The sequence below is a fragment of the Erwinia magellanica genome, from assembly GCF_039023495.1.
GTDB lineage: Bacteria > Pseudomonadota > Gammaproteobacteria > Enterobacterales > Enterobacteriaceae > Erwinia.
This window is the reverse complement of the sequence record NZ_JBCHVC010000001.1, coordinates 802,327-917,669: the sequence shown is the minus strand read 5'-3', so window position 1 is coordinate 917,669 and position 115,343 is coordinate 802,327. Positions and strand designations below refer to the sequence as shown.

Below are 115,343 nucleotides of genomic sequence, written 5' to 3'. Positions count from 1 at the left end.
GGCAAAAGCGCAGTCTGATTTACTGAAATCACAGCATGAAGCGCGCCGCCGTCAGAGTCTGCCGCGCAATGTGATCTCCGCAGAGGATCTGGATGCAGCCAGCCTCAGCGCCAAAGGCATGGCCGCAACGGCAAAGGCGGCTCAGGCAGAACTGGAGCAGGCGCAATGGAACCTGTCGCAAACCCGGATAACAGCACCAACTGACGGCTGGATAACTAACCTGGTGATACGTCCGGGAAATTACGCCACCAGCGGTACGCCGCTGTTTGCCCTGGTCGACAGCCATTCATTTTACGTAATGGGTTATTTTGAAGAAACCAAGCTGCGGCATATCCGTGCAGGATATAAGGCCAGCGTGCGTCTCTATAGCGATAACCGGACGTTACAGGGCGAGGTCGAGAGCATTGGTCGGGCTATTTATGATCAGAGCGTTGAAACGGACAGCGGTCTGGTACCAGATATCAAACCAAACGTGCCGTGGGTGCGACTGGCTCAGCGTGTTCCGGTACGTATCCGCCTGACATCTGTCCCTGCGGATCTGCCGCTGGTGGCGGGAACCACCTGTAGCGTCTCTGTTCAGCCATGAATCTCAGTTGGCTTGCCTGGCAAAACCTTCCGTGGTGTAAAGCCACCGCAGGCCAGTGGCGCTACGCCCTCCGCAACGCCATTGCCATGTGTCTGGCGCTGAGTATTGCCTATGGTCTTCAGCTGGATGAACCCTACTGGGCGATGACTTCGGCCGCCGTGGTCAGTTTCCCCACCGTAGGCGGCGTCATCAGCAAAAGTCTGGGGCGCATCGCCGGTAGCCTGCTGGGAGCCGGCGCAGCGCTGCTGATTGCCGGGCATACGCTTAATGAACCCTGGCTGTTTGCCCTGTCGATGTCCGCCTGGCTGGCGCTTTGCACCTGGGTTGCCAATCATTATCAAAACAACGTCGCCTACGCCTTCTCTCTGGCTGGCTACACAGCGGCTATTATCGCCTTTACCACGGTCAATATCACCGACATCAACGATCTGTGGAATATTACTCAGGCACGGGTGTGCGAAGTGATTTCAGGCATTTTGTGTGGCGGGTTGATGATGATGATCCTGCCCAGCACCTCAGACGGCGATACGCTGATCCAGTCATTAAAAGCGATGCATACCCGTCTGCTGGAGCATGCCGGGCTGCTGTTGCAGCGTGAAACCACCGATAACGTTCGCAGCGCACATGAGAGCGTTATCGGTCAGATCCTCACCATGAACCTGTTAAGGATCCAGGCGTTCTGGAGCCACTACCGTTTTCGCCGTCAGAACAACGTACTCAATTACGTTCTTCATCAGCAGCTACGGCTGACCAGCGTTATCTCCAGCCTGCGCCGAATGCTGCTTAACTGGCCAGAGCCGCCGGAGATCCTCTTTACCACGCTACAGGCGCTGCTCAGCGAGCTGGCAAAACCGGAGTGTAATAAATATCGTCTGGCGCAAATTCTGAGCCAGGCTGCCCCTGACGACAAGCAAGATTATCGCCATCAGGCGTTCTGGCACCGCTTACGCTATTTCTGCTGGCTCTATCTGAATATCAGCCGCTGGCTGAGGCAGTTTGAACGTGCGGATGCCGACACGACTCTCTCTCCGCCAGCCGTCCCGGCGCTGGCACGTCATGCCGACAGTGCTGAAGCGAGCTGGAGCGCCTTGCGCACTTTTATCGTTATTCTGCTGGGTTGCGCCTTTACTATTACCACCCAGTGGGAGGCCGGTGATGCTGCCATTACCCTTGCTGCTATCAGCTGTGTGCTCTATTCGTCAGTGCCTTCTCCCAGCAACAGCGTCTCGTTGTTGCTGAAAACGCTGCTGCTGTTGAGCCTTTTCAGCTTTATCATCAAATTTGGTCTGATGGTGCAGATCAGCGTGCTGTGGCAGTTTTTACTCTTTCTCTTCCCTTTGCTCATCACGCTCCAGCTGTTTAAGTTGCAACAGAAAAAACGCGCCAGCCTCTGGGCGCAGCTGATTGTGTTTGGCGGATCGTTTCTGGCGGTCACTAACCCGCCTGTTTATGATTACCAGGCGTTTCTGAATGATAATCTGGCGAAAGTTTTTGGCGTGATGCTGGCCTGGCTGGCCTTTCAGATCCTGCGTCCCAGCTCGGATAAACGCCGCAGCCGCAGACACATCCGTGCTCTGCGTCGGGAATTTCTCGACCAGCTCAGTCGGCGTCCTCACCTCAGCCAAAGCACGTTTGAATCGCTGATCTACCATCGGGTCAATCAACTTAACAGCAGTCGCGACGACAGCGCTCGTTTATGGTTGCTGCGCTGGGGCGTGGTGCTGCTGAACTGCTCACATATTGTCTGGCAGCTGCGTGAATGGCACAGTGAGGCCAGCGAGCTGACCGATATGCGCGAGGTGACGCTGCAAAATTTACACCGGATCATCGGCGAACGTGGTGTGCACCACCATTCACTGGCGCAAACGCTGGAAGAATTATCGCAGAGAATTGAAAGGTTGCAGGCCATCGGCAATGATGAAGCCAGCGAGCTGGCGGGAATTATCTGGCGGCTGTTTTGTTCACTTTCTCAGTTGCAACAGGCGCTGCCGGAAGAGGCACGTGCGGCAGGCGCCTGATGCTATCAGATCACGCCGCAGGCGAAGCGATCGCCCCCGCCACCCAGCGGTTTCGGCATATCCGAATGGTTATCGCCGCCCATATGGATCATCAGCGCTTTGCCTTTAATTTCTGAGAGTTTCTTGATGCGCGGTGCCAGTACCGGATAGGTTGCCATGCCATCGTCAGTCACAAACAAGGCGGGCAAATCGCCCAGGTGTCCGTTCTGCCAGGGGCCAAGATGTTTACCCGACCCCGACGGGTCCAGATGCCCGCCAGCCGCTCCGGCCGGAACAATTTTACCCTCTTTGGTTTGCGGTTCGCAGCTCCCTTTTGCATGAACATGGAAACCATGAATGCCCGCCGGGAGGTCATGAAGCGCTGGGGTAAACGTGATGCCGTAAGGCGTCTCTTCCAGCGTCACGGTACCGATGCTTTCACCTGCCCCCTGCGGAGTAGCCAGCTTTATATCAACTTTTTCACTGGCCGCCTGTGCAAAACAACCTGTTGCCAACAGCAGCGCCATCAGAGTCAAACGTTTCATATACTTCCCTTATCTCATCCAGAGTGGAGCTATAAGCCTGGTAAGTTTCAGAGAAAATGCCTGTTAAAAGCTGTTTATTGACTCTTTTTTACCTGAGCCATCACTAAACCGGCCCGATTAAAACAGTGAAGGCTGTTCCGGCTCATCAGGAACCTCCGCTTTGCCCGCACGTTGCAGACGAAGATAGCGCTGGCGACAGAGGCGGATCACCTCCCGCTTTTGCGCATCGGTAAATTTCATCCAGTTGAAGCGCTCTTCGCGACTTCTGAGACAGCCACGGCAGTAGCCGCGATCGTCAGACTGACAAATCCCCCGACAGGGACTTGGCACCGGGAAAAACTCAAGTTGTTCTGCCACTGTCCCTCCTGAATATATGCCAGTCCCTTATTGAAGATCGGTTATTCCCCGACCGCAAGTCTGAACGCTCTTTTTTTGCTCTACAGGCAGGCGCAAGACTTTTCCTGTTCCGGACATAACCCGAAGATAACCGGCGGCTATTTTCTGCGGGAGTTCGCATTGTTGAGCACAGATTAAGGTTTCACTAAGGTTCCAACGCTAAGCTTGCCGCAGAATTTATTTTTTCATGGAATGCTATGAAACAGCTATTAAAGTTACGGTGTAACGAAAACGCTTTTAACCTTTATGTTACGATTTTCTTTACGTTTATTCTCAACGCGCTCTTCCTGATGCGTGCCTGGGAGACAATCCCTTACACCACATTTCATGATTATATTTTTGCTGCCTCCCTGCCCGTGGTGCTGTTTTGTGCCTTCCTGATTATCTTCAGCGTGGCTGCTGTGCCCTGGTTCCGTAAACCTTTGCTAATCATTCTGGTGCTGGCAGGGGCCGCTGCGAACTACTTTATCTACAGCTTTGGCACGGTCATTGACACAAATATGATCCAGAATGTGTTTGAAACTGACGCCCAGGAAGCCGCGGCTCTGTTCAGCCTTCGTTATCTGCTGTGGATAACGGCTTTAGGTATCGTGCCCGCCGTGTTAATTGCAGCCGTAAAAATTACTTCTCATCGTCCCTGGTGGATGAACATTGCTATACGAGCTTTGACCATGATGGCAGCGCTCGCCGTGATTTTGCTGGTAGCCGCTCTTTTCTATAAAGATTACGCCTCACTGATCCGCAATAACAAAGGACTGGTCAAAATGATTACCCCTGTTAACGTGGTCAGCAGCGTGGGGCATTATGCAGATAATCGCTGGTTTTCCGGCGATCAGACGCTGGTGCGGATTGGTCAGGATGCGAAGAAAGGGCCGCTAATCAGGGCGGAAAAGAAAAAAACGCTGGTGGTCTTTGTGCTGGGTGAAACAGGCCGGGCAGAAAACTTTTCCCTGGGTGGCTATGCCCGCGAAACCAATCCTGAACTGAAAAAGCAGAATGTTATTTACTATCAGAACGCAACCTCCTGCGGCACCGAAACCGCTATTTCAGTACCCTGCATGTTCTCCAATATGCCGCGTGAACATTATGATGCCAGCCTGGCACGACATCAGGAAGGTGTACTGGATGTGATGGCCCATGCTGGGGTAAACGTCTTGTGGCGTGAAAATGATGGCAGCTGTAAAGGTGCCTGCGATCGTGTGCCCCATACCGATATGACAAAATGGAATGTCAAAGCGCTGTGTAAAAGTGATTACTGTCTGGATGACGTGCTGTTGCACCGCCTGGACCACTATATCGACAGCGTGAAAGACGACACGGTTATTGTACTGCATCAGATGGGAAGCCACGGACCAGCCTATTATCTGCGTTACCCGGCGGCGATGCGCAAGTTCACCCCTACCTGCGACAGCAATCAGATTCAGGATTGTGAACACCAGGCTTTGGTGAATACTTATGACAACTCGATCCTCTATACCGATGCGATGGTGGCCGACACCATCAACCTGCTGAAGTCCCGGAGTGATAAATTCAACGTGGCGCTGGTCTATCTTTCCGATCATGGGGAATCACTTGGGGAACATGGCATGTATCTGCATGGCGCACCTTACGTCTTTGCTCCCTCCCAGCAGACGCACATTCCTTTCCTGCTCTGGATGTCGCCAGATTACGCCAGCGCCTTTGGCATCCGTGAGGACTGTCTTCGCCAGGCCGCCAGAACCGAGGCGGTGTCACAGGACAACATCTTCCATACGCTGCTGGGAATGATGAATGTGCAGACCAAAGAGTATCAGCCAGCGCTGGATATGATCCGATCGTGCCAGGCGCACTAGCCCTGTTTGTACCAGACCTGCCGGTCTGGTACGCTACCTGAATAGTCTATTTTTGCAGGCGAAAACGCTTCGCCTGCTCTAAACTCTTCCTCTCTCTATACTTCCAGAGAGCGCACTTACGGTTAATGCCTTGCAGAAGATTACGCGTAGGCTGCCAGCGCTACTTTAAAAAAAAGACTAGTGTCTAGTCGACCGGTCTACCAGGAGAAATAATGGAATTGAAAAAACTGTTCACCCCTTTAAAAACGGGTGCGATTACCGTTCCTAACCGCATTTTTATGGCCCCTCTGACCCGACTGCGCAGTATTGAACCGGGCGATATTCCTACTCCACTGATGGGTGAATATTATCGCCAGCGTGCCAGCGCGGGACTGATCATCACCGAAGCGACACAAATTTCTGCACAGGCTAAAGGCTACGCCGGTGCGCCAGGCCTGCACTCAGCAGCGCAAATTTCCGCCTGGAAGGCGATCAATGCAGGCATTCACCAGGCGGATGGCCACAGCGCCGTTCAGCTCTGGCATACTGGCCGTATTTCCCACACCAGCGTGCAGCCAGAGGGTAAAGCCCCGGTTTCCTCATCTGCTATTAACGCAGAAACCCGTACTTCCCTGCGTAATGAGCAGGGAGAGGCAATACGCGAAGCCACATCCACTCCACGCGCGCTTGAAGTGAATGAAATTGCAGAGGTGGTTAATGATTTCCACCAGGCGGTCATTAATGCCCGTGAAGCGGATTTTGACCTGGTAGAGCTACACTCTGCCCACGGTTATCTGATCCATCAGTTCCTCTCGCCTGCATCGAACCAGCGCACCGACAGCTACGGTGGCAGCGTAGAAAACCGCACCCGCTTTGCACTGGAAGTGGTTGATGCGGCCATTGCCGCCTGGAGCGCTGACCGCATCGGGATCCGCATCTCCCCCCTTGGCCCGTTCAACGGCCTGGATAATGGTGAAGATCAGGAAGCCGCTGCGATCTATTACATCAGTGAGCTGGCGAAGCGTAATCTGGCGTATCTGCACATTTCCGAGCCTGACTGGGCCGGCGGCAAGCCTTACAGCGAAGCGTTCCGTAAAGCTATTCGCAACGTCTACCCCGGCGTGATTGTGGGTGCTGGCGCGTATACTGCCGAAAAAGCTGAAGATTTGATTGAAAAAGGGCTGATTGACGCTGCTGCCTTTGGCCGCGTTTATATTGCGAACCCGGATCTGGTTGAGCGCCTGCGTGAAAACGCTCCGCTTAACGCGCCACGTCCAGAGCTGTTCTACGGCGGCGGTGCAGAAGGTTATACCGATTATCCCTCTCTTGCCGGATAAGCGTTAACAGAAAGAAGATCAGGCTGCGCCCGACGCAGCCTGTACCCTTAATAAGCTTTGCTGGCAGTTTATTTCCCCGCAGGCAGAGCCTTCTGATTACCCTGCCGGAAAATCATCGCTATACTTATTTTTTTAACCGTTATCGGATGATAACGTTTTTTACCAAGAGGATGTTATGCGCTTACTTCACACCATGCTTCGCGTTGGCGATCTGCAACGTTCCGTTGATTTTTATACTAAAGTTCTGGGCATGCGTCTGCTGCGCACCAGCGAAAATACTGAATATAAATACACGCTGGCTTTCGTGGGTTATACCGAAGAGAGCGAAGGTGCAGTGATTGAGCTGACCTATAACTGGGGTCAGGAGAGCTATAATCTGGGCGACGCATACGGCCATATTGCGCTGGGCGTGGATGACGTTGCGGCTACCTGCGACCGTATCCGTCAGGATGGTGGCAACGTAACGCGCGAAGCTGGCCCGGTGAAAGGCGGAACCACTATCATCGCCTTTGTTGAAGATCCGGATGGCTATAAAATCGAACTGATTGAGAACAAGCATGCGGGCCACGGTCTGGGTGCCTGATTTACCAGGGTGCCTTAAGGGCGCCCTTCTTCTCCCTTCCCCTGCTGCATCTCGCGGCGAAATTTGCCATAATGCGCGCTGCATTTTTTCGCCAATGAGATCCTGATGTCTGAATCGAACCAACTGAACACCCTCAGCAGCCGTTTTCGCGGCTTTTATCCGGTAGTGATCGATGTGGAAACCGCTGGATTTGACGCGAAGACCAATGCGCTACTGGAAGTGGCTGCCGTCACCCTGAAAATGGATGAAAATGGCTGGCTGGAGAAAGACCAAACGCTCCATTTCCACGTTGAGCCGTTTGAAGGTTCTGTTCTGCTACCTGAAGCATTGGCTTTTAACGGCATTGACCCCTCTGACCCGCTTCGCGGTGCGGTCAGTGAATATGAAGCTCTGCATGCCATCTTTAAACTGGTGCGCAAAGGGATTAAAGATCGGGACTGCAATCGCGCCATTATGGTTGCGCATAATGCCACTTTTGATCTCAACTTCATGAATGCGGCCGCTGAACGTACCGGTCTGAAACGCAACCCTTTCCATCCTTTCGTCACCTTTGATACGGCGGCGTTAAGCGGGCTGGTATTAGGGCAAACCGTACTGGCGAAAGCCTGTGCTGCGGCGGGAATGGCCTTTGACAGTAATCAGGCACACTCCGCGCTGTACGATACCGTACAAACGGCAGATCTGTTCTGTGAGCTGGTGAACCGCTGGAAACGGCTGGGCGGCTGGCCGCTTCCAGCGCCGGTAAGCGAAGCATAAAAAAAGGGCGAGGAATTTTTCCTCGCCCTTTTACTTTCTGAGTCGCTTATTCAGCGGTGTCAGAAGGATATTTTTGTGCAGTTTCTTTGATCAGCTGCTGGAGTTCGCCCTGCTGATACATCTGAATAATGATGTCGCAACCGCCGACCAGTTCACCATCCACCCACAGCTGCGGGAAAGTCGGCCAGTTGGCATACTTAGGTAATTCTGCCCGAATCTCTGGATTCAGCAAAATGTCCACATAGGCGAAACGTTCGCCACAGGCTGACAGCGCCTGTACGGCCTGTGCCGAGAAGCCGCAGCTTGGCAGTTTTGGTGAACCTTTCATGTAGAGCAGAATCGGGTTTTCTGCTATCTGGCGCTCAATTTTTTCAACGGTACTCATAAATGGCTTCCTTAATCGGATACTTCGTGTCTATTTAGTGTAGCGACTCTGCCCGCACGATGAAAACGACATTTTACTAAGAGCATTTTCGGCTTCTGCGCCTCACAAGCCCAGGCGGATACATTAAAATAACATTTTCCAGAGGTTATTGCAGCGCCAATGCCGCTAAAATGGATAAGGTTTGCACAGATAACCAGCTGATTTGGCTTATTTTTACAGCTTTTACTTGTTCTGCATCATTGAAACAAAAAAGACCTTACCCTTTGTTAAACAGTTAGATTAGAATTGCCCCATGAGCCTGCTGCAAAGCAGATATCCCTGTTTTTGGCACGCTTTGGCCGCTGGTCGAAGCACAAACTGTTAATGGTAACGATGCGTTTACTCATCACCCTCTTTTTGCTGGCGTTTGCTCAGCTCTTTTTTAACGTGGCGCACGCATCGCCACACGCCCCTGTTAATGCCAGCCATCATAAGAAGGATGCTGGTACGCCAGCCCGTGAAGATGAGCGACGTAAACGCAGGCCGGTTAAAGCAAGCTCCACAAAAAAAGTTAAAGAGACCACCAGCAAGAAATCCCGCTTAACCTCCGTGTCAAAGCTCAAGCTTAAAAAGAAAGCCTCTCCGGCAACGGCCGCCGTTACTCCCGGCAGATATAAAAAGAAAAGCGTTAATGGCAGTAAAAAGCGTTACGGACGGCATCGCGGTAAAGCAGCACAAATGGAAGCGCTGACAGCCGATCTCGACCCGGCACCGCTGAAGTTGAGCAAGGCGCATCGTGCCCGCTATCAGAAAGCTCGTGAAACTGCGATGAACAAACTGATGGGCCAGCTGGGTAAACCCTATCAATGGGGCGGAACCTCACCAAAAACCGGCTTCGACTGTAGCGGGCTGGTCTGGTATGCCTATAAGGATTTGGTGAAGTTTAAAATCCCGCGCACCGCTAACGAAATGTATCATCTGCGCGATGCCGCCTCGATCAAACGTGATGAGCTGGAAAAAGGGGATTTGGTCTTCTTCCGCATTAATGGACGCGGGGTTGCTGACCATGTTGGCGTCTATCTGGGTGACGGTAAGTTCATTCAGTCCCCCCGTACCGGCAAGGATATTCAGGTAAGCGCGCTGGGCGAGGATTACTGGCAGCGTCACTATATTGGCGCCCGTCGGATGATGACGCCGAAAACCATCCGCTAAGCGTTATAAAGGGCCTGCGATCAGGCCCCTTTTATAGTTAGTGCATGATGGCGGTAAAGCTGAACGCCATAATCATCACCAAAGCGCAAACCGTGGTCAGTAATGAGAACTTTAAATCGGTATCCATATATCCTCTGAATAGCCCTACAGTTAATAGTGTTATCAATTTTCCCATACTTATCGGTAAAAATCTCGTTTTCTCTGCTCAGCCTTGTTAGAATTCTTTTTGTTGCGCAACGTCCGCTCAGTCACAATTCTGCGGACGACCACTCTTTTCCTTCCTGACGAATCCGACAGCAACTTAAACCGATTTAAGACGTCAGGTTTTACTCTTTTCAGGCAAACGATTAACAACAGGCTTATCAACACGTTGAGATAAGCGCAGGAGTAGCTAGTTCATGGCAACAATTAAAGATGTGGCAAAGCAGGCCGGGGTGTCGACCACCACCGTCTCCCACGTCATCAATAAAACCCGCTTTGTCGCCGAAGAGACGCGGGAGGCCGTCTGGGCTGCAATTAAATCGCTGCACTATTCCCCCAGTGCAGTGGCCCGCAGCCTTAAGGTTAATCACACCAGAACTATTGGTCTGTTAGCCACCTCCAGCGAAGCGCCCTACTTTGCCGAGATTATTGAAGCGGTGGAAAACCGCTGTTTCGCAAAAGGCTATACCCTGATCCTGGGCAATGCCCATAACGATCTGCAAAAGCAGCAGGCCTATCTGTCGATGATGGCGCAAAAGCGCGTGGACGGTCTGCTGGTGATGTGCTCTGAGTATCCCGATCCGCTGATCAAAATGCTGGAAGAGAACCGCAATATCCCGATGGTCGTTATGGACTGGGGCGAGTCTCGCGGAGACTTCACCGATACCGTGCTGGATAACGCTTTTGAGGGCGGCTATCTGGCCGGGCGCTACCTGATCGATCGGGGTCACCGCGATATCGGCGTGATCCCCGGACAAATGGAGCGCAATACCGGTGGCGGCCGCCATGCCGGCTTCCTGAAGGCGCTGGCTGAAGCCAATATTACGCTCCGTAAAGAGTGGCTGGTGCAGGGAGATTTCGAACCGGAGTCTGGCTATCAGGCGATGCAGCAGATTTTATCGCAGAAACAGCGACCAACGGCGGTCTTTTGTGGCGGTGACGTCATGGCCATGGGCGCCATTTGCGCTGCGGACGAGATGGGGTTACGGGTTCCGCAGGATATATCGGTGATCGGTTATGATAACGTGCGCAACGCCCGTTACTTTACACCAGCACTGACTACCGTTCATCAGCCTAAAGAGCGCTTAGGCGAGACCGCTTTCGATATGCTGCTGGACCGTATCACCAGCAAACGGGAAGATCCGCAGACCATTGAGGTACATCCTTCCCTGATCGAACGTCGCTCGGTCGCTGACGGTCCTTTCCTGGATTACCGCCGCTAAGCCTTCTGCCTGCCTCTTTCCTGCTGCAAGCCAGGGGCATATTTTACCCCCGGCTTGCGCTGTTCAGGCTTTTTACTCCTCTTCGCGCAGCCATTCGCTGTTCAGCGTATCGCTCTCACCCAGATAATCGAGTAGCCAGCTCAGCGCCGGTGACGCCTGTTGTTCAGACCAGCTGACGCAGCAGGGGCTGTCGGGGAAACTGGCTGCCAGCTTTAGCTCGTGCAGTGTGCCCTGTTTCAACAGAGGCCGGGCAAAATGTCCCGGTACCATGCCCACGCACAGCCCGGCTGACAGACAGTCGAAAGCACTTTCCCAATCTGGCACCACCAGCCGCCGCTGATTATCCAGGGTCCAGGTTGTTCGTTTGGGGAGCGCTCGCGAGGTGTCCTCCAGCACCAGCGAGGGCCATTCCCGGATCGCCTCTTCGCTGATAACCTGCTCCCGGTGCTGCGCCAGAGGATGATCTGCTCCCACCACGCAGCGCCAGTTCAGTGCTCCCATATCGCGAAAGGCAAAACGGCCGCCCACAGGTATAGCCTGAGTAGCCCCAATGGCCACATCAACCCTGCCATCGGCCAGCGCATCCCAGACGCCGTTGAACACCTCTGGCGACAGATGCAGCTCCATGTCGGGGAAATGGCGGTAAAAGTCCACCACCAGCTGGCGCGTGCGCTGAGGTTTGACTATCCGATCGACGGCAATATTGATCTGTCCACGCCAGCCGTTGGCCACCTGCTGACACTGCCGCCGGGTGGCGAGCATTTTTTTGATAACACTTCGCCCTTCCTGCACAAATACCCGTCCCGCTTCGGTCAGCACCACATCCCGGTGCCGCCGTTCAAACAGGGGTACTGCCAGCCACTCCTCCAGCTGCCGCACGGTATAGCTGATAGCGGAGGGAACGCGGTGCAGCTCAGCCGCGGCTGCGGTGAAACTGCCCGAACGGGCAACGGCATCAACAACTTCCAAAGCGTGTTCTGACCACATAAGCTGCCTGCAATTTTTTTGAAGGGAAGAGGCAAATATTACCGTTTCACAAGCTGATTGACACGCGTTTACACTCTGCGGCGTTCGATTCATTACCTGTAAGAGAGAAAAAATGCCTTCAAAAGGATTTATTGTTTACCTGGCGCTACTCAGCGTTGCGGGTTTTCTCGCGACCGATATGTACCTGCCTGCTTTTATCGCTATGCAGCAAGACCTGCAAACCAGCGCGGGCATCATCAGCGCCAGCCTCAGCCTGTTTCTGGCCGGTTTTGCCAGCGGTCAGCTGATTTGGGGGCCGCTTTCCGATCGTATTGGCCGCAAGCCCGTGCTGTTGATGGGCCTGAGTCTGTTTGCCATCAGCTGTGCCGCGATGTGGTGGGTGCAATCCGCCTCCCTGCTGCTGGCGCTTCGATTTGCGCAGGCCATCGGCATCTGTGCCGCCGCAGTGAGCTGGCAGGCGCTGGTTGTTGACCGCTATCCGGCCGCGCAGGCTAACCGCGTTTTTGCCTCAATCATGCCTCTGGTCGCCCTTTCGCCCGCGCTTGCCCCGCTGCTGGGTGCCTGGCTGCTTAACCACTTTACCTGGCGTGCGATTTTTATCACGCTGTTGCTGGTCGCGGTTGCCTTGCTGATTTGTACTCTGTTTCTTGCGTCACCCCGTAAAGAGGCAACTCAGACAGTCAGTGAGAAGATGAGCTTTATCAGCCTGTTAAAATCCCCGGTCTACAGCGGTAACGTGCTGATATATGCCGCCTGTTCAGCCAGCTTCTTTGCCTGGTTAACAGGGTCTCCTTTCATCCTGGGAGCGCTGGGCATGACGCCCGGAGATATCGGCCTGAGCTATGTACCGCAAACGCTCGCTTTCCTGATTGGCGGGTATGGCTGCCGCAGCCTGCTGAAACACCTTGAGGGAAGCGCGCTGTTACCCTGGCTGCTGGCTCTTTATGGCGTGAGTATCGTCGCCTTCTTTATTGCCGCTCAACTGCCGGAACCTTCCCTGTATGCTTTGCTGACGCCTTTCTGTGGTATGGCGCTGGCAAATGGTGCGATTTATCCGATTGTGGTCGCTAATGCTCTGCTGCCCTTTCCGCAATCCAGCGGCAAAGCTGCTGCCTTGCAGAACACGCTACAGCTGGGTTTATGCTGTGTTGCCAGCCTGATTGTGTCGACGTTTATCACCAGCTCCCTGTTTACCACCTCGCTGGTTATGCTCTCCACTGTCGTTTTGTCGATAATCGGCTATATTTTACAACGTGTGAAATCACAAGAGATGGCTCTGGCGGGCGCACATGGCGGGCGCTAACGGCTTGAATTAATTGATTAGCACACTAACAATATTCCGTTGAATTGTGCCTGACGTGAGCATATACTCATTTCAGGCTACAAATAATAACAACTATTTTGCACTTTTTAGAGTCCTGACAGGGCTGTCAGCATGCTATTCCGCGTGGCTTTCGTTGCGCAACTCTGTAGGTATTCAAATCAATCCTCTGTAACGCCGGATGTCAGGCGTACGGTTATGCCGTGCGTATTCTCAAATCCTGTAGAAATTGTCTATTCTTTTTCTCAGGTTTCAATCACACAGGGTGATGGAGAAGCTATGAGTTCATCGTGTATAGAAGAAGTGAGCCTTGGAGAGAATCAGTGGTACCGAATCATCCAGGATATGTTGCGCAACGCTGATATTGAGATCAACGGTACCCGTCCATGGGATATAAAAATAACCAATCCTGACTTCTTCAAGCGCGTTTTACAGGAAGGGTCACTGGGTCTGGGTGAAAGTTATATGGATGGCTGGTGGGAATGTGAACGGCTTGATATGTTCTTTCACCGCGTCCTGCTGGCTAAACTCGATCAACAGCTCCCCCACCACTTTAAAGATACGCTGAGAGTCGCTGCGGCCAGATTAACCAATCTACAGTCACGTAAGCGCGCCTGGATTGTGGGCAAAGAGCATTACGATCTCGGCAATGACCTTTTCTCGTTGATGCTCGATCCCTTTATGCAATATTCCTGCGGCTACTGGAAAGAAGCGCAGACTCTTGAACAGGCCCAGCAGGCTAAATTAAAAATGATCTGCGATAAGCTGAAGCTGGAGCCGGGAATGTCGCTGCTGGATATTGGTTGCGGCTGGGGCGGTCTGGCGGAGTTTGCGGCCAGAAATTATGGCGTGAGCGTCTACGGCGTGACTATTTCTGCCGAACAGCAAAAACTGGCCCAGCAGCGTTGTGAAGGGCTGGATGTCACTATTCTGTTGCAGGACTATCGCGATCTCAATCAACAGTATGACCGTATAGTCTCTGTCGGCATGTTTGAACATGTAGGGCCAAAAAATTACGCGACCTATTTCGAGGTGGTCAATCGTAATCTGAAGCCTGACGGTATTTTCCTGCTCCACACCATTGGTGCCAATACTACCGACGAAAAAGTGGACCCGTGGATCAATAAATATATTTTCCCCAACGGCTGCCTGCCCTCTGTGCGTCATATTGCCGATGCACAGGAACCCTATTTCGTGATGGAAGACTGGCATAACTTTGGCCAGGATTACGACACCACGTTAATGGCCTGGCATCAGCGTTTTCTGGCCGGCTGGCCGGAACTGGCTGGAAAATATGGCGAGCGCTTTAAGCGAATGTTTGTTTATTATCTTAATGCCTGTGCTGGAGCCTTCCGCGCGCGCGATATTCAGCTCTGGCAGGTGGTCTTTACTCATGGCGTGGAGGGGGGATTACGCGTTCCGCACTAATGGGGATGAGAGACCAGAAGGGCCGACCCGCGCTGTCGGCCTTTTTTTATCTATTGCTCTGAAGCAGCCGCGGCGAGCAAAGCCGCCTCCCGCTGAGCCAGCACCCGCTCGACAGTTGCGACTATCGCCTGAGTATGGGGATCGATCTCGATATTGACGCGATCGCCCAGGCGTTTGGTGCCCAGCGTGGTTCTGGCAAGTGTCTCTGGAATAAGATGAACGCAGAATTTAGTTTTGGTGACTTCACCCACCGTCAGGCTGATGCCATCAATACCAATAAAACCTTTATGCAGAATGTATTTCATCTGCATAGCATCCTGCGGCCGGAACCATATTTCCCGGTTATTTTCTGAAGTCACTATTTTGCTGATTTCAGCCGTGGTCATAATATGGCCGGACATTAAGTGACCGCCAATCTCATCGCTGAATTTTGCCGCTCGCTCAACGTTCAGGGTATCCCCCACTTTCAGATCACCCAGATTGGTAATGCGCAGCGTCTCTTTCACCAGATCAAAGCTTACCCGATCGCCCTGCACTTCCGTCACCGTCAGGCAGCAACCGTTGTGAGAGACAGAAGCGCCTAATTCCAGACCAGGCAGCATTTCCGCCGGTAATTTAACAATATGAGTACGAAAATTAGGTTTCTCTTCAATTGCCAGCACCTCAGCGGTGCCCTGCACAATACCGGTAAACATAGTTGTGGCCTCTTTAAAAGATTCTGGCTCTAGTTTGCCCTGGTCACCGGATAAAACCAAATGGCATCCCGCAGATCTCGTGACATAACGAGCTATTCTTAACGCGGACGTTGGCTATTTTCTCTGCGAACATTACACTGTGCGACCAGCCCTGCTTTTATATCGCAGAAATAGCGTTTTTTACTTTCGTAGTCCCTTTTTTTAACCGATAGGTGTATGTGTGCAGAAGTACTTTACAGAAGCGCGTCAATTATTAGCGCTGGCAATCCCGGTGATCCTTGCGCAGGTTGCGCAAACCGCTATGGGCTTTGTCGATACCATTATGGCCGGCGCTGTCAGCGCCACGGACATGGCCGCCGTTGCTGTTGGCACCTCAGTCTGGTTGCCAGCCATTCTCTTCGGTCATGGTCTGATTTTGTCACTTACGCCGGTGGTTGCACAGTATAACGGCTCTGGCCGGCGCGATCGCATAGCTTTTCAGGTTCGTCAGGCTTACTGGCTGGCGGCAATGGTTGCTGTCGTCATCATGGTGGTGCTCTACAACGCCGGTTACCTGATCCGCTCTATGCATAATATTGATCCCCATATGGCAGATATTGCCGAAGGGTATCTCCATGCGCTGCTGTGGGGAGCGCCAGGCTACCTTTTCTTCCAGGTAGCCCGCAATCAGTGCGAAGGCCTTTCCAAAACCAAACCCGGCATGGTGATGGGATTCATCGGCCTGCTGGTGAATATTCCGGTTAACTATATCTTTATCTACGGCCATTTTGGCATGCCTGCACTGGGCGGCGTGGGCTGTGGTGTGGCTACCGCGTCCGTCTACTGGGTAATGTTTATCGCCATGAAATATTGGGCCGGTCGTGCCCACTCGATGCGTGATATCCGCGTAGCTGGCCGTTTCAGTCCGCCGGACAGCGCAATTCTGTGGCGGTTATTTAAGCTGGGTCTGCCCGTCGCGCTGGCGCTGTTTTTCGAAGTCACGCTGTTTGCCGTGGTTGCCCTGCTGGTTTCTCCAATGGGAATCGTGAATGTTGCAGGGCATCAGATTGCGCTGAACTTCAGCTCGTTGATGTTTGTTTTGCCGCTCTCGCTGGGCGTGGCTACCACTATTCGCGTGGGTTACAGACTTGGGCAGGGATCTACCGAAGCGGCGCGCGTCTCTGCCTGGACGGCACAGGCCGTGGGCGTATCGCTGGCAATGATGACGGCGATTTTTACCGTGACCTTCCGTGGACATATTGCTCAACTCTATACGGATAACCCTGAAGTGATCGCCCTGGCCTCTCATCTGATGCTCCTGGCCGCCATTTATCAGTTTTCTGATTCGATACAGGTTATTGGCAGCGGAATTTTGCGCGGCTACAAAGATACCCGTTCTATTTTCTTTATTACGTTTATTGCCTACTGGTTGCTGGGTCTGCCCAGCGGCTACATTCTGGCGCTGACGGACTGGGTGGTGCCGGGGATGGGGCCAGCCGGTTTCTGGATCGGTTTTATTATCGGCCTGACTTCGGCGGCAATAATGATGGTCTGGCGGATGCGGCGCCTGCAACAGAAGCCAGCCGACATAATTCTGGCACGCGCAGCGCATTAATTTATCGATATTTTTAACCACGCCATGTTCAAAATTGCTGCGCTTCGCACAGTTGCGCAGCAGTCGCGAAGAAAAAAACAGATTTCCGCTTGCCAGGCGTAGAGGCTGTCGTTAATATTCGTCCCCGCTGTTACCAAGACAGCAAGCAGATGCGTTCTTAGCTCAGTTGGTTAGAGCACCACCTTGACATGGTGGGGGTCGGAGGTTCGAGTCCTCTAGAACGCACCACAGTGCGTCCGTAGCTCAGTTGGTTAGAGCACCACCTTGACATGGTGGGGGTCGGTGGTTCGAGTCCACTCGGACGCACCAAAATTAAAGCGTTCTTAGCTCAGTTGGTTAGAGCACCACCTTGACATGGTGGGGGTCGGAGGTTCGAGTCCTCTAGAACGCACCATCCTGCACGCTTCCAAATAAAACTTCCTGCTCTCTCCGATGCGCAACAAGCTGATCTACCGCAACCTTTGCTGCATTGCCCGCTGCTTTTTAATTGGTTTTCGCGCACTTAACGACTATAATACGGGACGTTGTTTCACTTGAATGGTTTCAGCGTATGGTTGACCCTTTAGCAAAAACGATAGCTTGTTGCGCAACGCATTTCTGCGCGCGCGCTGAAACCGCGTCTCAACTTCCCCTGCACGCTGTACCACCTTCACCTATTCTTATTCTGTATCGCAGTTTGCCACTCAGGCACGAATTCTTATCCGGCGCTCACTCAGGCTCCGGGATCTCGCTTTTCTCATCCATCACAACTTAATAGAAAACTCGTCATGAAAAAGACCAAGATTGTTTGTACTATCGGTCCAAAAACCGAATCCGAAGAAATGTTGACCAACCTGCTTGATGCGGGCATGAACGTAATGCGCCTTAACTTCTCCCACGGTGATTACGAAGAGCACGGTAAACGTATCTCGAATCTGCGTGCCGTGATGAGCAAAACCGGACATCAGGCGGCTATCCTGCTGGATACCAAAGGCCCTGAAATCCGTACCATGAAGCTGGAAGGTGGCACCGATGCGTCACTGAAAGCGGGTCAGACCTTTACCTTTACTACCGATCAGTCGGTCATTGGTAATACTGAACGCGTTGCTGTGACCTACGCAGGCTTAACCGCAGACCTGAAGGTGGGTAATACCGTGCTGGTGGATGACGGTTTGATCGGCATGGAAGTGATCGAAGTGACCGAAAACACCGTGGTTTGTAAGGTTCTGAACAACGGTGACCTGGGCGAGAATAAAGGCGTTAACCTGCCTGGCGTCTCTATCCAGCTGCCGGCACTGGCGGAAAAAGACAAGCGCGACCTGATCTTTGGTTGTGAACAGGGCGTGGATTTTGTAGCCGCATCCTTTATCCGTAAGCGTTCCGACGTACTGGAAATCCGTGAGCACCTTAAGCAGCATGGCGGTGAGCACATCCAGATCATCTCCAAAATCGAAAACCAGGAAGGCCTGAACAATTTCGACGAAATCCTTGATGCTTCCGACGGCATCATGGTGGCTCGTGGCGATTTAGGCGTAGAGATCCCGGTTGAAGAGGTGATCTTTGCACAGAAAATGATGATCAAGAAATGTAACCGTGCGCGCAAAGTGGTGATCACCGCAACGCAGATGCTCGATTCCATGATCAAAAACCCGCGCCCTACCCGTGCAGAAGCGGGCGACGTTGCCAACGCCATTCTGGACGGCACCGATGCGGTAATGCTCTCTGGTGAGAGCGCCAAAGGGAAATACCCGCTGGAGTCAGTGACCATTATGGCCACCATCTGCGAGCGGACTGACCGCGTGATGAAAAGCCGTATCGACTCTCAGCACGACAACCGTAAAATGCGTATCACCGAAGCGGTGTGTCGTGGCGCGGTAGAGACTGCCGAAAACCTGGAAGCACCGCTGATTGTGGTGGCAACCGAGGGCGGTAAATCCGCCAAATCGGTACGTAAATACTTCCCTAACGCCACGATTCTGGCCTTAACCACCAATGAGCAGACCGCTCGTCAGCTGCTGTTAAGCAAAGGCATCGTTACCTCTGTGGTAAAAGAAATTGCGTCTACAGACGATTTCTACCGCCTTGGTAAAGAAGCGGCGGTAGCAAGCGGCTATGGTCAGAAAGGGGACGTCGTAGTGATGGTTTCTGGCGCATTAGTGCCAAGTGGAACCACAAATACCGCCTCTGTGCACGTGCTGTAATAGAAGATTACGCCTTGTAGTAAAAAAGCGCCTTAAGGGCGCTTTTTTTACAACTGTGATAAGGAGTACTCTTAAAATTTTCAATCGAATTTAACGATTCAATTTTTATTTTCCGAAGATGAGTCCAATTAAATCCGCCTGTTTTAGCTAATTTTTTTGTGAAAAAGTGGAAAGACGGTGCATCTTTGAGCGAACGATCAAAATTAAGCACTTTCTCATCAAAAATTTATTCTCATTAGAAAAAACTTTGTGTAATACTTGTAACGCTACATGGAGATTAACTTAATCTAGAGGGTATAAATAATGAATCGTACTAAACTGGTACTGGGCGCGGTAATCCTGGGTTCAACTTTGCTGGCTGGCTGTTCAAGCAACGCTAAAATCGATCAGCTGTCTACCGACGTGCAGACTCTGAACGCTAAAGTTGACCAGCTGAGCAACGACGTGAACGCAATGCGTTCTGACGTTCAGGCTGCTAAAGATGACGCAGCTCGCGCTAACCAGCGTCTGGACAACCAGGCTCACTCTTACCGTAAGTAAGAGTTCTGGTTTGAAAATGGCGCACATTGTGCGCCATTTTTTTTGTCTGTGGCTCCCTGCCGTTCTTCCTCTCCCTTCTTCTCCTCAGACACGTCGCTATAACGCCTTACAATCAATTCTGCGGGCTTTCGCCTTTTATCTGAGTCGCAGTAGCAGAAGAGGCCAGAGGCGCTTCAGAATCGCTCTGCTGCGGGTTAACGGGTAATGCATTGGGATCTGTTACCGTTTCTCCCTGACTCACTATCACCGGCATGCCAGAACGACGCTCAATAACCTGTTTAATCATCTCAGCATCACTCTTGTCGCTCTTCACAAATTTTTTGCCGTTTGCGGTCAGCGTAATCGGCATGGTCTGCGGATCGTCCTTTTCACTGTGTGACAGCGGCTGGTGAACTTCGAGATAACGTTTCCCATCTGGCTCTACAGCATACTTCAGCGGCTGATTGATAATCTGCACCCTGGTACCCTTAGGTACGCTGTTAAACAGCGCCTCAATGTCGTCAGGCCGCAGGCGGATACAGCCGGAGCTGACGCGCATACCAATACCAAAATCCGCATTGGTGCCATGGATCAGATAATGGCCCTGGCCATATGCCAGACGCATGGCATACAGCCCCATGGGGTTATCCGGCCCGGCAGGCACGGTACCCGGCAAGGTCTTGCCTTCCGCGGCATAGCGCTTACGGATATTCGGTGTGGGTGTCCAGGTAGGATTAGGGATTTTCTGGCTGATGCTGGTCACCATGGCTGGCGTGTTGGCCCCAAGCTGGCCGATCCCGATGGGATAGACAATGACCTTGTTCTCATTTGCAGGATAGTAGTAGAGCCGCAGCTCGGCGACGTTTACGACAATCCCTTCCCTTTTTGTATCCGGTAGCAGCATCTGGGTGGGAATAGTCAACTGGCTTCCCGCTTTGGGTAACCAGGGATCGGTGCCTGGATTAGCTTCCAGCATGCCTAACAGGCCAATTTTGTAGTGTGCTGCCACAGCTTCCAGCGATCGCCCATCGGCTGGAACGGTATAAGTGGTGTTCTCACCAATTAAGCGGCTGTTTTCTGGAGGCAGGGGGTACTCCGTAGCGCTGGCATACTGCGTGGAGGTGAGAATGGTAAAGAAAAGTGCGGCAAAAGTAGACAGAGGTTTCATGCGGATTTCCCGTTCAGGCTGATGAAACTTCCCGCCAGCGAAGCGGGAAGCCTGTCGGGAAGTGTAGCAACTCAGCTCTGAGAAAGAACCTGAGCTTTTTGCCGGATGGCACGGATCATCGCTTCCAGCCCCTGAGAACGGGAAGGCGTAAGGTGCTGAGTTAAAGCGAGCTGTTCAAACCAGGGACGCACATCAAAGGCCAGGATTTCGGCCGGAGTCATGCGTTGATAAAGAACAAAAACAACGGCAATCAAGCCCTTAACTATGGCAGCATCGCTGTCACCGCGCAGGATAACGCGCCCTTCTTCATCGGAATCCATCAGGATCCACACCTGGCTTTGACAGCCCGAGATGATGTTTTCCGGCTGATGAAGGGATTCAGACAATTCTGGCAGCATCGCGCCCAGCTCAATAACGTACAGGTACTTCTCTTCCCAGTTAGCGCAACGGGTAAAGTTACGCACCAGTTTCTCTTTCTCTGGCAATGACGCCATTGGTGCCTCCGGTAGCCGCCGGGCAAAATCAGCCCAGCAGGCGGTGTATACGTGTCAGACCCGCCGCCAGGCGGTCAGCCTCTTCTTCGCTATTATACAGAACAAAGGAGGCACGGCACATCGCTGGCACGCCGTAGTGGTTCATTAGCGGCATAGCGCAATGGTTACCGGTACGAATGGCAATACCATACTGATCCAGGAAGCTGCCCACGTCATAGGCGTGATGCTTGCCCAGATTGAAGGCGATAACGCCAGCACGCTCTTTCGGGCCATAAATAACCAGATCGGGCACCGAGGCCAGCTTGTCGAGCGTATAACGCATCAGCGCCTGTTCACGCTCATGGATAACATCAAGACCCAGCGCTGAAACCCAGCTGAGCGCCGCGCCCAGACCGATAATGCTGCCGGTATTGGGAGAACCCGCCTCAAAGCGCCAGGGCGCTGCGGCATAGGTTGTCCCTTCAGTCAGGCTGACGGTAGCAATCATCGACCCGCCCCCTTCCCAGGGAGGCATCTGATCCAGCATCTCTTTACGACCATAAAGAATGCCGATGCCGGAGGGGCCATAAATTTTATGGCCCGAGAAGGCATAAAAATCGCAGCCCAGATCCTGGACATCGACTTTTTCATGCATCACGGCCTGCGCACCGTCAATCAGCGTAGCAACACCGGCCGCTTTCGCCTGGGCGATAATCTCTTTCACCGGGTTGATGGTGCCCAGCACATTCGACACCTGCGTCAGCGCCAGCATACGGGTACGGCTGTCGATAAGCTGAGGTAACACGGAAAGATCGAGTTCGCCAGTTTCCGTCAGCGGGATAAAGCGAATTTCCGCACCGGTGCGTTCAGCCACCATCTGCCAGGGAACAATATTGGCGTGATGCTCCATCTCGGTGATAATAATATTATCACCCGCCTGAAGCTGCCTGCCGCCCCAGCTGTTGGCCACCAGGTTTATCGCCTCGGTAGTTCCTTTAACAAAGACAATCTCTTCTGGCGATGCCGCATTCAGGAAACGTGCAGCCTGTGTCCGCACGTTTTCCATATCTGTGGTCGCTTCCGCACTCAGAGTATGAATACCCCGGTGTACGGCAGCGTAGCCATGCTCATAAAAATGACTCTCTGCATCAATCACCGCCTGCGGCTTTTGCGCACTGGCGGCGCTGTCGAGGTAAGCCAGCGGTTGGCCATTTACTTCTCGCGCCAGAACAGGAAATTGAGCCCTGACGCGTGTCAGGTCAAAACTCATTTAATGCCTCCGGGAAAGCGTTGTGCAATACGCTGCATCACCGCTTCTTTCAGTACCTCATCCGTGATGGCTTCAGTCAGCTCGGCGGCAAAGGCGTAGATAATCATGCGCTGCGCAGACTCTTCGCCAATGCCACGAGCACGCAGGTAGAACATCTGCTCATCGTCGATGCGGCCAATGGTGGCGCCGTGGCTGCACTTCACGTCATCGGCGTAGATTTCAAGCTGCGGCTTGGTGTCCACTTCCGCAAGACGACCCAGCAACAGATTGTTGTTGGTCATCTGACCGTCGGTTTTCAACGCATGCTTCGCCACTTTGATCATGCCGTTAAACACTGCACGGGCTTTATCCCGGACAATGGTTTTATGCAGCTGACGGCTCTGACAATACCCCTTGTTGTGCTCAAGGTAAGTACGGCTGTCGCACACTTCTTTCTCAACCGGCAGCATCAGGCTGTTGATGCCCAAATCCGTGCCTTCGCCATTCAGCTGAACGCTGGTATTGTGGCGGGTAAGGCCCGCGCCCAGCAGGAAGCTGTGGCTTTTCACATTCGCGTCACGTTCGATAACAAAATCGTTGTGCGCAAAGTGATAGCTGCTGTTGTGCTCGAAGGCCAGCTTGTAGTGCTTCAGCTGGGCATTGTTGCCCACGGTTGCCGTAAAGCGAGAGCCGGTAAAGTGGCTGGCGTCGTTCAGGCTGACGTAATGTTCAATTACTGTTGCCTCTGCCCCTTCATCAAGCTGTAAATGATGACGATAGTGGGAGGTATTCATCCCAGCTTCTGCGCTGCTGCTGATGTGCAGCATATAGATAGCCCGAGCAGCAGATTTGCCGCGCGCCAGATGCAGCGTGGTCACCTCTTCCGCCAGGCTTTCCGTCAGATGCAGAAAGACTTCAGGCTGAACCGGCGCGCTGCTTTCGCGGCGCTGCGCTGCCTGGGTAATCTGAATATCAAAGAGATCGAAGGTACTGTCGCTCAGCGCAGCGTTAAACCGCCCGTCCACAAATACCAGCCTGACCGCGTCGATATCCAGCGCCAGCGCTTTAATCTGCTCAGCAGTTACCGAAGCGGCTTTATGCGCCACGAACTGATGATCAAAAAGCGTTTCCAGCGGGGTATATTTCCAGTTTTCCTGCTTACGCACCGGCAGCCCTAAACGCAGCACCTGCTGCCAGTGCTGCTGAGCCTGTAAGGAGCGGTTCTCGCCCTGGGTTTCAAACAAGTGATGCCACTGCTGTAGGGCATGATCACTATTCCTGGTCGGTAAGCCAGCCATAGCCTTGCTCCTCCAGTTGTTTCACCAGTGAGAAGTCACCTGATTTAACGATTTTGCCCTGATAGAGCACATGCACGAAGTCCGGCTTGATGTAGTCCAGAATGCGCTGATAGTGCGTTACGATGATGAAAGCGCGCTTGCCATCACGCAGCGTGTTAACGCCGTTAGCAACGGTTTTCAGGGCATCGATGTCCAGACCGGAGTCGGTTTCATCCAGAATGCACAGTTCAGGCTCTAATGCCGCCATTTGCAGAATATCGTTACGCTTTTTCTCGCCGCCGGAGAAGCCAACATTGACTGAACGGGTCAGCAAATCTTCCGGCATTTTCAGCAGCTGAATTTTGTCTTCAATAAAGTCCTGAAAATCAAAACGATCCAGCGCTTCCTGGTCACGATATTTGCGCACCGAATTAACGGCGGTTTGCAGGAAGAACTGGTTGCTGACGCCTGGGATCTCTACCGGGTACTGGAAGGCCATAAAGATGCCTTCGCCCGCGCGATCCTCCGGGGAAAGCTCCAGCAAATCTTTGCCTTTGAAGCTTACTGAACCGCCGGTGATCTCATACTCTTCCCGCCCTGCCAGGGTGGCGGAAAGCGTACTTTTGCCCGATCCGTTCGGCCCCATAATGGCGTGAACTTCACCCGCTTTGACCTCAAGATCCAGCCCACGCAGGATCTCTTTATCTTCAATGCTAACCTGTAAATCTTTGATACTTAACATAGTGTTTCCCTGGCAGTGCTGTCCGGCACTGCGCTGAATGACCGTAAGCGCGGGGGCTTAGCCCACGCTGTGTTCAAGGCTGATCGCCAGCAGTTTCTGCGCTTCCACCGCAAATTCCAGCGGCAGCTCAGAGAAGACATCCTTACAGAAGCCGTTCACAATCATGGAGATAGCATCATCTTCGCTGATCCCACGTTGCAGGCAGTAGAACATCTGATCTTCACCAATTCTGGAGGTTGTCGCTTCATGCTCCAGCTGAGCGGTGTTGTTACGCACTTCAACATAAGGGAAGGTGTGCGCGCCGCAGTCGGCACCAATCAACATCGAGTCACACTGGGTGAAGTTTCGCGCGTTGGTCGCCGTAGGCATGATTTTTACCAGGCCACGGTAGGTATTCTGGCTTTTCCCCGCCGAAATCCCTTTGGAGATAATGGTCGACTTGGTGTTTTTACCAATGTGGATCATCTTGGTGCCGGTATCCGCCTGCTGATGACCGCTGGTCAGGGCAACAGAGAAGAACTCACCCACCGAGTTGTCGCCACGCAGGATCACGCTTGGGTATTTCCAGGTGATTGCTGAGCCAGTCTCAGACTGCGTCCAGGACATCTTGCTGTTTTCACCTTCGCAAAGCGCACGCTTGGTCACGAAGTTCAGAATACCGCCTTCGGACTCGCCGCCGGAGAACCAGTTCTGTACGGTGGAGTACTTCACTTCCGCATCTTTATGGATGATGACTTCCACCACCGCCGCGTGCAGCTGATAGGTATCACGCACCGGAGCAGAACAGCCTTCGATGTAGCTGACGTAGCTGCCTTCATCGGCAATCAGGATGGTGCGTTCGAACTGACCTGTTTTCGCCGCATTAATACGGAAATAGGTAGAAAGCTCCATCGGGCAACGGACGCCTTTCGGGATATAGACAAATGTCCCGTCAGAGGCCACGGCGGAGTTCAGCGCCGCAAAGAAGTTGTCGTTAGCGGGCACCACGCTTCCCAGATACTGTTTAACCAGTTCCGGATGATCGTGGATGGCTTCGCCAAAGGAGCAGAAGATGATCCCCTGCTCTGCCAGCTTGCCACGGTAAGTAGTAGAGACTGACACCGAGTCAAAGATGGCATCCACAGCAACTTCCTGACCTTCACGAACCGGGACGCCGAGCTGTTTAAAGGCGTTCTCCACTTCTTCAGTCAGGTAGTTCGCAGGGGTCGATCCCGAAGCTTGTTGTGCACCCGGCTCAGAGGCGCAACTGTCATCACAGTTGCCGCAGGACGGCGCAGAATAGTAACTATAATCCTGGTAGTTCAGCGATTTATAGTTAGCTTTCAGCCAGTGCGGCTCTTCCATCTCCAGCCAGGCCGCATACGCTTTCAGGCGGAATTCAAGCATCCACTCTGGCTCGTTACGTTTGGCAGAGATAGCACGCACAACGTCTTCGCTGATGCCGTGTTCAAACTCTTCGGTCTGCAGCTGAGTGAAGAAACCTTCTTTGTACTTCTGGTTTCCTTCCCAGACCTGCACATCATCCGATGTATCAGTGTTTCGGGACATAAATTTTACTCAACGCCAAAGCTCTCACCACAGCCACAGGCGTGTTGAGCTTTAGGATTATTAAATTTGAAAATCTGGTTCAGACCTTCACGAACGAAATCCACTTCAGTACCGTCGATGAAAGGCATGGCCTGCAAGGGCACATAGAGATGTGCACCCTGGTGGGTGAAGACCAAATCATCGTCGGCTGGCTCTTTCACCAAATCCATGGTGTAGCCGAAACCGGCGCAGCCCGACGTTTTCACGCCGAGCTTCAGGCCTTTCACATGAGGGTCATTTGCGGCTAGCGCAATGATCTGTTTTGCGGCGCTGTCAGTGAGCGTCACTCCTTTCCAGACATAGTCGTCGGGAGAAAAAGAAGCTGTAGTTGCTGATGGCATAACATTACCTCGTGAGTCGATAGCCCTGTGGGCTAATACCTCTATGTTAGTGATAATGAATATCGCTTCAACCTCTTGTTTTGCAGGGATTAAGGCCAAACGGGGTTTTTCGGCCCTCTATATTGAGTTTAGACCCTGTAAGAAGGAATGCGATCTGTGTCACGCGTCGATTTAACGAAATGGTAACACATTGAAAACAGGTCAGTAAATCCAGCCGCGAAAATGCTAAACAGGAATAATACTCATTTTACCTCTTTCAGCCGCGTCAATTATCGTTATTACCGATTTTTCTGAGAGGCAGCATTTATGGGTAAAAATAATTGCCATCGGCGTTGAATATTATGCCAGTTACTCTATGATAATGATTATCATTAACGAGTGGGTTCTGACATGACGCTGTCGATTAACGCCTGGCTACAACACAAAATTGATGAATATAAGTTCTCAATCCGCGATATCACCGTTGATTACTACATGGCGCAAGCCAAACTTAACCGCCCGGAGTGCACCATTGAGCAGCTGCGTAAATTTAATGATACCTGCCTCGATATGGCTGAACTCTGCCAGCTTAACGGCGACGAACAGAGCTACCTGCATGCACTCGGCAAACTTCACCACCGCCTGATTCAGGAGCTGGGTAATGCCGGGCGCGAAAGGCTGTTCCGTATGCAAGCCTGGCAGCTGGCTCGCCACTCGCTTACCCGCCTGTGCCATCAGCTGGCACTCTGCGGAGAGTGGGATAAAGCGACAAAGCTCCAGAGCGACTTCGTTAAGCACGCTTCCTGGATAATCTGAGGCGTCAGGAGGCGATTTTAAAGGCCGGGAAGTATATCACTCTTTTCCCTTGCCTGACATCACTGCGGTGGTCAAACGAGAGGTGCAGCATAAGCGCTGCTGCTGGTCGAAGATCTCAATCTGCCAGACCTGATGACGCCGCCCAAGGTGAATGGCCCGGCAGACCCCCGTTACCTCCCCTTCGCGCACGGCCCGGAGGTGGCTGGCGTTGATCTCCACACCCACGATAAAGTCCTCCCCTTCCGTACAGAGATAGCCCGCCATGGAACCCAGCGTCTCCGCCAGAGCGGCAGAAGCGCCGCCGTGAAGCAGACCAAATGGCTGCCGGGTGCGGCCATCAACCGGCAGCGTGGCCGTTAACGACTGCTCATCCATTGCGGTAAAAAGAATGCCCAGATGCGTAACCAGCGTTCCCTGACTACGCAAATTGAGTTGTTCTAACGAAACCTGACGCTTCCAGATCATTACACTAACTCCAGCAGAGCCTGCAATGGATGACGCATTCCGTTCCCTTCCACGCGTTTCACCTGGCTACGGCAGGAGTAGCCGGTAGCCAGACAGCGCTGACGCGGCAGCTTTTGCAGCGCCTGATGCCAGGATAGCTCATAGATCCCCAGTGAGTTTTCCAGATTCTTACTTTCATGACCATAAGTGCCTGCCATACCGCAGCACCCCACGCTGACATTTTCCAGCTTCGCGCCAAAGCGGGCGAAAATGCTTTCCCACTGTTTGGTGGAGGTTGGCAGCGCGGTCACTTCCGTGCAGTGCCCGAACAGGTACCAGGCTTCGCCACTCGCCGGTCGCTTTTCCTGGGGAGGAAGCGCCTGTAGCAGCCATTCATGAACTAACTGAACATGGAACGTCCCGCGTTCATCCGCCAGGATCTCTTTGTATTCTTCGCGATAACAGAGTACCAGTGCGGGGTCCACACCAACCATTGGCAGCGCCAGCTGCGCTACGCGGTTAAGGAAATCCGCCGTTTTCCTGGCCGTTCGGGCAAAACTTTGCAGGAAGCCTTTCACATGCTGCGCTTTCCCGTTAGGAGAGAAAGGCAGCACCACCGGCTGGTAGCCCAGCTTTTCAATCAGACGCACAAAATCGGTTACCAACTGCGCTTCGTAGTAGCTGGTGAAAGGGTCCTGCACCACCAGCACATGGCGTTGACGCTCTGCCGGACTCATCGCTTCCAGCTGTTCCAGGGTGGTTTTCATCGCAGGTTGCCCGGCCAGCTGTTTTTTCAGGTTAGGCGAAGAGAGTAACGGTAAATCCACCATGCCGATATGACGCTTGCTTATCTCTCTCACCAGCGGCTGGCGCAAAAAGAAATTGAAGAAAGCGGGCGCCCTGGCCATCAGCGGCGCATAGCTTTCCACGCTGCCTACCAGGTAGTCACTGGCCGGACGCAGATAGCGGGTGTGATAGAGTTGCAGGAAACGTGAACGGAAGCCGGGCACATCAATTTTGATTGGGCACTGGGTCGAGCAGGCTTTACAGGCAAGACAGCCAGACATCGCCTCTTTAACCTCATGCGAGAAATCATATTCGCCGCGGCGGGCATACCAGCTGTTACGGGTGCGCTCTATCATGCCACGCAGCGAGACTTTTGCTTCCGGCAGGCTTCTCTCCAGCACCAGCGGGTCGACGCCCTGCTCTGCCAGCAGACGCAGCCATTCACGGGTCAGGGTAGCGCGTCCTTTGGGCGAGTGAATGCGATTGCCGGTAATTTTCATCGACGGGCACATCGGGCTTTTAACGTCAAAGTTGAAGCAAAGCCCGTTGCCGTTGCATTCCATCGCGCCACGCCAGTCAGTCCGGACGTTAACCGGGATCTGACGGTCAAAGGTGCCACGCTTTTGCGCATCTACCTTCATCATCGGGGCATCCACCCCGAATGGGGTACAAATTTTACCGGGGTTAAGACGGTTGGCGGGATCAAACGCCCCTTTAATGCGGCGCAAATCGTTGAAGAGTTCTTCCCCGAAAAAAGCCGGGCTGTATTCCGCGCGAAATCCTTTTCCGTGCTCCCCCCAGAGCAGACCGCCATAACGGGCCGTCAGCGCCACCACTTCGTCAGAGATCTGCTTCATCAGCATCTCCTGGTGGGGATCGCACATATCCAGCGCCGGACGTACGTGCAGCACGCCAGCATCCACATGCCCAAACATGCCATAGCTCAGGTTATGGCCATCCAGCAATGCACGGAATTCCACAATGTAATCCGCAAGATGCTCGGGCGGTACACAGGTATCCTCGACAAAAGGAACAGGTTTGGCCAGCCCCTTTGCATTACCCAGCAGGCCAACCGCTTTTTTGCGCATCGCGTAGATGCGCTCAATCCCCTGGAGATCGTCGCAGAGCTGATAACCGATGATGCCCGCTTCACCGCTGCTCATCAGGCTGTCCAGGCGCTGACAAAGCGCCTCCATCTGGCTATCGATCAGCGGCTTGTCGTCTCCGGCAAACTCCACGATATTCAGCCCCAGCATCTCCCGATCGGGCACATCAGTAATCAGCTCTTTGACCGAATGCCAGACGATGTCCTCCCGCGCCAGGTTCAGCACCTTAGAGTCGACGGTTTCTACCGAGAGCGCTTTCGCTTCCACCATAAAAGGTGCACTGCGCAGCGCAGAGTCAAAGGAGTCATATTTGATGTTCACCAGCCGGCGAACTTTAGGGATGGGGGTAATGTTCAGACGCGCTTCAGTAATAAAAGCAAGCGTCCCTTCTGCGCCGCAGAGGATGCGCGTCAGGTCGATATGCTGTAGATCGTCACTGACCACATGCCGCAGATCATAACCTGTCAGGAAACGGTTAAGCCTGGGGAAGGTTTCTCTGATGGCCTGATGGCGATCGCGGCAGCGCTCCAGCACGGTACGATAGATGGTCCCTTCCTGGCTCTGCTCCTGCGCCAGCTCTTCTGCCAGCGCGACGGGCACAGCGCGCGTGTCAAGGATTTCGCCGCCGAGCAACACGGCACGTAAGCCGGTGACATGATCGGAGGTCTTGCCGTATACCAGCGACCCCTGCCCTGAAGCATCGGTGTTAATCATGCCGCCCAGAGTAGCCCGGTTACTGGTGGAGAGTTCAGGTGAGAAGAAGTAGCCGTAAGGCTTCAGGTACGCATTGAGCTGATCTTTGATCACGCCTGCTTCAACTTTCACCCAACCCTTTTCGACATTGATCTCAAGAATGCGGTTCATATGACGCGACAGATCAACCACGATCCCCTGATTCAGCGATTGCCCGTTGGTGCCGGTGCCGCCGCCTCTGGGGGTAAAAATCAGGCTGGTAAAACGCTCTTCAGCTGTCAGCCGGGCTATCAGGGCGACATCCGCCGTAGAGCGGGGAAACAGCACCGCATCCGGAAGTAGCTGATAGATACTGTTGTCGGTGGACATAGTAAGGCGATCGGCATAGCTGGTGGCGGTGTCGCCTGTAAACCCATGCTGCTCCAGCGCCTGTAAAAAATTGAGCACCAGCTGAACGAGGCCGGGTGCCTGAGAAATCTGTGGGATCATTATCGGGTGACCAGATGTTGTGTATAGATAAACTCACTCTCTTGTTTTTATCACACTTTTTTATGGCCTGTCGCGATTTCAAAATCAGGCTAAAAAGATTAGCGTGGCGTTTCTGCTGAAAACGCGTTTAATACGCAAAGCTGGAGGAATATCTGTACAGACAAGGGGTCTGTCAGGATTTGCCCGCACTGATTACACACTGAAGGTACCGTAACAACCATGAAGAACACGCAGACAGGATGGGATTTGCAGCAGATCGTCTTCTCCCTGATGTTTATTATCATAATGATTGTGGCCTGCTTGTGGGTGGTTCAGCCCTTTGTGCTGGGCTTTGCCTGGGCCAGTATGGTGGTGATTGCCACCTGGCCCCTGATGATTAAAATTCAGGGGATCCTGTGGGGCCGCCGTTCGCTGGCAGTGATCGCCATGACGGTTCTGCTGATCCTGCTGTTTATCATCCCCGTAGCGCTGCTGGTAAACGGCCTGATTGAGAATAGCGGGCCGGTGATTGCCTGGGCCTCTTCCGGGCATATTCTGCTGCCGGATATGCACTGGCTGAAAAGCATTCCGCTGGCTGGCCGGAAACTCTACTCCGCCTACCACCATCTGGCGCAGGGGGGTAACAGTGCCCTGATGACAACCGTGCAGCCTTATATAGGTCGCACCAGCGGGTTCCTGTTTGCTCAGGCCGGGCATTTTGGTCGTTTCCTGATGCATCTGGGCCTGATGCTGTTATTCAGCGTACTGCTTTACTGGCGAGGCGAGCAGGTCGGGCAAGGCATTCGTCATTTCGCCTTCCGGCTCGCTTCACGGCGGGGGGATGCCGCCGTCCTGCTTGCCGGTCAGGCCATTCGGGCTGTGGCGCTGGGTGTGGTGGTAACGGCGCTGGTTCAGGGCGTGCTGGGCGGCATTGGACTGGCTGTTTCCGGCATTCCTTACGCCACCGTACTGACGGTATTGATGATCCTCTCCTGCCTGGTGCAGCTTGGCCCGCTGGTGGTGCTGGTGCCTGCCATTATCTGGCTTTACTGGAGCGGTGATACCACCTGGGGTACGGTGCTGCTGGTCTGGAGCTGTATCGTGGGGACGCTGGACAATGTGCTGCGCCCTATGCTTATCCGCATGGGTGCAGATTTACCGATGATCCTGATCCTCTCAGGCGTCATTGGGGGACTGGTAGCCTTTGGGATGATTGGGCTGTTTATCGGCCCGGTGGTGCTTGCCGTCTCCTATCGCCTGGTTTCCGTATGGGTCCATGAAGCGCCAGCACCCGAAGAAGATCCGCTTATGGTGGTGGAAGAACTGGCGGAATTTGAAGCAGAACACCCCGAAAAATAACCTTTCTTCAGCGGCTGGCGTTGCTGGCCGCTCTTCTGGAAAAAAAAAGTACGTCACGTCTTAAAACACTTTGATTAGGTTTTTTTACCAGAAATGCGCATATTTTGGCCTTTTAGCCAGCAACGCAGCGCAATTGATTACGTTATGTACAGTTTTAACTCGCCGCGTCCGGGAAATCTGTCACAAAAGGTTATGGGTTTTAAACTAATAAGAGGATTCTTAATGACTCGCCCCGCCCGTCTGAATAGTATGAGTCACATGTTTACGATCAAAGTGCTGATTTCTAAACAACCTTTTTCCCTGAGTAAAGTAAAAGAATTGCTGTGTGTAGTCTTTGCCCATCCCATGTGATGGGCTTTTTTTTGCCTGTAGCACAGCAAAAAGGCCAGATTAACTGGCCTTTTCAGGGTTATAACGGTGAATGCGGCTATTTTGCCCGGATTTCTGCCAGACTTAACCAGGTCTGAACTACTGTATCGGGATTAAGTGACAGGCTGTCGATGCCCTCATCCATTAGCCACGCTGCAAAGTCTTCATGATCGGATGGACCTTGTCCGCAGATACCCACGTATTTTCCTTCTTTTTTCGCCGCCCGAATAGCCATTGAAAGCAGTGCTTTCACGGCATCATTTCGTTCGTCAAAAAGTTCAGAAACCACACCGGAGTCGCGATCAAGACCAAGCGCTAACTGTGTCATGTCGTTAGAACCGATGGAGAAGCCGTCAAAGTACTGTAGGAACTGTTCAGCCAATAGTGCGTTAGAAGGGATTTCACACATCATGATCAACTTAAGGCCGTTCTCACCACGCTTAAGCCCCTGGCGTTCCAGCTCTTCCACTACCGCTTTGGCCTGCGCAACGGTACGGACGAACGGCACCATAATTTCCACGTTGGTCAGCCCCATATCGTTACGTACGCGCTTCACAGCCGCACACTCCAGCGCAAAGCAGTCCCGGAAGCTGTCTGACACGTAACGACCTGCGCCGCGGAAGCCTAACATCGGGTTCTCTTCTTCCGGCTCGTAACGCTCGCCACCGACCAGATTGGCGTACTCATTGGTTTTGAAGTCAGAGAGACGCACAATCACACGCTTTGGTGAGAACGCCGCACCCAGCGTGGCGATCCCCTCGGTCAGGCGAGCGATATAGAACTCAACCGGATCGTCAAAACCTTTCATCAGCGCGCGGATCTCTTTTTGCAGCTCCGGCGTTTGCTGGTCAAACTCCAGCAGCGCTTTTGGGTGGACGCCAATCATACGGTTGATAATAAATTCCAGGCGCGCCAGCCCTACCCCTTCATTGGGCAGACAGGCAAAGTCGAAAGCCCGGTCCGGGTTGCCCACGTTCATCATAATCTTCAGCGGCAGCTCAGGCATTTTATCCACCTGTGAGCTTTTCACTTCAAAGTCCAGCAGATCGTTGTAGACGTAGCCCGTGTCCCCTTCCGCGCAGGAAACCGTCACTTTGTGACCATCCTTAAGGATGTCCGTGGCATTACCACAGCCCACGACAGCCGGAATGCCCAGCTCACGCGCAATGATCGCTGCATGACAGGTTCGTCCGCCACGGTTGGTCACAATGGCTGACGCCTTTTTCATGATCGGTTCCCAGTCCGGGTCGGTCATATCCGTCACCAGCACGTCGCCCTTTTCAATACGGTTCATTTCGCTGATATCGTGAATGACCTTCACTTCCCCAGCCCCGATACGGTGACCGATGGCGCGCCCTTCAACTACCACTTTGCCTGAACCGTGCAGGGTATAGCGTTCCATCACCTGGCCGTTAGAACGAACCGTTTCGGGACGGGCCTGTACGATAAACAGCTTGCCCGTATGCCCATCTTTGGCCCATTCAATATCCATCGGACGCTGATAATGTTTCTCAATCTGTACGGCTTGTACCGCCAGCGCTTCAACCTCTTCGCTGGTCAGACAGAAAGTGTCGCGCTCTTCTTCCGGAACATCTTCTATCCGCACCTGCTCGCCATGCTCCTGCGAGTCGGCATAAACCATACGGATTTTTTTAGACCCCATGTTACGGCGCACAATAGCCGGACGGCCTGCCGCCAGCGTCGGTTTGTGGACATAAAATTCATCCGGGTTTACCGCACCCTGCACCACCATTTCACCCAGTCCTAACGCAGCGGTGATAAACACCACCTGATCAAAGCCCGATTCAGTATCGATAGTGAACATAACGCCAGCAGAGCCAAGATCGGAACGCACCATACGCTGCACACCCGCCGAGAGCGCCACGCCACGGTGATCGTAACCCTGATGCACACGGTAGGAGATGGCGCGGTCGTTGAACAGGGAAGCATAAACATGCTTCACCGCGATCAGCACCGCATCAAAGCCCTGCACGTTAAGGAAGGTTTCCTGCTGGCCTGCAAAGGAAGCATCCGGCATATCTTCAGCAGTGGCCGAAGAGCGCACCGCAAAGGAGGCTTCAGCATCGTCAGAAGAGAGCTGCTGATAAGCCTCACGGATAGCTTCTTCCAGTGCGGGCTGGAAAGGAGTATCCACAATCCACTGGCGTATTTGCTTACCTGCTTTCGCCAGCTCATCAACATCATCAATATCGGTCTTGTCCAGCAAATCGTAGATACGCTGATTGACGCCGCTTTGATCGAGGAACTGATTAAATGCATCTGAGGTCGTCGCAAAGCCGTTCGGCACGGATACACCCAGCGAGGACAAATTAGTAATCATTTCACCCAGAGAGGCATTTTTGCCTCCCACCCGATCAACATCGTTCATGCCAAGCTGGTTATACCAGAGCACAAGCGGCACTTCGCCTATATTGGACATTGAAGCAATCCTTTTACGTTTTAATTAAGAATATGGGGACAGAGTCTTACGTTTTGAGCCTGCCACATTCCTGTGTCAGAAAGAAACTGTTGAATCGTTCAAGCGGATTAAAAGAGTGATTTTAAGATAACTCCGTGCGTAAATGGGCGGTTGCGCAACGGAGAAAATAAGATAATTCCTTTTATTTCAGAAAGATGGATAAACCTGCTTTTTTAGCGGGAAAATCCGTTTGCGCAAGCGGCAATGATTCCTGATTAGAATGTTTTTCTTATTAAGGGTTATTTTTAGGCATGGCAAAGAGAAACATCATTTCATAAAACGCTTTTTTATCGCTTCCAGCCTGTTTTATAAAAATAAAAAGTTCATATCAATATTTTATGAATTATTTATTTTGTATTGCTGGTGACATCACTATTTGCTTTTCAGGGGTGGATTAATTTAGGCTGACCGCAACCCAAAAGCTGGAGTGAAAATGGACGTGAACAACGAAAGAAGTGTTTTTTATATCTCTGACGGCACGGCGATCACCGCAGAGGTACTGGGGCATGCGGTACTGTCACAGTTTCCTGTGGGGATTAACAGCGTCACCTTGCCCTTTGTTGAAAACGTCCAGCGCGCCCAGGCGGTGAAAGCGCAAATCAACGCGCTGCATCAGAAAAGCGGCGTCCGGCCACTGGTTTTCATCTCTATTGTCACCCCTGAAATTCGCGAAATCATTTTGCAGAGCGACGGTTTTTGCCAGGATATTGTGCAGTCTCTGGTTGCGCCGCTGCAACAGGAGTTAGGCATCGCTCCGGCACCCATAGCCAACCGGACGCATGGGTTAACCGCCAATAACCTGGGTAAATACGATGCCCGTATAGCCGCGATAGATTATACGCTGGCGCACGACGACGGCATTTCTCTGCGCGGCCTGGAGGATGCGCAGGTGATTTTACTGGGCGTATCGCGCTGTGGCAAAACCCCGACCAGCCTCTATCTGGCTATGCAGTTTGGCATTCGCGCCGCAAACTACCCCTTTATTGCTGATGATATGGACAACCTGAAGCTGCCGCCCGCGCTTAAGCCTTTTCAAAACAAGCTGTTCGGCCTGACTATCGATCCCGAACGCCTTGCTGCCATCCGTCAGGAGCGGGCAGAAAATACGCGCTACGCTTCTATGCGCCAGTGTCGGCTTGAGGTAGGTGAAGTCGAAGCGCTGTTCCGTACCAATCAGATCCGTTATCTCAACAGTACAAATTATTCCGTAGAAGAGATCGCCACAAAAATCCTCGATATCATGGGCCTGACCCGCAGAATGTATTAAAAAGTGATATTTATCGCGTTACGCCCGATTCGCGGGCGTTAGCGGTTGAAATCATCGCTGGTTGGTTTATTGTGATCGCCATCACTTCCCGGCACTCCTGCCGCTGCGAAGAACTCAATTTTAGAGATGGTTATGAACAAAACTGATGAGCTGCGGACCGCGCGCATCGAGAGTCTGATTACGCCTGATGAACTGGCGCAACGGCTGCCGATCACCCCCGCTATCGCCACCAACGTCACCGAGTCCCGCAAACGTATTGCCCGTATCCTTTCCGGCGAAGATGCTCGCCTGCTGGTTGTGATTGGCCCCTGCTCGCTGCACGACCCTGAAGCGGCAGTGGAATATGCCCGTAAGCTCAACAGCCTGCGTGAAAAATATCACTCACGCCTGGAAATCGTCATGCGCACCTATTTTGAAAAACCCCGCACCGTGGTGGGCTGGAAGGGGCTGATTTCCGATCCGGATCTCAACGGCAGCTTCCGCGTTAACCATGGTCTGGAAGTTGCCCGCAGGCTGCTGCTGGAGATCAATGCGCTGGGCATGCCTACTGCCACCGAGTTTCTGGATATGGTTGTGGGCCAGTTTATTGCCGATCTTATCAGCTGGGGCGCTATCGGTGCGCGTACCACCGAAAGCCAGATCCATCGCGAAATGGCCTCTGCGCTCTCCTGCCCGGTAGGGTTTAAAAACGGGACGGACGGCAACATCCAGATTGCCGTAGATGCTATCCGCGCCGCCAGAGCCAGCCATATGTTCCTCTCACCGGATAAATATGGGCAGATGACAATTTACCAGACCAGCGGTAATCCCTCCGGCCACATCATTATGCGTGGCGGAAAAGAGCCTAACTATCATGCTGAAGATATTGCAGCGGCAGCGACGCGGCTGCGTGAGTTCAGACTTCCGGAACAGCTGGTTATCGATTTCAGCCATGGCAACTGCCTGAAGCAGCATCGTCGCCAGAAAGAGGTTTCGGCCTCTGTGTCGCAGCAAATCCGCGAAGGTTCACGTGCTGTTGCAGGCGTAATGATTGAGAGTTTCCTACAGGAAGGTACGCAGAAGGTGGAAGCGGGTAAGCCACTGGTTTACGGCCAGTCAATTACCGACCCTTGTCTGGGCTGGGAAGACAGCGAAGAGGTTCTGGCTCAGTTAGCAGAAGCGGTAGAGACGCGATTCTGATCAAATGTCCGGGGGCGTTCGAAAGAGGCCCCCTGTTTCGGAGTGAGTCCTTTTTAACAGGTTATCAGGGGCAGAAGAGATCCTTCAGGTAAGCTCTGCCTCCCATTTCTGCTTTTACCTTATCCCGCAAACCTGTGTGATGCCATAAGCTTATGTCATAATTAACTCACGTTTGATTATGCAGGTTTCCGTTCTTTCTATGTTCTCATTTGACTGGCATCGTTTTCTTCTTAATGACCAGCAGGCAACATTTCTGATTGAGGTTGCTTTCCGGGTAGTCATTGCTTATGTCGTCGTCTTCAGCTTTCTGAAAATATCTGGCCGCCGGGGCATCCGACAGCTTTCTCTCTTTGAGCTGGTGATCATACTTACTCTTGGTTCTGCTTCTGGCGACGTGACCTTCTACGATGACGTGCCCGTGCTGCCGGTACTGATGGTTTTTGTTGTGCTGCTTTTTCTCTACCGGTTCACCACTTTCCTCACCGCGCGCATTCCCCGCTTTTCGCGATGGATTGAAGGTGATGTTGTGACCCTGATTAAAGACGGGCTGTATGAACTTGAGAGCCTGGACAGGCATAATATTTCTGAAAATGAATTTTTTATGGAGCTTCGGCAGAATGGCGTTGAGCATCTTGGCCAGGTGCGTCTGGCCATCCTGGAAATAGATGGCGAGATAAGTATCTATTTTTTCGACCGCGACAATCTCAGACCCGGCCTCTCCGTTCTGCCACCAGCGCATCGCGAAGATTTCCGCCGCGTGCCTGTAACAGGCGTCTATGCCTGTAATCACTGCGGACTGACGCAGCGCATTGAGGCACAGCAAAGCCCGCATTGTCCGAGATGTAAAAATGAATTCTGGTCAGTTGCGCTGCGCACCCACCGCGCTGGCGCCTGACCGCTTTCACCCTTGCCGCAGGCAGGAAACAGAACGGGTAACTGGCAGGCTAATCAGGACAGAGAGGGTTAAGGCTCTGCCCAGCCTGCCAGCTATCCTTTGCAGGGGACGACTCTGAGAGTCATCTCCTCTTCACGACGCTGGCTCAGCTTGAACAGCTCACCTCTATCTTTTTGCCCCAGTCTGGCGGCCGACGCATTAAATCAGCGAACTCTGGCGCCTCTGTAAAGGGCTGACTCAGCGCCTGATGCAATCTGCTGAGTACGCTGATGTCATCTTTTTCCGCCTGCTCAATCGCCTGCTGCGCAAGATAGTTGCGTAATACAATAGCTGGATTGGCCTGCTTCATCTGCTGCTGACGCTCGCTGTCGCTCCGCCCCTCCTCCAGCAGCCGCTGACGCCAGATGTTATACCAGCTGTCAAAAGCTTCGCGGTCGATAAATTCATCACGCAATGGTGAGGTGGACTGCTGCTGTTCAGTGTGCGACAGCTGACGGAATGTCCAGCTATAGTCGCTGCCCTCTTTGGTCATCAGGGAGAGCAGTCCGGTAAGAATATCGTTGTCATGCTTGTTCTGCGTAACCAGCCCCAGCTTCGCGCGCATCAGTTCACCCCAGCAGCGCATCAACTCCGGCTCATATTCCGCCAGCGCCTGCTTAAGCTGCTCTGTGGTCATCAGGCCGGAAAGAGAGTGAGCAAGACGGTTAAGATTCCACAGCCCCACCATGGGTTGATTCTCAAAACTGTAGCGCCCCTGATAATCGGAATGGTTGCAGATAAAGTCCGGTTTATAATCATCCAGAAAACCGTAGGGGCCGTAATCGAGCGTCAGGCCAAGAATGGACATGTTATCGGTGTTCATCACGCCGTGGGCAAACCCCACACTTTGCCATTGCGCAATCAGCCTTGCAGTTCGCCGCACGATGTCACTGAACCACAACAGGTAGCGATCCGGCTCATCCTGCCACTGTGACCAGTGATGCCGGATGGCGTAATCGGCCAGCTGACGAACTTTTTCCTGCTCGCCACTATAAAAAAAATGTTCAAAATGACCAAAACGGAGATGGCTTTCCGCCACGCGCAGCAGCATGGCACCGCGCTCGGTGGTTTCACGGTAAACCGGCTCATCGCTGGTAACAACGGTCAGCGCACGCGAGGTGGGAATGCCCAGGTGATGCATCGCCTCGGAAGCCAGGAACTCACGCAACGACGAGCGAAGAACGGCGCGGCCATCGCCCATTCGTGAGTAGGGCGTAAGCCCAGCTCCTTTAAGGTGCCAGTCCATTTTGCGTCCGTCAGATAACATTTGCTCGCCAAGCAGGATCCCCCGCCCGTCTCCCAACTGTCCTGCCCAGACGCCAAACTGGTGACCACTATAGACCTGAGCCAGCGGCTGCATGCCAGGCAACAGGGTTTCCCCACTCCAGAGTGGCGTTTTCTCTGGGGTGAACCAGCTTTCATCCAGACCCAAATCGCCAGCGAGGGAGGTACTGTGGTACAACAACCGCGGATTTTTTAACGGAGTTGGCTGAAGAGAGGTGTAAAATCCCTCCAGCTCATGGTGCCAGGTATTGTTGAACTGCATTAAATCCCCCTGCGAAGTACTGTCACGGCTAAGGGTTAGCCGCTTTCAGAATATCCCTTAGTGTAGACCCAGGGACCGGAGGTTAACACAGACAGATTACAGGGTTTTTACTGGGGACAGAGATGGCCCTGTAACGCTTCAGGCGGCTCAATTAATGACGAGAGGGCTTCTTCCGCCACCGGCGAAAACAGCGTGCTTTGGATACCGTCAAACTGGTAATGGCTGATCTTTTCAAGGCCGGATAAATCATCCACACCCTGCACGATAACCTGCTGACAATGCGGCTTAATATGATCCAGTACGGTACTCATAAAGGGTTTAAACGAGAGCTTGTTAATATTCTGCTTGATAAACCCTTTGTCGAGTTTGATGCGGTAAAAGAGATCGTCATAGACCGCTTTGGAAGGTGCCTTACCCGATCCATAGTTTTCCAGGCTCAGGTTAAATCTCTGGCTTAACGCCACCAACTGCGGATGATCTTTACCCAATTTAAAATCGGGAAAACTTTCGTTAATTTCCAGCTCCAGCCAGGCCAGCGCCTCTAATTTACGCGCAAGAAATTCACTTTCCAGAATAACGCCAGAGATAACCTCATCAATTTTTAGCGTCACCTTGACGCCCTGCTGGCGAAAAAAGTCATGATGCTTCTCAATGCTTTTAATTTGGCTCTGGAGTAAAAGAATACGCTGCTCTTTATCCATCTGAGGCAGCAGCATCTCCTGCGGCATAGCAACATTAGCTGTGGTATGAGAAAAATGCGTAAGCAGCTCGACGGCTATCAGGTGCCCGTCAAAACGGTAAACCGGGTAGAATGCTGTGTAGCTCTTATAATCCGCTTCCAGATGGATTTTCATTTTTATTCAGCCATGATGAAGGAGCATTTCGCTTATCTCGTCCCACCTGATAATGGCCTGAGCAGTGCCATGATAAAGTGATGTTGCAGTATGATTGCGAGTGACGGGATAAGACCTTTAGTAATGAGATAAACTATCACATAACGGACATGAAAGATGCTAATCAGTTTACGCATTGGTGTAACAAAAATCATTACTCCTGCATTCACTTCAATAGTGCTTTACTAAAATTTGACGTAAAGCTGACCTTAAAAGAGATTTAAGTACATTTTTTTTAATTAACGCATAATTTGCAGATAATTATTAATTATCAAAGCCCGAATTAAACCATCGGGAATTACCCACCCGTTGAATAATTAGCAAACTAAATAGAGGCAGATCAGATTCGCCTCGCCTGCCAGAAGGCTTTCTTCCAGTACTGATTATTTAACGAAGAGCGGATCACCCCCTGACTGGTTGAGGCATGAATAAACTGGTCGTCAGTATCATAAATGCCAACATGCAGACCATTCTCCCCTCTGCCGGTTTTGAAAAATACCAGGTCGCCGGGTAACAATTCATCTTTATCTATACGCGTACCAATATCCGTTTGCGCCGCGGTGGTTCGGGGAAGTTGCAGATCAAAACGATCGCGAAAAGTGAGATAAACAAAGCCAGAGCAGTCAACGCCGCCCCGCCCCATGCCGCCATAGCGGTAAGGCGTACCGCGCCACTGGCTGAGCTGCTCATTCAGCTGAGCAATAACCGTAATGGAATCAGAAAGCCGTCCGTTGGGCGGCGGCGCATGGCTGCTACATCCCGCCAACAAAATAATGATCAGCACAAAGCAGTAGCGCATAAGAAATCCCTTTGATTCTGAAAGTCTGGCACCAGGGCCTGTGTCGGGCATTTTAGAGGAATGTGGTAAGAATTTGGTGATTTTCTGCATGTAATTTATGGAAAGGCACGCCGAAGAGCTTACTCAGGATCTCCGGTTGCAACACGCTGTTCACCTCTCCCTGTTCAACCAATACTCCCTCTTTCATTAACCAGACAGTCCTGGCATGGTGAAGGCTGTGGTTAATATCGTGACCACTCATAATGACCGTCAGACCCTGCGCCACGCAGGCAGCAAGGTAACGATCAAACGCAGCCTGCTGCGCAAGATCCAGGCCAGTAAGCGGCTCGTCAAGCAGTAATAACCGCCCCTCTGGCTGCGCTATCTGACAGAACACCGCTGCCAGACGTACACGCTGCCACTCTCCGCCGGAGAGCTGATTCACGGGCGTGGCCAGTTTATCGGTTAACTGAAAAACGGTACACAACGACTCCAGCGTGGTTTCATCTGTATCGCCTGCGTGATGCAGGTGAAGATAGTGCCACACAGGCATATGCCCCACGGGCATTTGCTGCTGCGGCAGCCAGGCGCGAATGCGGGCCAGTGCCGCCGCCGGCCACTGGTTTAAAGGTCTTCCTGCCAGGCGAAGGGTTCCTTCAGCTGGTAACAGCCCGGCCAGCGTCGCCAGTAAGGTACTTTTACCCGCGCCATTCGGCCCCACTATATGAATCAGCGCACCAGCCTCAACTTCGCTGCTGAACGGAGCAAGGCGCTGCCTGACAGCAACGCCCTCACACTGCAATAACATCTATTTTGCCAGCGCCTCTTTCAGAGCGGCAAGGATCACCGGATCGTTCGGTTCCATATCGGGAGAAAAACGTTGCAGGACTGCGCCATCACGACCAATCAGGAATTTTTCAAAATTCCACAGGATGTCACCCTTCTCTTTGGGTGCACGGCCTTTACTGCTCATGCGCTCAAGGAAGCCGCTGTTCTCTGGCGCGGTAGCTTCCGGCTGCGCAGCCACCAGCTGGGCATAAAGCGGATGGCGCTCCGGGCCGTTTACCTCAATTTTACTGAACATCGGGAAGGTCACGCCGTAGGTAGTGCTGCAAAAGGTTTTGATCTCCTCAGCACTGCCCGGCTCCTGGCCCAGAAAAGCGTTACAGGGGAAACCCAGCACGGAAAAGCCCTGGTCCTGCCACTCATTCTGTAAAGCTTCCAGCTGCTCATACTGCGGCGTCAGACCACATTTTGAGGCCACGTTCACCACTAATATAACTTTCCCCTGCCATGCGGCCAGGGAAGTCTGCTCACCTTCCAGCGTTTCCAGCTGAGTATCAAAAATGCTCATTGCTCTTTTCCTGTTTAGTAGAGTGAGAAATAGTGCGTCTGTTATGGTCGGTTGCGTACCAGTAGCCAGATAAAAACCGGTGCTCCTATCGTGGCGGTAACCACACCAATGGGTAATTCTGCCGAAGAGAGGGCTATCCTCGCCACAATGTCGGCTGCCAGTAACACCGCGCCTCCCGCCAGTGCACAGGCGGGCAACAGGCTACGATGATCGCTGATGCCATTAAGGCGCAGAATATGCGGAATAACCAGCCCGACAAAACCGATGGCGCCCGCTAAAGCCACGCTGACGCCAGTCAGCCAGCCAATGGCCAGCACCAGCATATTGCGCCACAAAAGCAGCGATAACCCCAACTGCCTTGCCGATACCTCTCCCAGTGCGATCAGATTCAGCACGCGCCAGAGTGAGCAGAGCCAGCCCAGTACCGGCACCAGGGCCACCATCAGCCAGCGATAGCGCCAGTCGACGCCGCTGAAGCCCCCCAGCATCCAGTACATCAGCTGCCGTAAATCCAGGTTTGAGCTGAAATAGACAGCCCAGGTCATCACCGCGCTACAGATAATCCCCAGCGCAACCCCAGCCAGCAGCAGACGGCTGTTAGAGAGATGCTGCCGGGCAAAGCGCAGCAGGATCAGAGTCACCGCCAGCGCCCCGATAATCGCGCTCAGACTGCTTTGCCACAGCCCGCCCGCACCAGCAAAAATGGTGAGCACCAGCCCGACCCCAGCGCCATTGGAGACGCCCAACAGGCCAGGCTCTGCGAGCGGATTCTCAAATAAAGCCTGCATTACCGCGCCGGCCACCGCAAGGGAGGCCCCCACCAGCAAGACCGCAACAGTTCTGGGCAGCCGCAATTGCCAGACATAGAGTGAACCTTCAGGCGTCAGCCACTCTGCGGGCATCAGCCAGCGATCGCCCGCGCACAGGCTCAGGATAAGCATCAGCAAGGCAAAAAGCACCAGGGCAGTAAGCCAGCGCCGCTGGTGTCTACGGGCACGGTGAATATGTTCTGAGAGCAAATTCATGGTTCACTTCATATGAAAAAGGCCGCATAAGCGGCCTTTTTTACTGGCAGAAATCACTCTTCTTTCGGTGTTGCATTTTCGACCCGGCTTTTCAGCTTCTGTCCGGGCCGGAAAGTCACCACACGACGCGCCGTGATGGGAATATCTTCACCCGTCTTGGGGTTACGTCCCGGACGTTGGTTTTTGTCGCGAAGGTCGAAATTGCCAAATCCTGACAGTTTAACCTGTTCACCGTTTTCCAGAGCACGACGTACCTCCTCGAAAAACAGCTCTACGAGCTCTTTGGCATCCCGTTTGCTCAGCCCCAGCTTCTCAAACAGGTATTCGGACATTTCAGCTTTTGTAAGCGCCATAGGTTCAATCCCTCAAGGATGCTTGGAATCGCTCTTTCAGTGCCTCTACACATTTTGCAACGGTAGCAGCAATCTCATCTTCTTCGAGTGTCCGGCCGGTATCTTGCAAAATCAGGCTGATAGCGAGGCTCTTAAAACCTTCATTTACGCCCTTACCGCGGTACACGTCAAACAAGTTTACGCCAACTACCTGATTTACGCCAACTTTCTTACACTCTGCGATGATATCTGCTGCTGGCACGTTTTCAGCCACAACAACAGCGATATCACGGCGGTTTGCCGGGAATCGAGAAATCCCGCTCGCATCAGGCAGGACGCGGTCTGACACCTTATCCCACTCCAGTTCAAACACCACGGTACGGCCGTTAAGATCAAGTTTCCGCTCAAGTTCCGGATGAACCACACCCAGAAAACCGATACGTTCATCATGCAAATAAATTGCCGCACTCTGCCCCGGGTGCAGAGCGGGATTAGCCTCAGCGCGGAACTGAATATCAGATAATTTACCGGTCAGATCGAGGACAGACTCCAAATCACCTTTTAAATCATAGAAGTCAACTGCCTGACGCGCCAGATCCCAATGTTCTTCATAACGGGTTCCGCTGATCACACCGGCCAGCATAACGTCCTGACGGATGCCCAGGTTTGCCTGTGTATCAGGGACAAAGCGTAATCCGCTTTCGAACAGACGCACGCGGCTTTGCTGACGATTTTGGTTATACACCACGGCCGAGAGCAGCCCTGTCCAGAGCGACAGGCGCATTGCAGACATCTCTACAGAGATGGGGCTTGGCAGGACGAGGTTCTCTTCGCCTGGGTGCAGCAGAGCCTGGATTTTAGGGTCGACGAAGCTGTACGTGATCGCTTCCTGGTAACCTTTGTCTACCAGTAGCGCTTTGACGCGCTTAAGCGACAGATTAGCTTCACGGTGTCTGGTCATCACCAGACCAGCCTGTACGGGCACATCCGGAATATTGTTGTAGCCGTAGACGCGGGCAACTTCTTCCACCAGATCTTCTTCAATTTCCATATCGAAACGCCAGCCTGGGGCAACCGCCTGCCAGAAGCCCGCGCCTTCGGTCACTTCGCAACCCAGACGACGCAGAATATCGCTGACGTCGTTATCGGCAATCACATGACCAATCAGACGATCCAGTTTTTCACGACGCAGGGTAATAGTGGCACGTTTCGGCAGATCGGCTTCGCTGGTCACATCAATTACCGGCCCCGCTTCACCACCGCAGATATCAAGCAGCAGACGGGTCGCCCGTTCAATAGCCTTAAACTGCAACTGTGGATCCACGCCACGCTCATAACGATGGGAAGCATCGGTATGCAGGCCATGACGACGCGCGCGTCCGGTAATAGAGAGCGGGCTGAAGAAAGCACATTCAAACAGCACATTGGCCGTTTCCTGGTTCACACCAGAGTGTTCACCACCAAAGATACCGCCCATGGCCAGCGCTTTTTGATGATCGGCAATCACTAAGGTATCGGCATTGAGTTTCGCTTCGGTGCCATCCAGCAGCTTCAGGGTTTCCCCCTCCTCTGCCATGCGTACCACGATGCCGCCCTCAATACGGTCAAGATCGAACGCATGCATAGGCTGGCCCAGCTCAAGCAGCACGAAGTTAGTGATATCGACAACCGGATCGATAGAGCGAATGCCGCAGCGACGCAGCTTCTCTTTCATCCAGAGCGGCGTGGCTGCCTTAACGTTAATGCCTTTCACCACGCGGCCAAGATAGCGCGGGCACGCTTCTTTCGCATCAACCCGGATCGGGAAAGTATCCTGAATGGTGGCCGCTACCGGTGTGATCTCTGGCTCGTTTAACGCCAGCTTGTTCAGCACAGCAACGTCACGGGCAACCCCGATGATGCCCAGGCAGTCTGCGCGGTTAGGCGTGACGCTGATCTCAATGGTGTTGTCATCAAGCTTCAGGTATTCACGAATATCCGTACCTGGTGCAGCCTCCAGAGGCAGTTCGATAATGCCATCATGATCGTCGGAGATGCCCAGCTCAGAGAAAGAGCAAAGCATCCCTTCAGAAGGCTCGCCACGCAGTTTGGCAGCTTTGATTTTGAAATCGCCCGGCAGAACCGCGCCAACGGTGGCCACAGCCACTTTTAATCCCTGACGGCAGTTCGGCGCGCCGCAAACGATATCCAGCAGGCGGTCGCCGCCCACGTTGATCTTAGTCACGCGCAGTTTATCTGCATTTGGGTGCTGGCCGCACTCCACCACTTCACCCACTACCACACCGTGAAAAGCACCCGCTACCGGCTCAACACCGTCAACTTCCAGGCCCGCCATGGTGATCTGTTCTGACAACGCTGCACTATCAATAGCCGGGTTAACCCACTCACGTAACCAGAGTTCGCTGAATTTCATAGGAAGACCCGCCCTTATTTAAACTGTTTGAGAAAACGTAAATCATTTTCGAAGAAGGCGCGCAAATCGGTCACGCCATAGCGCAGCATGGTCAGACGCTCCATTCCCATACCAAAGGCGAAGCCTGAATAGATTTCCGGATCGATGCCGACGTTACGCAGAACATTAGGGTGCACCATGCCGCAGCCCAGCACTTCCAGCCATTTACCATTTTTGCCCATCACATCCACTTCCGCAGAAGGCTCGGTAAACGGGAAATAGGAAGGACGGAAACGAACCTGCAAATCTTCTTCAAAGAAGTTGTTCAGGAAGTCGTGCAGCGTACCTTTCAGATTGGTGAAGCTGATATTTTTATCCACGATCAGCCCTTCCATCTGGTGGAACATTGGTGTGTGGGTCTGATCGTAGTCGTTACGGTACACGCGGCCTGGCGCGATAATACGAATAGGTGGCTGCTGATTTTTCATGGTGCGGATCTGCACGCCAGAGGTCTGCGTACGCAGCAGGCGGGTAGCATCGAACCAGAAGGTGTCATGATCAGCACGCGCGGGGTGATGCCCCGGAATGTTCAGCGCATCAAAGTTATGATAATCATCTTCAATTTCCGGGCCGGTGGCTACCGCAAAGCCCAGCTCGCCAAAGAAGGTTTCGATACGGTCAATCGTACGGGTAACGGGATGCAGGCCGCCATTTTCGATGCGACGACCCGGCAGCGAAACATCAATGGTCTCTTCTGCCAGGCGAGCATTCAGTGCAGCGGACTCCAGCGACTCTTTGCGGGCGTTCAGCGCTTCCTGAACCTGCTGTTTCGCTTCGTTGATCACCGCACCTGCTGCCGGACGATCTTCCGCTGGCAACTCGCGCAGCGTCGTCATCTGCAACGTCAGATGTCCTTTTTTCCCGAGATATTCAACGCGTACCGTGTCTAATGCGGCAACATCGTGAGCATCAGCAATGGCCGCTTTCGCGTTCGCCACCAGTTCTGCGAGATGTGACATGCTTTCCTCTTCTTCCAGCCGCCGTGGCCGGTCTGTTTTTATATGAGGACGAGAGTTCGTCCGATATCAGCTACGCCAGAAACAAAAAAGCCTCCACTGGGGAGGCTTTAAGCGCGATTTTTCGTTTCTTTTCTTTGCGCACAAGCCCCCGATGTTCAGGTGCTAAAGTAAAAAAAGAAACGGAAAATAGCCGAACTCATGCTTGCGTTACCTTGTCTGTCGCCGCCATCGCCAAAAAAGTGAAGCTATTGAAAGGCTCATGGGCAGAAAAGTCAATCTTTTGCTTTAGTTACAGATAATAAAAGAGGGAGCAAGCTCCCTCTTTCACCTGACTTACGCCAGAGCTGATTTCGCTTTTTCAACCAGTGCCGCGAAGGTCACTTTGTCGAATACGGCGATGTCAGCCAGAATCTTACGGTCGATCTCAATAGAAGCCTTTTTCAGGCCATTGATGAAACGGCTGTAAGAAATACCGTTAGTGCGTGCCGCTGCGTTGATACGCGCGATCCACAGCTGACGGAACTGACGCTTACGCTGACGACGGTCACGGTAAGCATACTGACCAGCTTTGATAACAGCCTGGAAGGCAACGCGGTAAACACGTGAACGTGCACCGTAATAGCCTTTAGCTTGTTTTAAGATTTTTTTGTGACGTGCGCGAGCAACTACACCACGTTTTACACGAGCCATTTAGCTCTCCTGTTTAATATTCTGAATGAAAAAAATAGACTTATGCGTACGGCAGGCAGGCAATAACCAGACCCAGATCGCCTTTAGAAACCATGCCTTTAGGGCGCAGGTGACGTTTACGCTTAGTAGATTTTTTGGTCAGAATATGACGCAGGTTTGCGTGTTTACGCTTGAAGCCGCCAGAGGCAGTCTTCTTGAAGCGCTTAGCCGCGCCACGTACAGTTTTAATCTTTGGCATTTAAAACATCCACTTCGCATTGTTAATAAAATGAACCAGACAGGCGAATAAAAGTCCGGGCCGAAGCCCGGACTTCGATTACTTTAGGGCCTACTGCTTCTTCTTCGGAGCCAGCACCATGATCATCTGACGACCTTCGATCTTCGAAGGGAAGGATTCGACAATCGCCAAATCCATGTCTTCACACAGATCTTTACGGACGCGGTTAAGCACTTCCATACCGATCTGCTGGTGCGCCATCTCACGACCACGGAATCGCAGCGTGATTTTGGCTTTGTCGCCCTCTTCGAGAAAGCGAATCAGGTTGCGTAGTTTTACCTGATAGTCGCCATCATCGGTTCCAGGACGGAATTTAATTTCCTTAACCTGGATAACTTTTTGCTTCTTCTTCTGTTCTTTAGAAGATTTGCTTTTTTCGTAAAGGAATTTGCCGTAATCCATGATACGGCAAACGGGCGGCTCGGCGTTAGGGCTGATTTCCACTAAATCAACGCCTGCTTCCTCAGCTTTTTCTAAAGCCTCATTCAGACTGACAATACCAATCTGCTCGCCATCGACGCCAGTCAGTCGTACTTCTGTGGCGCGGATTTCTCTGTTAATGCGATTAGGACGCGCCGGTTGAACTCGTTTTCCGCCTTTAATACTTTATTCCTCCAATTGATGAAGATTGCGACTGCGAATTTCATCCTGCAGCTTCGCGATCACGTCGTTTACGTCCATGCTACCCAGGTCTTTACCACGGCGGGTGCGAACGGCAACTTTGCCTGCTTCCACCTCTTTATCACCACAGACCAACATATAGGGCACACGACGTAAAGTGTGCTCGCGGATTTTAAAGCCAATCTTCTCGTTTCTCAAGTCCGCTTTTACACGAATGCCCGCATTCTGCAATTTTCGGGTCAATTCTGCAACATATTCGGACTGGCCATCGGTGATATTCATCACCACTACTTGTACTGGAGCAAGCCAGGTTGGGAAGAACCCGGCAAACTCTTCGGTAAGAATACCGATAAAGCGCTCCACAGAACCCAGAATGGCACGGTGAATCATCACCGGCACCTGACGCTCATTATTCTCGCCGATGTAAGAGGCACTCAGACGGCCCGGCAGTGAGAAGTCGAGCTGAACGGTACCACACTGCCATGCGCGATCCAGGCAGTCATGCAGCGTAAATTCAATTTTCGGGCCGTAGAAGGCGCCCTCGCCCGGCTGATATTCGAATGGAATATCGTTCTCTTTCAGCGCGGCCGCCAGATCGGCTTCAGCACGATCCCACTGCTCATCGGTGCCAATGCGTTTTACCGGACGGGTAGAAAGCTTCACCACGATTTTTTCAAAACCGAAGGTGCTGTACATATCATACACCATACGGATACAGCTGTTTACCTCAGCGCGCACCTGCTCTTCTGTACAGAAGATATGGGCATCATCCTGGGTAAAGCCACGAACGCGCATCAGCCCGTGCAGCGCACCTGACGGCTCGTTACGGTGGCAGCTACCAAACTCTGCCATGCGCAGCGGCAGGTCGCGGTATGATTTTAGACCCTGATTGAAAATTTGCACATGTCCGGGGCAATTCATAGGCTTAATGCAATACTCACGGTTCTCTGAAGAGGTAGTGAACATCGCTTCTTTATAGTTTTCCCAGTGGCCGGTTTTCTCCCACAGCACACGGTCCATCATCAACGGACCTTTCACTTCCTGATAATCATATTCAGTCAGCTTGCTGCGGACAAAGACTTCCAGCTCGCGGAAAATAGTCCAGCCATCATTGTGCCAGAATACCATGCCAGGCGCTTCTTCCTGCATGTGGTAGAGGTCAAGCTGCTTGCCGATTTTACGGTGGTCACGCTTGCCTGCTTCTTCCAGACGTTGCAGATAGGCGGCCAGCTGCTTTTTATCCGCCCAGGCAGTACCGTAGATGCGCTGCAACATTTTGTTGTTGCTGTCGCCACGCCAGTAAGCGCCAGAAATTTTCTGTAGCTTAAAGTGATGGCAGAAGCGCATGTTAGGCACGTGCGGCCCACGGCACATATCAACATATTCTTCGTGATGATAAAGGCCCGGATGGTCATCATGGCTGATGTTTTCATCCAGGATCGCCATCTTGTAAGTTTCACCGCGCGCGGCAAACGCATCGCGCGCTTCCTGCCAGCTCACTTTCTTCTTGATGACGTCATAATTGGTTTCAGCCAGCTGGTGCATGCGCTTTTCCAGCTGCTCAATGTCTTCCTGAGTCAGCGTACGGTCAATATCAACGTCATAGTAAAAACCGTTGTCGATAACCGGGCCAATCGCCATTTTGGTATCTGGCCACAGCTGCTTGATAGCGTGTCCCAACAGGTGGGCGCTGGAGTGGCGAATGATTTCAAGACCGGCTTCATCTTTAGCGGTAATGATAGCGACGTTGGCGTCTTCAGTGATCGGATCAACCGCATCCACCAATTCACCATTTACACGGCCGGCGATACAGGCTTTCGCGAGGCCAGGACCAATGTCCTGAGCGATATCCATCACGCTTACGGCGTGATCATAAGAGCGCTGACTTCCATCAGGAAGAGTAATAACGGGCATTTTACATCCTTAGTTGCAGTGGTAACCCACACGAAAGGCTACATACAAAAGTCATATTTTCATTGTACATCAGGAGGTTGCAACTTGAAACCGACTCACATTTGTCGATTTGGTACACAGCCTGGTACACAGATTCGAAAGTGGCGAATTCGCATAAACTCTCGAGGGAGTAGTATCTTACACACCAGGAGATGAAATTGCACGGCAAGCAATCACTGGAAAAGAAGCACTTACAGCCTGATCCGACTGCCATCGTCACCGCCGGCAAATTTTAATGCCCTCATCACCGCAGTGAGAAATTATCTTCAAAGTCGCTCTCTCTTTCTCTTGTACCTTCCTGCATGAAAGCCAGTAAAGCCCTTTACCTGACGTTTCGGGCAACGGGATATACTGTCCCCGATCCGGAATTCTGTTTCTGAACAGAGCAGGATTTCTGATCATGGAAAGGAAGTGGCAGGGGCGAAAATCTGAATAAAAAGACCGATCTCAGCGGCACTCTGAAATAAAGATACGGATAACAATAAAGGAGTGAATGTCTGGATTCCCAATTTCAGCATGAATTTGGGAGGGTGAGACAGCGCAGAGTCACTCGCCCTTCTCTCTGCTTATCAGGACGTTAAAAAGATAAGGCGACACATTAAGCCGCAACTCAGCAGCATACTTTTAAGGAGTGCTAAGGGGAAAAAACGGTGATTGAGTCTGCTGATAAAAAGGCCTGTGCCAACCTGTTCTTGCCCATATGGCTGAGATGCCGCAGCAGGAAGTTATGCGCGCCAATGTTCAGGAGCAGCTAAAATTCTACAGGTAAGGGTCAGCCAGAAACCCAAAAGGTAATGACCTGGTTTATCAGAAGAAGGAAGGCAAATGAAAATAACTGTGACATTCGATGATACTGGTATTCAAGAGGAGCATGATTTTGACGCCAAACCTCGCGCCGGTGAGTTGGTGACCTTAGTGCGTGAGGGTAAAGGAGCGGATTATATCGTTTTAACTGAACCTGAGCCTGACCATACCCATGACAACGGGAGTACTGGCTATCCCACAACGGCCAGGGTTCGACCAGCGTAGTATTTAAATATGAGTTAACCAACCGCCCACCGAGGCGGTTTTTTCTCGCCTGAATTCAGCAGAGTAGCGATAGGACAGGCCGCCGTTGGCGGCCTGCCTCAGATTACATGGCGTAAGAGAGCATAACCGTGGTTTTGGTGTCAGTTTTATCCGGCGCAGACTCTGGCGGATTCTGGTTCCAGGTCACGTTGTAAGCCAGCTTCAGCGAGAAGTGATCGTTGATAGCTACCTGCAAACCCGTTTCGGAGTTAACTGTCGTATCGTCGCTACCTAACACGGAGACACCCTGAATGAACTTGGTGGTGTCGGTCAGCTGCCATTGGTAGCTCACCGCGCCATAAGCCAGCGCGGTGGTGTCGTGACCGCCGTCATGGTAGTCGTCATAACGTACGCCAGGACCCGCTTCCACACGCAGCGAGTGAACCGGGCCATTCAACAGCTGACGACCATAACCGGTAGCGAAGAAGGTACGACCATCGTAACCGTTGAAGCGATCGCTCAACCAGCTTGCCTGACCAAACAGGTAGTCAAAGCTGTTGAGGTTATAACGCGTACGACCACCCACCTGATAGGTTTCAGCAGAACGTTCATCATTGGAAGAGGTATTACTGGCGTTGCCCCACAGGCTGTAAGCGGTGTTCGGCTGATACCAGGTCATGTTGGTATTGGCAGTTAATGAAGAACTGGTGGTGTTACCAGTCTGCGCCAGATAGCCAGCGGCGGCATTTCCTTCGAAATCCTTTTTTGCCGTGGAGGGGTCATCCATGACCGTAAAGACGTTGTTGTCCGCCAGAGCTTGCTGACAGAGCGCGCTCCCGGAGAGTAAAAGAACTACAGAGAGCTTGTTAAACGCTTTCATTAATTGTGACCCGTACGACAGATTAAAAAAGAGGAGTCTGAAGCGTTTTGCAGGACGATCAATGCCTTTTAGGGTAAGAATCGTAACATTTTATGAAATCGCTTTTTTTACCAGGCAACCCTGCCTGAACAGACTCTGAATGGGAAGATTCCCATTAACGGCGCGCATTATAAGGGTTATTTGCAACTTTTGCAGCGCGGGGTAAATAAGAATCTTCCCTGAAAAGGGGAAATAATGTTTCTGTGCATGTCAAAGAGTCTCCTGATGTAAGCAGTGTCTCTTACAGCGTTCTTTTACCTGACCTCTTAAACGTTAAAAAGGTGGCTCATTCAAGCCACCCTTCTCGCTTATTTCCCATTGCAGCCAGCAGGCAAAATTATTTTACTGGCGCCTGAGCACCCAATACGCCTTCGCCCAGCGGCACTTTGGTAAATCGCGTGACAATCTCTTTCCAGGTATTAGCCGGGTCAAGTTGTGTAAACTGCTGCGGATAAATAAATTTCGCCAGATATTCCAGCCCTACAATGTTGTAAGGGTGGTTATAGAAGTTGTGGTAAAGACCATAAAAGCGATCGTTTTTGATCGCCGAGACTTCTGCAAAACCTGGCCGCTGTTTCATATTGTCGAACGCTTTATCTACCTGAGCCTGCGTGACGTTGTAACCAAAGGGCACGGCTGCATTGTTTTTACTGGCCCACTGCGAACCCGAGACGATATAGACGTCTGGCTTCATGGCGATCACTTTCTCCAGAGAGATGTCACCCGTTGCGCCCGGCAGCAAGCCTGAACCGATGTTTTTCGCTCCTACCGCTTCTACCATGGCTCCCCAGCCAACATGCGCATGGGTAAAGCAGCAGGATTCAAGGCCGCCCAGCCCCGCTTTGGCTTCAATAAATACCTGGGGTTGTGGCTTCACATCACGCGTTTTAGCGACGATAGCCTGATAGTGCTGTTGATAGAAATCCGTATAGGCTTTGGCTTCCGATTCCCGGTTCAGGGCAATGCCCAGCGCGGTGACACTTTTCGGCGTATCCTCTACCGGGTGCTCAAAGGTATCAATAAACAGCACCGGGATACCGAGCTGCTTCATTTTATCCAGCACACCGCCCTGCACCAGCGACGGTTTTGAGCGAAGCTGTGCGATCATCAGGTCCGGATGTTCAGCTACCACGCTCTCAAGGTTAACCTCGCCTTTGTCGCTGAAGCCCATATCGATAATTTTTTTCGCGTCAGGCCACTTCTTTTCCATCAGTTCCCAGGTAGGGGCATCGCTTTTTTTCAACAGATTGTTCCAGGCAACCAGACGATGAAAAGGATCGTCACGATCCAGCAAAGCCAGCGTCAGTATGTCCCTGCCATCCTGTAAGACCACCCGCTGCGGCTCCTGCTGCAACGTGATTTGCTTGCCATCACTGTCGGTAAGCGTGACAGGATAAGTGGTCGCTAAGGCAGAAGATGAGAGGGCCAGCAAGGTGGCAAGAACAGCAAATTTTGGCTTAAGTAGCACGTCAGGCTCCGGTCATTGAGTATTAAAAAACACTGACCGGATAATAATGATAATTAATTGCATTAGCAACAATAGCGCCTGGCTTCCTCCTTTTATCGCCAATGGGCTATGCTGAAAATTCACGGTTAAACAACGAGGTGAATAATGAGTGCATCTGATATTACGCAATATGTGGTGACGTTTCGCTACCAGGAGGAGGGACTGACCGATATCCTGGAGCTAAACAGTGCATTGACCACAGGCGGCTTTACCACCTCTCTGAATGATAAAGAGGGCCACCCGCACGAGCTGGGTACTAACAGCTTTGGCATCACCAGCGCCCTGGATAAAGAGCAGATTCGGCAACAGGCCGAGGGGCTGGGCGAAATGGTTCTTGGTCAGAAGCCAGAGGTTGAAGTCGAGACGTGGGAAGAGTTTCTCCACGACAGCAAAAGCTAAGTTTGTATAAAAAAGGTGCCATGCATTGCGCAAGCGCTGGTTTTGATTATTATTTAAGCGTTATTATCAGTTTCTCCAGCAGCATACAGCGAAAAGAGGAAACCCCTATGTGGTCAGCCATTAGTCGTCTGTTGAGTGAGCAGTTTGGCGATGCTGAAATCAACCAGCGTACTGAGCTTCCGGGCGGCGATGTCCATCCGACGTGGCATATTCGTTATGGTTCACACGAAGTATTCGTAAAGTGCAACAGCCGGGAGATGCTGCATCTCTTTGCATGGGAAGCAGACCAGCTCCAGCTACTTGCGCGGACCAGAACCGTGCGTGTACCGGCTGTTTATGGCGTAGGGAGCGATCGTGAAGTGAGCTTTCTGCTGCTTGAATACATCCCCTTGCAGCCGCTGAATGAGGTGAGCGCAAGGGAGCTGGGGCAGCAGCTGGCGCAGCTTCATCAGTGGAGTGAACAGGCGCAGTTTGGTCTGGACTACGATAATAATCTCACTACCTCTCCGCAACCCAACAGCTGGTTGAAGCGCTGGTCAGTGTTTTTTGCCGAACAGCGTATTGGCTGGCAGCTGCAACTGGCCGCTGAAAAAGGCATTCTCTATGGCGACAGTGAATTAATTATTCATTGTGCCCAGAGAAGGCTGAACAGCCATCATCCCCAACCTTCTCTGCTCCACGGCGATCTGTGGCCGGCAAACTGTGGAGGCAGCAGCAGCGGCCCGTGGATCTTTGACCCAGCCTGCTACTGGGGGGACAGAGAGTGCGATTTAGCCATGCTCGGCTGGTATGAAGATCTGCCTCTGGAGATTATTGAGGGCTATGAGTCCGTCTGGCCTTTGCCGGAGGATTACCTGCTGCGCCAGCCCGTTTACCAACTTTACTATTTGCTCAACCGGGCTAACGTCTTTGGCGGTTACTGGCTTGGCGAAGCACAGCAGGCTGTTGGTGCGCTGCTGGATGAGGATGAACTGCACGCCCGTCCGGCCTGACAGCGCTCTCAGGCCGTTCTGTCAGTAGATAAAGCCCAGCAGCTTCAGAACAAAATAGCCCGCCACGGCAATCAACACAGGTAAGACATAGAGCGGGAAAAATTGCAGGAAGATGGTGTGGCGCGGCACCACAATTCGCTCTTCCAGCTGCTGGCGCGAACGTCCCTCCGGCCCTTTTGCATTCTCCAGAATCAGCTGATCTTCAATTCCTTCACGCAGATGTCGCGACTGCCGCCACATTCTTGCCCCGGAAGCCTGAAGGGCCAGCCCGACAAAAATCAGGATGTAAATAATCCAGAAGGTAACATTGCTGCCGTGGTTGAAATCGGGCTGCGGTGAGTTATTCCAGAACATATCCAGGAAGCGGGTATTAAAGCGGATCATATCGATCATCACATGCGAGAAATCCTGCATAACCGCATTGATCCCCTCGCGCTTCTCGCGGCTCTTTTCCAGAAAGGTCATCAGCGATATCAGTGTGGAAATCAGCGCCGGAATAAAAATAATCCAGCCAGCGACTCGCTTGAGGATGGCGACCCGTCCAGCTTGTTGATAAGTCATGCTTTCTCCTGACTATGGTTTAAGGTGGTAAGTTTACCTTCAGGGGAGGAAATGTGCCTGAAAAAAGTTGCGCTGTCGTGCGAAAAGGCGGGAAAGATGCCTCTCAACCCCGGATGTTGTCATTTAAGAGTTCATGCTAAGGTAAGTCAAATTAGTTAATGGAGCCGCAATATGTCTTATTCACGCCCAGTGCTTGCCGCTATTTTTGATATGGATGGTCTGCTGATAGATTCTGAACCGCTGTGGGATCAGGCAGAGATGGATGTGTTTTCAACCTTAAACATCGACCTCACCCGACGCAGCGAGCTGCCGGATACTCTGGGCCTGCGTATCGATCAGGTGGTAAGGATGTGGCATGAAACCTTACCCTGGAACGGCCCTTCGCAGGAGGAGGTCACCCAGCGCATCATTACCCGCGCTATGACCCTGGTCGAAGAGCGTCGTCCGTTGCTGCCGGGCGTGGAGCAGGCCCTGAAACTGTGCCGAGCGGAAGGATTAAAAATCGGGCTTGCTTCAGCCTCTCCGTTGCACATGCTTGAGCGCGTACTTGAGCTGTTTGAGCTGCGCAGCTATTTTGATGTGCTCGCTTCCGCCGAGGCGTTGCCTTACAGCAAACCCCACCCGCAGGTCTATCTTGATGCCGCAGCACGTCTTGGGGTTGATCCGCTTAACTGCGTGACGCTGGAAGATTCCCTGAACGGGATGATTGCCACGAAAGCGGCACGGATGCGTTCTGTGGTTATCCCGGCGAAGGAGTATGCGGACGATCCCCGCTGGTCTCTGGCTAATGTGAAGCTGAATTCCCTGACGGAGCTTACCTCTGCCCATCTGCATGGATAGTGTTGTTCAGGCCGGGCAACGCCCGGTCTCTGCGCCATGTTGCCAAAATTAAGGTGATTGCGGTAAAAATGGCCTGAAACGTTAAAAAATTAATCTTTCGTTACAGCGTCACATATTTCTTCTACTGTATATATCCCCTATACTGGATGCATCGACAGTTCTGTAGCCAGGTATCCCTATGACGGCCGAAGGCCATGTAATATTTGCCATCGCCAGTGCCATTTTCGCCAAACGTGCTGAGCTGACGCCAGAACTGGGTAGTGGCGACTGGTGGCATATTGTGCCTGCCACGCTGCTGACCTGCCTGTTACCCGATATCGATCATCCCAAATCCACGCTGGGGCAGCGCTTTCGCTGGATCTCGCAACCCATCGCCCGCCTGTTTGGTCACCGTGGTTTTACCCACAGCCTGCTTGCGGTATTGGGCGGCGTGGCGCTGTTTCATCTGAAGGTGCCAAAAGAGTGGGTGATCCCGGCGGATGTGTTTCAGAGCCTGGTACTTGGCTATCTGAGCCACATTGCGGCCGATATGCTCACCCCCGCTGGCGTGCCTCTGCTCTGGCCCTGCCGCTGGCGTTTTCGCCTGCCCTTGCTCAGAAGCCAAAAAGGTAACCAGCTGGAGCGAGTCTTGTGTTTTGCTTTAGTAGGTTTTGCCATGTGGTTTCCTGCCGGTTCGCTCCCTTTTGGTGCGTCTGGCTGGACTACGGAAGTGATTAATTCTGTAGAAACCAGCATGAACCGCCTGATAAAGATGCAAAGTGCGCATTAAACCCTCAATTTAAACCGAATTGTTATAAACCATTCCTTTTGGATATATAGCAGCTTCAGCCTGAACTGTTACCATTCCTCCACTGGACGCACCTGGTGCGCGCTGAAAATTATCCGTTTACAGACGTAGGGATTACGTCGTCCTCACTGGAGTACTGGGAATGAACCTTCCATTAATTGCTAACCTGGTGGCCTTTGTTGCCCTGTTAGTTATCCTGGCTAAATGCGGTGCCGCCCACTGGAGCCTGTCGAAAAAGGTCCTGCTTGGGCTGGTAGTCGGCGTACTGTTTGGTCTGGCCCTGCATACGATTTATGGCTCAGAAAGCCCGGTGCTGAAAGAGTCCATCAGCTGGATCAATATCGTCGGCAATGGTTACGTGCAGCTGTTGCAGATGATCGTTATGCCGCTGGTCTTCGCCTCTATCCTGAGCGCTGTTGCCCGCCTGCATAATGCTTCTTCGCTGGGTAAGATCAGCGTACTGACCATCGGCGTGCTGCTGTTTACCACCGCCATCTCCGCGCTGGTAGGCGTTTTCGTTACCTGGCTGTTTGGCCTTAACGCCACCGGTCTGGTGCAGGGCGTTCAGGAGACCGCACGGCTTGCCGCGCTGCAAAATAACTATGTGGGCAAAGTCGCAGACCTCTCCACGCCGCAGCTGCTGCTCTCCTTCGTGCCGAAAAATCCGTTTGCCGATCTGACGGGCGCAAACCCGACGTCAATCATCAGCGTGGTAATTTTTGCCGCTTTCCTGGGCGTGGCCGCGCTCCACCTGCTGCGTGATGACAAGCCGAAAGGCGAACGCGTGCTGGCAGCGATTGATGTGTTGCAGGCCTGGGTGATGAAGCTGGTTCGCCTGATCATGAAGCTGACGCCGTACGGTGTGCTGGCGTTGATGACTAAAGTGGTGGCCAGCTCGAACGTCAATGACATTATCAAGCTGGGTGGTTTTGTGGTGGCCTCTTACCTGGGCCTGGCGATTATGTTCGCCGTCCATGCTTTGCTGCTCTCCGTTAATGGCGTCAATCCGAAGCGTTTCTTCCGTAAAGTGTGGCCGGTGATCACCTTCGCCTTTACCAGCCGCTCCAGCGCCGCCACTATCCCGTTAAGCGTCGAAGCGCAGACCCGCCGCCTTGGCATTCCGGAGTCTATTGCCAGCTTCTCTGCCTCTTTCGGTGCCACTATCGGCCAGAATGGCTGTGCGGGTCTTTATCCCGCCATGCTCGCCGTCATGGTAGCGCCAACCGTGGGCATTAATCCCTTCGACCCGATATGGATTGCTACGCTGGTAGGCATTGTCACTCTTAGCTCGGCTGGTGTCGCTGGCGTGGGCGGCGGTGCGACCTTTGCCGCGCTGATTGTCCTGCCCACTATGGGCCTGCCCGTCACGCTGGTTGCGCTGCTGATCTCCATTGAGCCGCTGATTGATATGGGCCGCACGGCGCTGAACGTTAACGGTTCTATGACAGCCGGTACGCTGACCAGCCAGTGGCTGAAGCAGACGGATAAAACGCTGCTTAATACCGATGCAGAAAACGAGGTGGAATTAGCCCATCGCTAATCCTCTACGGGCTGGTTTTTACCAGCCCGGTTACTTTTCCCCCGCTTAACGCTGCTTTCCTCTGATTATCCCTTCTGTTTCCAGGCATACCCGCTCCCCTGTTCTATAGTTACTGAAGTCCAGGATCACAACTACAGGAATAAGTGACGATGTCGAAAGAAACCGATAACAAGGAACTGAGCCATAACGCGCCCTTAACCGGCCCCGACTCCGCCAGACCAGGCATGGATTCATTAGCCCCTGAAGATGGTTCACACAAACCTTTAGCGGAACCTACCGCGCCAGGTAAACAACCGACTGCACCGGGTAGCCTGAAGGCACCTGATACGCATAATGCCAAACTTGATGCGCTGGAAAACTTCCGTAAAGGCGGCGAGAATTTCCCGCTGACCACCAATCAGGGCACCCGCATTGCAGACGATCAGAATTCACTGCGTGCAGGCACGCGAGGCCCGACCCTGCTGGAAGATTTTATTCTGCGGGAAAAAATTACCCATTTTGACCATGAGCGCATTCCGGAGCGCATAGTGCACGCCAGGGGTTCGGCGGCGCATGGCTATTTTCAGCCCTACCGAAATATGAGCCACGTCACCAAAGCAGATTTCCTGCGTGACCCGGAGCAGGTCACGCCAGTGTTTGTACGTTTCTCAACCGTACAGGGAGGAGCGGGATCGGCTGATACAGTCAGGGATATTCGCGGCTGGGCGACTAAGTTCTACACCGAAGAAGGTGTCTTTGATCTGGTCGGCAATAACACGCCGGTATTCTTTATTCAGGATGCGCACAAATTCCCTGATTTTGTCCATGCGGTGAAACCTGAGCCACATAACGAAATCCCGCAGGGCCAGAGTGCGCACGATACCTTCTGGGATTACGTCTCCCTACAGCCAGAAACCTTGCATAATGTAATCTGGGCGATGTCCGATCGCGGTATTCCGCGCAGCTACCGCACGATGGAAGGCTTTGGCATTCACACCTTCCGCTTTATCAACGCGGAAGGCAAAGCTACCTTTGTCCGCTTCCACTGGAAGCCGGTGGCGGGTAAAGCCTCTCTGCTGTGGGATGAGTCGCAAAAACTCACCGGCCGCGATCCTGACTTCCACCGCCGTGACCTGTGGGAAGCCATTGAAGCGGGCGATTTCCCCGAGTACGAGCTGGGCGTTCAGCTGATCCCGGAAGAAGATGAATTCAAATTTGATTTCGACCTGCTCGATGCCACCAAGCTGATCCCGGAAGAGCTGGTCCCGGTAGAGCTGATTGGCAAAATGGTGCTCAACCGTAACCCGGATAACTTCTTTGCTGAGACCGAACAGGTCGCCTTCCATCCCGGCCATATCGTGCCCGGCATGGATTTCTCTAACGATCCCCTGCTACAGGGCCGCCTCTTCTCCTATACGGATACGCAGATTAGCCGTCTGGGCGGCCCCAACTTCCATGAGATCCCGATCAACCGCCCCGTTTGCCCTTACCATAACTTCCAGCGTCAGGGCATGCACCGGATGGATATTGATACCAATCCGGCCAATTACGAACCTAACTCCATCAATGACAACTGGCCGCGTGAAACCCCCTCTGCCCCTCATCGCGGCGGGTTTGAAAGCCATCAGGAACGTATTGAAGGCCACAAAGTGCGCGAGCGCAGCCCCTCCTTTGGCGAATATTATTCCCAGCCGCGCCTGTTCTGGTGCAGCCAGACCCCGGTGGAGCAGCAGCATATTATTGATGCCTTCTCATTTGAACTGAGTAAGGTTGCCCGGGAATATATCCGTGAACGCGTGGTGGATCATCTGGTGCATATTGACGTCTCGCTGGCGCATGGCGTAGCCCAGAACCTGGGGATTGCCCTTTCCGATGAAAAATTGCACACCGCACCGCCGAAAGATGTCAACGGCCTGAAGAAAGATGCCAGTCTGAGCCTGTATGCCGTGCCAAGCGGAACCATTAAAGGCCGGCAGGTCGCTCTTCTGATGAGCGACGGCGTGATAGCGGCCGATACGCTGGCTATCCTTCAGGAGCTGAAAGCGCAGGGTGTCCATGCCAAACTGCTGGCGCCGCATATGGGCCGCGTTCGTGCTGATGATGGTTCAGACTTGCCGGTTGACGCCACCTTCAGTGGTCTGCCTTCGCTGACATTCGATGCGGTCATCGTTCCGGACGGCAATATTGATGCCCTGCTGTTAAGTGGTGATGCCCGCTACTTCCTGCTGGAAGCCTACAAGCACCTGAAGGTCATTGGGCTGAGTGGTGACGCGCGGCGCTTTAAATCTCAGTTCGGGTTGGGTGAAACCGAACAGGAGGAAGGCATTATTGAGGACAGTAAAGCAGAAGGTGTCTTTATGAGTGAGTTCCTCTCCGCTATGGGCGCCCACCGTATCTGGTCACGTAGTCAGAAAGCGCTGAGCGTACCAGCTTAACCTGCACTTTAAAGCGGCGGGTAATGTTCCATCCGGGTGCAGCAGGCCAGAGAGGCCGGGCTGCACCTTTCTCTTCCTCTGTTTTCTTCCCCGCATTGTCAAGTTTTACCATCTGGTCTGAATTCTGGCATTAATGTTGCTTCAGTCACCTTACCTGAGACGTAAGGAAGAAACTCTATGACTGTTGCCGCCCATCATCGTTATCGTTACCGCATCTTTGCCATGCTGTTTTTTATTGCCCTGATCAATTACATCGATCGCGGAGCGCTCTCCTTTGCCGCTAACGACATTGCCGGGGCGTTCCATTTCAGTAAAATCCAGCTCGGCGCAGTACTGAGCTATTTCGGCTTTGGCTATCTGTTTGGTTCCCTGTGCGGCGGATTTCTGGCAGACCGGCTGGGCACCCGCAAAGTGTGGCTGATGGCGGGGATCCTCTGGTCGCTGCTGGAGATTGCAACGGCCTGGGCAGGCGAAGCAGGTATCGCCTTGTTCAGCGGCTCCGCGATTATGGGATTCGCAGTGATGCGCGTGCTGTTTGGCTTTGCTGAAGGTCCGGCCTATGCGCTGATGAATAAAGCCATTGCAAACTGGGCGCCGGATAACGAGCGGGGTTTTGCCTTAGGCATCGGCCTGCTGAGTACGCAGGTAGGCGCACTGCTTACCGCGCCAATCGCGGTGGGCCTGCTGCTGTTAACCGGTGACTGGCGGGTGATGTTTGTGCTGCTGGGCGTTTTCTCACTGGCTGCAATGCTGCTGTTCGCGAAAGTCTTTGCGGACACGCCTGAGCAACACCCAGCGGTAACCGCTAAAGAACGCGCCCTGATTGCCAACGGTCAGGCAGAAGCGGCCAGCGGGCCACGTCTGCCGTGGTGGCGTTTTTTTACCAACCGCACGCTGGTCTGTAATGCCCTGGGCTATTTCTCTTTCCTCTACATCACCTTCACCCTGGTGACCTGGGGGCCAAAATATTTACAGGACAGTTTCCATTACGATCTGCACTCTCTCTGGTACGTGGCGATGATCCCCTGGAGCGGCGCCTGCTTTACGGTACTGCTTGGCGGGAAAATTGCTGATAAGCTTCTGAATCGCTTCAATAACTTAAGACTGGCACGCAATCTCTTTGCTTCCGTGACGCTGCTCCTGACGGCAGCCTGCTTTATGACCATACCTTATATGCCTTCCCCCGCCGGGATTATCCTGATGATGACGCTGGGCAACGCACTGAATGCGCTGGTCAACAATGTCTACTGGTCGGTGGTGATCGACGTTACGCCAAAATCTACCGTTGGCACCTACAGCGGCATCACCCTGGCCATTGCTAATCTGGCATCTGTTATCTCCCCTCTGCTCAGCGGCTGGCTGGCAGAGAACTATGGCTATAACGCCATGTTCAGCGCGACGGCAGCCATCGCTTTTTGCAGCATGCTGGCGATGACGCTGCTGCAACCGGAAAAGCGGATGACGGCAGATCTTGCCTGCTGGCCCGGCGAGCGCAAAGAGGCAATCTGACAGCTATCATGGAGGGAGAGTTAAGAATGCGTTAAGCAGTGTAAGCAACCCACAATGGCGGTGGGCTGCCTCTTGCGTTTTGTCCGGCCCGGCGTAATGTTAGCCCCAGTCAGAACCAGGAGAAACCTTATGAAAAAGGTGATGTGTACACTGTTGGCCTTTACATTGTTATCACCGGCGCTGGCCTCTGCCCATCCGGGTGGCTGGGGTCATGGGCCGGGGCCTGGCTGGCATCACGGCGGCGGCGGGCCGGGGCATCTCACTTTCCTGCCAGAGGCCGCCGCAGCCGTGCTGATCGGTGGGCTGACCTACTATGCGTTGAACGGTCACTACTATCAACGGCAGGAAGATAATACCTATGTTGTCGTGCAGCCGCCGTCAGAGCCTGTCAGCGGCGAGATGCATGCACTTGATTATAATGGCGAGCGCTTTTACGTTGAGGAAGGGCATTATTACCGTCGGGATATTGATGGGCGTTATCTGGAAGTGCCCCGCCCACCCGGCCTGTGAAAAAGCCAGCCCGGACGATCTGTCAGGGCTGGCTTTTTATGCTGCGGCCCGAAAAGGGGCAAAAAAAACGGCCACCGAAGTGACCGTTTTTTATAATACCACCGCTAAAATTACTGAGCAGCCTGCGGATCGGTATCGTACTCTTTACAGCTCTGGAAGCCGTAATTCATTACGCGACCTGTGTCAGAATAGCTGACGAAGTAGGTCTGCGCCTTGCCATCACGCTCGCCCAGAACATAAGTCTGGCAGGTACCGCGGGCATGAACCATAGTGATTTCGGTAGAAGGTGGCCCCGCGATGTCACGAACCTGCTGACGGGTCATCCCTTTTTTCACATCCTGCACAACGGGTTTAGTTACGTAGCTTTCCGCGCGATCGTAAGCAGTACAGCCAGACAAGACGGCCAGCGCAACTGCGGCACCAATAAATCCGGTTAACTTTTTCATGTTTTTATTCCTCGTTGATTTTTCCATGTAGGGATAAGCCTGGAACATAAATGCTGATTTATCAACTTTATGGCAGCAAAAAAGTAAAATTCCGTGCGCCTTCCCCCGACTGAAGCTTATAATGCGCGCTTTGAGAATGAACGTTCGCTCTCAGCGCGACCTCTCTGGGGCGTCCGGCTGACAGCTTAATGTCTGTGGGTAAAGGTCAGGATGAGTACACCGAATAAAGCCCGTGATGCCCGCCATCGCCAGCGGCAGGATGAGATCGTTGCAGCCGGACGCCGCTGTTTTCGCCGGTCAGGTTTTCACGGCGCCAGCATGGCGCAGTTGGCGGCAGAGGCGGGACTGAGCGTCGGGCAAATCTACCGCTACTTCACCAATAAAGACGCCATTATTGAAGAGATCGTTAAACGCATTATCGATTCACGCCTGATTTATATTGAACAAACGGCCACCTCGGCTAACCTGGCGGGGCTGCTGGCCTGGCGTCACGTGCTGGATGAAGATGATGAAGCATTAATGCTGGAAGTGGCCGCAGAAGCCACCCGCAATCCGCTGGTCGCCAGAATGATGGTGGAGGCAGATAACCGCATGTTCTCGCACGCCTGCCAGAACCTGAAAAAAGAGCATCCCCACTTCAGCGACGAACATATCTGCGCCTGCGTGGAGATGTTTGCTGTGCTGGCAGAGGGAACAACCTTTCGCCGACTGACGCCCCAGAAAGCGTCAGCAGAAAAACTCTACGCCTTATACCAAAAACTCACCGATCTCCTATTTAAGACAGAGGAAAAATGACACCTGCACACCCCAATCGTCTTGGCTATGCCATTACGCTAGGCCTTCTTGCGGCGTTAGGGCCGCTTTGTATCGATCTTTATCTTCCCGCCCTGCCCTCGCTGGCGCGGGATCTGCAAACGCCTACCGCAACGGCGCAGCTGAGTCTGACCGCCGGTCTGCTGGGACTGGGGCTGGGCCAGCTGATTTTTGGCCCGATGAGCGACAAATATGGCCGTATCCGGCCATTGCTGTTGTCACTGGTGTTGCTGCTTATCGCCTCGGTTGGCTGCGCGCTGGCCCAGGATATTAACCAGCTTCTGCTGGCTCGCCTCTTTGAAGGTCTCTCCGGCGCGGGCGGTGCGGTTCTGTCACGGGCGATTGCCCGTGATATGTACAGCGGACACGAACTTACCCGTTTCTTTGCCCTGCTGATGCTGGTAAACGGTCTTGCCCCTATCGCCGCGCCCGTAATGGGCGGCGCACTGATGGCGGTGCTGGACTGGCGCGGGCTGTTTATGGTGATTGCCGCCATTGCCGCCCTGCTGTTTGTGCTGGCGAAGGTCAAACTCCATGAGACGCTGCTCCTGGAGCGGCGAAGCCAGGGCTCATTTTTCTCCGCATGGGCCGCGCTGGGGCAGGTAGTGAAACATCGTCCGTTTATGGGCTTCTGCCTGACCCAGGGCTTTATGATGTCCGGCATGTTCGCCTATATCGGCGCCTCCCCCTTTGTGCTACAGCAGATTTATGGCCTGTCGCCCCAGGCGTTCAGCTTCTGCTTTGCCGCCAACGGGGTTGGTCTGATCCTTGCATCTCAAATCAGTGCGCGTCTCAGTCCATTATGGGGCGAGTATCGCGTAGTGAAAGGCGCTCTGGCGCTGGCTTTCCTCTCGTCAGGCAGCCTGCTGATCACCGGTCTGAGCGGAGCCGCCCTGCCGGTGGTGCTGGTGGCACTCTTCTTCAGCGTCGCCAGTAACGGCGCCGTAGGCGTGGCGGCCGCCTCGCTGGCGATGCAAAGTCAGGGGCACCGTGCCGGCAGCGCTTCCGCAGTGATGGGGGTAACGATGTTTACGCTGGGGGGGATTGCTGTTCCTGTCACCGGCATCGGCGGAACCTCGGTTCTGACGATGACCGCCACCATCTTTGGCTGCTATATGCTGGCGATAACGATGTTTGTGCTGCTGGCGCAGAAACCGAAAATGGCTGATTAATCAGCCAAAAGCGTTGAAATAACAGGATTGATTCTTGTTGTTTCACCTCGGGCAGGCTAGTTTTACCTGAGGCGACTTGTCATCACCGCCCCTAAAGCGGATTGAACAGAGGAGAAGTAAATGGCTCTGCAACAGGAAATTATTGAAGCGCTGGGTGTAAAACCCACTATTGATGTAAAACAGGAAATTCGCACCAGCGTTGACTTTCTGAAGGCCTACCTGAAGAGATATCCGGGGATCAAATCCCTGGTTTTAGGCATCAGCGGCGGTCAGGACTCCACGCTGGCGGGTAAACTCAGCCAGCTTGCCATTACGGAGCTGCGGGAAGAAACCGGGTCAAACGACTATCAGTTTATTGCCGTGCGCCTTCCTCATGGCGTTCAGGCTGATGAGCAGGATTGTCAGGATGCGATAGATTTTATCAAGGCCGATCGCGTGCTGACGGTAAATATCAAAGAAGCGGTATTAGCCAGCGAAAAAGCGCTGCGCGAAGCGGGCGTCACCCTTTCCGACTTTGTGCGGGGTAACGAAAAAGCGCGCGAACGTATGAAAGCGCAGTACAGCATTGCCGGCATGTACTCGGGCGTGGTGGTAGGTACAGATCACGCTGCCGAAGCGGTAACCGGCTTCTTTACCAAGTATGGCGATGGCGGCACGGACATCAATCCCCTCTTTCGTCTGAATAAAGGCCAGGGGAAAGCCCTGCTGAAAGAGCTGGGTTGCCCGGAACATCTCTATCTCAAGCACCCTACCGCCGATCTGGAAGATGACCGTCCGGGCCTACAGGATGAGGTGGCGCTTGGCGTGACCTATGAGATGATTGACCAGTACCTTGAAGGCAAGACCATTGACGAGGCCGCCGCCAAAATCATTGAAGGCTGGTATCTGAAAACCGAGCACAAGCGACGTCCGCCAATCACGGTGTTTGATGACTTCTGGAAGAAGTAATTTCCTCAAAGCATGCGGGGCGGCTAACACCGCCCTTTTTTGATCCGACAGGGATGATATGGCACTGACATCGCAACACGCGACGCTGACTGGCCTTTGCGCCATCGTTTTATGGAGCACCACGGTCGGGCTAATCCGCTCTATTGCAGAATCGCTGGGCGCTACCGGCGGTGCCGCAATGATTTACAGCGCCAGTGCGCTGTTCCTCTGTCTGGCTGGCGGCTTCCCGCGCTGGCGTCAACTTCCCTCCCGCTATTTATGGTGGGGCGGCGCGCTGTTTGTCAGTTACGAAATCTGCCTGGCAATCTCTATTGGTCTGGCCCACACGCGTCCACAGGCGCTGGAGTTAGGGATGATTAATTATCTCTGGCCCAGTCTGACGCTGCTGTTTGCTATCCCGTTAAATCAACAGCGCTTTCGCTGGTGGCTCTGGCCGGGGCTGGCGTTGGCAGCGGGAGGCATTATCTGGGTGCTGAAGGGAGACAGCGCCTGGACACCGCTGCTGCTGTGGCACAACGTTATGGATAATCCGCTGGCCTATGGACTGGCATTCTTTGCGGCTATCGCCTGGGCGCTTTATAACAATGTCACGCGCCGTTATGCCGGAGGCCAGAGTGGCGTCACCTTATTTTTCCTGATCACCGCTATTGCACTCTGGATCAAGTTTGCCGTGAGCGGACAGCCGCAGCCGATGCGCTTCAGCCCGGTGGTCATAATGGAGGTTCTGTTTATGGCCGCTTCCACCGCAATGGCGTATTCAGCCTGGAACAGGGGTATTCAGCACGGCAATATGACTCTGTTAGCCACGGCATCCTACTTCACGCCGGTATTTTCAGCCCTGCTCGCCTCTTTGTGGCTTCAGCTCACCCCCTCGTTCAGTTTCTGGCAAGGGGTGATGATGGTCACGCTTGGCTCACTGATTTGCTGGCGGGCCACCCGCTAATTGGTGCTTTTTTCTCCGGGGGCAGCCTGCTACACTGTACATGTAACCAGTAACCGGAGTGACATGTGCCAAGACGTGTAGCAAGCCATCGCCTGGAATTTGAACCTGCGGCGATTTATCAATATCCCGATCATCTCCGTCCTTTTCTTGAAGGCCTGCCCTCGGTGCCGGGCGTCTATATTTTCCACGGCGACAGCGAAACCATGCCGCTCTATATCGGGAAAAGCGTGAATATACGCACCAGGGTGATGTCGCATTTCCGCACGGCAGATGAGGCGAAAATGCTTCGTCTGGCGCGTGAGGTAACCTTTATTCAGACAGCAGGCGAGCTTGGAGCCTTGCTGCTGGAGGCCAGGATGATCAAAAACCAGCAGCCGCTGTTCAACAAAAGGTTGCGTAAAAACCGCCAGCTCTGTTCGCTGCATATCAGCGGCGGCAAGCCGAGCGTGGTCTATGCCAAAGAGCTGGACTTCTCACATACGCCAAACCTTTTTGGTCTCTATGCCAGCCGTCACGCTGCGCTGGAAAAACTGCAAAAAATTGCCGATGAACAGCGGCTTTGCCTGGGTTTGTTGGGAATTGAGAAGGTCAATAAAGATCGTGCCTGCTTCCGTGCCAGCCTTGGGCGCTGTGCCGGGGCCTGCTGCGGCAAAGAGAGTGTGCAAGAGCATCATCAACGCCTGATGCTGGCGCTGGAACAGGTTCGGGTAGCGTGCTGGCCGTGGGACGGCGCGGTAGGCGTTGTTGAGCAGGGGCTGACCCACCAGCAGATCCATATCATCAATAACTGGTTCTATCTTGGCTCGGTTGAGGATATCGCTCAGGCCGGCGAGCTGACGAAAACGCCGCCAGGCTTCGACAGCGACGGCTATAAAATTCTCTGCAAACCCATTCTCAGCGGAAAATATCCCATTCTGCCACTTTCCTGAAGGGCAAAAACGAAACCGCCGACGCTGTCCGCACTCTGTAGAGTGTGAACAACGCCGGCGTTCTCAGGTTATCTCAGCAGGGCTTAGCCTTCTGCTGGTGCCATTTTACCTTCATGGTGCGGCTTTTCAGTCAGACGTTTCTCAAAGTTCTGATTGAACTGCTTTTTCTGCTCAGGCGTCAGCACGTTATAGAGCTTGTTCTGCGTCTCCATCATCTTCATTGCCCGCTCTTTGCCCTCGGCGGACATTTTCTCTGCCTGCGCAGTCGCTTTGGCCTGGTCGAAGCTCTCTGAAGCGATGATGTCGTGCATAGCGCGACGCTCTTCCAGCGAAGGACGTTTCATATCTTTATGGGCATCTTTCATGATGGCGCGCATTTGCGTTTTCTGCGCATCCGTCAGATTCAGGCCTTTAAACATTTCATGCATCCCACCATGACGAGGCGGCTTGTGCATCATGGTTTTGTCGGCTCCGGCTGGCGGAGGCGTCATGTTATCGGCCGCAGCGTGAACGATGTTCGCAGCACCCAGGGCCAGCGTCATAGCAACAACAAGAGAAGTTAATTTACGCATCATTTTATCCTTTAATTTTCAGTACTAAAACGACAGCAGTGTCGCGATGTCGGAAACAAGTTTATTGCGCTGAACGTCAAGTACTCAGAGCATGGGTAAAGCCCTGAAAGCATAAAAGACAAAATGGCGTCGATCATGGAGAGAATGCGAAGATTATCGTGAGGAATTGCTAACAGATATGAATTTAAAGCGATTAATGCAGAAACTGTGGAGAAGTGTAATACCAATGACAGGAACGGGAAAGGAAAAAGTAAGCCTGAATAAGGGTTAACAGCAGGCGGTTTATTGCCCTGGGGGGGATTTCGAATGACAGGGTTTAACCCGCGATGGGCAGGGCGACCGGTTTTACGATCGCCCCCGGCGTTCAGCCCGGAGGCTAAGAAGTTAACTTCTGGTGACCCTTGATTCCAGCAACAGAACAGGCATTTCACGCCTGATAAGAAGGAGTTCTGCCCTCTCCCTGCCTGGTCAGCCAGAGACTCCTGAAGATTATGAGCTTAACGCCTCATTATGCTTGTTATCTTCCACCAGCATCAGCCCTGCCCGCTGTCCCAGCGCCACGTTGGGATTGGGGAACAGCACATATTCGCGCGCCTGCTGAACGTAAAACCGTTTTTCACCATCTTCTGCCAGCAGCGTACCCTGGGGAAAAGCGGTAAAGTTAAGCGTCTCCTGGCCCATATGCATGTTGAACGCCTCGGTATGGCGCGTAATCTGCTGCGAAACACGGTAGCGCCGCGGTGGCTCTGCTACTTCAGGCAGCCCTTCACCACAGAGCAGGCCAGCCAGCGCCTGCCGCGCCGCGCTGAACTGCGTTAAGTCATTGCTGCCAAACGGCAACGCTTTTCCCAGCTCCAGGGTGCAGCTCGCTGCGTTGAAGTGCCTGGAGCTGTAATGGGTGAAGGTGCCGCCTGCGGCACGGTGGAACACCAGCGCCTCCAGCCCTGCCGCCGCAAGCCAGTGAAGGAAATCTTCCGGCCAGGGCGTTTCGCGCAGCGGCATAACGCCGAAGCGTGAATGGTAGGAGCCACGGATTGCGGTGTGCAAATCCAGATGCCAGCGGATCTCTTCACTGCTACCGGCCTGCCAGAAATTTTCCATCGCCTGCTCAAGGATCCACGCCCTGCGCGCCTCCGGGCAATCTTCATATTGCTGCCAGCGTCCCCCGAACATGCGGTTAATATCACAGCGCAGATAACGTTTGTCAGCGCGCATCGCGGCGGGATTACCGAAAATAAGCAGCAGTCTGGGGAGAAGCGGCTTCTCACCTCGAAGTAGCTGAGCAATAAGTTCGTTGAGGATCTCTACCGGCGCGGTTTCATTACCGTGTACGCCAGCGGAAATTACCATCGCCTGGGTTGAGGCGTTAACCGGGGTCATTTCAAGGATCCCTTCATCAAGCCATTGCCAGCTGAGCTGGTCATTCCGGCCTGAAGAGTGTTCAGGTGGCTCTCCGCTAAGGGTCTGTTTCAGAAAGTCCTGCATGCGTTCTCCTTGTTATGGGTTTCTGCTCCTTCATCAAGATAAGGCGCGTCACAAGGTACCATGACGCGCCTCGCTTCATCCGTGATTACTGCTGAAAGTTGTAAACATTGCCTAAGTTTAGCAGCTTCGTCAGTTCGTCCAGTGCCGTGCGTCCCTCCACCAGCAATTGCGGGTCTGCCAGGTCGTGCTGTGTCAGACTCTCGCGGTAGTGGCGCGCCACCCACTCATTAAGGGTGGCAAACAGCGTGTCGTTCATCATCACCGCAGGATTCACCGCAGCACGTTGCTGCTCGTTAAGCACCACACGCAACCGCAGACAGGCAGGCCCCCCGCCGTTATTCATGCTTTCGCGCAGGTCAAAGATCTTCAGCTCATCAATCGGGCCGCCGCTTTCCACCAGCTCACACAGATAACGCCAGACGCCCGGATGCTGACGGGCCTCTTCCGGCAGCACCAGCATCATTTTACCGTTTGCCTTGCTCAGTAGCTGGCTGTTAAACAGGTAGGTCGCCACCGCATCCGCCACGCTCACCTGGCTTTCTGGCACCACCACGGCGGTAAAGCCCGGCATTTTTTCCCGGAGTTCCGCCAGTAAGGCTGGCTGATGCAGAAAAGCGAGTTGATGACAGAACAGCACCTGCTGATTACTGACGGCAATAACATCGTTATGAAACACGCCCTGGTCTATCACCGCAGGATTCTGCTGGGCAAAAACCGTGCGCTGAGGATCGAGCTGATGCAGGCGGGCAACGGCTTCGCTGGCTTCCCGCGTCTGTCGGGCAGGATAGCGCGCGGGCACCAGCCCCCCGTTGGCCTCCTCCCGCCCGTAGACAAAGAGCTGCACGCCTGCCTCGCCGTGAGAGATGCTGAAGCGATTATGGTTTGCTGCGCCCTCGTCGCCAAACATCCCCACTTGCGGCAGCGCATCATGCACGCTGAAATGGTGCGGATCGCGGAATATAGCGCGCAGCAGCGCAGCGGTACCAGGCGCTTCCATCGCCCGATGAAATTTATTGTTCAGGTTAGCCACGGTAAAATGTACCTTGCCGTCTGCGCTGTCAGCGGAGGGCGAAACGGTGGCCGCATTGGCCACCCACATCGCTGACGCAGAGCTGGCAGCAGACAGCAGCTGCGGCGCCTGGGCGGCGGCCTTAGCCAGCACCTGAGCATCGCTGCCGCTGAAGCCAAGCAAACGCAGTGCTGCCACGTTGGGCCGCTCGTGGGGCGGGATCACGCCCTGTAGATACCCCATATCCGCCAGCGCTTTCATTTTCATCAGCCCCTGCTGCGCCGCCAGTTTCGGGTTTGAAACACGGTGCTGATGGCGGGTGGAAGCCTCATTACCAAAAGACAACCCGGCGTAATGGTGCGTCAGCCCCGGCAGGCCATCAAAGTTTGCTTCCCATGCGCTCATCGCGTCTCTCCTGCCGGGGTAAAGTCCAGCCCTGGTGACAACGTCACGGGCAGCGTCAGCTCTGCGCTCTCCAGCGAGGCCATCGGCCAGGCGCAATAGTCAGCCGCATAGAAAGCGCTGGCACGATGGTTGCCCGAAGCGCCAATACCGCCAAAGGGCGCGCTGCTGGCTGCGCCGGTCAGCGGCTTGTTCCAGTTCACAATGCCCGCGCGGCACTCAATCAGCAGCTGGTCGAACTGCTCGCGGCTGGGTGAAATCAACCCGCAGGAAAGTCCATAACGGGTCTCGTTCGCTATCGCGATCGCCTGGTCAAAGTCGTCGTAACGGATCACGGTGAGTAGCGGGCCGAAGACCTCTTCATCAGGGATATTTTTCAGGCCGGTAATATCAATAATGCCTGGCGTGAGGATCGCGCTGCTACGATCTGGCCAGCGCATTGGCAGCAACACCGTTCCTCCGGCTGCAATACGCGCCTGCCATTCGGCGTAAATACGCTCTGCGGCCTGCACCGATATCACGCTGCCCATAAACGGCTGCGGTTGCGCGTCCCAGCCGCCAGGCTCGATTTTCCCCGCCACTTCGGTAAGACGGGCCAGGAAAGCCTCTCCCGCCGCGCCGCGCTTCACCAGCATACGACGCGCACAGGTACAGCGCTGCCCCGCCGTGATAAAAGCGGACTGAATGGCAAGATTCACAGCCGCATCGATATCGGCAGGATCTTCCACAATCAGCGCATTATTGCCGCCCATTTCCAGCGCCAGCATTTTGTCCGGTCGTCCGGCAAACTGGGCGTGTAGCTGATAACCGGTTGCTGCGCTGCCGGTGAACAGCAGGCCGTCAATCTGCGGCTCGTTGGCGAGCGCCTGACCGGTTTCCCTGCCGCCCTGCACCATATTCAGCACGCCATCCGGCAGGCCGGCACTCTGCCACAGGCGTGCCGTTTTCTCAGCGATGCCCGGCGTCAGTTCACTCGGCTTGAAGACCAGGGTATTGCCTGCCAGCAAAGCGGGGACGATATGCCCATTCGGTAAATGACCGGGGAAATTGTATGGCCCAAACACCGCCATCACGCCATGAGGACGGTGGCGAAGGGAGCTTTCCGCCTCCACCGTCACGCCGGTGCGGGTGTGATAAGCCTTCACGGAGATGGCGATTTTATTGATCATGGCCTGAATTTCCGTGGCCGCTTCCCAGCGGGGTTTACCGGTCTCCCTCGCAATGGTCACCGTTAAATCGTCTCTGTGTTTATCCAGCAGAGCGGCAAATTTTTCTGCAACAGCCTGACGTTCTGCAAAAGGACGGCGCGCCCAGGCAGAAAAAGCGCGGCGGGCAGCCGTAACCGCAGAAGAGACCTGCGCGGCGCTGGCGGCTTTTCCCTGCCAGAGCACTTCACCGCTCACCGGGTCGGACTTGCTGAAATCATCACCTGCGCCAGTGAGCCACTGGCCGTCAATAAAATGCGTCATGCTCTCTTCTCCGAAGCTGATAATGTCACCACGCGGAGGGGATCGCCCACGGCGCAGCGTAATATGTCTGCCTGTTCTCTGCTGATGCTGAGGGTTTCGCTATCGGGGTCGGCATTCAGCAGCAGTACGCGGAAATCGTCGTACCGCTCGTTAGCCACCAGACAGAGCGGCAGTGACTCGTCGCCCGCTTGCCCGATAACAGCGGTTAAGAGGCGGCTTTTACGGATAGCGCGCACGCGGTCAATATCACACTCCAGCGTGGGGCCGCCGTCAAAGATGTCGACATAGTTTTGATAGTGGAAACCTTCCGCTTCCAGCACGGCGCGTGCCGGAGCAGTCTGGGGATGGGTTTGCCCGATAACTTCCCTGGCCTCTGCGGTGAGATAGTCAATATAGAGCGGATGCTTGGGCATCAGCTCGGCGATAAACGCCTTCTGTCCGGTGCCGCACAGGTAGTCCGCCTCGCTGAAAGACATGGAAAAGAAGCGGCTGCCGACGCTTTCCCAGAATGGGGAATGGCCCGCTTCGTCGATAACGCCGCGCATCTCTGCCACCACTTTCTGCATAAAACGATCGCGGAAGGCGGCCATAAAGAGAAAGCGTGATTTTGAGAGCAGATAGCCGTTTTTTCCGTTACGGTAATCGGGGTCCAGGAACAGCGTACAGAGTTCGCTGCTGCCGGTATGGTCATTGCTGAGCGAAAGCGTGGGCAGCATGTTGTAGACATTCAGCTCTTTGGAAGCGTGAACCTGGGTGCCGACGCGAAAGTTGTACCAGGGATCCTGCAAGCCCACCGCCACTTCAATGGCGCAAATGCCCACGGCTCTGCCGGTCTCGCTCTCTTCCAGCACAAACACATAGCCCTGTTCCGCACGGGGCAGCTGGTTTTGCCAGGTAAGAATAGAGCGATCGATACGGGCTGACAGCGTTGCGCTGTCAGCGGGCAAAGAGGTCAGTCCGCCACCGGTTTTGCCGGCAAGCGCCATCAGTTGTGCGAGGTCGTCGCGTTCAACAGGACGGATGAACATCATGATGCTGCACCGGCAATAACTGCGCGGCACGCCGCTTCGAAGCGGCTCAGCCCCTCTTTGACTTCCTGCTCAGTGATGATCAGTGAAGGCGCAAAGCGCACCACGCTGGCCCCGGCAATCAGCACCATTAGCCCCTCTTTCGCCGCCGCCTGATTGATCAGTTTCGCCTGTCCGCTGTAATCCTGGTTCAGCACACAGCCGATCAGCAGCCCCAGACCGCGGATCTCGCTGAACAGATGCAGCCGCTGGTTAATTTGATTCAGACCGTCAACAAACCATTGATGACGCAGCGCAACGCCCGCTAACACCTCTGGACGATTAATCAGCTCCATGACCTTACCGCCCACGGCACCAGCCAGCGGGTTACCGCCATAGGTAGTGCCGTGGGTGCCAACGCCCATTACCGCTGCCAGGGCTTCTGTGGTCAGCATTGCGCCCATCGGGAAACCGCCGCCCAGCGCTTTCGCGGTGGTCAGTACATCCGGCGTCACGCCGTAGTGCATATAGGCATAGAGCGACCCGGTACGGCCTACGCCGCTTTGTACTTCATCAAAGATCAGCAGCGCCTGGTGCTGGTCGCAAAGCTCGCGCAGGCCACGCAGGAAAGCAGGATCCGCCGGCACTACGCCGCCCTCTCCCTGAATAGGTTCAACAATCACCGCGCAGGTCTGGTCATTGATCAAGGCGGCGGCAGAGGCGAGATCGTTATAGACCGCATGGTCAATTCCCCCCGGCAGCGGTGCGAAATCTTTGGAGTAGGCGGGCTGGCCACCGGCAGAAACGGTGAACAGCGTACGGCCATGAAAAGCGTTTTTGAACGCCACAATGCCACTTTTCTGCTCGCCCAGCCGATCGTGGGCCACTTTCCTTGCCAGCTTCAGGGCCGCTTCGTTCGCTTCCGCTCCTGAGTTACAGAAAAATACCCGGTCTGCAAAAGTGGCATCTATCAGCTGCTTAGCCAGACGGAGGATCGGCTCATTGGTGTAACCGTTGCCGGTATGCCACAGCAGCGCAGCCTGCTGCTGCAAGACCTGCTGTAAATCGGGGTGAGCATGACCCAGGGCGTTTACCGCGATGCCGCCAGCAAAATCGATATAAGATTTTCCCTGCTGATCCCAAAGTGTGGAGCCTTCGGCACGCACCGGGATAAAACTTGCAGGTGCGTAGGTAGGAACAATCCACTGATCAAAATTTTCGCGAGATACTGACGGTGTCATAACGGCCTCTGTTTACTGCCCGCTGGCAGGTAACTTAAAAGTTTTAAAAATGTTAATGAAATGATTCATTGCATCTGTAATGTAAATTGCACGCTTCGTGCCAGCCAGCGATAAAAATGCATAAATGGTTTTCAAAGACGCAATATCAATGAGTTACGCGGATTCGCTATGCAGTTAAAATGCATATAAAGTGAATAATTTTCTGGTCGGGGCGGGTTTGCCGCATAAAAAAGAGAAGAATTATGCAATGGCGAAATAAAATATCGCTTTTGTGATCAAAAGCGGGATCAGGCTTTAAAATGAGGCAGTTAATGCCCTGAAAAGGCGCATCTGCACCCTCAGAGAGCCACCGCTGAGTCACAGCGTGACTCAGGGTTCAGGGAGTACCAGAGGCTAAAAATGCAGAAACCGTGAGGTAAGATATGATTCAGACCCGTCAGGTACGGGGCTGATATCTGGTAAACGAGGTCATTCGCTGACGCAATGACATTGTAGGCATCAGCAGCGCAGATATCTCTGAGCAGACGTAACGCTGATGCCCCGGAATTAAGGCGTCATTAAGTCGAACGAGTTTGCCTCACCGTTTTGCAGCGTAACCGGTGGCACCAGCTTCAGGGTGATCCAGTTAGAGGTTACACGCTGCTGCTTGCTGTCCTCCAGCGTCACCGACAGACGATACTCATTGCTTGCACCCGGCGTGCTGTCCCAGGCCGGAATAATAATGCTCCATCCCTGCGGAGAGACATTACTGGCTGGGGGCGTCAGGCTCAGCGCCTGAGTATCACCCTGCCAGCTGATCGCCTTGATTGGATTGGCATTGCGGATTTGCAGCTTAAGCGGCAATGTTTCACCCGGCTGAACCTGCCAGGGCGGCGTCGCCAGGAAGACCGAAAGCGTTTTACGCTGACGGAACTCCATCACCGGCGTGTTATTACGGTTTACCGTATCGTAGCGGCTGCCGCTCAGCGAACGGGCGGCAGCCACATTATCCGCCGAGAGCTGTTTGCTGAGCGCCACGCCAATCTGATAGTTCATCTTCAGGCCGAACTGATCCTGCGTTTCGCCCGTATCGGCGGTTTTATGGGAAGCTGTCACGGTGAACAACGGCACTGGCGTGTAGCTGACGCCCAGTTCAATGGCTGCCGGATTGCTGCCCAGCGTACCGCTGTTAAAGAGATCGACGTTATTGCCCAGATACTGTTCATAACTTAACGAGACGCCGAGCTGACGATAGAACGGCAGATAGCCCTGGGTGGTGATGTCATAGCCGCGGGCCATGCGCATAGTGGTCAGATGCGTTTTATCGCGCCAGCCAGAGAGCGGCTGATAGTAATTTGCCGAGAAGCGCAGATAATCTCCCCAGGCTTCGGCACCCAGCGAGCCACGTTGCTGGCTGGACTCCAGCATATCATCAATAAAAGCGTTATAGCCCAGCCGCCAGTTACCCGCCACCCAGCGCTGACCCAACCCCGCATTGCCTGCCAGACCGTAATCCGTCTGCTGCACGCCCACCTGGCTGAAGGTGAGATAGCGGTAATTGTCCGCCCAGGGCGTTACCAGCTGGGCTGAAGTACCGTCAAAGCTGCCCTCCATGTCCACCATCAGCGACAGGCTGGCCCTGCCGTAAGGAGAGAGCAGATTTTGCCCTTCGGTTTCGGCGCGTTTTGCGGCTTCATCACGAAAATGATTAAACGCCCACTGCCCCGCCTGACTGCCCAGTGACTGATCTTCACTGCTGTTCATGCTGGCCTCACCGATAGTTTTTATCGCCTGGGCCAGACGTTTCTCCAGCGCGCTGTTGTCACTGGCATCGCTTGCCAGCTCTGGCAGCTGCTGGCTGAAACGTGTGGGATCGTCGAAGGGCGCATCGGCGACACGGGTATCCGTGGTCAGCGCCTGCGCGTAATGTGAGTCAGCACCGCCAGCCATTAACAGCACCAGTGCGCCACTCAGGGAGCGGAGGGGGTAAAATTTTCTCATAACCTCATTAATTGCCGTCTGGCAACACTGTTTTATAAGCGAAAACGTAAGATAGCTCACAAAATGAGTGAAAGGTTAGCTTAACACAAGTTGGCCCCCTGACGGCAGCGCTGTGGCAGATTGATTTCAGCAAGGGAACAGGTTAACTCGCTGGCATAACAGAGGTTTATCCACCAGGCTTGCTCCTGACCTGTTTAAAAAAGGAATTGTCCGATGAAAAGAACGTTGCTCTCTGTTTCCCTGCTGGCCTGTGCTACAGCGGCCAGCGCGGCCCCGCTGTTCACCCTGAGTTCACCCGATTTTAACGATAACGATGTGATGGCTAAAACCTTTGCCGGGAACGCTGAAGGTAATGCCAGCTGTAGTGGCGAAGGGATTTCCCCGGCGCTGAGCTGGGTGAACCCACCGAAAGGCACCAGGAGTTTTGCCCTTACCCTGATTGATCCGGTTGGCGCGAAAGGGCTGGGGGTGAACCATATGGTGGCTTACAACATTCCGTTTCAGCGCACCAGCTTTGCCCGCGGTGAGCTGAGTGACGGGAAAGGTTATACCGGCGGGAAAAACAGTCCCGGCACATTGCGCTACTACGGCCCCTGCCCGCCAGCGGGAACCGGCCAGCATCACTACAATTTCACGCTGATTGCCACCGACTTACCGGCAAACGGGCTGGGACAGGGATTAACCAGGGAAGAATTACTGAGTAAATTAAAAGGCCACACCCTGGGTGCGGCCGGTCTGATTGGACGTTATGGCAACGACTAAACACGCATCAGGACATGATTAAGCCACCATCAACGTTGATGGTTTGTCCGGTGATGTAACGCGCATCATCGGACGCCAGGAAGGCCACCAGCCCCGCCACATCCTGCGGCTGACCTGCCCGCTTCAGCGGAATGTTTTGCACCCATTCAGCCATCAGCTCACCTTTGCCATAGCTTTTTTCAGCCGTGCTGAGGATTTCCCCCCATACCCGGTCGTTGTAATCCCACATTTCGCTTTCGATAATGCCGGGGCAGAAAGCATTTACCGTGATGTTCCAGGGAGCCAGCTCCTGCGACAAGCTTTGCGTAATGCCGATTACCCCCATTTTGCTGGCGGCATAATGGGGCGTATAGATAAAGCCCTGACGACCCTGCCCGGAAGAGGTGTTGATCAGGCTGCCGGAGCGCTGTTTCACCATATATTTTGCCGCTTCACGGCAGCATAACCAGACGCCCGTAGTGTTGACCGCCAGAATTCTTTCAAAATCAGACTTCGGCATTTTGTCGAAGTAATCGATGGTAATGACGCCAGCATTCTGAATCGAAACGTCAATAGCGCCAAAGCGCGCGGCAGCCTCCTGATAGAGATGCTGCACCTGATTTTCATCGGTGATATCGGCCTGCATGGCCAGGATTTCACTGCCGTGCGCCGCCTTTAACTCTTCTGCGGTTTCAAAGACCCGCTCTGCGTTAGAGACCATCACCAGGTTAGCACCCTCGCTGGCAAAGCGTTCTGCGATACCCGCACCAATGCCCCGACAGGCACCGGTGATCACCACGGTTTTACCCTGAAAATTACGTTTCATTCTGTTCTCCTTAAGGAATAGGTGCAGCAGGCTGCCAGAGCGTACGCTGCACTGCGTCACGCCAGCCCTGCCAGGATTCGGCCAGCTGCTGGTGACGCGATTCGTCAGGCAGCCACTCTTCGTGTTCAGGCAGCAAGGCGCTCAGCTGCCGCTCATCAAGCTGTTCCAGCGCACGCCTTGCCAGTAACCCTGCCCCCAGTGCTGAAAGCTCTGGCGTACTGCTCCGGGCGACGGGACAGCCAAGCAGATCGGCCTGAAACTGCATCAGCCACGGATTTTGCGTCGGCCCGCCATCCACCATCAGCGTCTCCAGATGGAAATCGGGATGCTGACGCATGGCGGCAATAACGTCTGCTATCTGGTAAGCGATCGCCTCCAGCGAGGCGCGGATCAGGTGCGCTGGCGTGACGCCCCGACTCAGGCCGCTTATCACCCCACGCGCCTGATTATCCCACCAGGGCGCGCCCATCCCGGTCAGTGCCGGGACAAAGTAGACGCCCAGCGTGGAGTCGATACTGGCCGGCAGCTCATGCAGCGCCCTGCTCAGCACCTCGCCTTTACCATCCGTCAGCCCGGTGGCCTGTGCCATCCACGCCACGCCGTCGCCGGTATGGGGGATATTGCCTTCCAGGCCATAAACAATACGCTCGCCATCATGCCAGGCCACGGTGGTAGCCAGTTCAGTAATGCTGGTATCCGGCGTGAGCAACGGCGCCATCACGGACGATCCGGTGCCATAAGTGGCTTTCACTCCGCCCGCCATCCCCAGGCCGTGACCATAGAGCGCGGCATGGGAGTCGCCAATCATCGCCAGAATAGGCAGGCCATCGGGAATGCCGCTCAGCCCGCGGGTGGTGCCAAACAGGCCGCTTGAAGGAGAGATCTCCGGCAGCGCTATTCGCGGCAGGCCAAACAGTGCCAGCATGCTCTCGTCCCATTGCCCGGTTTGCAGATTAAGCAGCTGCGTACGGGCAGCATTCGAGGTATCACAGCGGAACTGCTTGCCGCCGGTGAAATGCCACAGCAGCCAGGCATCAACGGTGCCAAGGCAAATCTCGCCCTTCGCCGCCCGCTCGGCTCCCTGAGCCGTATTGTCCAGCAGCCACCGCATTTTCGATGCGGAAAAGAGGGTCGCAACCGGCAAGCCGGTAATCGAGCGGATCTTCTCATCCTGATGATCCGCTCGCAGGCGATCGCAAAATGCCGCCGAACGTGAACACTGCCAGGTGATGGCGGGCGCAATGGGTTTCCCCGTCTCGCGCTCCCAGCCCATCGCCGTTTCGCGTTGATTGCTGATTGCGAGCGCCGCAATACGGTTCTCGCCCACCGTCTGGATCACCTCTCTGATAACCGTCAGCGAGGTCTCCAGCAGCGTCATGCCATCCTGCTCCACCCAGCCAGCGTGCGGCGTTTCCACCGTCAGCGGACGTGAAGCTTTTGTCACCACCTGTCCACGCGCATCAATAACTACCGCTTTCACATTGCTGGTGCCTTCATCCAGCGCGACGATCAAATCTCTAGCCATGGCTGACCTCAGAGAGCGGCGCGGCCGCCTGCTTTTTTTCATGGCGACGCATCAACACCACTTTGCTCTGCAAACGCTGCTGGAACTGGTCGATAACCACGGCGGTGACGATAACCAGACCTTTGATCACCATCTGCCAGAAGTCGCTGACCCCCATCATTACCATGCCATCGGCAAGGAAAACGATCACGAACGCCCCGATAATGGAACCTGACACGCGCCCGCGTCCGCCTGCCAGCGCGGTGCCGCCAAGCACGGTTGCCCCGATGGCATCCATTTCGAACATGTTGCCGGTCATGGGGTGAGCCGTTTGCAGCTGGGAAGCCACAATCAGCCCCACCAGCGCCGCGCAGAGTCCGGAGAAGGCGTAAACAAAGACCTTGACCTTGACGATAGGTACACCGGCCAGGCGTGCCGCCGACTCATTACCGCCGCTGGCATAGATATAGCGCCCTAACGGTGTTTTACGCGTGATATAGAGGCCCAGCAGCAGAAAACCGACCATCAGCCAGATAGGCAGATAGACGCCAAGCACGGTGCCGGAACCCAGAATGGCAAAGCCGGTGTTACCCAGCTGCGGCATGCCGACCAGGTTGGCATAGGTGCTGCCATCGTTCCAGAGCAGCGCCGCGCCGCGTGCGACGTACATCATCCCCAGCGTACAGATAAAGGGGGCTACGCCCAGGCGGGTAATAACCGCGCCATTGATCAACCCGACGATGACGCCAAAAATCGCCACCACCAGGATCACCTCCGGCACGTTCAGGAACAGCACTTCGCCGCCCCAAAGCGGCACACCGTTGGTCAGCAGCGCGCCCGCGACCATGCCGCAAATCCCCGCCACGGCCCCGACAGAGAGGTCGATGCCGCCGGTCAGGATCACCAGGGTCATGCCGATGGCGAGTAAGCCGGTAATCGCCACATGTTGGGTCATGATCAGCAGGTTAGAAGGCGTTAAAAAGTTCGGCACCATCACGCTGAAAAAACCGATCACGATCAGCAGTGCGATAAACGTCCGCGCCTTCAGCAGGTACATATAAAGCAGGTATTTCTGGTTCATAAGGTGTTCCTTAACGCCCAGGGCGCTAGCTAATCGTGGGGGGTGGAAGCCGTGATAAGCCGCTCACGTGTGGCTTCAACCCTGGGTAAATCAGCGGTGATTTTTCCGTCCGCCATCACCAGGATGCGATCGGCCAGCGCCATCACTTCATCCAGCTCAGAGGAGGAAAACATCACTGCCAGTCCCTGACGGGCCATCGACCCGATCAGGTGGTAAACGTCCGTTTTGGCACCCACATCAATGCCGCGCGTGGGTTCATCCAGCAGGACCACTTCCGGCCCGGTCATCAGCGCTTTGCCCAGCACCACTTTCTGCTGATTGCCGCCGCTGAGCGAGGTGATGGGCAGTTCGGCATCGCTGACTTTGATTGCCAGCCGCTCGATCATCTCATTGACGCGGATCTCTTCCCGGCGCGGATGCAGCAGATTCAGGGCGCGGCGAAAACCGCGCAGGCTCAGGTCACTCAGCGTCATATTGGTTTTGATCGACATCAGTTCGACAACCCCTTCCCCCTTACGATCTTCCGGCACCAGCGCAATGCCTCTCTTCAGCCGTTGCTGAAAGTTGCGCTTGTCCAGACACTCGCCGTTCAGGGTCACGCTGCCGCTCTGGCACGCCATCAGGCCAATCAGCCCTTTAAACAGCTCGGTGCGCCCGGCGCCCAGCAGGCCATAAATGCCCACCACTTCGCCTTTACGCAGCGAGAAGGTGACGTCGTTCAGCTTGTAGCCGCCGTTTTGCGCCAGCGCCGTCAGGCCGGTGACGCTGAGTACCGTTTCGCCCTGGTCAGCGGCCTGATAATCGAAATGTTTTTTCTTGTCGCCCACCATCTGCTCAATGATCCACGGCACGCTGGCGTCCCGCACTTCGCGCTCGCTGATAAAGCGCCCGTCGCGGAAAATAGTAATGTGATCGCCAATTTCCATCAGCTCTTCCAGCCGGTGGGAGATATAGATGATGGTGACGCCACGGCGCTTGAGGGCGGCGATGACGTTAAACAGCACCTTTACTTCAGACTGGCTGAGCGCCGAGGTAGGTTCATCCATAATCAGCACACGGGTATCTTTTGAGAGCGCGCGGGCGATCTCCACCAGCTGCTGGTGACCTATCCCCAACTCACCCAGCGAGGCGTAAGGATCCACATCCAGCTCCAGCCTTTCCAGCAGCGCTTTCGCCAGCTGATACTGATATTTCTCGTTGATCACGCCGCGCTGAAAGAACTCATTGCCAATAAAAATGTTGTCCATCACATTCATGTTGGGGAACAGGTTCAGCTCCTGGAAAATAATGCTGATGCCATGTTTTTCCGCCTGCTGCGTGGAGTGCAGCGAAACGGGTTGACCATCCAGCAGGATCTGCCCTGTAGAGGGGACTTCCACGCCAGCCAGCATTTTCATCATGGTTGATTTTCCCGCGCCGTTTTCGCCAATCAGCACGTTGACCTTGTTGCGGTAGACGCGGTAGTCCACCTGATCCAGCGCGGTCACGCCAGGGTAGATACGTGACACGTTGCGGGTTTCAATAATCACTTCTGACTGCCCGGCAGCCGTGGTCAGAACATCTGCTTCACTGTGCGCCATGATCTGACTCCTGCTGACGAACGACACGGGCCGGGGTGATATCAGGCGGGGTCTGCGGCACGTCCCAACTGCTGAACACGCCATCCACTTCCACACTGTCGCCCACTTTCGGCTGTAGCTTTTTCACCTCGTTGGAAGCGAGCGTGTTGATCGCCTTGCCGTAGTCGCCAAACATGACCTGGTCATTGAAATCCTGGTAGCTGGCGCCTCTGTACACATCGCGCAGCGCGGTGCCACGGATGATCGGCCCGATTTGCACCACGACCTGCTGGCCGCTGACATCTTTTACCGTCATTTTGCCGCTGCGCGAGGTGGTATTCACCGCTGAAACGGTGCCGTTCACCTTCACGGTGAAGACACAAGGGTTCTCATCCTGGCTGCGGTAACCAAATTGCTTACAGGCATCGTCAAAGGTTTTTGCCGCCGCCAGCTCTTTCATCACCTCACCCAAGGGTTTGGCCTCCTTCAATACCTGCGGCACAATTTTCTGCTGGTAAGTGCTGGTAATGTTCGCCATCTGCGGATTGGGGGGATTTTTCAGGTCGGCTAATTCCTGTTGCGACACAATGCGGCAGCCGCCAAGGACTAACACGCTCATTGCCAGCCAGACTCGCCCTGACATAGGTTCTCTCCTTTGCGCCCCCGCAGGGGCGCAGCAGTATCGACGACTTAAGATTTGAAGTTGAAATCCTGAACCTTAGCGGCGTTTTCCGGGGAGATCAGAATGCCGCGGAACATGATGCGCTGTTTCTCTGGTTTAGTGCCTTTCTGAATAAAGTTGTCCAGATCGGTCACGCCCTGCGCGGCGATAGCCTGCGCCTGTAGCATCACGGTGGCTTTCAGCGTGCCCGCTTTCACCGCATCGCGCTCGTCGTTGCTACCATCAATGCCCACGACAATCACATCGTTACGGCCTGCCGCTTTCAGCGCCGCAATCGCACCCAGCGCCACGGGGCCGTTACCGCAAATGACTCCTTTCACATCCGGATGCGCCTGTAGGATGCTGTCCATAATGCGTTTGCCGTCGATCAGCGTACCTTTGGCATCCTGTCTTGCTACGCTCTGCATGTCGGTATACTGGTCAAGGACCTGGTGGAAGGATTTTGAACGGGTGACGCAGTTATTATCGGCGAGGTTACAGGTCAGTTCGGCATATTTGCCCTTCTCACCCATCTTCTCCACAAAGACGTTGGCGACATCAGATCCCGCCTGGAAGTTGTTGTGGGTGATCTGCTCCAGCGCAACGTTATCGACCGGAATTTCACGGTTGATCAGCACCACCGGAATGCCCGCATCTTTGGCTTTCTGAATAGCAGCGACGCTGGCGGTGGAGTCGGCGTTGTCGAGAATAATGCCCTGCACTTTTTTGCCAATGGCGGCATCAATCAGCTCGCTCTGTTTTTTAACGTCTTCGCCATGGGAGAGCACGGACGTTTTGTACCCCAACTCCTGGGCCTTCATGTTGGCGCCCTTCGCTTCCGAGGCGTAATAAGGGTTATCCAGCGAGTTGACCATAATCATAATGGTGCCTTTATCAGCTGCCAGCGCTGCGTGGGAAAAGGTGCAGGCGGTGGCAACGGCTAATACAGTTAAACGCATGTTCATAGTGATGTTCTCTCATTATTGTAGGTACAGCGCGTAGGGTATTGCGTTTGTTACGGCTCTGGTGCTAGCGAAGGATTACCAGATGGTAAAACCACCATCGATCATCAGATCGGCGCCGGTGATCATGTCGCTGCCATTGCTGGCGAAAAAGAGTACGGCAGCGGCAATTTCATCGGTGTAGGCGAAGCGCCCCATCGGGATCAGCTGCTTCATCGCCTCGCCCTTTTCTCCCCGCCAGGCTTTTTCGCCCATCGGCGTCAGCACCACGGTCGGAGAGAGGGTATTTACGTTGATTTTGTGCGGCGCGAACTCTTTGGCCATCACCTTCGTCATGCCCAGCAGACCCGCCTTGGCGGAGGTGTAGGCCACATGGTTATCGATAGCGATGGAGGCTGCCTGAGAGGCTATATTAATAATTTTTCCGCCTTTTCCCGCTTTCACCATCCGTTTCGCCACCGCCTGCGAGCAAAGGAACGGGCCGGTAAGGTTTACCGCGACCTGTTTCTGCCACTCGGCGAATTCAGTTTCCAGCACCGGTTGCAGCATCACGTAACCAGCGCAGTTCACCAGGATATCAATGTGGCCGTAATGCGCCTCTACCTGCTCAATCGCCTGCTCAACGGAGAAGGGGTCGGTAACGTCGCACTGCACAAACTGCACGCGGGCCAGATCAAACTGCCCGGCCACGTCGCTGACTTTCTCCTGCTCAAACGCCGGGTAAAGCAGCGCCAGGCTCGCGCCCTTTTCCAGCAGCATCTGGTTGCTGGCCATGGCTATCCCGCCCAGCCCGCCCGTGACCACCGCCACTTTGCCGCGCAAATCCATATTGATATCCACGCCGTAACGCAGATTGACATCATATTCATTACTCATCAGCGATCTCCTCAGGCAGCAGCCACAACATGTTGTAAAGTGGTACGTAATCCCTGTGCATCAATACGGAACTGGCTGCGCAGCGCGGCGCGGCTGCTGCTGTGAGTAAACTCATAGGGCGGAATACCCAGCGGGGTAAAGCGCTGACGCAGGCTGTGCCTGTGCAGGATTTCACCGATAATGCTGCCCAGTCCGCCGCTCAACGAGTGCTCCTCCATGGTGATCACCTGCTGGTGAGCGCTAATCAGCTTCACCACCGCAGCTTCATCCAGCGGCCAGAGCGAAGGTAGCGAGACGATAGTGATGCTCTCATCTTTGGCAGCCAGCGCTTCATGGGCCAGGGTTCCCAGACAGAACACCAGGGTTTCCTCTCCCTGCTGCAACACTTCAGGCTTACCGGGTACAAACTCATACTCTTCACTGTGCAGCACCGGCACTTTATCGCTGTCCATGCGGATATAAACCGGCCCGTTATGTTGAATGGCATAGCGGGCGATGGCGCTGGCCTGAACGGCATCGGCGGGCGCGAAAACCTGTAGATTGCCGAAGGTGCGGGCAATGGCGATATCGTTGGTACAGTGGTGCGTGGCTCCCAGCGGCCCGTAGGCAAAGCCAGCATTCAGCCCCAGCATTTTGACGTTGGTTTCGGTGTAGCAGATGTCGTTTTTCACCTGCTCATTGGAGCGGGCAAACAGAAAAGGTGCGGCATTAGCGGTAAATACGGTACGGCCGCTCAGCGCCATCCCTGCTGCCATACCAATCATGTTTTGTTCGGCAATTCCGACATTGATCACCCGCTCCGGAAAGGCTTTCTCGAACGGAGCAATTTTCGATGTTGAGGTAGAGTCAGCGACCATCACGCTGAGGTTCGCCCCGTTATTTTGTTCATCCACCAGCGTGGCGATGACCGCGTCGCGTAAGTCTTGCATTATTCTTCCTCCAGCTCTGCCAGCCCCAGGGCCAGCTGCTCATCATTGGGAACCGAGTGGTGCCAGGCCGGTACGTTAGCCATAAAGGAGATGCCGTGGCCCTTTTCGGTATTAGCGAGGATCACCCGCGGTTTGCCAGCAGAGGGCTGGTTCACCGCATTGGCGATAGCCTGCGGATCGTGCCCGTCGCACTCCAGTACCTCGAATCCGAACGCCAGCCACTTATCAGCCAGCGGCTCCAGCGGCATAATCTCTTCCGTTTTGCCCGCCAGTTGCAGACGGTTGCGGTCAACGATAGCGATCAGGTTATCGAGCTTGTATTTGCTGGCGGACATGGCCGCTTCCCAGTTTGATCCCTCCGCCAGCTCACCATCACCCAGCAGAACAAAGGCGCGACGATGGCCCATGCCGGAGAGCTTGTTGCCCAGCGCCAGGCCGACGCCGATAGGCAAACCATGACCCAGACCGCCTGAGTTAATCTCCACCAGGTCGGGCAATTTTTGTCGCACCGGATGACCGGCCAGCAGCGTGTCGTCACCCATAAACTGATCGAGCACCGTCGGGTCAAGCAGGCCCATAGCGGCCGCGCTACAGTAGAGTCCGCCTGCGCCGTGCCCTTTCGACAAAATGAAGCGGTCCTGATCGGGACGTGCCGCGGAGCGATCCATCACGCCCATAAAGAGCGTGCAGATGATGTCTACCTCGGAGAGGTCGGCGCCGGTGTGCCCTTTTCCTGCCCGATGATTCATTTGCAGGACGTAGCGCCGGGCCTGACGCGCAGTCTGTTTGATTGCCTGAAAGTCCATCATTACCTCTTCGTCTGTCGCGCCGCTGACCAGATAGCGAACGCCTGCGGCTCATTCGTTTTCGAATAAAAATATACGCTATCGTTTTTAAGCATATTGTGGGGCAGATCAAATTTCAATCAAAAGCCTGTTAAATAGTTAACCGGTTGATTTAACGAGATATAAGCATTTTACGCCTTAACGCGTAGTGACGATAATGCTAAAAACATGTGTTAAATCAAGGTGGTTATTAGTGGTAGGCTTTCATTCGAAAACAGAAAGAGTTTTTGGACAGGACTCGCATTGATGCGATAGCAGGGTTAATATTTGCCATAACAACAGGCCTGCTGCGGATTCAGGCCCGTTCTTCGTAGTAAAGGGAGAATTTCGGTTGAAAAGCAAAAACGAACAATTAGCCGATATGCAACAGCGGCGAGAAAAAATTCTGGAGATGATCAGGGAAGATGGCACGGTCACCGTCAGGATGCTCACCGAGGCCTTTGGCCTGACAGAGGCCACGATCCGTACCGATCTGCGCGTGTTACAGAAAGAGGGCTTTGTGCAGCGTTATCATGGCGGTGCCACGTTAATGACCGGCAAGCAGAATACCGGTGCGCTGATGCTGGAACGTCAGACGCATCTTGATGAGAAAGATGCCATCGGGCGGCTGGCTGCGCAACACATCGAAAATGGCGATACGGTCATTTTCGATTCCGGCACCACCACCACCGCAATAGCGCAGCACCTTGGCCATATCAACAAGCTTTCAGTGGTTACCACAGCGGTGAATATTGCGTTAATGCTGGGTGGCGAACCGGGCGTCAATATTTTGCTTACCGGCGGCACCTTTAAGTTTCCCACGCTCTCTACCTCTGGCGAGAAAGCGGCCAGCTTTTTTGAGAACGTGCTGGCAGAAAAACTCTTTCTCGCCACCGCCTGTATTTCACCTAAGCTGGGGCTGAGCTTTCCCAGCGAAACGGATATCAAGGTGAAAAGCGCAATGATCAACTCTGCCAGCACTGTTTATGTGGTGGCGGACTCCAGTAAAATCGACAAGGTTTCGATGTTTGCGCTGCCCTGTGACTGGAGCAATATTCAGTATCTGATCACCGATAAGGGCATTACTAAAGCCTCGGTCGAGGCTTTTGAAGCGCTGGGCGTAAAGGTGTTGATCGCCACGCCTTAGCGGAAGGAGAAAACCAGCGGCTTTTACAGCCGCTGTGACCTTGTGCGTTCACATCCTCTCTGCCACAGCCTTTAAGCCCTGTTCAGAATAAACGGCTGCTTCATCGGGAGCAGTTTCCATTACGCCCGCCAGGTCAGCCCGATAGAACTGCACAACCTCCCCCACAATCAGTAAAGCAGGCGACTGCGGCTTTTCCCTGCGCACAGTTTCAGCAAGCTGCCGCAGGCTGGTCAGCGTGACGCGCTGATCGGCACGCGTGCCCCGCTCCACAATCGCCACCGGGGTTTGCGCATCACGCCCAAAGGCGATCAGCCGTTCGCTTAATGCTTCGCACCAGGTCAGCCCCATATAAAACACCAGCGTCTGGCAGGGATCTTTCAGGCTGTACCAGTCCAGCTTCGGTTTCCCCTCTTTGCCATGCCCGGTAATAAAGCGCACCGACTGTGCCATATCACGATGCGTCAAAGGGATGCCGGTAGCGGCTGCACAGCCGACCGCCGCCGTGATGCCGGGGACAATATGGCAGGCAATACCGGCCTGCTGAGCCGAGGCCATCTCTTCACCGCCGCGACCAAAGATGAAAGGATCGCCCCCTTTCAGGCGGATAACTTTCTGTCCGGCGGCGGCCAGCTCCACCAGCAATTGATTGATCTGCGACTGTTTCATGCCGTGGAAGCCAGGCGTTTTCCCCACATCGATGCTTAGCGCCCCTGGCGGAACAAGCGCCAGAATCGCCTCGCTCACCAGCCGGTCAAAGACCACGACCTCTGCCTGCTGAATTAACCGCAGCGCTTTCACCGTCAACAGCTCAGGGTCGCCCGGCCCGGCGCCTACCAGCCATATCGAGCCAACCTGATGGCGCTGGCTCTCGCTGGCAAGCAGCTTATCCAGCCCTGCAATATGTGTTGTCATCGTTAACCTCTTTCAGACTGGCGACTGCGCGCAGGCAATCAGCTGTTTAAGTTCAGGTAAGCAGGAGCCGCAGTTGGTACCGCATTTCAGCGCCACGCCCAGCGCCTCGGCGGTGTCGCATCCCCTGGCAATTGCTGCTGCAATCCGCTGTTCGCCGACGCCGAAACAGCTGCAAATTGTTCTGCCCTGGCTGCTGCCGGCGCGAGCCTGACCAGCCAGCAGCGCAAAACGACCTTGAGGCGTAACCGGGGCCTGAGTAAAAGCACCGGTTACGCTCTCGTTATCAATATCGGGTAACCTCTCGCGATCGCTGTAGAAGGCCAGCTCAAGGCGCCCCTTTTTCCAGCCAAGCAGATGGAAATAGCCCTTATCAGCCTGCGCGGTCTGTAGCTCCAGTCCGCTGAGCAGGCCCTGAGCGGTCAGCCAGGCCAGCGCCGTTCCCTCTCCCGCAAGGTGGTACCGGATTGCTCCCCGCTGCGGAATTTTGGCCCACCATGCACTTTCTCCCAGCGAGGCGGCCTCTCGCAGATATAAAATACCCTGCCAGTCACTTTTCCAGCGGCGCACGCGCACGGCGGTTTGCTTGCTTTCCGGCTGCCCGGACTCGGGACAGACGGTCGGCGCAATCAGCGCATCCACGCTGCCCTGGCTGCAAAACTGACGGTTCCAGTGCATGGGGAGAAACAGATTGCCACGCAGCGCGCCTTCGCTGATTTTCGCCCGGCACACCATCCAGCCACGGCTGGACTGCACCCTCACCAGATCGTCCTCCCGCAGACCATAGTGCCGCGCATCGTCCCGATGCAGTTCGCAAAAAGGTTCCGCATAATGCTGCATCAGACGCGGAACCGTGCCGGTGCGGGTCATGGTATGCCACTGGTCACGGATGCGGCCGGTGTTGGCAATCAGGGGATAGTGGCGATCGGCCTGCGCTACCGGCAGGCGTGGAGTAACGGCGATCAGGCGCGCTTTGCCGTCGGGATGAAAGAAGCGAAGGTCAGTAAATAATCTGGCGCAGCCAGCGGGATGTTGCTGATTAACGGGCCACTGAATGGGCTGCAACCTCTCCCACTGCTGATTATCGATGTTCGCCAGCCCGCTGATATCAAATGCCCGCTGGCCGTTATTTCCGAAACCTGACAAAGCGGCATGCTCACGAAAGATCTCCGCAGGATGCTGCCAGTCGAACGCCCCGGAAAACCCTAACCGCTGTGCAACCTGAGACAAGATCCACCAGTCAGGCATCGCTTCCCCCACGGGTGCAATAAACCCCCGCTGTCTGGAGATACGTCGCTCAGAATTGGTGACCGTGCCATTTTTCTCCCCCCATCCCTGAGCAGGCAGCAGAATATGGGCCAGCGCGGTGGTATCGGTTGCAGCACAGACATCCGAAACAATAACTAACGGGCACCTCTTCAGCGCGCTCAGCACGGCGCTGCCATCCGGCAGTGAAACGGCGGGATTGGTTCCCATTATCCAGATCGCTTTCACCTCACCGCGGCCGACAGCCTGAAACAGTTCGACCGCTTGCAGGCCCGGCTGGCTGGCAATTCTCGGGCTTTGCCAGAAGCGTTGCACCAGCGCCGCCTCTTCCGCAGAGAAGCCCATATGGGCCGCCAGCTGATTTGCCAGGCCACCCACCTCACGGCCCCCCATGGCATTGGGCTGACCGGTTAATGAGAAGGGGCCAGAGCCTGCCCGACCGATTTTGCCACTCGCCAGATGGACATTGATAATGGCATTACATTTGTCGCTGCCGCTGCCGGACTGATTGATGCCCATACAGTAGAGCGTCAGCGTGGCCGCAGAAGCGCTGAACAACCGGTAGAATTCCCTTACCTCCGTGACCTTAAGTTCACAATATTCCGCTACGGCATCAACATTCCACTCCGCAGCTGTGGCTAAAGCTGCCTCCAGCCCCACAACATGCTCCGCCAGGCTTTCATCCCTTTGCTGGTGCTCTTCCAGCCAGTGCAGCAGGCCGTTAAACAGGGCCGCATCGCTGCCGGGTTTCAGCGCCAGATGTAAATCGGCCAGATCGCAGGTAGCGGTCCGGCGCGGATCGATCACCACCACTTTCATCTCTGGCCTGGCCTTCTTCGCCTGCACCAGCCGCTGCCAGGCGACCGGGTGCGCCCATGCGGTATTCGACCCCGCCAGGATCACCATATCGGCAGCGTCAAAATCGTCGTAACAGCAGGGAACCGCATCAGCACCCAGCGCTCTTTTGTAACCCACCACCGCGGAAGCCATGCACAGGCGTGAATTGGTGTCGATATTGGCTACGCCAAGAAAGCCTTTCATCAGCTTGTTGGCAACGTAGTAATCTTCAGTGAGCAGCTGACCAGAGGCATAAAAGGCCACCGCCTGCGGGCCATGCTGGTCAATAACCTGTTGCAGCCTGCGGGCTACCTCATCCAGCGCCTGGGGCCAGCTGGCCTGCTGACCCGCTATCTGCGGATGTAATAATCTGCCCGCCTGCCCTGACGTCTCGCCCAGGGCCGAGCCTTTTACGCAGAGCCTGCCGAAGTTAGCGGGATGCTCTGCATCACCACTGACCTGGTAACTGCCGTCAGGCTGCGGCAACACCTCCACTCCGCACCCTACGCCACAATAGGGACAGGTGGTTTTCATGATGCCTCCGCCTGTAGCGCAAGATACTCAGGCGTGGCAATCAGCACCCTTCCGCCTTCGATTTTTACCGGCCAGCAGCGTATTGCTGCGCCGCTGTTATCCAGCGCCAGGCCATCGCGCAGGCGGAATCGCTGTTTATAGAGCGGGGAGACAACCATCGCTTCGCCCGCGCTGTCACCAAGAATACCGCGCGACATCACGCTGGCCCCGGTGCCCGGCTCTTTATCCTCCAGCGCAAAGACCTCATTATTCAGCCGGAACAGCGCAATACGCTCGCCGCCAAAGCGGGCGCCAATCCCTGCCTGAGGCGGGATATCCTCCAGCCTGCATACTTCGGTCCAGGGCAGAACTTCCCCTGAAACAGGGTGAGGAAGCGGATCGCTTGCCGGACGGATCTGGCCGCGCTGCTGCGACCAGCGCACAGACTCATCAGGTTTGGTGCTGTTGACCGTGGCGTGGAACAGCGCCAGACGTTCGGGGTCAGCCAGGGTGGTCTGCCATTCACACTGCCAGGACGCCACCACCCTCGCCATCTCCTGCTCCAGTTCGGCGGCGATGCCCAGCGAGTCGCCGATTACCACTTCGCGCAGATAGGCCAGGCCGCCTTCCATGTTATCCATCCAGACGCTGGTTCGTTGCAGACGGTCAGCGGTGCGGATATAGAACATCAGCAGGCGATCGACATAGCGGATCAGCGTGGCGTCATCCAAATCGCTGGCAAAGAGATCGGCGTGACGCGGTTTCATGCCGCCGTTGCCGCAAACATAGAGGTTCCACCCTTTCTCGGTGGCAATCACGCCAATATCTTTGCTTTGCGCTTCGGCACATTCGCGGGTGCAGCCTGACACCGCCATTTTGATTTTATGCGGAGCACGCAAGCCTTTATAGCGGTTCTCCAGATCGATGGCGAAGCGGGTAGAGTCCTGTACGCCGTAGCGGCACCAGGTAGATCCCACACAAGATTTCACCGTGCGCAGCGATTTGCCGTAGGCGTGGCCCGTTTCAAACCCTGCGGCCAGCAGCTGTTGCCAGATCTCCGGCAGCTGATCCAGGGTTGCGCCAAATAAGTCGATGCGCTGGCCGCCGGTAATTTTGCTGTAGAGGTTGTAGCGCTGAGCAATTTCTCCGATGGCAATCAATCCCTGAGGGGTGATCTCCCCCGCCGGGATCCTCGGGACTACTGAATAGGTTCCGTCTTTCTGAATGTTGGCAAAATAGCGGTCGTTAGTATCCTGTAACGGCAGATGCTGCGGTTTCAGCAGGTACTCATTCCAGGTGGAGGCGAGCAGAGAGCCGACCAGCGGTTTACACACTTCACAGCCCAGTCCGTGACCATGTTTTTCCAGCAGCGCGTCAAAAGTTTTGATCTCCTCCACGCGGATAAGATGATGTAGCTGCTGGCGCGAAAAGGCGAAGTGTTCACAGATATCCTTCTTCACCTCAACACCCAGGGTGGAGAGCTGATGCTCCATTACCTGTTTAACCAGCGCAGCGCAGCCGCCACAGCCGGTAGCCGCCCTGGTGCAGCTTTTCAGCGAAGCCATATCACCGCAGCCCCCTGAGACCGCCGCACAGAGATCGCCTTTCGTGACATTGTGGCAGGAACAGACCTGAGCACTCTCCGGCAACGCCGCCACGCCCAGCGCTCTGACCGGTGCGCCTTCCGTTGCAGGCAGGATCAGCATTTCTGGCTGGGATGGCAGCGGCAGGCTGTTAAGCATCATCTGTAACAGGGTGCTGTAGTCGCTGCTGTCACCCACCAGCACGCCGCCCAGTAACTTTTTGCCATCTGCGGAGATTACAATTTTTTTGTAGATCTCCTGCGGTTCGTTGTGCCAGCTGTAGCTCTGGCTGTGCGGCGTGCGCCCGTGAGCATCGCCAAAAGAGGCGACTTCCACGCCCAGCAGTTTGAGTTTGGTGCTCATGTCTGCCCCGCTGAACTGTGACGCTTCGCCAGCCAGCGTGTCGGCAACCACCCTGGCCATCTGATAGCCGGGCGCAACCAGTCCAAAAATCTGCTCCTGCCACAACGCGCACTCGCCAATGGCAAAAATAGCTTTATCAGAGGTGGCGCAGCTGTTGTCGACGATGATGCCGCCGCGTGCGCCCAGCGCCAGTCCGGCTTCAGCGGCGAGCCGATCGCGGGGACGAATTCCTGCGGAGAACAGCACCAGATCGCTCTCCAGCGTGCTGCCATCGGCAAAGTTCAGCCGCAACTTGCCCTCTTCCAGCGTTTCAATTGACTGGGTGGCTTTGCTGGTATGCACCTGCACGCCCAGCGCAGCGATTTTACGCCGCAGCATGCCAGCACCGCCCTCATCCAGCTGGACCGCCATCAGGCGCGGGGCAAACTCAACAACTTCCGTTTCCAGCCCCAGCTGTTTCAGCGCGTTGGCCGCTTCCAGCCCCAGCAACCCTCCGCCTATCACCACGCCTTTGCGTGAGTGCTGTGCTTTCGCTGCGATAGCATCCAGATCGTCCAGCGTGCGGTAGACAAAGCAGCCAGGGCTGTCATTACCCGCAATGGGAGGAACAAAGGCATAAGAACCGGTAGCCAGCACCAGTTTGTCCCAGCTCATTTCATGACCGCTGACCTCGCGCACGCAGCGACGCTCCCGGTCAACAGCCACCACGGGCCGATGGGTACGCAGTTCAATACCGTGCTCAGCAAAAAAGTTTTCGGCCACTAACGACAGCTCGGCGTGTCCTTTACCCGCAAAATAGTCGGAGAGATGTACCCGATCGTAAGCCACATGGCGCTCTTCTCCGTACACCACAATGTGGTAGTGCTGGTGAAGCTGGCGGGCAACAAGCTGCTCCAGAAAATGGTGGCCAACCATACCGTGGCCGATAACAACGAGTGAAGGTTTGCTCATCTCTATGCTTCCTGCAGCCTGCGGCTGCGCTGGGTTAGTGGGATCAAACAGCACGCTGGTGTGGGTGGGGGTGCCGTTTTGCATCAGGGGCAGCAAAGTGACAGCGTCACTTATATCGCCATAAAGCAGTATCCCTGTCAGCCGGTTCTGACGGAAAAACAGGCGGCGGTAATGGCGAGCTGTGGGGTCAAAAGCGGTGGCGCAGCGGGTGCCCGGACTCTGGGTAATCTCCCCGGCGCTGAATATCTCAATGCCGGTGACTTTGAGCCGGGTACCGTTATCATCGCTGTAAAAATCCTTTACCGGTGCGCCTGCAAGCCGTTGCGCCAGCAGAACAGCCTGTGCAAGGCATGGCGCCACCAGCCCGAATGTTTCGCCTTCAATCTCACAGCACTCCCCTATGGCGCTGACCTCTGGCACCGATGTGCGAAACTGGCGATCCACCACGACGCCACGATTGCAGACAAGTCCCGCCTGCTGTGCCAGGCTGATTGCTGGCATCACCCCTGCGGCCACAATGACCCTGGCAGCGGCAAGCTGGCTGCCATCGGTCAGGGTGACGGTTCTGCTGCCAATATGCTGAATGCCGCTGTTCATCCGGCAGATAATCCCTCGTGCCGTCAGGGTTTCCGCCAGCAGTTCTCCAGCTTTAGCATCTAGCTGACGATCCATCAGCCAGCCGTTGCGGTGCAGCAAAGTGACGCTTCTGCCGCGCAGGCGGAGCGCCGCCGCCGCTTCCACGCCCAACAGCCCACCGCCCAGCACCACCACCGGGCCGTCGTCCGCCAGCATCTGCTCTACGTCAGCCAGCTTGCGAAAGCCGCTGACGTGCGGCTGCCCGATGCCCGTAATAAAAGGCATTGCCGGTTCAGATCCGGTAGCCAGCACCAGCTGGTCCCAGTGCAGCGTGCGGCACGCTGTCCTTGCGGTTTTGCCGGTCAGATCGAGTGACAGCACCTCTTCACCGCTGAGCAGCGTGATGCCGCGTTGCTGGTACCATTCGGGGGGGTGCAACAGGGTTTCAGCAAAAGACTTTTCCCCACTCAGCACAGGCGAGAGCTGGATACGGTTGTAATTCCCGTACGGCTCACGCCCTGCTACCGTAATGCGGTAACGTTCCGGCGCCAGCGTCCACAGAGTTTCAACCATGCGCATTGCCGCCATGCCGTTACCTGTCACTACCAGATGCTCCGCCATCAGCCTCTCCTTATGCCTTATGCCGCTGACTGCTTTTCATAGAGAAAATGCAGTATCTGCTGACGAAGATGCTGGTAACGCGGCTCATCGGCCAGCGCCACCCTGCTGCGGGGACGAGGCAGATCAACCGTCAGAATTTCTCCCACCGTTGCCGCCGGCCCATTGGTCATCATCACCACCCGGTCGGAGAGCAGTACCGCCTCATCCACATCGTGGGTGATCAGCACAATGGTGGTGTTAAGCCTCTGCTGGATCTCCATCACCGCATCCTGAAGGCGCGCCCGCGTCAGGGCATCCAGTGCGCCGAAGGGTTCGTCCATTAGCAGCACCTTTGGTTTCATCGCCAGCGCACGGGCAATCCCGACCCTCTGCTTCATGCCCCCTGACAGCTCGCCGGGACGTTTGGTCAGCGCGTGGCTCATCTGTACCAGCTCAAGGTTGTGCAGGATCCAGGCGTGCTTTTCAGCTTTACTCTGCCCTTTGCACACCTGGTTCACCGCCAGCGCTACGTTGTCATAGGTGGTCAGCCAGGGCAGCAGCGAATGGTTCTGAAACACCACCGCACGCTCAGGGCCGGGGCCGGCAATTTCACGGTTATCGCACAGCAACACGCCTTCACCTGGCTGAGTCAGGCCGGCAATAAGATTCAGTAACGTTGATTTCCCGCAGCCTGAATGGCCGATAAGGCTCAGGGTTTCTCCCCGGTGGATATCGAAGCTGACGTTGTCCAGCGCCAGGAACTCTCCTCTGGCGGTGGTAAAACGCTGGGTGACCTGCTGTACCTGAATAATGGGTTGCATCATTTGCCTCCTTCCTGCCATGAGAAACGGCGGGCCAGCAGCATCACTCCCTGCTCTAACAGCAGCCCCACCACCCCGATAATGCCAATTGCCACCAGAATGTTTTGCACGTTCAGGTTGTTCCACTCGTTCCAGATCCAGAAGCCAATCCCCAGCCCGCCCGTCAGCATTTCGGCTGCCACAATCACCAGCCAGGCAATGCCGATGGAGAGACGCACGCCGGTCAGTACCGACGGCAATACGGCAGGAAAAAGAATTTTACGCAGGATGGTTAACTCCGTGAGCTGCAACACGCGGGCCACGTTGAGATAGTCCTCGGGGATGCGCTTTACCCCTTCGGCGGTGTTGATGATCATCGGCCAGATCGAGCAGATAAAAATGGTCCAGCTGGAGGCTGGCTCCGCACGCTGGAACAGCAGCAGCCCTATCGGTAACCAGGCAAGCGGGCTGACCGGGCGCAGCAGCGCCACTACCGGACTGAACATCCGCCCGAGAAAAGTAAAGCGGCCCAGTACAAATCCTGCGGGAATGCCCACCAGCGCCGCCAGGCCGAATCCTGTCGCCACACGCTCCAGCGAGGCCAGCACGTTCCAGCCAATCCCCTGGTCATTCGGCCCTGCGTTGTAGAAAGGATCGGCAAACAGCGTAACCGCAGCCTGCCAGGTGGATGCCGGGTCAGGAAACCCCTTGCTGTAGAGGGCGGCCAGTTGCCATACCGCCAGCAGCAAACCCATGCCACAAAAGCCGGGAAGAACACGCTGGACAGCGGGCCGTAACCACTGCCGTCTGATCGGCTCAGGCTGCACGGTACGGGTTTTTAACGGGATAACGCTGACTTCTGCCGTTGGGGTGTTTGCGATTAACGGCACTACGCGAGCCTGATTTTTCATTTCTGACCTCCAGAGTGAATAGCAAAGCTGTCGGCATACTCAGCGGGCTGGCTGCCATCCCAAACCTTGCCGTCTGCCAGCGTGCTGCTGCGCATTGCGCTGGCAGGAAGGGAAATATTGCCCACCGCGCTGGCCGCCTGCCGGTAGATATCGATTTGGTTGATCTGTTTAGCCACCGCCAGATAGTCAGGGTGCTGCTTAAGCAGCCCCCAACGCTTCTGCTGGGTCAGGAACCACATGCCGTCAGAGAGCCAGGGAAAGCTGACCGCACCCTCGTTGAAAAAGCGCATTGCATGAGCGTCCTGCCAGCTTTTCCCCAGCCCGTTTCTGTAGTGCCCCAGCATCCGGCCCTCGATCGTTTCCGGTTTGGTATTGATGTAAGCCCGGCCGGCAATCGCCTGTGCGGTTTCTTTACGGTTTGCGTCGGAAGCATCAATCCAGCGTGCAGCTTCCAGCACGGCGGCGGTTAACGCCCTGGCGGTATGAGGATTCTCTTTCACCCACTGCGCGCGGGTACCCAGGATCTTTTCAGGATGATCGGGCCAGATATGCTGGGAGGTGGCGGCGGTAAAACCGATGTTGTCGCTGATGGCGCGCTCGTTCCAGGGTTCGCCCACGCAGAAGCCGCTCAGGTTGCCAATTTTCATGTTCATCACCATTTGCGGCGGCGGCACGACCACGGTTCTCACATCCCGGATGGGATCGATACCGCCATTCGCCAGCCAGTAGTAAAGCCACATTGCATGGGTGCTGGTTGGAAAGGTGTGCGCAAAGGTACAGGTGCCCGCAGGTTGCCCTTTTATCGCTTTCTGCAAGCCGGTTATCTCGGTGACGCCAGCCTCTTTCAGCTGATTTGACAAAGAGATAGCCTGGCCATTCTGATTCAGGGTCATCAGGTTCGCCATCTCATGCTGCGGCCCGGCTACGCCCAGTTGCAGGCCATAAATCATGCCGTAGAGAATATGCGCCGCATCAAGCTCCCCGGAAGTGAGCTTGTCACGCACCGCCGCCCAGCTCGCTTCTTTACTGGGTTGCAGCGTGATGCCATATTTTTTATCGAAGCCCTTGAGAGAAGCCATTACCACCGGCGCACAGTCTGTCAGAGGAATAAAGCCGACTCTGACCGTGGTTTTTTCCGGTGCATCAGAGCCGGCAGCCCAGACGCTGTTCATCAGACCAGGGATCAGGTAACCGCCGCCAAGCAGGGCGCTTCCGGCAAGAAATCGTCGTCTGGAGAGCGGAAATCTCGTTTTACTCATCTTGGGCTTCCTGAAAAAAATGCATAAAAAAAGGCGTCCGACCAGCATGCTGAAAGCATGCGGCAGGACGCCTTTATCCAAAGCACTCGCTCCACCGCCATTGGCGAAGCAAATGCATCATTGTGATTAAATTATTGCAAAGGCTGTGCCAGGTTCGATTCAGCCGTTGTTGCGTGCCTGAAGCCTTGCGCTACGGGAAGTGAAGGCTCTGAACGCCGCTGACCGCAACGCCTATATGCCCCAGCATGAGGCAGAATTCGCACACCCTTTGTGCAACTACTCATTTGGTGGTAGGGGGGAAAACTGCGGCAACCGAGAGCAGCGCGCTGGCGATATCCACCATGCGACGGTTCTGATCCATCGCCATTTTTCTCAGCATCTGCCAGGCCTGCTCTTCGCTGTAGGCGTGGTGCTGCATCAGCATCGCCTTAGCGCGATCAATCGCCTTGCGCTCGTTAAGGGTGGTGCGCATTGCGGCCAGCTCATCATCCTGCGCCTGTAACCGCTGCGACTGCTCCTGAACCAGCCCAAGTACGGAACGCCCAAGTTCAGGCATCAGCCCGTCTGTTTCCAGCGGCCCGCCACTCGCCATTCCCTCATTACCGGCAACAAAAACCGTATAAGCGGGTTCATTTTTCAGCTGCTCCACCCTTTGCTGTAAAGCGGCTTCGCCACTGCTGGCGTCTGCTGCCCGCCGCAGACTGTCGCGGCAGCGCAGCATCAGCTGCTGAGCCAGGCCATCTTCAATACTCTTCAGCCCGTCAATACGTCGGGACATTAACTGAAACCAGCGCAGCGCCATTTCAGTTCCCTCTGCCTCTGGCTGGCTGCGGGTGCAGGCGATGCGTCTTAACCGCTCCACATCATTTTCATTGCTGCTGACCTGCCGCCATTTTTGCAGGCTTTGTGCATCTGCAAACTGAACGAAACTGGTAAAGCAGCGCTCCTGAGCCGCTATCAGGCTGACTATTTTCTCACTCTGCTCAGGGCTGAAGTGGCCTGCGGCAAAGCCTGCCGAGCCGATAGCCCTCTCCTGACCCGCCAGCTCTTTCCCCTGCATAAAAGTGAAGATGGCGATCTGCGCTCTGGAAACATCACGATCGGTGGCCGTGTCGATCGTTTCAAAAACCAGGTTTAGCAGTTGACGAATGATGTAGCTGAACCTGTCCATCGCACCGGAATGAGTGAACCGGAAAAGCCTGACGCCCTCCCGGAGCGCGGCCAGCTCGCTGATGGCGTGAAGCGCAGTGGCTATTCTGCTGAACAGACGGCGGTTGCCCGGCCATGCGTGCTCCGCAGAAGGCAGCGGGGGCAGCTGGTGCATCAGGCTGTTTATCGCCTGGCTTACCTGCTTCTCCCGGAGCGGCAACTCATCTCCAAACAGCTGCCCCTGAGAACAGATCCATATGTTGCTGGCCCCACGTTCACGCTGCAACTCATGGATAAGCTGGCTTATCACGTCGGTCAGGCGACCAGTCTGTAGCAAATTTTGCAGTCCGACCCGTTCACACTGTTGCGAAGCCAGCAGCCAGGAGTGAGCCGCAGGGAGGGTTCCACTCATTTTGCCTCTCCATAAAAAATTAGGGTTTTCAGAGAGAAGCAATTTCTGTGCCTTAAGCGTTAGCGCTCTGGCTTTTCGCTGAAAAAAACGCGAAGCGTTCAAAGTAAAAGGCGAAAAAATAGTTAAGAAAAACTGATATTTCTGTTGTTACCAGAAAACCTCAAGCCTGGTACCGCTCAAAACCTTGCTGCAAGCGGCATGAATACAGATTATTCCTACTAATCAAATTGACTTGTTGTCACCTTTCAGGCAAAGATTGTCACCTATCTCTGGCCAGATAACATGTAAAGAGGCGCTCTGCAATGGTTCCCATTCTCAAAAGCCTCCTGTAAACTGTTGCCATAGATATCTTTCTGTAAACCTGAATAATTTTTAATGCTCTCTGCGGCGAAACAGCGCAGAAAGCGCACAAAAATGTTGGGGTTTTGCCTGTGGACGATAAGTCACACTGATGAAATTCATGAGGAACAATGTGAAAATAAGCATCGCGTTTACCCTGTTGGCAGTGCTCTCTCTGTCCGGATGCAAAGCTCCTCCTCCGCCGATGACGGACGATACGCTGATCACCAGTGAAGTTGATGGTGTCAAATTTACCCATCGCCATGCGATTCAGGTTCCTCAATCCTTTTCTCCGGTCAACGAAACTTACCGTGCGCTCTATAACGCCTCGGTGATGACCAGCCCCGACTTTAGCGGGAAAATTGTTCGCTACCTTGAAAACGGCAAGCCGTTTACCGTACTGGGTGAAGTGGAAAATCACTGGCTGGCCATAGCTGACCCGGATCAGGAGCAGTTAATAGGCTATGTGCCCTTCAAAGCTGGGGTGAAAGCCGATTTGTATGATGCCACGCTGAAAAGCGATCGTCCCCGCCCGCGTAAAAATGCGAAAAAGGTGTGCGTTGACGTTGGAGGCAAGAGCAAAGCCTGTCGCAACAACGATACGGCTACCTGGATTTTAGAGTAAGCCTGATGACCCCGGACAGTCCTGCTGACTCCACGCTCTCCGTCAGTCAAGAAAACCCGTTACTGGCCGCAGCGGCGCCTTTGCTGAACGCCATTGTACAGATCCGTCTGGCAGCAACGCATGACGATCCGGCCGGATTGCGGCAGCAGCTGGTGGACGAGATCCGCCTTTTTGAGACGCGCTGTAAGCAGGCGGGTTTACCGTTCGATATGATTATCGGTACCCGTTACTGTCTGTGCAGCGTGCTGGATGAGGCTGCCGCCCAAACGCCGTGGGGAACCCGTGGCGTCTGGTCGGGCAACGGTCTGCTGGTCACGTTTCATAATGAAAGCTGGGGCGGCGAAAAAGTGTTCCAGCTGCTTTCACGCGTGTCGCAAAACCCTGTTCAACACCTGCCGCTGCTTGAGGTGATTCATTACTGCCTGCTGCTGGGCTATGAAGGCCGCTATCGTGGCATTGAGCAGGGCCGGATCCAACGTGATGCCCTGCGCAGCCGTCTGGCCCAGCTGATCCAGGATACCCGTGGGCTGCAACCGGCCAGGCCTGAACCAGCGCCAGTCGTCCCCGCCAGTCAGAATAGTTTCTGGCGTCCGCCTGTTCCGCTCTGGGTCTGCATCACCCTCACCGCCTTTGTTGCTTCCCTGATCTGGTCCGGCCTCAACTGGCGGTTAGGTAACGCAGCTGAGCCGGTACTCAGATCAATCTGGCAAATGCCGCTGCCCAAAACTGAATCTGTCAGGCGCAGCGCGACCTCGCAGGCGATGCTCGATTTGCACCAGCGTCTGGACGACTTGATAGCGGCCAGAACGCTTGATGTGGCAGATGGCACCAACGGCAGCAAGATTATTATTGCCTCCGACAAGCTCTTCAACACTGCCGGAACCGATCTCTCGCCCGCCGGTCGGGCGATCATGACGCGGGTTGCCGCCGCCATGGATACCATTAAAGGGACTATTCAGGTCAGCGCCTATACCGATGACCAGCCGGTGCAATCTGGCCGTTTCTCCTCTAACTATGAATATTCGCTGGCGCAGGCGCACACGCTGATGGCGATTTTGCAGCAGTTAATGATCCTGCCGGGACATACGATCCGCGGTGAAGGCCGTGGCGACAGCAATGCGCTGCTGCCCAACGACAGCCAGGAAAACCGGGCGCAGAATCGTCGTGTAGAGATCATGCTTTTCCCTGCGCCTGCCACTCAGGCCAGCAGCAAACCTCCAGCGGGGACTCCCTGATGCCATCTCGCCTGTTCTCCCTCTTTTCCAGCCGCCTGTTGTGGGGCTTTTCCGGTATTACCGCGCTTTCCGCGCTGATCTGGATCCTGGGGCCACAGCTGGCCCTGAAGGGCACTCACTGGCTTGAACCCGCCCTCAACCGGCAGGTCGCCATCGGCCTCTGTTTTTTCCTGTGGATCATTTTCCAGCTGATCCCGCAGCTCTACCGCGCCTGGTTCAATAATAAACTGCTGACTAATCTGCAAACCGCCAATGTCGACGCTGCCGATCAGGCGATGACGGAAGAGCTGCTGAACACACGTTTCAGCGAGGCGGCAGCGATGCTGAAGAAGACGCATTTTACTAAGCGTTCTCAGCAAAAAAGAGAAAAACAGGGGTGGTTCCAGCGCTTCAACGGCCACTATCTCTATCAGCTGCCGTGGTACATGATTGTGGGTGCTCCGGGTGCGGGTAAGACCACGGCACTAGTGAATTCCGGTCTTGAATTCCCTCTGAGCGACACTCATGGCAAAACGGCCCTGCGCGGCGTGGGCGGCACCCGGCATTGCGACTGGTGGTTTACCGATGAAGCGGTGCTGCTGGATACGGCAGGCCGTTACACATTGCAGGAGAGCCAGCGCGCCCGCGATGCCAGCGAGTGGCAAACCTTTATCACCCTGCTTAAACGTTACCGCACCCGTCAGCCGGTCAATGGCGTTATTATGACGGTCAGCGTGGCCGATCTGCTGAGCGACTCTGCTGAAGCGCGCTTTAATCAGGCCACCTCTTTGCGCCAGCGCATGTCTGAGCTGCACCAGCAAACCGGGATCCATTTCCCGGTTTATGTCATGGTAACGAAAACCGACTTACTGAAGGGCTTTATGAGTTACTTCGGTTCGCTGGATAAAGCGCAGCGCGATCGTATCTGGGGATTCAGCTTCCCCTGGGAAAATAACCGACAGAGCGAATCCGCCATTAAAGCGCTGTTTGACAGCCAGTTTCACGAGCTGACGCTCCGGTTGCAGCAGGACCTGGCCAGCAATATGGCGAAAGAGAGTGATTTAACGCTACGGGCCGACTGCTTCCTCTTCCCGCAGGAGTTTGCCTCTCTGCGTCCCTTACTGGCGGAATATCTTGATATTGTCTTTACGCCTGAAGGGGGCGAGATGCCCTGGACGGTACGCGGCGTGTTCTTTACCAGCGGCACGCAGGAAGGTTTGCCGTTTGACCGCATCATGGGTGAACTGACACGTAAACTTCAGCTGCCGCTGGCTTCAGGCCACTCTATTGCCAGCTGGGACTCGGTTAATCGTCACTCGCCAATACCGGCTAACAAGGGGCAGAGCTATTTTATCCGCTCGTTGATGAGCGAGATGATATTTGCGGAAAGCGGCCTTGCCGGGAGTGACCGCTCATGGGAGCACCGTAACCGGCTGCTTCACTGGGCAGGCTACGCCTCACTGGGGATCGCCCTGCTGATTGCCACCCTGCTCTGGTCCACCAGCTATTATAAAAACAAACAATATCTGCATCAGGTAGAGAGCCGGGTCGCCGCCATTCACCAGCAGGCCCAGGTGCTGACAGACAATAACACCGGGGATATCCTGGATCTGCTACCCTTCTTGAACAGCCTGGTGGCGCTGCCGCAGAGCAGCCAGTTCTCTCTGGAAGCACCGCCGCTGAGTATGCGGGGCGGACTTTATCGCGGCGATCAGGTAAGCGATGCAGCCTGGGGTGTCTACCAAAACGCGCTGAAATCACTGTTGCTGCCGCGCGTGGCGCAAAATATCACCCTGGCCCTGAGAAAGGATACAGGGGAAGACAGCGAGTTCAGCCGCAATGCGTTACGCGCTTACCAGATGCTTTATCAGCCACGCAGCTATGACGGTGAATTTTTACGCGGCTGGGTGATGCAAAACTTGCAGCGCACTCTGCCTGCCAACGTCACTACCCGTCAGCTCCAGCAGCTGGACTGGCATCTGAGCCAGCTGCTGGACCGACAGATTCAAAGCTCTCCCTTTGTGCGGGACAATGTGCTGATGATGAGAAAATTAGCGGTTAATCTGGAAAATGCTGGCCGACAGCCCGATAACACCCCGGCTATTATTGCAGCGCCGGTGCGGTTTGCATCAAACGTTCACTGAGCAAAAGGTCGTGACAATGCCACAAAAAACAGTGCTCGGATGGTATGGAAAGCTGCCTGGTACCGGCGATTTTCTTCAACGACGCCTGCCGGAAAATATCGTAACCAGCTGGTCAAACTGGTTTCAACTGGGGCTGTCCCACTGGCATCATCACAGAGACGGCGCGCTCTTCAGCCGGGCGCCCGTCTGGAATTTTGTTCTGCCCGCAACGCTGGGCGTTCAACGGGTGCAGATTGGCTGTCTGCTTCCCTCCAGGGACAGGGTAGGACGCGCCTGGCCACTGATGGCGCTGCAAAGCGTTGCCGTCAGCCACTGGCATCCGGCACAGCTGGCGGTCTCCGGAGAGTGGTTTCAGCAATTAGGCAGGACGCTTCATCAGGCTGTCAGTAACGTCTTTACGCCGGAACAGCTTGCCGCTTCGCTGCTGGCGTTACCGCCGCTCACTGTGCCGGATACGGGCCGTTCAGATATTATGGATGTTATCGGATATCAGGATCTGCCTTGTACGCTCGCCTGGCATGAAGTGGCGACCCGGTTCAATCCCAGCCAGTACACCAGTTACTGGTGGACAAATCAGAGTGATGGCTACCCTCTGGCCAGTCACAAACACAGCGGTAACCTCACCGCTCAGCTATTTTCACAATTATTCGATCCGGATGCTGTCGCGCAACCGGGTCGACATGGACTCTATCCACCCATGTTTGAATAGAGTTATTTGGCCTCTGGCCCTGGCTTCAGGAAAAGCGCATGCGATTTACCATTGTTGAGAGCAGAACTGAGGCGCCCGTCACCAGCTGTGACTTTGTGGCGCCAGGCGGCACCATTGGCCGCAGCGTGGATAACGATCTGATCCTGCCTGATGAAGAGCGGGCTATTTCCCGGCTACAGGCTGTGGTTCATGTGGCCAGCGGAGGAGAGTGTCGGCTCACCAGCCAGGGTAGCGTGATTGCGGTAGTGCATAATCACACCCCGTTGCCGCGTGGCAGCCAGATCGTGCTGCAACATGGCGATCTGATTAGCATTGGCGACTACAAAATTCAGGTCAGCGATCCCACCCGTGTAAACGACAATTTGTTCAGCGATGTCGATCCGCTCGCCCTGTTCAGTGAAGATACCTCGTTCGCTGCCGACCCGCTGGGAATGCAGCATGAAAGCGCTGCTCTTCATTTTCACCCGGCAACAGAAATACAAACCCCCGAGCAGTTAGCGGCCCGCACGGCTCGCCAGAACGATGCCCGTCTGGGGATTGAGCCGTTGAGTCATGATACGCCCTACCCGGAAAGAGCAGACAAAGAGGGGCATTCAGACCGTTTACTGGCGGCACTGATGGAAGGAATGGGGCTTGAACAGGGGCCAGGAAAACCGCCGCTAACGGAAGATCAGCTGCGGGTTACCGGCAGAATGCTCAGCCTCTTTTCCCAGGGAACCGTTGCGCTGCTCTCCTCCCGCTCTATTCTGAAGCGGGGCGTTAAAGCAGAGATGACGATGATCCTGAACGAAGCTAACAATCCGTTCAAGATCCTGCCCTCGGGCAAAACGGTACTGATGCAAATCTACCAGAGCCAGATGCCCGGCTTTATGCCGCCAGAGCAGGCCGTGCGTGATGCGCTGGTGGATCTCCAGGCGCATCAGCTGGGGATGATTGCCGGCATCCGGGCGATTATTGCCGCCATGCTGCAATCATTTAATCCTCAACGTCTGGAAGATAACGCCCGACGCGATGGCGTGGTGCCCAAATTTGGCCTGCCCGGCAGCAAAAAAGCGGCGATGTGGGACGCTTTTTTGCGCCATTACCAGAATACCTCGGGCGAAATAGAAGATGATTTCCATACCCTGTTTGGCGATGCGTTCCTGCAAGCTTATGACATGGAAGTAAACCAATATAAAGACTCACAAAACCGACCGGACGATGAATGAATATTAACTTCGCTTCAACGTCAGAAATTGGCGCAAGAGAGAGTAATCAGGACGAAACGGGTGCACTGGCTGGCCAACACTCTGCCTGCTTTTTAGTCTGTGATGGCGTTGCCGGAACGCCCGGCGGCGAAACGGCAGCAAAGCTTGCCAGAGACGCATTGCTGGCTGAACTGGAGGAAGATCGCGCCATTAATCCTGCTGAAACCCAAAAGTGGGTAATGAATGCGGACCAGGTGATCCGCCAGGCGCAGAGGAATAATCTGAATTTTCAGCAGATGAGCACCACGCTGGCGGCGCTGTTTATTGACCGCGTAGAGCAGCGCTCATGGTGGGCCCACGCTGGCGACAGCCGCGTTTACCACTTTCGCAGAGGGTTCATTCATGCGGTAACCAGGGACCACAGTCTCGCCCAGCAGATGAAGGAAGCGGGTGTTGATAATTCCGGTATTAACAGTAATTTACTCTATAATGCGCTCGGCGCGGATGGCGCCCTGCCGGTCAGCTACAGTGAGGTGCTGCCGCTGGAAGATGGCGATGCTTTTCTGGTCTGCACGGATGGCTTCTGGTGCAGCCTGACGCCGCAGGAGATGGAGCAGGCTTTGCGCATGGTCAACTCCCCGGAAGAGTGGCTGGCGCTGATGCAAAAAGCGATTAATCGCAGTGAGAAAAAAGACAATCTGAGTGCTGTGGCCGTTTGGGTAGGATCGCCACAGGAAACCACCCTTTTACAATCTATGGCGGATTCCGCTCGTTTTTTACCGCCGCGCGATTAACACCAAGGAACGCTATGAAATACTGGTTGCCAGTGACTGCCACTCTGTTGATAGCAACTGCCGTACAGGCTGAAGATTACCGTGTCGTTTACTCCCCCAGCCTGGCGCTGGAGGTGTTTATTGATAACGTTGAGAGCAATGCTCCACAGGCCTGGTGCCAGGAAAATATTCATTTACGTATCGTTTCCGGAAAAACCAAAGAGTCCAGCATTCTGACCACCTTCCTGCCCCGCGTCGGCAACCTGTTGCAGAACCAGTGCGGCAAGCTGGTGGAGCTGCCCTGGCAGATGACCAACGACAGCGGCTCGGTGCTGGCTACCGGCACCGCAGCGAAAGAGCAAAGCTGGCGGCCGATTGTGATTGCTGATGCAACAGCCGCTGCCACCGCCAGTAACGCGGCTCCGCTGGATCTTTCCCAACCTGCTAACAGCGCGCCGCTACAGCACTTTGACCTGCCTGCGGGCTGCCATTTCCGCACCTGGTGGGATGAAAAGGGTCAGTCGCTGTTTATTCCCGATGGAAAAACGCTGCGCTGCTCAACGGAAGGCTGGCTGGAGGGCAGCAGTGAACTGACACTCTCCAGCAACGGCAAGTCAGTACCGGTGCCGGTGCAGTTCTATGAAGGCTATCCGCTGAAAAACGTTCATCCTGCGGCGGGCGTGCTCGATATCGTTGCTGCCAATAATCAGCGGCTGGTGGCGGCAAAAGAAGATGCGCCTGACAGCTGGCTGCTGCTGCCCTTTAATTCAACCCTGCATGTCTGGTCATTTGACGGCGTGCTGCTGGTGAAAATGGATAAAGCACAGGCTGCCGATCCGGAAGCCCTGAAAACCCGGATAGAGGCATTGCGCAAATCCTGGGCTGCGGTAGTCAATCCGCAAACAAAAATTACCGTGCTGCTGGTAGATGACCTGCATGCCGATCTGGCCGATCCGGCTATTGGCGCCTGGCGCACCGTTAACTAACTGCGGATGGATACTATGTCGGCAAGCGATAACACGAAAAAAGTGCCCAATGCCCTTCCGGCTGGACACCGTTTCAATGAGTTTGAGATCAAGGAAGTGATTGGCGGCGGCGGCTTCGGTATCGTTTATCGGGCCTGGGATCATCTGCTTGAGCGTACTATTGCGATCAAAGAATATCTGCCCATCTCTCTGGCCTCCCGTGAGGATGATCTCACCATCGTGCTGCGTGGAGAACGCTATCAGAAGCTGTTTAACGCCGGCCTGAACAGCTTTATTCAGGAAGCCCGCCTGCTGGCCCGCTTCAATCATCCCGGCTTGCTGCACGTATTGCGCTTCTGGGAAGAGAACGGCACCGCCTATATGGGGACGCTCTACTACAGCGGCATGACGCTGAAAGAGTGGCAGCAGGTCAGCCCGGAGAGCATCACCGATGAGTGGATCCGTCAGCTGCTGCCACCGCTGTTTGGCGCCATAGATACCATCCACCGTGGCGGCTACCTGCACCGCGATATCTCGCTCGATAATATTCAGATTCAGGAGAGCCAGCTTCCTGTCCTGCTCGACTTTGGCTCAGCGCGAAAAGAGATAGGCAACCTCTCCGATGAAACGGAGATCATGCTGAAGCCCGGTTACGCCCCTATTGAGCAGTACAGCGAGCAGAGCGATAACGAACAAGGTCCCTGGACTGATATCTATGCGCTGGGCGCCGTGCTGCATACGCTGGTCACCGGCAATCCTCCGCCGGTCAGCGTGGTGCGTTGCATTGAGGATCGTTACCAGCCTCTTACACAGTTACGTCCGGAAGGCTTTTCACTGCCGCTGCTGAATGCCATTGACCGCTCGCTGGCGATGAAGCCTCAGGATCGCCCGCAGTCCATTGAGGAACTGGCTGCACTGATTGAGTTACCGGTGAGTACGGTAGAAGAGCTGGTGACCACGGTGACCCGTATCTCTGAACCTTTACCGGAGCCGAAGCCGGTGGCGGAAGCAGAAGCGCCGCAGGAGCAGCAGGTGGTGGTGGCAGTGAATCCCGCAGCGGGAGCGGCGGAGATGGTCAGCCCGCAGGTTGCGCGTAAGCTGTCAAAACCGCTGATATTGCTCAGCGCTCTTGCCGTGATAGCGGTAGTGGCACTGGTTATAGTGCTTAACCGCAGCGGCAAGAATGAGGTTGAACAGCCTGCCGGAGCCGTGGGCGGCGGATCAGCGGCCCCTGTCGCCAGTGAAGCGCCTGCCACGCCGCCTGCCAACGCACCAATGATGGCCACGGTTTACCTCAAGCTCACCGCTGGCGAAACCGTGTTGCTGAACGGTACGCCGATAGAAGTTAAACCGAACAACAGCGGTTACGCCTCACTGAACCTGGCGGCAGGAAGTTATAAAATTGAAGTACAGTCAGGAACGGCCGTACGCACTCAGCAACTGGAGATCAACAAAGGGGGCACCTGGCTTATCAATCCCGGCTTATAGCGGTGGGTTACCCCACCAGATGATTATGACACTGCTGGAGTTCGCGAACGCGCTGCACCAGGTCGGTAAGGCAATCATCATATAACCCACGCGTCTTCAGCTCCTGTTCAAGCGAGAAAAGATACTGTGCGTTAGTGCCCAGCGGCCCACTCGCCTGGGCTATCAAAGGCGCAATCGTTTTTGGACAGGAGTCAGGTTCGTACAGGGGGTGGCGGGGGTCCATAACAAACGCCATCGCCGTGACTCTGCGGCCGTCAGCAAGCTTCAGTTCGCACCAGGTAGGCAGGTAGCAGCCCGTCACCATCTCCCGCTTCCACAGCAGTTCCAGCTCCTCGTGCAGCTTCTCTTCCGGCAGGCGAAAGGCCAGGCCGGTAGTCTCTCCGCCCTCTTTCAGGGCCAGCATACGCCCCGGTTGATTCGCTGTGCCCCGCCCGGCAGTCAGCCGCAGGCAAAAGGCCCGATGCCAGCCTGACAGCGTGCCTTCGGCCACTTCGTCAGATTCAAAGATTGGGTTCCACATCAGCGATCCGTAACCAAAAATCCACACCGGACTGTGATCGGGGCGACACGCCAGCGTCGCCGCCAGGGAAGCGGCCCGTTGCTCACAGGTCCATAACAACGAGTCCTCAATAGCACCAAAAGCCGTCTTGCAATCCGCTTTTAATAAGAATTCTCTTGTTAACACAGCCCCTCCTCCTGCCACTGCTTATTCCCTGCCCACGGCCACTTAACATCCCTGAAATTGAATAATTAAAAAACTCATCGTTTTCATGCTAACAATGACCCTAAGTCATTCGTCCCGCGCAATCAAGGTTGATGCGCGTCACAAAAGAAAAAATTTCACTTAATTCATCATCGGCATTTTAGGGGAAAACTTCAGATGCTAAAGCCAGGATTAACGAATAAAAAACCGTTCACTTTCCGGGGATAGCTTCGCTCCGGGACGACAAAAGGCCAGAATGGCTGGCGGGTCAGGCTGAGTGCTGGGTAGCGGGAGTGCATCAGGAGGATATAACACTGGCTGAAAGGGAGAACGAAGCGGGAACCTCAGTTAACGGGCGACCGCAGCCGCCCTGTGTGCTTAATGCTTTTTATGCCATTTGTCGTCATCGCCTTTTTCATAGCTATGCTTCACCGCCGACCAGGCCACTTTATGGGCTACTTCTTCGCGGGATTCATCACCCTGGCGATCTTTCTTCTCTTTATACTCATCCCAGGCGTTGTTGAACGCCTCTTTATAGATATCCTGGGCGTGGGCTGGCAGCACGTTTTTTACGCTGTCTGGCAGCGCAGTACGGGATTGATAAGGCATCTGCTTTCTCCTTTCTGAAGACACCCGTTAAGCCTGGCCTGGAAGAGCAAATTTTTCCAACTCAGGCTTCAGGGACTCTTCATAACAAAGAGGTTGATAATTATTTTTTAGCTTGAGTAACGGCAGCATTAAGCCGTATAAATCATTATTTATTTTGAATTAATTTCAATTAATTTACTTATAAAACATAATGATGAAATCAATAATAGTCACTTATGGCAATCTTAAGTGATTATAGAGCTAAAGCTGTAAATTATCGTAAATATTACAGGCAGAAAGCCGCTGTGCCGTTACACTCTTTACTGTTTTTAATATAACCACGTGGGTTCACTGCTACTCTTTATGCCTGGAGGCATCACCTGATTTCGGGCAGACGACAGATAAAAAGGAAATTCGGCCTATGAGTGCACATGAAGGCGTGAAAACACGCCACAAAGAAACTTCTCTTCTCCTCCCTCTCGCCGCGCTGGTTATTTTGTGGTTCTGGGGCACCTCGGGTACCCTTTCTGTCGTTATCACCATCAACCTGCTGGCCCTGTTTGCCATACTCAGCAGCGCCTTCAGCGTGGTGCGCCATGCGGATGTGCTCGCTCACCGTCTGGGTGAACCCTATGGCTCGCTGATCCTCAGCCTGTCGGTGGTTATCCTTGAAGTCAGCCTGATCTCGGCATTAATGGCCACGGGCGATGCGGCCCCAGCGCTGATGCGCGATACGCTCTATTCGATCATTATGATTGTCACCTGTGGGCTGGTAGGCGCTGCGCTGCTGCTGGGGGGGCGCAAATTTGCCACCCAGTATGTCAATCTGGCGGGCGTTAAGCAGTACCTGATAGCTATTTTCCCCCTGGGGATCCTGGTGCTGGTGTTCCCCAACGCCCTGCCCGGCGGCAATTTCTCCGTGGGCCAGGCTCTGCTGATCTCCGCTATTTCAGCCGCCATGTATGGCGTTTTCCTGCTTATCCAGACCAAAACGCACCAGAGCCTCTTTGTGTATGAGCATGAAGATGAAGGTGACGATCCGCATCACGGCAAGCCCTCTGCCCATTCTAACGTCTGGCACTCCCTCTGGCTGATTGTTCATCTTATTGCGGTGATTGCGGTGACCAAAATGAACGCCACGCCGCTGGAGTCGCTGCTGACAGAACTTAACGCGCCGGAGCAGTTCACCGGCTTCCTGGTGGCGCTGCTGATCCTTTCCCCTGAAGGACTGGGCGCAATCAAAGCGGTGCTGGCGAATCAGGTGCAGCGCGCCATGAATCTCTTCTTTGGTTCTGTGCTGGCGACCATCTCGCTCACCGTCCCGGCGGTGACCATTATTGCAACTCTGACCGGCCAGCAGCTGATATTTGGCCTGGAGCCGCCGCAGATGGTCATGATGATTGCAGCGCTGCTGCTTTGTCAGATCTCCTTCTCTACCGGCAGAACCAACGTGCTGAACGGGGCGGCGCATCTGGCGCTGTTTGTGGGCTATCTGATGACCATTATGCTGTAACTTTTCCCGGCCAGCAGGCCGCTGAACGTGAAGCATAAAAAAACGGGGCGAACTGTGTTCGCCCCGTTTTCACAGAGAACCAGAGAAAAACTACTGAGCGACGTAAACCAGCGTGTGGCCCGCCCCTTCAAGCGTCAGAGTATTCTCTTCCAGCTTCAGTTTCGCCCCTGTCGTCAGCATCTTGCTCAGGGTCATTTCCCACTGATTAAGCTTTTGATCGCTGCACATCATACGCGTGGAGGCCATCTGCGGCACGCTGAGCACGCCGTTTTCCAGCTTCCCCTGGCCAAAGAAACGGTTGCACATCACGCCAGTGACGCGCATTTCCCGGCTAAAGTTGATGCCGGGCTTCATGCCCTGCGGTGCCGTGATGGCCTGGCCATCCACGGAACTGAGCTGGAAGCTGCGGGCAAGTTCCTTTTCATTTGGCTGAGAAACGGTAGTACAGCCGGCCAGCAGCATCGCGCCCATCAGAATCAGGGTCCTGTTTTTCATCATCCACTCCATGTCGCAAAAATTCCCTGTAAGGATATCAGTTGCTGGTATCGAGTTCCGGGAAGTTCTTCACCAGATCGTCAATTGCTTTGATCTGTACCAGGAATGGCTCAAGCTTATCCAGCGGCAGCGCGGAGGGGCCATCGCATTTTGCATTTGCCGGGTCCGGATGCGCTTCGATAAACAGCCCCGCCAGGCCCACAGCCATACCGGCGCGAGCCAGCTCGGTCACCTGGCCACGACGTCCGCTGGAAGCAGAGCCGAACGGATCACGGCACTGAAGCGCATGGGTCACGTCGAAGATTACCGGGCTGCCGTTGGAAACCTGCTTCATGACATTAAAGCCCAGCATATCGACCACCAGGTTGTCGTAACCGAAGTTTGCGCCACGATCGCACAGGATCACTTTTTCGTTACCGCCTTCGGCAAACTTCTCAACGATGTTACCCATCTGGCCGGGGCTGACAAACTGTGGCTTCTTGACGTTGATCACCGCACCGGTTTTCGCCATCGCTTCCACCAGGTCAGTCTGACGGGCAAGAAATGCCGGAAGCTGGATAACATCAACCACGTCGGCCACGGTCTGTGCCTGGCTGGCTTCGTGCACGTCAGTGATAATTTTCACGCC

General features: G+C 54.5%; 104 protein-coding genes, 3 tRNA genes, 1 other RNA gene and 1 other annotated feature (2 of these 109 only partly in view). Of the genes, 47 read left to right on the top strand and 61 right to left on the bottom strand.

The annotated features are described in order from the left end of the window. Both AAH450_RS04230 and AAH450_RS04225 read left to right on the top strand, forming a co-directional pair. Positions 1–586 carry the 3' portion of an HlyD family secretion protein gene (locus AAH450_RS04230; protein WP_342909050.1) on the top strand. 272 nt of this gene lie to the left of the window's left edge, so the window shows 586 of its 858 coding nt (coding positions 273–858); its start codon lies beyond the left edge, outside the window; it ends in the stop codon at positions 584–586. Further along, positions 583–2,604 (top strand): FUSC family protein, encoded by a 2,022-nt coding sequence (locus AAH450_RS04225; protein WP_342909049.1) that lies wholly within the window; start codon positions 583–585, stop codon positions 2,602–2,604. The genes AAH450_RS04230 and AAH450_RS04225 overlap by 4 nt, the downstream gene beginning before the upstream one ends. A 5-nt stretch (positions 2,605–2,609) precedes the next feature. On the opposite strand, the gene sodC is transcribed toward AAH450_RS04225, so the two are convergent. Both sodC and AAH450_RS04215 read right to left on the bottom strand, forming a co-directional pair. Further along, the gene (gene sodC / locus AAH450_RS04220; RefSeq protein ID WP_342909048.1) at positions 2,610–3,128 is read right to left on the bottom strand and encodes a superoxide dismutase [Cu-Zn] SodC; all 519 of its coding nucleotides are present in this window, start codon (positions 3,126–3,128) and stop codon (positions 2,610–2,612) included. Positions 3,129–3,245: 117 nt separating this feature from the next. Continuing rightward, entirely contained in the window at positions 3,246–3,485 is a 240-nt protein-coding gene (locus AAH450_RS04215; RefSeq protein WP_342909047.1) for a DUF1289 domain-containing protein, read from the bottom strand. 236 nt (positions 3,486–3,721) lie between these two features. Here AAH450_RS04215 and eptA point away from each other — a divergent pair, with 236 nt between their 5' ends. The 4 genes from eptA (at position 3,722) to rnt (ending at position 8,011) form a co-directional block, all read left to right on the top strand. Next, entirely contained in the window at positions 3,722–5,356 is a 1,635-nt protein-coding gene (gene eptA, locus AAH450_RS04210; RefSeq protein WP_342909046.1) for a phosphoethanolamine transferase EptA, read from the top strand. Between the two features lie 212 nt (positions 5,357–5,568). Further along, on the top strand, positions 5,569–6,672 hold the full coding sequence (nemA, locus tag AAH450_RS04205) for an alkene reductase (protein ID WP_342909045.1): 1,104 nt from the start codon (positions 5,569–5,571) through the stop codon (positions 6,670–6,672). Between the two features lie 175 nt (positions 6,673–6,847). After that, a complete protein-coding gene (gloA, locus tag AAH450_RS04200; RefSeq protein WP_306212660.1) occupies positions 6,848–7,255 on the top strand; it encodes a lactoylglutathione lyase in 408 nt (135 codons plus the stop codon). A 105-nt stretch (positions 7,256–7,360) separates the two neighbouring features. Further along, on the top strand, positions 7,361–8,011 hold the full coding sequence (gene rnt / locus AAH450_RS04195) for a ribonuclease T (protein WP_342909044.1): 651 nt from the start codon (positions 7,361–7,363) through the stop codon (positions 8,009–8,011). 46 nt (positions 8,012–8,057) lie between these two features. Here rnt and AAH450_RS04190 read toward each other — a convergent pair whose 3' ends face one another. Next, the gene (locus AAH450_RS04190) at positions 8,058–8,396 is read right to left on the bottom strand and encodes a Grx4 family monothiol glutaredoxin (protein WP_306212656.1); all 339 of its coding nucleotides are present in this window, start codon (positions 8,394–8,396) and stop codon (positions 8,058–8,060) included. A gap of 372 nt (positions 8,397–8,768) precedes the next feature. Between AAH450_RS04190 and AAH450_RS04185 the strand changes: the two genes are divergently transcribed. Next, positions 8,769–9,587 (top strand): C40 family peptidase, encoded by an 819-nt coding sequence (locus AAH450_RS04185; protein ID WP_342909043.1) that lies wholly within the window; start codon positions 8,769–8,771, stop codon positions 9,585–9,587. A gap of 37 nt (positions 9,588–9,624) precedes the next feature. Here the strand turns inward: AAH450_RS04185 and cydH are convergent, their stop codons facing one another. Next, positions 9,625–9,714 carry a cytochrome bd-I oxidase subunit CydH gene (gene cydH / locus AAH450_RS04180; RefSeq protein WP_342909042.1) on the bottom strand — a complete coding sequence of 30 codons (90 nt, stop codon included), beginning with the start codon at positions 9,712–9,714 and terminating at the stop codon, positions 9,625–9,627. A gap of 271 nt (positions 9,715–9,985) precedes the next feature. On the opposite strand from cydH, the gene purR reads away from it, so the two are divergent. Further along, positions 9,986–11,011, top strand: coding sequence for an HTH-type transcriptional repressor PurR (gene purR, locus AAH450_RS04175; protein ID WP_342909041.1), 1,026 nt, complete (start codon positions 9,986–9,988; stop codon positions 11,009–11,011). Between the two features lie 72 nt (positions 11,012–11,083). Here the strand turns inward: purR and punR are convergent, their stop codons facing one another. Continuing rightward, the gene (gene punR, locus AAH450_RS04170; protein ID WP_342909040.1) at positions 11,084–11,998 is read right to left on the bottom strand and encodes a DNA-binding transcriptional activator PunR; all 915 of its coding nucleotides are present in this window, start codon (positions 11,996–11,998) and stop codon (positions 11,084–11,086) included. A 112-nt stretch (positions 11,999–12,110) separates the two neighbouring features. Between punR and punC the strand changes: the two genes are divergently transcribed. Then, positions 12,111–13,301: a purine nucleoside transporter PunC gene (punC, locus tag AAH450_RS04165; protein ID WP_342909039.1), complete on the top strand. Its 1,191-nt coding sequence runs from the start codon at positions 12,111–12,113 to the stop codon at positions 13,299–13,301. 297 nt (positions 13,302–13,598) lie between these two features. Beyond that, positions 13,599–14,747: a cyclopropane fatty acyl phospholipid synthase gene (gene cfa, locus AAH450_RS04160; RefSeq protein ID WP_342909038.1), complete on the top strand. Its 1,149-nt coding sequence runs from the start codon at positions 13,599–13,601 to the stop codon at positions 14,745–14,747. A 50-nt stretch (positions 14,748–14,797) separates the two neighbouring features. Here the strand turns inward: cfa and AAH450_RS04155 are convergent, their stop codons facing one another. Then, on the bottom strand, positions 14,798–15,442 hold the full coding sequence (locus tag AAH450_RS04155; RefSeq protein WP_342909037.1) for a riboflavin synthase subunit alpha: 645 nt from the start codon (positions 15,440–15,442) through the stop codon (positions 14,798–14,800). A gap of 220 nt (positions 15,443–15,662) precedes the next feature. Here AAH450_RS04155 and AAH450_RS04150 point away from each other — a divergent pair, with 220 nt between their 5' ends. The 6 genes from AAH450_RS04150 (at position 15,663) to AAH450_RS04125 (ending at position 19,756) form a co-directional block, all read left to right on the top strand. After that, positions 15,663–17,036, top strand: coding sequence for an MATE family efflux transporter (locus tag AAH450_RS04150; protein ID WP_342909036.1), 1,374 nt, complete (start codon positions 15,663–15,665; stop codon positions 17,034–17,036). Between the two features lie 151 nt (positions 17,037–17,187). After that, positions 17,188–17,264: transfer RNA gene (locus AAH450_RS04145), tRNA-Val, on the top strand. Positions 17,265–17,268: 4 nt separating this feature from the next. Beyond that, positions 17,269–17,345 (top strand) — tRNA-Val (locus AAH450_RS04140). 8 nt (positions 17,346–17,353) lie between these two features. Next, positions 17,354–17,430, top strand: a tRNA-Val gene (locus AAH450_RS04135). Positions 17,431–17,803: 373 nt separating this feature from the next. Further along, positions 17,804–19,216, top strand: a complete 1,413-nt coding sequence (gene pykF, locus AAH450_RS04130; protein ID WP_342909035.1) for a pyruvate kinase PykF — start codon at positions 17,804–17,806, stop codon at positions 19,214–19,216. A 303-nt stretch (positions 19,217–19,519) separates the two neighbouring features. Continuing rightward, the gene (locus tag AAH450_RS04125; protein WP_013201929.1) at positions 19,520–19,756 is read left to right on the top strand and encodes a major outer membrane lipoprotein; all 237 of its coding nucleotides are present in this window, start codon (positions 19,520–19,522) and stop codon (positions 19,754–19,756) included. Between the two features lie 112 nt (positions 19,757–19,868). On the opposite strand, the gene AAH450_RS04120 is transcribed toward AAH450_RS04125, so the two are convergent. The 7 genes from AAH450_RS04120 to sufA all read right to left on the bottom strand — a co-directional run bounded on the left by AAH450_RS04120 (position 19,869) and on the right by sufA (position 26,572). After that, entirely contained in the window at positions 19,869–20,903 is a 1,035-nt protein-coding gene (locus AAH450_RS04120; RefSeq protein ID WP_342909034.1) for a L,D-transpeptidase family protein, read from the bottom strand. Positions 20,904–20,974: 71 nt separating this feature from the next. Beyond that, a complete protein-coding gene (gene sufE, locus AAH450_RS04115; RefSeq protein ID WP_342909033.1) occupies positions 20,975–21,397 on the bottom strand; it encodes a cysteine desulfuration protein SufE in 423 nt (140 codons plus the stop codon). Between the two features lie 28 nt (positions 21,398–21,425). After that, complete coding sequence (gene sufS / locus AAH450_RS04110; protein ID WP_342909032.1) at positions 21,426–22,646, bottom strand: cysteine desulfurase SufS; 1,221 nt, start codon at positions 22,644–22,646, stop codon at positions 21,426–21,428. Then, positions 22,643–23,923, bottom strand: a complete 1,281-nt coding sequence (gene sufD / locus AAH450_RS04105; RefSeq protein WP_342909031.1) for a Fe-S cluster assembly protein SufD — start codon at positions 23,921–23,923, stop codon at positions 22,643–22,645. The genes sufS and sufD overlap by 4 nt, the downstream gene beginning before the upstream one ends. Then, on the bottom strand, positions 23,898–24,644 hold the full coding sequence (gene sufC / locus AAH450_RS04100) for a Fe-S cluster assembly ATPase SufC (protein ID WP_265910281.1): 747 nt from the start codon (positions 24,642–24,644) through the stop codon (positions 23,898–23,900). The genes sufD and sufC overlap by 26 nt, the downstream gene beginning before the upstream one ends. 57 nt (positions 24,645–24,701) lie before the next feature. Continuing rightward, the gene (sufB, locus tag AAH450_RS04095) at positions 24,702–26,192 is read right to left on the bottom strand and encodes a Fe-S cluster assembly protein SufB (RefSeq protein ID WP_342909030.1); all 1,491 of its coding nucleotides are present in this window, start codon (positions 26,190–26,192) and stop codon (positions 24,702–24,704) included. Positions 26,193–26,197: 5 nt separating this feature from the next. Continuing rightward, the gene (gene sufA / locus AAH450_RS04090) at positions 26,198–26,572 is read right to left on the bottom strand and encodes a Fe-S cluster assembly scaffold SufA (protein WP_342909029.1); all 375 of its coding nucleotides are present in this window, start codon (positions 26,570–26,572) and stop codon (positions 26,198–26,200) included. A 390-nt stretch (positions 26,573–26,962) separates the two neighbouring features. Between sufA and AAH450_RS04085 the strand changes: the two genes are divergently transcribed. Next, a complete protein-coding gene (locus AAH450_RS04085; RefSeq protein WP_342909028.1) occupies positions 26,963–27,367 on the top strand; it encodes a hypothetical protein in 405 nt (134 codons plus the stop codon). A 36-nt stretch (positions 27,368–27,403) separates the two neighbouring features. Here AAH450_RS04085 and AAH450_RS04080 read toward each other — a convergent pair whose 3' ends face one another. Further along, positions 27,404–27,832 carry a hotdog fold thioesterase gene (locus AAH450_RS04080; RefSeq protein ID WP_342909027.1) on the bottom strand — a complete coding sequence of 143 codons (429 nt, stop codon included), beginning with the start codon at positions 27,830–27,832 and terminating at the stop codon, positions 27,404–27,406. Then, positions 27,832–30,885 carry a D-2-hydroxyglutarate dehydrogenase YdiJ gene (gene ydiJ / locus AAH450_RS04075; protein WP_342909026.1) on the bottom strand — a complete coding sequence of 1,018 codons (3,054 nt, stop codon included), beginning with the start codon at positions 30,883–30,885 and terminating at the stop codon, positions 27,832–27,834. Before ydiJ ends, AAH450_RS04080 begins: the two co-directional genes overlap by 1 nt. Before the next feature lie 219 nt (positions 30,886–31,104). Here ydiJ and ydiK point away from each other — a divergent pair, with 219 nt between their 5' ends. Both ydiK and rprA read left to right on the top strand, forming a co-directional pair. Continuing rightward, complete coding sequence (ydiK, locus tag AAH450_RS04070; protein ID WP_342909025.1) at positions 31,105–32,223, top strand: AI-2E family transporter YdiK; 1,119 nt, start codon at positions 31,105–31,107, stop codon at positions 32,221–32,223. Between the two features lie 256 nt (positions 32,224–32,479). Then, positions 32,480–32,589: antisense sRNA RprA (rprA, locus tag AAH450_RS04065), an RNA gene on the top strand. A 61-nt stretch (positions 32,590–32,650) separates the two neighbouring features. On the opposite strand, the gene ppsA is transcribed toward rprA, so the two are convergent. Beyond that, positions 32,651–35,032, bottom strand: a complete 2,382-nt coding sequence (gene ppsA, locus AAH450_RS04060; protein WP_342909024.1) for a phosphoenolpyruvate synthase — start codon at positions 35,030–35,032, stop codon at positions 32,651–32,653. Between the two features lie 472 nt (positions 35,033–35,504). Here ppsA and ppsR point away from each other — a divergent pair, with 472 nt between their 5' ends. The 3 genes from ppsR to AAH450_RS04045 all read left to right on the top strand — a co-directional run bounded on the left by ppsR (position 35,505) and on the right by AAH450_RS04045 (position 38,412). Next, entirely contained in the window at positions 35,505–36,338 is an 834-nt protein-coding gene (gene ppsR, locus AAH450_RS04055; RefSeq protein ID WP_318792063.1) for a posphoenolpyruvate synthetase regulatory kinase/phosphorylase PpsR, read from the top strand. A 132-nt stretch (positions 36,339–36,470) separates the two neighbouring features. Beyond that, positions 36,471–37,517, top strand: a complete 1,047-nt coding sequence (locus AAH450_RS04050) for a 3-deoxy-7-phosphoheptulonate synthase (RefSeq protein WP_342909023.1) — start codon at positions 36,471–36,473, stop codon at positions 37,515–37,517. A gap of 199 nt (positions 37,518–37,716) precedes the next feature. Continuing rightward, positions 37,717–38,412: a DUF421 domain-containing protein gene (locus AAH450_RS04045; RefSeq protein WP_342909022.1), complete on the top strand. Its 696-nt coding sequence runs from the start codon at positions 37,717–37,719 to the stop codon at positions 38,410–38,412. A 145-nt stretch (positions 38,413–38,557) separates the two neighbouring features. On the opposite strand, the gene AAH450_RS04040 is transcribed toward AAH450_RS04045, so the two are convergent. The 14 genes from AAH450_RS04040 to thrS form a co-directional block, all read right to left on the bottom strand. Continuing rightward, positions 38,558–39,997 (bottom strand): protein adenylyltransferase SelO, encoded by a 1,440-nt coding sequence (locus AAH450_RS04040; RefSeq protein WP_342909021.1) that lies wholly within the window; start codon positions 39,995–39,997, stop codon positions 38,558–38,560. 107 nt (positions 39,998–40,104) lie between these two features. Beyond that, the gene (locus tag AAH450_RS04035) at positions 40,105–40,851 is read right to left on the bottom strand and encodes an EAL domain-containing protein (RefSeq protein ID WP_342909020.1); all 747 of its coding nucleotides are present in this window, start codon (positions 40,849–40,851) and stop codon (positions 40,105–40,107) included. A 379-nt stretch (positions 40,852–41,230) separates the two neighbouring features. Then, complete coding sequence (locus AAH450_RS04030) at positions 41,231–41,689, bottom strand: NlpC/P60 family protein (RefSeq protein WP_306212600.1); 459 nt, start codon at positions 41,687–41,689, stop codon at positions 41,231–41,233. Positions 41,690–41,741: 52 nt separating this feature from the next. Beyond that, complete coding sequence (gene btuD / locus AAH450_RS04025) at positions 41,742–42,476, bottom strand: vitamin B12 ABC transporter ATP-binding protein BtuD (RefSeq protein WP_342909019.1); 735 nt, start codon at positions 42,474–42,476, stop codon at positions 41,742–41,744. Then, positions 42,477–43,022 (bottom strand): glutathione peroxidase, encoded by a 546-nt coding sequence (locus AAH450_RS04020; protein WP_342909018.1) that lies wholly within the window; start codon positions 43,020–43,022, stop codon positions 42,477–42,479. 41 nt (positions 43,023–43,063) lie between these two features. After that, complete coding sequence (gene btuC, locus AAH450_RS04015; protein WP_342909017.1) at positions 43,064–44,047, bottom strand: vitamin B12 ABC transporter permease BtuC; 984 nt, start codon at positions 44,045–44,047, stop codon at positions 43,064–43,066. A gap of 53 nt (positions 44,048–44,100) precedes the next feature. Then, a complete protein-coding gene (gene ihfA, locus AAH450_RS04010) occupies positions 44,101–44,400 on the bottom strand; it encodes an integration host factor subunit alpha (protein WP_056234587.1) in 300 nt (99 codons plus the stop codon). Between the two features lie 4 nt (positions 44,401–44,404). Then, positions 44,405–46,792 carry a phenylalanine--tRNA ligase subunit beta gene (gene pheT, locus AAH450_RS04005; protein ID WP_342909016.1) on the bottom strand — a complete coding sequence of 796 codons (2,388 nt, stop codon included), beginning with the start codon at positions 46,790–46,792 and terminating at the stop codon, positions 44,405–44,407. A gap of 14 nt (positions 46,793–46,806) precedes the next feature. Then, the gene (gene pheS, locus AAH450_RS04000; protein WP_318792072.1) at positions 46,807–47,790 is read right to left on the bottom strand and encodes a phenylalanine--tRNA ligase subunit alpha; all 984 of its coding nucleotides are present in this window, start codon (positions 47,788–47,790) and stop codon (positions 46,807–46,809) included. Between the two features lie 80 nt (positions 47,791–47,870). Next, positions 47,871–47,995, bottom strand: a sequence feature (Phe leader region). Further along, positions 47,946–47,990 carry a pheST operon leader peptide PheM gene (gene pheM / locus AAH450_RS03995; protein WP_306213151.1) on the bottom strand — a complete coding sequence of 15 codons (45 nt, stop codon included), beginning with the start codon at positions 47,988–47,990 and terminating at the stop codon, positions 47,946–47,948. (Overlaps the previous feature by 45 nt.) Before the next feature lie 128 nt (positions 47,996–48,123). Beyond that, entirely contained in the window at positions 48,124–48,480 is a 357-nt protein-coding gene (gene rplT / locus AAH450_RS03990) for a 50S ribosomal protein L20 (RefSeq protein ID WP_318792073.1), read from the bottom strand. A 40-nt stretch (positions 48,481–48,520) separates the two neighbouring features. Continuing rightward, positions 48,521–48,718, bottom strand: coding sequence for a 50S ribosomal protein L35 (gene rpmI, locus AAH450_RS03985; RefSeq protein WP_004157374.1), 198 nt, complete (start codon positions 48,716–48,718; stop codon positions 48,521–48,523). 90 nt (positions 48,719–48,808) lie between these two features. Beyond that, positions 48,809–49,360, bottom strand: coding sequence for a translation initiation factor IF-3 (infC, locus tag AAH450_RS03980; protein ID WP_071995442.1), 552 nt, complete (start codon positions 49,358–49,360; stop codon positions 48,809–48,811). A 3-nt stretch (positions 49,361–49,363) separates the two neighbouring features. Beyond that, a complete protein-coding gene (gene thrS / locus AAH450_RS03975) occupies positions 49,364–51,292 on the bottom strand; it encodes a threonine--tRNA ligase (protein WP_342909015.1) in 1,929 nt (642 codons plus the stop codon). Between the two features lie 864 nt (positions 51,293–52,156). Here thrS and AAH450_RS03970 point away from each other — a divergent pair. Next, positions 52,157–52,360, top strand: coding sequence for a hypothetical protein (locus AAH450_RS03970; protein ID WP_342909014.1), 204 nt, complete (start codon positions 52,157–52,159; stop codon positions 52,358–52,360). 103 nt (positions 52,361–52,463) lie between these two features. On the opposite strand, the gene AAH450_RS03965 is transcribed toward AAH450_RS03970, so the two are convergent. Together AAH450_RS03965 and AAH450_RS03960 are read right to left on the bottom strand one after the other, a co-directional pair. Then, positions 52,464–53,219, bottom strand: a complete 756-nt coding sequence (locus AAH450_RS03965) for a DUF481 domain-containing protein (RefSeq protein ID WP_342909013.1) — start codon at positions 53,217–53,219, stop codon at positions 52,464–52,466. 376 nt (positions 53,220–53,595) lie between these two features. Then, complete coding sequence (locus AAH450_RS03960) at positions 53,596–54,726, bottom strand: ABC transporter substrate-binding protein (protein ID WP_342909012.1); 1,131 nt, start codon at positions 54,724–54,726, stop codon at positions 53,596–53,598. Between the two features lie 144 nt (positions 54,727–54,870). On the opposite strand from AAH450_RS03960, the gene ghoS reads away from it, so the two are divergent. Together ghoS and AAH450_RS03950 are read left to right on the top strand one after the other, a co-directional pair. Beyond that, the gene (gene ghoS / locus AAH450_RS03955) at positions 54,871–55,164 is read left to right on the top strand and encodes a type V toxin-antitoxin system endoribonuclease antitoxin GhoS (RefSeq protein ID WP_342909011.1); all 294 of its coding nucleotides are present in this window, start codon (positions 54,871–54,873) and stop codon (positions 55,162–55,164) included. A 107-nt stretch (positions 55,165–55,271) separates the two neighbouring features. Further along, positions 55,272–56,156 carry a fructosamine kinase family protein gene (locus tag AAH450_RS03950; protein ID WP_342909010.1) on the top strand — a complete coding sequence of 295 codons (885 nt, stop codon included), beginning with the start codon at positions 55,272–55,274 and terminating at the stop codon, positions 56,154–56,156. A gap of 21 nt (positions 56,157–56,177) precedes the next feature. On the opposite strand, the gene AAH450_RS03945 is transcribed toward AAH450_RS03950, so the two are convergent. Next, a complete protein-coding gene (locus AAH450_RS03945; protein WP_342909009.1) occupies positions 56,178–56,717 on the bottom strand; it encodes a YniB family protein in 540 nt (179 codons plus the stop codon). A 171-nt stretch (positions 56,718–56,888) separates the two neighbouring features. Here AAH450_RS03945 and hxpB point away from each other — a divergent pair, with 171 nt between their 5' ends. The 6 genes from hxpB to AAH450_RS03915 all read left to right on the top strand — a co-directional run bounded on the left by hxpB (position 56,889) and on the right by AAH450_RS03915 (position 64,317). Further along, positions 56,889–57,557, top strand: coding sequence for a hexitol phosphatase HxpB (hxpB, locus tag AAH450_RS03940; RefSeq protein WP_342909008.1), 669 nt, complete (start codon positions 56,889–56,891; stop codon positions 57,555–57,557). A gap of 178 nt (positions 57,558–57,735) precedes the next feature. Beyond that, positions 57,736–58,326: a metal-dependent hydrolase gene (locus AAH450_RS03935; RefSeq protein ID WP_342909007.1), complete on the top strand. Its 591-nt coding sequence runs from the start codon at positions 57,736–57,738 to the stop codon at positions 58,324–58,326. Between the two features lie 160 nt (positions 58,327–58,486). Next, positions 58,487–59,884 (top strand): L-cystine transporter, encoded by a 1,398-nt coding sequence (locus AAH450_RS03930; RefSeq protein WP_342909006.1) that lies wholly within the window; start codon positions 58,487–58,489, stop codon positions 59,882–59,884. Positions 59,885–60,033: 149 nt separating this feature from the next. Beyond that, positions 60,034–62,298: a catalase HPII gene (katE, locus tag AAH450_RS03925; protein ID WP_342909005.1), complete on the top strand. Its 2,265-nt coding sequence runs from the start codon at positions 60,034–60,036 to the stop codon at positions 62,296–62,298. Positions 62,299–62,475: 177 nt separating this feature from the next. After that, entirely contained in the window at positions 62,476–63,807 is a 1,332-nt protein-coding gene (locus AAH450_RS03920) for an MFS transporter (protein ID WP_342909004.1), read from the top strand. A gap of 129 nt (positions 63,808–63,936) precedes the next feature. Continuing rightward, positions 63,937–64,317 carry a DUF6515 family protein gene (locus tag AAH450_RS03915; protein ID WP_342909003.1) on the top strand — a complete coding sequence of 127 codons (381 nt, stop codon included), beginning with the start codon at positions 63,937–63,939 and terminating at the stop codon, positions 64,315–64,317. 110 nt (positions 64,318–64,427) lie between these two features. Here AAH450_RS03915 and osmE read toward each other — a convergent pair whose 3' ends face one another. Next, on the bottom strand, positions 64,428–64,763 hold the full coding sequence (gene osmE, locus AAH450_RS03910; RefSeq protein ID WP_342909002.1) for an osmotically-inducible lipoprotein OsmE: 336 nt from the start codon (positions 64,761–64,763) through the stop codon (positions 64,428–64,430). 210 nt (positions 64,764–64,973) lie between these two features. On the opposite strand from osmE, the gene AAH450_RS03905 reads away from it, so the two are divergent. From AAH450_RS03905 to cho, 5 genes are all read left to right on the top strand, one after another. Continuing rightward, a complete protein-coding gene (locus tag AAH450_RS03905; RefSeq protein WP_342909001.1) occupies positions 64,974–65,558 on the top strand; it encodes a TetR/AcrR family transcriptional regulator in 585 nt (194 codons plus the stop codon). After that, positions 65,555–66,748, top strand: a complete 1,194-nt coding sequence (locus AAH450_RS03900) for a multidrug effflux MFS transporter (protein WP_342909000.1) — start codon at positions 65,555–65,557, stop codon at positions 66,746–66,748. Before AAH450_RS03905 ends, AAH450_RS03900 begins: the two co-directional genes overlap by 4 nt. A 120-nt stretch (positions 66,749–66,868) precedes the next feature. Continuing rightward, positions 66,869–67,696: an ammonia-dependent NAD(+) synthetase gene (gene nadE, locus AAH450_RS03895; protein ID WP_342908999.1), complete on the top strand. Its 828-nt coding sequence runs from the start codon at positions 66,869–66,871 to the stop codon at positions 67,694–67,696. Positions 67,697–67,754: 58 nt separating this feature from the next. Continuing rightward, complete coding sequence (gene yddG, locus AAH450_RS03890) at positions 67,755–68,639, top strand: aromatic amino acid DMT transporter YddG (protein ID WP_342908998.1); 885 nt, start codon at positions 67,755–67,757, stop codon at positions 68,637–68,639. Positions 68,640–68,704: 65 nt separating this feature from the next. Next, positions 68,705–69,568: an excinuclease Cho gene (cho, locus tag AAH450_RS03885; RefSeq protein ID WP_342908997.1), complete on the top strand. Its 864-nt coding sequence runs from the start codon at positions 68,705–68,707 to the stop codon at positions 69,566–69,568. 83 nt (positions 69,569–69,651) lie between these two features. On the opposite strand, the gene spy is transcribed toward cho, so the two are convergent. The 7 genes from spy to AAH450_RS03850 form a co-directional block, all read right to left on the bottom strand. After that, a complete protein-coding gene (gene spy, locus AAH450_RS03880) occupies positions 69,652–70,140 on the bottom strand; it encodes an ATP-independent periplasmic protein-refolding chaperone Spy (RefSeq protein ID WP_342909567.1) in 489 nt (162 codons plus the stop codon). Positions 70,141–70,629: 489 nt separating this feature from the next. Next, positions 70,630–71,625, bottom strand: coding sequence for a succinylglutamate desuccinylase (astE, locus tag AAH450_RS03875; RefSeq protein WP_342908996.1), 996 nt, complete (start codon positions 71,623–71,625; stop codon positions 70,630–70,632). A gap of 85 nt (positions 71,626–71,710) precedes the next feature. Continuing rightward, on the bottom strand, positions 71,711–73,039 hold the full coding sequence (gene astB, locus AAH450_RS03870; RefSeq protein ID WP_342908995.1) for an N-succinylarginine dihydrolase: 1,329 nt from the start codon (positions 73,037–73,039) through the stop codon (positions 71,711–71,713). Beyond that, positions 73,036–74,505, bottom strand: coding sequence for a succinylglutamate-semialdehyde dehydrogenase (gene astD / locus AAH450_RS03865; protein WP_342908994.1), 1,470 nt, complete (start codon positions 74,503–74,505; stop codon positions 73,036–73,038). The genes astB and astD overlap by 4 nt, the downstream gene beginning before the upstream one ends. Further along, on the bottom strand, positions 74,502–75,536 hold the full coding sequence (astA, locus tag AAH450_RS03860) for an arginine N-succinyltransferase (RefSeq protein ID WP_342908993.1): 1,035 nt from the start codon (positions 75,534–75,536) through the stop codon (positions 74,502–74,504). The genes astD and astA overlap by 4 nt, the downstream gene beginning before the upstream one ends. Beyond that, a complete protein-coding gene (locus AAH450_RS03855; RefSeq protein WP_342908992.1) occupies positions 75,533–76,753 on the bottom strand; it encodes an aspartate aminotransferase family protein in 1,221 nt (406 codons plus the stop codon). The genes astA and AAH450_RS03855 overlap by 4 nt, the downstream gene beginning before the upstream one ends. A gap of 546 nt (positions 76,754–77,299) precedes the next feature. After that, positions 77,300–78,733, bottom strand: coding sequence for a YchO/YchP family invasin (locus tag AAH450_RS03850; RefSeq protein ID WP_342908991.1), 1,434 nt, complete (start codon positions 78,731–78,733; stop codon positions 77,300–77,302). Between the two features lie 213 nt (positions 78,734–78,946). On the opposite strand from AAH450_RS03850, the gene AAH450_RS03845 reads away from it, so the two are divergent. After that, positions 78,947–79,495, top strand: a complete 549-nt coding sequence (locus tag AAH450_RS03845) for a YbhB/YbcL family Raf kinase inhibitor-like protein (RefSeq protein WP_342908990.1) — start codon at positions 78,947–78,949, stop codon at positions 79,493–79,495. A 7-nt stretch (positions 79,496–79,502) separates the two neighbouring features. On the opposite strand, the gene AAH450_RS03840 is transcribed toward AAH450_RS03845, so the two are convergent. From AAH450_RS03840 to AAH450_RS03800, 9 genes are all read right to left on the bottom strand, one after another. Then, on the bottom strand, positions 79,503–80,300 hold the full coding sequence (locus tag AAH450_RS03840) for a glucose 1-dehydrogenase (protein WP_342908989.1): 798 nt from the start codon (positions 80,298–80,300) through the stop codon (positions 79,503–79,505). A 10-nt stretch (positions 80,301–80,310) separates the two neighbouring features. After that, complete coding sequence (locus AAH450_RS03835) at positions 80,311–81,825, bottom strand: FGGY family carbohydrate kinase (RefSeq protein WP_342908988.1); 1,515 nt, start codon at positions 81,823–81,825, stop codon at positions 80,311–80,313. Then, complete coding sequence (locus tag AAH450_RS03830; protein ID WP_342908987.1) at positions 81,818–82,885, bottom strand: ABC transporter permease; 1,068 nt, start codon at positions 82,883–82,885, stop codon at positions 81,818–81,820. Before AAH450_RS03830 ends, AAH450_RS03835 begins: the two co-directional genes overlap by 8 nt. A 29-nt stretch (positions 82,886–82,914) precedes the next feature. Further along, a complete protein-coding gene (locus AAH450_RS03825) occupies positions 82,915–84,465 on the bottom strand; it encodes a sugar ABC transporter ATP-binding protein (protein WP_342908986.1) in 1,551 nt (516 codons plus the stop codon). After that, entirely contained in the window at positions 84,452–85,087 is a 636-nt protein-coding gene (locus tag AAH450_RS03820) for a DUF2291 family protein (RefSeq protein ID WP_342908985.1), read from the bottom strand. The genes AAH450_RS03825 and AAH450_RS03820 overlap by 14 nt, the downstream gene beginning before the upstream one ends. Positions 85,088–85,134: 47 nt before the next feature. Next, positions 85,135–86,070 carry a D-ribose ABC transporter substrate-binding protein gene (locus AAH450_RS03815; RefSeq protein WP_318791346.1) on the bottom strand — a complete coding sequence of 312 codons (936 nt, stop codon included), beginning with the start codon at positions 86,068–86,070 and terminating at the stop codon, positions 85,135–85,137. A 75-nt stretch (positions 86,071–86,145) separates the two neighbouring features. Next, positions 86,146–86,943 carry a GolD/DthD family dehydrogenase gene (locus tag AAH450_RS03810; protein WP_342908984.1) on the bottom strand — a complete coding sequence of 266 codons (798 nt, stop codon included), beginning with the start codon at positions 86,941–86,943 and terminating at the stop codon, positions 86,146–86,148. Between the two features lie 11 nt (positions 86,944–86,954). Further along, a complete protein-coding gene (locus tag AAH450_RS03805; RefSeq protein WP_342908983.1) occupies positions 86,955–87,872 on the bottom strand; it encodes a transketolase family protein in 918 nt (305 codons plus the stop codon). Continuing rightward, positions 87,872–88,678 carry a transketolase gene (locus AAH450_RS03800; protein ID WP_342909566.1) on the bottom strand — a complete coding sequence of 269 codons (807 nt, stop codon included), beginning with the start codon at positions 88,676–88,678 and terminating at the stop codon, positions 87,872–87,874. The genes AAH450_RS03805 and AAH450_RS03800 overlap by 1 nt, the downstream gene beginning before the upstream one ends. Before the next feature lie 370 nt (positions 88,679–89,048). Between AAH450_RS03800 and AAH450_RS03795 the strand changes: the two genes are divergently transcribed. After that, a complete protein-coding gene (locus AAH450_RS03795) occupies positions 89,049–89,843 on the top strand; it encodes a DeoR/GlpR family DNA-binding transcription regulator (RefSeq protein WP_342908982.1) in 795 nt (264 codons plus the stop codon). Between the two features lie 48 nt (positions 89,844–89,891). Here the strand turns inward: AAH450_RS03795 and cobA are convergent, their stop codons facing one another. From cobA to AAH450_RS03760, 7 genes are all read right to left on the bottom strand, one after another. Next, a complete protein-coding gene (gene cobA / locus AAH450_RS03790) occupies positions 89,892–90,755 on the bottom strand; it encodes a uroporphyrinogen-III C-methyltransferase (protein WP_342908981.1) in 864 nt (287 codons plus the stop codon). Positions 90,756–90,767: 12 nt separating this feature from the next. Beyond that, positions 90,768–93,389, bottom strand: coding sequence for a nitrate reductase (locus AAH450_RS03785; RefSeq protein ID WP_342908980.1), 2,622 nt, complete (start codon positions 93,387–93,389; stop codon positions 90,768–90,770). Further along, positions 93,386–97,462, bottom strand: coding sequence for a nitrite reductase large subunit NirB (gene nirB / locus AAH450_RS03780; RefSeq protein ID WP_342908979.1), 4,077 nt, complete (start codon positions 97,460–97,462; stop codon positions 93,386–93,388). The genes AAH450_RS03785 and nirB overlap by 4 nt, the downstream gene beginning before the upstream one ends. 17 nt (positions 97,463–97,479) lie before the next feature. Further along, positions 97,480–98,262: an ABC transporter ATP-binding protein gene (locus tag AAH450_RS03775; protein ID WP_342909565.1), complete on the bottom strand. Its 783-nt coding sequence runs from the start codon at positions 98,260–98,262 to the stop codon at positions 97,480–97,482. Then, positions 98,262–99,152 carry a nitrate ABC transporter permease gene (gene ntrB, locus AAH450_RS03770; RefSeq protein WP_342908978.1) on the bottom strand — a complete coding sequence of 297 codons (891 nt, stop codon included), beginning with the start codon at positions 99,150–99,152 and terminating at the stop codon, positions 98,262–98,264. Before ntrB ends, AAH450_RS03775 begins: the two co-directional genes overlap by 1 nt. Next, positions 99,149–100,411, bottom strand: coding sequence for a CmpA/NrtA family ABC transporter substrate-binding protein (locus tag AAH450_RS03765; RefSeq protein ID WP_342908977.1), 1,263 nt, complete (start codon positions 100,409–100,411; stop codon positions 99,149–99,151). The genes ntrB and AAH450_RS03765 overlap by 4 nt, the downstream gene beginning before the upstream one ends. 280 nt (positions 100,412–100,691) lie before the next feature. Further along, positions 100,692–101,972, bottom strand: coding sequence for a nitrate- and nitrite sensing domain-containing protein (locus AAH450_RS03760; RefSeq protein WP_342908976.1), 1,281 nt, complete (start codon positions 101,970–101,972; stop codon positions 100,692–100,694). Positions 101,973–102,423: 451 nt separating this feature from the next. Between AAH450_RS03760 and AAH450_RS03755 the strand changes: the two genes are divergently transcribed. Genes AAH450_RS03755 through AAH450_RS03720 form a run of 8 tightly spaced genes read left to right on the top strand, consistent with a single transcriptional unit; the run spans position 102,424 to position 111,416 of the window. Further along, a complete protein-coding gene (locus AAH450_RS03755) occupies positions 102,424–102,936 on the top strand; it encodes an SH3 domain-containing protein (protein WP_342908975.1) in 513 nt (170 codons plus the stop codon). Between the two features lie 5 nt (positions 102,937–102,941). Continuing rightward, complete coding sequence (icmH, locus tag AAH450_RS03750; protein ID WP_342908974.1) at positions 102,942–104,171, top strand: type IVB secretion system protein IcmH/DotU; 1,230 nt, start codon at positions 102,942–102,944, stop codon at positions 104,169–104,171. Next, positions 104,171–106,294: a type VI secretion system membrane subunit TssM gene (gene tssM, locus AAH450_RS03745; protein ID WP_342908973.1), complete on the top strand. Its 2,124-nt coding sequence runs from the start codon at positions 104,171–104,173 to the stop codon at positions 106,292–106,294. Before icmH ends, tssM begins: the two co-directional genes overlap by 1 nt. 16 nt (positions 106,295–106,310) lie before the next feature. Next, positions 106,311–107,003 (top strand): type VI secretion system-associated protein TagF, encoded by a 693-nt coding sequence (gene tagF, locus AAH450_RS03740; RefSeq protein ID WP_342908972.1) that lies wholly within the window; start codon positions 106,311–106,313, stop codon positions 107,001–107,003. Positions 107,004–107,041: 38 nt separating this feature from the next. After that, entirely contained in the window at positions 107,042–108,211 is a 1,170-nt protein-coding gene (gene tagH, locus AAH450_RS03735) for a type VI secretion system-associated FHA domain protein TagH (RefSeq protein WP_342908971.1), read from the top strand. Beyond that, the gene (locus tag AAH450_RS03730) at positions 108,208–108,984 is read left to right on the top strand and encodes a PP2C family protein-serine/threonine phosphatase (protein ID WP_342908970.1); all 777 of its coding nucleotides are present in this window, start codon (positions 108,208–108,210) and stop codon (positions 108,982–108,984) included. Before tagH ends, AAH450_RS03730 begins: the two co-directional genes overlap by 4 nt. Positions 108,985–108,998: 14 nt before the next feature. Next, positions 108,999–109,949 (top strand): hypothetical protein, encoded by a 951-nt coding sequence (locus AAH450_RS03725; RefSeq protein WP_342908969.1) that lies wholly within the window; start codon positions 108,999–109,001, stop codon positions 109,947–109,949. Positions 109,950–109,964: 15 nt separating this feature from the next. Continuing rightward, positions 109,965–111,416, top strand: a complete 1,452-nt coding sequence (locus AAH450_RS03720) for a serine/threonine protein kinase (RefSeq protein ID WP_342908968.1) — start codon at positions 109,965–109,967, stop codon at positions 111,414–111,416. A 7-nt stretch (positions 111,417–111,423) separates the two neighbouring features. Here the strand turns inward: AAH450_RS03720 and AAH450_RS03715 are convergent, their stop codons facing one another. Together AAH450_RS03715 and chaB are read right to left on the bottom strand one after the other, a co-directional pair. Next, complete coding sequence (locus tag AAH450_RS03715) at positions 111,424–112,101, bottom strand: gamma-glutamylcyclotransferase (RefSeq protein ID WP_342908967.1); 678 nt, start codon at positions 112,099–112,101, stop codon at positions 111,424–111,426. 396 nt (positions 112,102–112,497) lie between these two features. Beyond that, a complete protein-coding gene (gene chaB / locus AAH450_RS03710) occupies positions 112,498–112,728 on the bottom strand; it encodes a putative cation transport regulator ChaB (protein ID WP_342908966.1) in 231 nt (76 codons plus the stop codon). Positions 112,729–113,128: 400 nt separating this feature from the next. On the opposite strand from chaB, the gene chaA reads away from it, so the two are divergent. Continuing rightward, the gene (gene chaA, locus AAH450_RS03705) at positions 113,129–114,220 is read left to right on the top strand and encodes a sodium-potassium/proton antiporter ChaA (RefSeq protein WP_342908965.1); all 1,092 of its coding nucleotides are present in this window, start codon (positions 113,129–113,131) and stop codon (positions 114,218–114,220) included. A gap of 90 nt (positions 114,221–114,310) precedes the next feature. Here the strand turns inward: chaA and AAH450_RS03700 are convergent, their stop codons facing one another. Further along, positions 114,311–114,715 (bottom strand): META domain-containing protein, encoded by a 405-nt coding sequence (locus tag AAH450_RS03700; RefSeq protein WP_342908964.1) that lies wholly within the window; start codon positions 114,713–114,715, stop codon positions 114,311–114,313. A gap of 37 nt (positions 114,716–114,752) precedes the next feature. Further along, on the bottom strand, positions 114,753–115,343 hold the 3' portion of the coding sequence (gene kdsA / locus AAH450_RS03695; protein WP_342908963.1) for a 3-deoxy-8-phosphooctulonate synthase. It continues 264 nt past the right edge of the window; only the last 591 of its 855 coding nucleotides appear in the window; its start codon lies beyond the right edge, outside the window; its stop codon occupies positions 114,753–114,755.

What these genes read in the sequence shown, in the direction of transcription:
- AAH450_RS03820 (WP_342908985.1), bottom strand. Translation starts at nt 85,087, where the DNA reads ATGTCAGGGCGAGTCTGGCTGGCAATGAGCGTGTTAGTCCTTGGCGGC.
- AAH450_RS03755 (WP_342908975.1), top strand. Translation starts at nt 102,424, where the DNA reads ATGAAATTCATGAGGAACAATGTGAAAATAAGCATCGCGTTTACCCTG.
- ydiK (WP_342909025.1), top strand. Translation starts at nt 31,105, where the DNA reads ATGAAGAACACGCAGACAGGATGGGATTTGCAGCAGATCGTCTTCTCC.
- yddG (WP_342908998.1), top strand. Translation starts at nt 67,755, where the DNA reads ATGGCACTGACATCGCAACACGCGACGCTGACTGGCCTTTGCGCCATC.
- AAH450_RS04155 (WP_342909037.1), bottom strand. Translation starts at nt 15,442, where the DNA reads ATGTTTACCGGTATTGTGCAGGGCACCGCTGAGGTGCTGGCAATTGAA.
- sufB (WP_342909030.1), bottom strand. Translation starts at nt 26,192, where the DNA reads ATGTCCCGAAACACTGATACATCGGATGATGTGCAGGTCTGGGAAGGA.
- cfa (WP_342909038.1), top strand. Translation starts at nt 13,599, where the DNA reads ATGAGTTCATCGTGTATAGAAGAAGTGAGCCTTGGAGAGAATCAGTGG.
- AAH450_RS03825 (WP_342908986.1), bottom strand. Translation starts at nt 84,465, where the DNA reads ATGGCGCACAGTGAAGCAGATGTTCTGACCACGGCTGCCGGGCAGTCA.
- eptA (WP_342909046.1), top strand. Translation starts at nt 3,722, where the DNA reads ATGAAACAGCTATTAAAGTTACGGTGTAACGAAAACGCTTTTAACCTT.
- AAH450_RS03830 (WP_342908987.1), bottom strand. Translation starts at nt 82,885, where the DNA reads ATGAACCAGAAATACCTGCTTTATATGTACCTGCTGAAGGCGCGGACG.
- AAH450_RS03840 (WP_342908989.1), bottom strand. Translation starts at nt 80,300, where the DNA reads ATGAAACGTAATTTTCAGGGTAAAACCGTGGTGATCACCGGTGCCTGT.
- cydH (WP_342909042.1), bottom strand. Translation starts at nt 9,714, where the DNA reads ATGGATACCGATTTAAAGTTCTCATTACTGACCACGGTTTGCGCTTTG.
- katE (WP_342909005.1), top strand. Translation starts at nt 60,034, where the DNA reads ATGTCGAAAGAAACCGATAACAAGGAACTGAGCCATAACGCGCCCTTA.
- sufE (WP_342909033.1), bottom strand. Translation starts at nt 21,397, where the DNA reads ATGGCGTCATTGCCAGAGAAAGAGAAACTGGTGCGTAACTTTACCCGT.
- sufS (WP_342909032.1), bottom strand. Translation starts at nt 22,646, where the DNA reads ATGAGTTTTGACCTGACACGCGTCAGGGCTCAATTTCCTGTTCTGGCG.
- AAH450_RS03850 (WP_342908991.1), bottom strand. Translation starts at nt 78,733, where the DNA reads ATGAGAAAATTTTACCCCCTCCGCTCCCTGAGTGGCGCACTGGTGCTG.
- AAH450_RS03915 (WP_342909003.1), top strand. Translation starts at nt 63,937, where the DNA reads ATGAAAAAGGTGATGTGTACACTGTTGGCCTTTACATTGTTATCACCG.
- pheS (WP_318792072.1), bottom strand. Translation starts at nt 47,790, where the DNA reads ATGTCACATCTCGCAGAACTGGTGGCGAACGCGAAAGCGGCCATTGCT.
- AAH450_RS03965 (WP_342909013.1), bottom strand. Translation starts at nt 53,219, where the DNA reads ATGAAAGCGTTTAACAAGCTCTCTGTAGTTCTTTTACTCTCCGGGAGC.
- astA (WP_342908993.1), bottom strand. Translation starts at nt 75,536, where the DNA reads ATGATGTTCATCCGTCCTGTTGAACGCGACGACCTCGCACAACTGATG.
- AAH450_RS04120 (WP_342909034.1), bottom strand. Translation starts at nt 20,903, where the DNA reads ATGAAACCTCTGTCTACTTTTGCCGCACTTTTCTTTACCATTCTCACC.
- punC (WP_342909039.1), top strand. Translation starts at nt 12,111, where the DNA reads ATGCCTTCAAAAGGATTTATTGTTTACCTGGCGCTACTCAGCGTTGCG.
- sufA (WP_342909029.1), bottom strand. Translation starts at nt 26,572, where the DNA reads ATGCCATCAGCAACTACAGCTTCTTTTTCTCCCGACGACTATGTCTGG.
- AAH450_RS03765 (WP_342908977.1), bottom strand. Translation starts at nt 100,411, where the DNA reads ATGAGTAAAACGAGATTTCCGCTCTCCAGACGACGATTTCTTGCCGGA.
- btuC (WP_342909017.1), bottom strand. Translation starts at nt 44,047, where the DNA reads ATGAATTTGCTCTCAGAACATATTCACCGTGCCCGTAGACACCAGCGG.
- AAH450_RS03905 (WP_342909001.1), top strand. Translation starts at nt 64,974, where the DNA reads ATGAGTACACCGAATAAAGCCCGTGATGCCCGCCATCGCCAGCGGCAG.
- chaA (WP_342908965.1), top strand. Translation starts at nt 113,129, where the DNA reads ATGAGTGCACATGAAGGCGTGAAAACACGCCACAAAGAAACTTCTCTT.
- spy (WP_342909567.1), bottom strand. Translation starts at nt 70,140, where the DNA reads ATGCGTAAATTAACTTCTCTTGTTGTTGCTATGACGCTGGCCCTGGGT.
- tagF (WP_342908972.1), top strand. Translation starts at nt 106,311, where the DNA reads ATGCCACAAAAAACAGTGCTCGGATGGTATGGAAAGCTGCCTGGTACC.
- gloA (WP_306212660.1), top strand. Translation starts at nt 6,848, where the DNA reads ATGCGCTTACTTCACACCATGCTTCGCGTTGGCGATCTGCAACGTTCC.
- nemA (WP_342909045.1), top strand. Translation starts at nt 5,569, where the DNA reads ATGGAATTGAAAAAACTGTTCACCCCTTTAAAAACGGGTGCGATTACC.
- AAH450_RS03950 (WP_342909010.1), top strand. Translation starts at nt 55,272, where the DNA reads ATGTGGTCAGCCATTAGTCGTCTGTTGAGTGAGCAGTTTGGCGATGCT.
- sufC (WP_265910281.1), bottom strand. Translation starts at nt 24,644, where the DNA reads ATGTTAAGTATCAAAGATTTACAGGTTAGCATTGAAGATAAAGAGATC.
- AAH450_RS04225 (WP_342909049.1), top strand. Translation starts at nt 583, where the DNA reads ATGAATCTCAGTTGGCTTGCCTGGCAAAACCTTCCGTGGTGTAAAGCC.
- sufD (WP_342909031.1), bottom strand. Translation starts at nt 23,923, where the DNA reads ATGGCTGGCTTACCGACCAGGAATAGTGATCATGCCCTACAGCAGTGG.
- AAH450_RS03800 (WP_342909566.1), bottom strand. Translation starts at nt 88,678, where the DNA reads ATGGACTTTCAGGCAATCAAACAGACTGCGCGTCAGGCCCGGCGCTAC.
- AAH450_RS03920 (WP_342909004.1), top strand. Translation starts at nt 62,476, where the DNA reads ATGACTGTTGCCGCCCATCATCGTTATCGTTACCGCATCTTTGCCATG.
- astE (WP_342908996.1), bottom strand. Translation starts at nt 71,625, where the DNA reads ATGCAGGACTTTCTGAAACAGACCCTTAGCGGAGAGCCACCTGAACAC.
- punR (WP_342909040.1), bottom strand. Translation starts at nt 11,998, where the DNA reads ATGTGGTCAGAACACGCTTTGGAAGTTGTTGATGCCGTTGCCCGTTCG.
- tssM (WP_342908973.1), top strand. Translation starts at nt 104,171, where the DNA reads ATGCCATCTCGCCTGTTCTCCCTCTTTTCCAGCCGCCTGTTGTGGGGC.
- AAH450_RS03845 (WP_342908990.1), top strand. Translation starts at nt 78,947, where the DNA reads ATGAAAAGAACGTTGCTCTCTGTTTCCCTGCTGGCCTGTGCTACAGCG.
- chaB (WP_342908966.1), bottom strand. Translation starts at nt 112,728, where the DNA reads ATGCCTTATCAATCCCGTACTGCGCTGCCAGACAGCGTAAAAAACGTG.
- hxpB (WP_342909008.1), top strand. Translation starts at nt 56,889, where the DNA reads ATGTCTTATTCACGCCCAGTGCTTGCCGCTATTTTTGATATGGATGGT.
- pheT (WP_342909016.1), bottom strand. Translation starts at nt 46,792, where the DNA reads ATGAAATTCAGCGAACTCTGGTTACGTGAGTGGGTTAACCCGGCTATT.
- tagH (WP_342908971.1), top strand. Translation starts at nt 107,042, where the DNA reads ATGCGATTTACCATTGTTGAGAGCAGAACTGAGGCGCCCGTCACCAGC.
- AAH450_RS04020 (WP_342909018.1), bottom strand. Translation starts at nt 43,022, where the DNA reads ATGAGCATTTTTGATACTCAGCTGGAAACGCTGGAAGGTGAGCAGACT.
- AAH450_RS03945 (WP_342909009.1), bottom strand. Translation starts at nt 56,717, where the DNA reads ATGACTTATCAACAAGCTGGACGGGTCGCCATCCTCAAGCGAGTCGCT.
- nadE (WP_342908999.1), top strand. Translation starts at nt 66,869, where the DNA reads ATGGCTCTGCAACAGGAAATTATTGAAGCGCTGGGTGTAAAACCCACT.
- AAH450_RS04190 (WP_306212656.1), bottom strand. Translation starts at nt 8,396, where the DNA reads ATGAGTACCGTTGAAAAAATTGAGCGCCAGATAGCAGAAAACCCGATT.
- rplT (WP_318792073.1), bottom strand. Translation starts at nt 48,480, where the DNA reads ATGGCTCGTGTAAAACGTGGTGTAGTTGCTCGCGCACGTCACAAAAAA.
- AAH450_RS03835 (WP_342908988.1), bottom strand. Translation starts at nt 81,825, where the DNA reads ATGGCTAGAGATTTGATCGTCGCGCTGGATGAAGGCACCAGCAATGTG.
- AAH450_RS03730 (WP_342908970.1), top strand. Translation starts at nt 108,208, where the DNA reads ATGAATATTAACTTCGCTTCAACGTCAGAAATTGGCGCAAGAGAGAGT.
- ydiJ (WP_342909026.1), bottom strand. Translation starts at nt 30,885, where the DNA reads ATGATCCCACAGATTTCTCAGGCACCCGGCCTCGTTCAGCTGGTGCTC.
- rnt (WP_342909044.1), top strand. Translation starts at nt 7,361, where the DNA reads ATGTCTGAATCGAACCAACTGAACACCCTCAGCAGCCGTTTTCGCGGC.
- AAH450_RS04045 (WP_342909022.1), top strand. Translation starts at nt 37,717, where the DNA reads ATGTTCTCATTTGACTGGCATCGTTTTCTTCTTAATGACCAGCAGGCA.
- AAH450_RS03855 (WP_342908992.1), bottom strand. Translation starts at nt 76,753, where the DNA reads ATGACACCGTCAGTATCTCGCGAAAATTTTGATCAGTGGATTGTTCCT.
- nirB (WP_342908979.1), bottom strand. Translation starts at nt 97,462, where the DNA reads ATGGCGGAGCATCTGGTAGTGACAGGTAACGGCATGGCGGCAATGCGC.
- AAH450_RS03815 (WP_318791346.1), bottom strand. Translation starts at nt 86,070, where the DNA reads ATGAACATGCGTTTAACTGTATTAGCCGTTGCCACCGCCTGCACCTTT.
- AAH450_RS04185 (WP_342909043.1), top strand. Translation starts at nt 8,769, where the DNA reads ATGCGTTTACTCATCACCCTCTTTTTGCTGGCGTTTGCTCAGCTCTTT.
- btuD (WP_342909019.1), bottom strand. Translation starts at nt 42,476, where the DNA reads ATGTTATTGCAGTGTGAGGGCGTTGCTGTCAGGCAGCGCCTTGCTCCG.
- osmE (WP_342909002.1), bottom strand. Translation starts at nt 64,763, where the DNA reads ATGAAAAAGTTAACCGGATTTATTGGTGCCGCAGTTGCGCTGGCCGTC.
- pykF (WP_342909035.1), top strand. Translation starts at nt 17,804, where the DNA reads ATGAAAAAGACCAAGATTGTTTGTACTATCGGTCCAAAAACCGAATCC.
- rpmI (WP_004157374.1), bottom strand. Translation starts at nt 48,718, where the DNA reads ATGCCAAAGATTAAAACTGTACGTGGCGCGGCTAAGCGCTTCAAGAAG.
- AAH450_RS03760 (WP_342908976.1), bottom strand. Translation starts at nt 101,972, where the DNA reads ATGAGTGGAACCCTCCCTGCGGCTCACTCCTGGCTGCTGGCTTCGCAA.
- ghoS (WP_342909011.1), top strand. Translation starts at nt 54,871, where the DNA reads ATGAGTGCATCTGATATTACGCAATATGTGGTGACGTTTCGCTACCAG.
- AAH450_RS03700 (WP_342908964.1), bottom strand. Translation starts at nt 114,715, where the DNA reads ATGAAAAACAGGACCCTGATTCTGATGGGCGCGATGCTGCTGGCCGGC.
- AAH450_RS03725 (WP_342908969.1), top strand. Translation starts at nt 108,999, where the DNA reads ATGAAATACTGGTTGCCAGTGACTGCCACTCTGTTGATAGCAACTGCC.
- astD (WP_342908994.1), bottom strand. Translation starts at nt 74,505, where the DNA reads ATGACGCATTTTATTGACGGCCAGTGGCTCACTGGCGCAGGTGATGAT.
- ihfA (WP_056234587.1), bottom strand. Translation starts at nt 44,400, where the DNA reads ATGGCGCTTACAAAAGCTGAAATGTCCGAATACCTGTTTGAGAAGCTG.
- AAH450_RS04030 (WP_306212600.1), bottom strand. Translation starts at nt 41,689, where the DNA reads ATGCGCTACTGCTTTGTGCTGATCATTATTTTGTTGGCGGGATGTAGC.
- AAH450_RS04035 (WP_342909020.1), bottom strand. Translation starts at nt 40,851, where the DNA reads ATGAAAATCCATCTGGAAGCGGATTATAAGAGCTACACAGCATTCTAC.
- ppsR (WP_318792063.1), top strand. Translation starts at nt 35,505, where the DNA reads ATGGACGTGAACAACGAAAGAAGTGTTTTTTATATCTCTGACGGCACG.
- AAH450_RS04125 (WP_013201929.1), top strand. Translation starts at nt 19,520, where the DNA reads ATGAATCGTACTAAACTGGTACTGGGCGCGGTAATCCTGGGTTCAACT.
- AAH450_RS03970 (WP_342909014.1), top strand. Translation starts at nt 52,157, where the DNA reads ATGAAAATAACTGTGACATTCGATGATACTGGTATTCAAGAGGAGCAT.
- ntrB (WP_342908978.1), bottom strand. Translation starts at nt 99,152, where the DNA reads ATGAAAAATCAGGCTCGCGTAGTGCCGTTAATCGCAAACACCCCAACG.
- astB (WP_342908995.1), bottom strand. Translation starts at nt 73,039, where the DNA reads ATGAGCGCATGGGAAGCAAACTTTGATGGCCTGCCGGGGCTGACGCAC.
- AAH450_RS03775 (WP_342909565.1), bottom strand. Translation starts at nt 98,262, where the DNA reads ATGCAACCCATTATTCAGGTACAGCAGGTCACCCAGCGTTTTACCACC.
- thrS (WP_342909015.1), bottom strand. Translation starts at nt 51,292, where the DNA reads ATGCCCGTTATTACTCTTCCTGATGGAAGTCAGCGCTCTTATGATCAC.
- ppsA (WP_342909024.1), bottom strand. Translation starts at nt 35,032, where the DNA reads ATGTCCAATATAGGCGAAGTGCCGCTTGTGCTCTGGTATAACCAGCTT.
- AAH450_RS03785 (WP_342908980.1), bottom strand. Translation starts at nt 93,389, where the DNA reads ATGAAAACCACCTGTCCCTATTGTGGCGTAGGGTGCGGAGTGGAGGTG.
- AAH450_RS03930 (WP_342909006.1), top strand. Translation starts at nt 58,487, where the DNA reads ATGAACCTTCCATTAATTGCTAACCTGGTGGCCTTTGTTGCCCTGTTA.
- AAH450_RS03900 (WP_342909000.1), top strand. Translation starts at nt 65,555, where the DNA reads ATGACACCTGCACACCCCAATCGTCTTGGCTATGCCATTACGCTAGGC.
- AAH450_RS03935 (WP_342909007.1), top strand. Translation starts at nt 57,736, where the DNA reads ATGACGGCCGAAGGCCATGTAATATTTGCCATCGCCAGTGCCATTTTC.
- AAH450_RS03805 (WP_342908983.1), bottom strand. Translation starts at nt 87,872, where the DNA reads ATGCAAGACTTACGCGACGCGGTCATCGCCACGCTGGTGGATGAACAA.
- AAH450_RS04080 (WP_342909027.1), bottom strand. Translation starts at nt 27,832, where the DNA reads ATGATCTGGAAGCGTCAGGTTTCGTTAGAACAACTCAATTTGCGTAGT.
- AAH450_RS03810 (WP_342908984.1), bottom strand. Translation starts at nt 86,943, where the DNA reads ATGAGTAATGAATATGATGTCAATCTGCGTTACGGCGTGGATATCAAT.
- purR (WP_342909041.1), top strand. Translation starts at nt 9,986, where the DNA reads ATGGCAACAATTAAAGATGTGGCAAAGCAGGCCGGGGTGTCGACCACC.
- AAH450_RS04040 (WP_342909021.1), bottom strand. Translation starts at nt 39,997, where the DNA reads ATGCAGTTCAACAATACCTGGCACCATGAGCTGGAGGGATTTTACACC.
- AAH450_RS04085 (WP_342909028.1), top strand. Translation starts at nt 26,963, where the DNA reads ATGACGCTGTCGATTAACGCCTGGCTACAACACAAAATTGATGAATAT.
- AAH450_RS04050 (WP_342909023.1), top strand. Translation starts at nt 36,471, where the DNA reads ATGAACAAAACTGATGAGCTGCGGACCGCGCGCATCGAGAGTCTGATT.
- icmH (WP_342908974.1), top strand. Translation starts at nt 102,942, where the DNA reads ATGACCCCGGACAGTCCTGCTGACTCCACGCTCTCCGTCAGTCAAGAA.
- AAH450_RS03720 (WP_342908968.1), top strand. Translation starts at nt 109,965, where the DNA reads ATGTCGGCAAGCGATAACACGAAAAAAGTGCCCAATGCCCTTCCGGCT.
- cobA (WP_342908981.1), bottom strand. Translation starts at nt 90,755, where the DNA reads ATGACAACACATATTGCAGGGCTGGATAAGCTGCTTGCCAGCGAGAGC.
- sodC (WP_342909048.1), bottom strand. Translation starts at nt 3,128, where the DNA reads ATGAAACGTTTGACTCTGATGGCGCTGCTGTTGGCAACAGGTTGTTTT.